Raw genomic sequence first — 115,343 nt, 5'->3', positions numbered from 1 at the left:
TGTGTAATTCCATTTGTTATACCCTATCTGTTTGCCTGGACTTATAGATCCTATCGGGCTATTCCGGGGGCTGAATACAAAAAATGGTACTATCCATTGGGCGGAGCTATGCCTGATCTTGATCTGATTGACCTGTCTAAAATTCTGGTTGTACAGTTTGAATTTCCCAAACGGGCTACAGATGCTGCTACAACTAATTTTAAGGCGAAGGCTCCTTTACAGATGCCATTGGGAGAGTTGTTTCTGATATTTCTGAATGACTACAATGAACAAAATGGTGTCAATGGAATTCAGTTTACAGATTCACAGAACCGTCCTTATGGATGGCATTTCTATGCAGTCAGAGGGCGATTCTTTCCTAGGCGTTACTTCGATCCGGATCTGACATTCCAGCAGAATAATATACAGGATAACTTCATCATCAAAGCAGAACGAAAATGATCTGACTGAAATAGTTCAGGTAATACACAATTTTAAGACTATAAGGTCATCTACAACCTATAACCAAAGCTATTCTTACTACTATTTCAATTATGAATACATCGAAACCATTATCGCTGACTGTTTTTATGGCCTTATTGAGTGTCCGGATAATGGCTCAAATGGCTGCTTCTCCGGAAGTTACCCCATTTTCATCCGAGTCAGCCAATAAAAAGTCTGCTGCTGAAAATAAGTTTTATGTAAAGGCATATGGATTTTATGGCTTGCTTACACCGGGTGGCTTTAGCGGACAGGGGGTAGATCCATCCAGTACGTATTCCTATAGTTCGGGCACCTACACCACAAAGAGTTCTGATTACAAAGTAGATAAATCATTTGGGGCTGGCCTGCGGGTAGGAGGTGGAGTCGGGTTGGTTGTCAATGACTTTATTAATATAGGTATAGATGGTGAATATATTCTGGGGGAGACTGCTACAGAAAGTTTTACTACAACTTCTGAGTATCGGAACAATTCTTCTGAGCCAACTACCAATTATATTGCTAAAGTGCAAAAGGACTATGACTACACAATTGTAAATATTATTCCTAATATTACCTTTAAGGCTGTATCTAAACCTGAATATTATATCTATAACCGATTAGGGCTTTGTATAGGGATTCCTACTACACTATCCTATGTAAATACCTCTAATTTTACTTATCCTGACAATCCTTCTGCACGATATGAAATTGAGATGACCAATGAACTGGAGAAAAAGGTAGGATTTGGCTATCAGGCAGCTTTGGGTATCCAGTTTCGTATTGTAGATCAGTTACGGGGTTTTGTAGAACTGGTTATCTCCAGTGTGCAGCTTAAATCTAACAGCTCAGAAGTTACCAAAGCACAATATAGTTATGTCGATGGCAATACCAGTCAGATTGATCAGCCTGTGGAAATAGACGAGTCTCAACGTCGGACAGATAATCTGAATCTGAAAATACCTGTGTCTTCTGTTGGCCTGGGTGCTGGAATCGCTTTTCGGTTTTGAGGCTTACTACTTGAAAGGACGGTTTGCTATGCCTAAGAGCTATTACACATTACCTCTGCGACTCGACGAGATTTTGCAGAAGAAAATGCATACACAATGTGGTTTGCGGGAGTCAGTTGCTCAGAATCTGTTTCTGCTCCTTACTACACATTTTCGGGAGTCACGCTTTGATGGAGAATATGGGTGTAGTATTTGGGAAGAAGATTTTAGCCTGCAATCAAGCAATCGTTGGAAAGATGAAATTGTAAAATCAGTCACAACTACTATTGCAGAATATGAAAAGCGTCTTGCCAATGTACGGGTACGGGTAGAGATGGAAGATCATGAGTTTACATTGGGAGAGCATAAACGCAGGATTAAACGTCGGCTGGGAATCTGGATTGATGGAGTGTTAACTCAGACAAACGAAAAATTTGAGTTTTACAAGGCATTCTATATCTCTCCTTTATCTTTTTGATGTAAGTGAGCTGTCTATGTACACCATATTATAGTACTATTCCAAACACTACATTCTATGCAATCAGATATTTTGTCTTCCAAAAGTTTTATGCGGGCACAGGTCAAAAACCGGATGCTTCGTCGTGCTGCGGAGTTATGGGGATACTCTGAAACAGAACTGGAAGCTTTTGATCCGTTGGTTGCATTGTTAATTGAAGCATGTGCTGTTGAGTTTGAGAAAATTTCCGCAGAGATCAGTGAAACACAGAACCGTCTGCTCAATCGGTTGGCACAACTGATGAATCCTGAAGTTGAAACTGCCAGAGCTGCATATGGTATTCTGCAAATGCGTTCCATTGAGCCTGTTAGTGCTGTAACCCCCGATTCTCAGTTTGTCTTTCGGTTGCGCAATACCGATCGTACTGTGCGTCAGACAGAAACAGATGTATATTTCTCTCCTTTGCGTAAGCTACCCCTATTTAATGCATCTATTGCCTATATAGCTTCTTCACATACACTATTTCAGATCGAAGAAGGGGTACAAAAAGTAGCTGTTGCACAGGCGAAGTCAGGCTATATCGCTTCCTTTCAGACTCTTTGGATTGGGCTGGAACTGGACGAAGATATTACCAGTTTACAACAACTGTCTGTTTATTTTGACTGGCAAAGTCATCCGGAGCGGGATACATGGTACAAGTATCTTCCGTTTAGTGAATGGTATAATGGACGCCATAAATTAACTACTCAGATGGGTTTGCCTCAAACAAATCTGTCAGACTTTGCTCTGACTTCACTTGAAAAAGAACTAGACGGAGTAAAAAAGCTGGAAAAAGAAACCGAATGGCAGTTTGAAGGTCAGTTTGTTACTATTACTGGTGGATCAGAGATCGAAAGAAAGCTTTATCCGGAGGAGTTGGAACAATGGTTTGGGCAAAGTGCTCTAAAATCCATTCGAAAGCCTTTGTGTTGGATACAGATCCGTTTCTCGCAGGCTATTTCTACAGAGGCTTTGAATAGTTTACTCTGTTCGGTCAATGCTATCCCGGTCATGAACAGAAAGCTTAACAAGCTTACCTATAAACTTCAGCCAAATTTCAATATCATTCCTTTGGAGGCAAATGGATTGTTTCTTGGAATACGGGATGTAAGAGATAGTAATTCATTGCGTTTGCAGTCTGTTCCTTTAGGTAACCTGCTGGAATTACAAGCCCGAACCTACACCTTACAATATGGCATAAACCGCTTTGATGACCGGAATGCGCGTGAGATGCTGACCAATATGCTGGATACAATCCGGGACGAAAGTTCTTCATTCTCAGCTTTAGGTGAAGATTTTCTTTCCTCTGTTATCCGGGAGTTGAATCAGACCATTGCCCGTCTGGAAACAAAGGTAGGAAGAGAAGATATACTGGAATCTCCAGTGCCCTATCTGGTAATTAAACAATCACAACAGAGTGAAAATGTATTTGTAGAATACTGGACTTGCCATGGAAGCCAGGCTAACCGGATTCCGGTAGGAAGTAAACTATCCGCTTATTCAGATGCCAATGTGCAAAAAGACAGAATTTTTCTGCTTACTACTACTCAGGGAGGAAGGGATCGGTTAAAGGCTTCTGAAAAAATTAATCATTATCGGAAAGCTTTGTTATCCCGGAACCGGATTGTGACGCTGGAAGATGTACGGGCTACCTGCCTGAAAGAACTGGGGGATATGGCGCAAGCTGTAGAAGTACATAGAAGTTTCATGATAAGCAATGCTCCTAATGCAGGTTTTGTGCGCTGTATTGAGGTTATTATCAAGCCTGCCAGAGGTATAGAACAAACTGCCAGAGAATGGGAACAACGTGGATTGCAGTTAAAAGCTATACTGGAAGCACAGGCAGTGGGTAACCTGCCTTTTCGAATCATCTTTTCATAACTGACGATGTCTGCATTAGATACATATATTGATCAGATTAACCGGTTGCCTGTCGACATTCGTGCAGAGGTACTGCTTGCCAATCTATTGGAAAATGGTTTGCCAATGGAAGAGTTGCTAATTCTTCCAATCGGATTGTTCAAGCGAAATTTTCAGAATGATATTGGAAAAGCCAGAGTAGAAGAAATGACGCGGTCAGGGCAGAAGAGACTTTGTCTGGAAATAAACCGAGATGGATTATATGATTCGTTGCCAGAAGGAATTTTTCATCAGCCTAGCCAGAATAAACCTCCTGCAAACAAAAAAGAAGTTCTGAAGGAGATAAAACAGCAACAGGAAAGGGAAAATGCTGCCCGACGCTTTTTTCTGCCTTTGGAACAGGAATACTATCGGTTGCGGGTAAAGCTTATTCTGGAAGAACGTAAATATTTATTTGAGGGAGAGGGGTTCTTTGAAGGTGATTTATTTTCAGAGTTCTGGAATTTTCCGGCGTTTCTAACTCCTTCTCAGATTCATAATCTGTTATATCTGCTGCCAATGGTGCATCGGATAGCAGGTGACTGGGAACAAATACGATTAAGTTTTGAAACGCTACTGGAAGATACTGTCAATATTATTCACAAGCCTCCTCTATGGTATACCGCGGAACAACCTGCTATCGGACTGGGAGAGATACGGTTAGGGGTAGATTGGATCATGGGTGACGAATATGTAGAGGTACATTCCTCTGTATTGATTCAGGTGCTACCAACAGATGCACACCGCATCCAAGCATATTTACCGGGAGGGCCTGGTGAAAAGCTAATCCGGTATTTGAGCCAGTATCTGTTTCCAATGGAAACAGACTATAAAATAGAAGTGAAGTTACTAGTTGATAACGAGGTGTTTGTGGTAGATGAAGAAACATATAATGGACGGTTAGGATATACTACTTATCTGTAATGACAACTCCTCCTATACAATTTTAAAGATTATTGGTTGAGATAGCAGACTACCTATTTATAAAAGAAATACGCATGATTACTGAACTGAAATATTTTCCGGTAAACTGGGTAGATGGGATGAAAATCTCACGCCGTCATTTTGAACAGAATGAGTTTTTTCTGCATGATGCATTGCGTGATGTATCAGCACTGGACCTTACCAGCTACAACTATGGAGTTTTGCCTCTGGCTGATGCCTTGAATGTACAGATTATATGTGATTACAATCAGAATATTCAGGCAAAGGTATTGAGTTGCAGAGCTATTGTCCCTAATGGCAGCCGGATAGAATTATATAATACGATCCCCCTGCAGTTGCAAACGACCTTGAAAGCGATTACGGAGAAGTTTTCTATGCAGACGTTTGTTAACCAGGAGTTTGATCTGATTGTGAGCATTAACCTGTTCAAAAGGATTCCGGTTGGAGAACCTATTGTTGATGAAATGCCCCCCCGGTATCCGTTTACCCGTCCGGAACTACAGTTGAGTATTATGCCATCTGAAGCTGTTAACACCGATGAACTTTCTAACGGATTGATTATTGGACGGATTATTCATAAAAATGGCGAGTTGCAACCTGTGACTGATTATTTACCTGCGTGTACTTCTGTGAGCAGTCTTTTTCCAATGCGGGAATGGTATGCTGCCTTTCAGAATCATCTAAATCTACTGGAAACCTATACAACAAAGGTGTTTCAAAAAACCAGAGATAAAGCCAATCGAACAGATTTAAGTGACTCAATTGGAAGTTTTTCAGAAGAGATTCTAAAAGAAGTAAGTCGATATCGCTTTGGGTTCAAATGGCGTATCCCTCAGCAGGCACCTATTCATATGTTGGAAACAATGATGCAGCCAGTACAACTGGTACAAACGTTTCTGAACTGTAGGCCTGCCAAAGAGAGAGAAGAGCTATTGACTTATCTCAGTGAGTGGATGGATTTGGTACCTGGTGCCTTCGAAAATCAGATTAAGGCTGTGTTACAGCTCGAATATGATCATACAGAACTGGGTAGGGTATTTGCAGAGGTTGATGCATTTTATAAGACTCTGGTAACTGTGTTTTTTAAGTTGTCTCAACTGGAGATAATAGGTAAACGCAAAGGTCAGAATGTCTTTATTATAGAACATCAGGTGAATGAGCAAAAGAATCCTGAACCTTATAAAAATCGTTGGAGTCCCATCTGAAAACCTATTCTTTTATACTTACCTATTATGGCAATTCCATTGTTACGGGGAAATCCGGATCAGAATCAGCTCTGGGTTTCTATTTATTCACAAGAACTAGAGTCTGATGCTCTTTCCAGAGAAAATGCAGGATATTATTATTCGTGTGGTAGCCTGAGTGAGCTTCAGGACATCTTTGATGGCTTGATTAGGAGAGGTGTACATGTAAGCCGCCTTTTGTTTGACACACATGGAAATTCCGGAAAAATAAAGCTTGGCAATCAGGCATTGGCAGTATGCAATATTGAAAGCTGGCTGGCAAACCGAAATTATGAAACCATTTTCAATGCTAATTCCCGCATTCTGTGTAATGGTTGCAATGTGGCAGAAGGGACAGACGGATCTGCTTTTTTACAAAAAATGGGACAAATCTACCTACGTACAGGTGGAGGGACGGTTAGAGGATGGACTTCTCCAGGATTTGCAAGTTTTGTCGATGGACATGTAATGCATTTCTGGGGCGATCTGAAAACGGTTACTATCGGGAATGGAGGACAGGTTATTTCAGAAATGATTGAATAGGTATTCCTGAATAAGAAGGATGATAATTGGAAATTTAATGGTTACGAATACTTGTAATGGCACACTAACAAGTTAGAGCAGAAGCAAACAATAGTCTGTTAATCAGTCTGCTTGTGAGTATACTTTCTACTTTATAATTCTCAAACCATTTACAGTATGAAACGATTATCATTTCTGGTTATTGCGATTGTTATCAGTGTAACAACAAGTTGTAAGAAAGAAAATACCGATACCGGATTTTCGCAAGACATTAAGGATCTGGTGCCTTCAGAAGCTATGAATGCCATGCGTCAGAATGGTATGACTATTTATGAAGGCATGAAACCTCCTCAAATAGAAGGTATCTATCTGTCAAGTGAACATATCTTATTTGGTAGTTCTGATAAGGATGATAAGATAGGAGAACGCTATGCAGATTATCGTTATCAGTTTTTTGATCAGGATTTTACTGATTTATCTGTGAAAACCAGTTACAACGGGTATCGTGTAGACGATGGGGTTTTGATTGATCAGGCTTCTGGTTTAGGCTCATTTATATCCGGTAATGGAAACTTCTTCAGCGTATTTTCGGAAGAACACGGAGAAACATCTAGTGGTGCCAAGTATACCTGGTTGGCAATCTATTCTGGAGAAATTACAAAGGACGGGATTAAAAATCTTGTAAATTCTTTTTACATGAAGGATAAGGAGGATCCCTATAACAAGCTGGTAGATATAGGTACAGTGCGGGTATTTAAAGATAAGGATGGAGTTTCTGAAACAAAGGGAAGCTTACGTATTAGTGCAGAAGACAAACAAGATTTCGCTAACAAAATATTCTCTGCAAAGGGAATGGGAGAAAGATAGTCTTTAGATGTAAAGTCATATTTTGTTTGCAAGCCTGCCAGATACGCAAAACCAATTGTTGTCTTTGACTCATCCATTAAACTATAATTCGTAATAAATTAAAGTATGTCATGGACGCGATTAATAAGAAACAACGTACGTTAGCTATCTGGCAGTTTGCCCTCATCTATGGCTGTTCAATGATTATTCCATTTGCTGCAGCGGCTTTCTTTTTCAGTACACCTACTGATGCATTGGAACAGGAAAATGAAAAACTTAGGATTGCATTATCAGAACAGGTGAAACTGAATGTCCGTCTGGAAAAAATGGTAAAACAGCTGGCGTTGCTGGAAGAAAATGACAAAGCATATCTCAATGCTACCACTGACCTGGATAGGGGAAACGTGAAGCGGGCTATTGATGAAAGTGAAAATATGATACGATCAGCGGTATATGATCTCAAGCGGGATACTGCTTCTTTCAAAGTGGACTCCGCCAAAATATTTTCCAAAAATATCCTCCTGTTGGTCGATGCCTCTCTGACATATAGAAATACAATTGCCTACCTGCGGGAGACACTTCAGAAAAATGGCGTAAACACACAAGCTGTAGATAAGCTGAATGCCGATCTCAGTGCCAAAGATGATAAGATCCATATGCTGGAATTGCTCCTGGCTCAGGCCGCTGCTGCCAAACCTGCTCCATCTTCTGGTGGGGGAGGAGGGGCCAGGCCAAGAAATGAGGATAGGGCTGCTGATTGTGCTTTGTATGTTTCCAGATTGAAAAATGCGGAAGATGAAATTGCCAGATTACGTGCTGTAAATTCTGGAAATAATGCCGGCAGTAATACCAATACTGGCTCTGCCAGTGAAAGTTCAGTTCGTGAGAAAACTACGAGTGAGTTTATTGACATGCTCATACAAAGAGGGGATGATAGCAAGAAACCACCTTGTGCCCGAAAACCTATGTATGAGTTGGCTATCGAAACACTAAATAAGAGCTCAAAGGCAGAAGCCAGAAATAAGATTGAAGATCTGAATAAGAAGATACGGAAAATTTCAGATTGATATACCCTCCTGTTTTTCATCACTGAATATACCAATCGTATGAATTATACTGAATCTGTCCGACGTGCTATTCAGATCGCACAGTCGTTATGTAAGGAATACCAGAATGAATTGTTTGGACCAGCACATCTGCTAATGGGATTACTACACAATGACGTTGGACTGGCATCCTGGCTTGTTGCACAGGGAAAAGATATTTACTATCTGCGTGATTGGGCCGAAGTTCGTATGGAAGGCTATCCCAGATCCGGACGTACTATACAAAATCCTCCGGGAGATGAACAGGTAAAAGCTGTTATGGAACTGGCTGATCTGGTAAGGATGCAGTTAGGTAAGGAGCAGATAGATGCTGTAGCTGTATTGGCTGCATTACTAAAACCGGGTTTGGCTTTTTCCGCTGATCAGCTTAAGACATTACCTCTCACACAAAAAGAAATTATAGAGGCAGCTCTTTCTGACATAGATACTGAACATGCCGTATACCCTAAGACTGTATCATCTGATTCTACTGAAGGCACTAACACAGTTTCCTCTGTTACTACAGCTTTTACAAACCTGTTAAAGTATTGTGTGAATAAAACTGAGCTGGCAAAAGAAGGGCTGCTTGATCCTATTGTTGGCAGAGATCGGGAAACCCGTATGATTGCCGAAACTTTAGGCAGACGTACCAAACCCAATGTAATTCTGGTAGGTGAGCCCGGTGTTGGAAAAACAGCTTTGGTTGATGGATTTGCTTTAGCTATTGTAGCTGGCCATGTGCCTGTACATCTGCGAAATGCACAGGTATGGGAACTGGATAACGGAGCATTGATTGCAGGTGCATCTTACAAAGGAGAAGTAGAAGACAGATTAAAAGGGATTCTGAAGGAACTAAAGCAACTGGAAAAAGCCATTTTATTTATTGATGAGATACATCTGTTGCTTGATAGTCGGGGATCTATGGGAACAGGTGTTGCCAATCTGTTAAAGCCAGAGCTGGCACGAGGTGAGCTTACTGTTATTGGTGCTACAACCACAGACGAATACCGTAAATATATTGAAGCAGATGAAGCATTTAGTCGCCGGTTTGAAGTTTTACGTGTAGAGGAGCCTGATGTAGAAACAGCTACTCGTATGTTACAACATTTACTCCCGTTCTATGAAAAGCATCATAAACTAAAGGTGACAAAAGACGCTGTGAGTGAAGCTGTTCGTCTTTCTAAAAGATATATAAAGGATCGCAGATTACCTGATGCTGCCATTGATCTGCTAGATCGCACGCTAGCAGCAATTCGCATGGTAGGCGAAACTTCAAAACTGGAGCTGGAATTGTTGCAACAGCAATTGATTGCCTTACGTTCAGACTCTGGCGATTTACAGGAACTGAAATGGTATCATCAGCAACTAAAAAATAAAGTAAGTCCTGTATTACTGAATCAGTTGGAGGAAGATCCTCTGGTTGAAGAGCTGGATCTGCCAACTGCTTTGTATGAGCATCTGGAAAAAAAGCTTGAGAAGTTGCTTTCGCTTACAGACATTCCAAAAGATTCTGTAGATAAACAGGATGTAGCTGCTATTGTGTCACACAAAACAGGTATACCATTGGGCAAGATACAAAGCAAAGAACGAGATAAGTTGTTAACTATAGATGGAGTACTGAAAAAACGGGTTATTGGTCAGGACCATGCCGTAAAAGCATTATCAGATGCTATTCTGGAAGCACGCTCTGGCTTGACTAAAGCAGGACAACCCATAGGATCATTTTTTTTGCTTGGGCCTACTGGTACAGGTAAAACAGAATTGGCTAAGTCCCTTGCTGACTTTCTTTTTAATGATGAGTCTTTTTTGATTCGGTTTGATATGTCAGAGTTTAAGGAGGAGCATTCTGCTGCATTGTTATATGGTGCGCCTCCGGGGTATACAGGCTATGAAGAAGGTGGGTTACTGGTGAACAAGATTCGTCAGAAGCCTTATTCCGTAGTTTTGTTTGATGAGATAGAAAAAGCCCACGCTTCTGTATTTGACATCTTTCTGCAGATTTTGGATGAAGGTCGTTTGCATGACAGACTTGGTAAGGAAGGAGATTTTTCAAATGCCGTGATTCTCTTCACTTCCAACATTGGCAGTGATTTTATTTCGCATAAATTTAACCATCAGGAAATTCCTGCTGCCAGTGAACTTATGGAAATTATGAGTCGCTATTTCAGACCTGAATTTCTGGCTCGGTTAACAGAGATTGTTCCATTTGGTCCTATCTCTGAAGAAAATGCTGTGCGAATTTTTGATCTGCATCTGCATGGATTAACAGACTTGCTTAACAAACAAGGTATTACTCTGGAATTGACGCACGAGGCTAAGCGCTATCTTGCCTTAAGTGAGTTTGCTCCCCAGTATGGTGCCCGACAGCTAAAAGGTGTGATCAGAAACAAACTACGAAGGCCTATATCACACATGATAGTGGCTGGTGAAGTAGAGAAAGGATCATTAGTGAAAGTACATGTACAGGAAGGATTGTTGGAATGGATGGTTACATTAAATCCTTTTTTAGAGGTAGTTTCATAAATGGAAAAGTTGAACTTCTACTTACAAACGAGTTAATACCCTACAATAGGTGAAAATACCCCCTCCTGAGACATTGCCTGAGTAGTACTATTGTGGTATGATTTTAAAAGACAACAAGAATGATCCTGAAAACTGGCTAAAGAAGATAAGGTTACACCAGATTTTTATAATAACATTGGAAATGGCAATTGTTGGCCTGATTCTGTTTTTGATTCATACATTTATAGTATGAACTTAGATGATTTGTCTAGCAGTACTTCGATAGCTATAAATAAAAAAGGTTCGGCCAATATGCCCGAACCTTTTGTTTACTATGTGTAGTTCTAAACTATTTAACGTAGATAATTGCGTAATCTATTGGCACTATCTGCTTAATTCCATCCACCACCTAATGCCCGATAAATATTAACCATAGCATTCATCTGTTGCATCTTGGTTTCAACCAGTTCAAACTTAGATTCCTGTGCATCCCGTTGAGTTAACAATACTTCCATATAATCAGCTCTTGCGGAACTGAAGAGGTTGTTGGAAATAGTGATAGACTGAGTAAGGGCCTGCACTTCTTTCTCTTTCAAATCGTAACTCTTTTCAAGATTACTGATTTTTGATACCTGATTGGCTACCTCAACATAGGCGTTTAGAATAGTACGTTCATAATTATAAACCGCCTGCAATTGTCTGGCATTAGCATTGATATATGTCGCTTTTATGGCATTTCTGTTAACCAAAGGTACAATCAAATCTCCTGCCAGTGAATACAGCAAAGACTGAGGTGTCTTGATCAGATAAGATGGATTGAATGCATCAAAGCCAATAGCTGCTGAAATACGCAGAGATGGATAGAAGTTAGCCTTCGCTGATTTTACATCCAGCTTCGCTGCCATAAGTGCTAGTTCAGCTTGTTTAATGTCTGGACGATTTGCTAGCAACTGAGATGGAACGCCTGAATATATGGTACTTGGAATCAAATTGTTGAAAGCTTGGAAGTCTCTCTGGATAGGTTGAGGATACCGACCAAGCAGGAAATTAATCCGGTTTTCTGTTTCAACAATTCTTTGCTGAATACCATACTGAATACTTCGGGTGTTAAGCACTTGTGCTTCAAACCTGCGTACTGCTAGTTCTGTAACACGGGCAGATTGTTTCTGCAGTCTTACAATTTCCAGCGCATTATTCTGAATCTCAATATTCTGTCTTACAATAGCTAACTGATTATCCAACGCCAGTAATTCATAATAAGAGTTAGCTATCTCTGCAATCAGGTTGGTAACCATGAAGTTTCTTCCTTCTACAGAAGACAGATAGCGGTTTACTGCTGCCTTTTTCGCATTGCGCAGTTTATGCCAGATATCCAGTTCCCAGGTAGCAAAAGCTTCCACCAGATAATCTGGCAATGGATCTGGCATTTCCTTATCCGGTTTGATCTGAGTATTTGCCTCAGTAGCTCCCTGAAGAGTATATCGGCCAGACTTTTCAACGCCAGCTGCTCCTCGTAAGCCTACAAATGGCAGGTAATCTCCTTTTCTGACTCTTATTTCATTTCTGGAAATTTCAATTTCCTGCAATGTGATATTTAATTCCTGGTTGTTTTTCAACGCAGTATCAATCAGAGCTACCAGATTAGGGTCTGTAAAGAAGTCTCTCCATCTGATCTTGGCAGTATTGGTAGAGTCCTGCGAGTTATTAAAACTCGCAGGGACTTTTTTATTTTCTGTTCTTACTGAAGTAGTCGGCACACTACAAGCTGTAACCAGTAAGAGAATACAGCCTGTGGCTAAGCAATTCAATATTCTTTTATTACTCATCGTCTTTGCTGTCATCTATTATGGGAAAAGTGTCTATGCTATGTACGAAGCCTTCAGTTAATGAACCTTCTTCTTCATCTTTAATCATCTTCCGGCCCTCTGCCAGGCTTCCGAATATGTAGTACAATCCTGGGACTATAAGTACCCCGAAAATAGTTCCGAAAAGCATACCACCCAGTGCAGAGCCACCAATGGTACGGTTACCAATTGCACCTGCACCATGAGAGAGTACCAATGGAATCAACCCTGCAATAAAGGCGAAAGATGTCATCAAAATAGGTCTGAAACGTACTTTGGCACCTTCAATAGCTGCGTCAATGATAGTAGCACCCTGCTTATTTTTCTGAACGGCAAACTCTACAATCAATACGGCGTTCTTTCCTAACAAACCAACAAGCATGACAAGTCCTACCTGAGCATAGATGTCGTTAGCCAATCCCATGGATTTAATCAACATAAATGATCCGAATACACCTGGAGGTAATGAGAACACTACAGCTAATGGAATGATAAAGCTTTCGTATTGTGCTGCAAGTACAAAGTAAACGAAGACTAATACGATGACGAAAATTACAACCGCTTCATTTCCACGTCTTACCTCATCATAGGAAAGAGCTGCCCAGTCTATATCAAATCCATGAGGCAGAGTCTTTGCTGCTACTTCCTGTACTGCTTTGATGGCTTCACCACTACTGTATCCTTTAGCAGGAGCACCTCGTACAGCTGCTGTATTGTACATATTATAGTGGTTGATCTCATTGGCTCCCTGTTTCTTTTTAATCTTCATGAACGCTGAGAACGGAACCATTTCACCATGATCGTTTTTCACATACATTTCCATGATATCACTTGGGAGTCTTCTGTATTCCGGAGCAGCCTGCACGAATACCTTAAAGAAACGTTGATATTTAATGAAACCAAGTTCGTATGTACTTCCTACATAAATAGAAAGTGTATTCATGGCATTACCGATAGTTACCCCTTTCTGCATGGCCAGCTGATTGTCTATCTCAATCTCGTATTGTGGATAGTTGGCACTGAAGAAAGTGAATAGACCTGTAAGTTCTTTGCGCTTGCCTAATTCTGCCATGAAATCGTTTTTCACTTTTTCAAGCTGATTGTAATCACCACTATTGGTTTTATCCAGCAACTGTAATGCAAAACCACCTGCCGCTCCAAATCCAGGTACTGCTGGCGGATCGAAGAACTCTATAGTTGCTCCTGGTATCTCTTTTGCTTTCTCTTCCAGTTCATAAATGATCTCCTGCATGGTGTGTTTGCGTTCAGACCATGGTTTCAGGTTTATCAAACAGGTACCTGCATTTGATCCCCGACCTTCTGTCAATACCTCATAACCTGCTATAGAAGAAACAGATTTTATTCCATCTACTTTTTCAACAATTTCCTGCAACTGACGGGATATGTCATTGGTTCTCTCAAGAGTTGAACCTGGAGGTGTCTGGATAATGGCGTAAATCATACCCTGATCTTCACTAGGAATAAAGCCGGAAGGCAATATATTGGCTATTACAGCAATTCCGGCTGCAAATGCCAGCCACATACCAACAGTCACCCACTTTCTGTGTGCTATTACCCGTAGTACACTCGTATATTTATCCGTAAGTTTCTCAAATCCCCGGTTAAAACTATCAAGAGCTTTGGTCAGAATATTTGATTTTTTGGGTTTGCCATGATTATTTTTTAATATCATAGCACAAAGAACGGGGGTAAGGGTTAAGGCAATAAAACCAGAAAGTACAATAGAACTAGCCATTGTTATGGAGAACTGTCTGTAGAATGTACCTACTGCACCTGGCATAAAAGCTACCGGAATAAACACCGCCGTCATCAATAAGGTAATGGCAATTACCGCACCACTGATCTCTCTAAGTACTTTCTGTACCGCTCGATAAGGCGACAAATGATGTTCTTCCATCGCCGCATGGACTGCCTCGACGACCACAATCGCATCATCCACCACAATACCAATTGCCAACACAACTGCAAATAAGGTGATCATATTGATGGTAAGTCCAAGCAACTGCATGAATATAAAGGCACCAATCAGCGATATAGGTACAGCCAGCGTTGGAATCAATGTAGACCGCCAATCTCCTAAAAAGACGAATACCACTAACGCAACCAGAATAAATGCATCTCTCAATGTGTGGATTACGTTCTCAGTAGAAGCGTCCAGGAAGTTGGAAACGTCATAACTGATCTCATAGTCCATTCCGGGAGGAAAAGATTTTTTAAGGTCCTCCAACTTGGCTTTTACATTTTCAATTACTTCCGTAGCATTACTCCCATATGTTTGCTTCAATACAATCGCTGCCGATGGGTGTCCGTTCAGGTTGGAATAAATGTCATAATATTCACTTCCCAATACAACAGACGCTACATCTTTTAAACGAAGCAACTCGCCATTAGGGTTTGCTCTGATAATTACGTTTTCATATTGTGAAGGCTCACTGAAACGGTCACTATAAGCCAATACGTATTCCAGTGATTCTGCCCGACTACCATCCCCTCTACCTATTCGTCCAGGCTTACCAATGATACTTTGATCATTCAGCGCTTCCATTACCTCATCCGGAGAAACATTATAAGCTCGCATCCGGTCAGGCTTTAGCCAAACCCGCATCGCATATTGCCGGCTACCAAGAATCCTCGCTTGTCCTATACCGTTGATCCGTTGTATTTCAGGAATCATGTTAACACCAGCATAGTTGAAAAGGAATTTCATGTTGGCATTCTTGTCCTTACTATACAGGTTAACGTACATCAACATACTAGGAATTACAGGCGTAATAACAACCCCTTCACGTTGTACCAGTGTAGGTAACCGGTTAGTCACCTGCTGAACACGGTTGGAAACCTGTACCAGAGCCTGGTTTATATCAGTACCTGGGTTGAATATAACCTGGATGTTAGCCTCACCCGCACTGGTTGCATCGGAAGTCATGTAACGCATACCCCACGCACCATTGATAGATTGTTCCAGTGGAATAATAACTGACTCTGCCAATGCTTTGGCACTAGCTCCCGGATAGGATGCAGAAACCATTACAACAGGAGGTGCAATTTCAGGGAACTGGGATGTTGGTAATGTCTTTACAGCCAGGACGCCCATGAAAATAATCACAAGCGATAAGACGATGGCGAATACTGGCCTCTTTAAAAATAAATTAAACATTAGCTTGCTTTTAAATGTTGATGTTATTCGACATATACTTTCAGGTGAGAAATCACTGACTTAGGTTCCTCATATTTGAATTCTATCTTATCTCCCTCTTTTACCTTACGTATACCTTCCAGCATAATTTTTTCATCTGCTGCTAAGCCATCTTTTACTATGTAGATATCAGGCATTTCAGCAGAAATAGTAATTTCCTTCTGATGTACTACATGATCTTTACCAACCACAAATACATATTTCTTTTCAAGAACTTCGAAAGTGGACTTCTGAGGAATAATCAACGCTCCTTTAAGAGGTATGGTCATGCGGATGTTACCTGTTTCTCCATGTCTTAACAACCCATTGGGGTTAGGGAAGGTAGCCCTGAAAGCAATGTTACCTGTTTCGTTATTAAAATCAGCTTCAATGGTTTCTACTACACCTGGATAGTCAAACAGCTGATTGTTTGCCATCATCAGGTTTACTTTTATCAGACTGTCTTTTTTTACCTTGGTTTTGTAATCCAGGTATTCAGCTTCCGGAACGTTAAAGTACACCCACATTTTGCTGTTATCTGACAGAGTAGTCAACAAGTCACCTTCATCTACAAGACTACCTAACCGCACCTGAAAGTGATCCATGATACCATCAAAAGGAGCTTTGATCTCTGTGAAACCTAAATGGACTTGAGATAAGGATAATTCAGCTTTTGCTTTGTTTAGTTTAGCTTTTGCTAAGGCTAGTTCATTTGGGGCTACTACATTGCTATCTGCCAGTCTTTTTGTGTTCAGGTATTCAATCTCTGCAAAATTGGCTTCTGCTTTCGATTTTTCCAGTTCAGCCTGATAAAGCATCGGCATAATCTGGAACATAATCTGCCCTTTTTTGACCATCTTTCCTTCATCCACAAAAATCTTTTGCAAGTAGCCCTTTTCCAGTGCTCTAAGCTCAATATGGCTTATAGCGTGGATTTGACAAACATAGTCTCTGAGAACTGTTGTGTCTTTTTTCAAAGGACTCGTAACCAGAAATTCGGTTTCTTCCTCCTTCTCTTCTTCTTTGTGTGATGTACAACTTGTATAACATAACAAGGCACACAAACTCATGAACATGAAAATTCTACTCATAATCTATTTGTACAGTTTGGTTTATGTTTCGTTAAAAGATGTGTAACCAATACACATAACTATAGCTGCTCTGATTTTGACTATTGATATTCAGCGTTGTTGATTAGGTAATTTGGGGCGGGGAATACATATTTCTAGAAATACGTACTGAGTTATTGACAGTAAAACTGTCAGTGTAGTTGATGCCGATAATGCAGTTTTCCCCGAGGCAATGCCTGTCAGATGACAGGTCATTCTTAACAAATTATTACTAAAAAGACGCATAAATTGGAATACTTATTCTCTTCTTTATTACAAAAGTGCAACAGCTGAATTAAAGTGGAATTAACGTAGCATTAAAAGGTGATTAAAAGAGAGAGGCTATCCTTTTATCAGATAAGTGTTTTAGAGAACAATTGGGTAGGTGGTCATCATATCTGGAAATGCAAATAGTGTACTTGAGATTTCTAATTGCAAATGTCTGTATTGAGGATTTGTGTTGTATTGTTCTTTAGCTTTATTGTATTGATATACAGATCGTTGGTTGTAAAGGTAGCTGATGCGGGAAGAATTATTTTAGAGGAAAGATGCTTCTTATTGCCTGTGTAATAATTGTAGTAAATATAATAAAAAACACACTAAATAGTAACATACGTAGAATTGTGGTTTTGGTATAATCACACTTTTTCTACAGATAAGTTTGTTTTAGAAATTCAGATTGTGTGATGAAAATAAAATGGAATAAAGTATCTCTGTTATTAGATAAAGACAATAGTTATATCCAAGGCTATTAATAAGAAAAGAATTTACCAATAGGAAAATTAGATTATTCCAGGAAATGCGACTGTCAGACTCCCTCCATAATTTTGCCGGCAATACTTCATAATAAGGGAGATTACTAGATAGAGGGGCTAATAAAAGATTTTATTTATTAGTCTCTTCTTTTTCTGTTCTGCGATGAAGCTTAGCATATTCAGATGGAGTCATGTTATATATCTTCTGAAAAGATTGCCGGAAGTATTTATTGTCTTCAATACCTACTTCAAACGCAATTTCAGAGATTCGCAGCGTTGTATGGGCTAATAGCTGGGCGGCTCTTTTCATGCGAATGTCCCGGATAAATTCTACTACTGTCTGGCCTGTGATACTTTTGATGCGGCGATAAAAGACAGACTGACTCATACCCATTTCCTGTACCAGAATCTGCACATTGAATTCCTGTTCACTCAGTCGTGACTCTACAATTTTCATTGCTTTTTCAAGAAACTGTTTGTCTTCATCTGGAATCACTACTTCGGTAGGCTCGAGCAATATCTGACGTTGATAGTAAGTGCGAAGCTTAAATCGATTTCTCAGAATAGCATCAGCTTTTGCGTATAAAATGTTGGGATTAAACGGTTTCGTAATATAATCGTCTGCTCCAGTTTCCAGCCCTTCCAGTTCATGAACGGCTGATGCCCGGGCAGTGAGTAATATTACTGGAATATGCATAGTTTTGGGATGCTGTTTTACTTTTTTGCATAACTCCATACCATCGCTACGAGGCATCATAACATCGCTGATAATCAGATCAGGACAGGTATCCAGTGCAGTGATCCAGCCTTCGTGCCCATCAGGAGCAGTAAAGATTTCGAAGTTGGATTCAAACATTTGCTGCAAATAACGGAGAACATCTTCATTGTCTTCCACCAACAGAATACGTAGTGATCCTGATAGCGATGTCTGTAGCTGTTCTGTTACTGGTAATTCTCCTGAATTTGAAATTTCATATTCTGCTTCATGTATAACAGATTCGTTTCGAATATCATCAGGAGTTAAATGGTCTTTTCCAAAAGGCATTTTGATTGTGAATAGTGTACCTGCTCCCGGTTGGCTTTTTACAGTGATTTTACCTGCATGCCGTTCTACCAACTGCTTTACTAGTGATAGGCCAATCCCGGTACCCATCATACGCAATGTCTCTGTTTGGGATGCCTGATAGTAAGGATCAAATATGTTATCAACCTCTTCTTCTTTCATCCCAATACCCCAGTCCTGTATAGTAATCAGTAAATAGTTAGTCTGAACTTCTCCATTTTTTATAATCGCTGTTTCATTAGGATTACCAGCTATTGTGGCAGAGCAAACAATCTTTCCTCCTGGAGGAGTATACTTTAAGGCATTGGAGAGGAGATTAGTTAAAATAATCTCCATTTTGCTACGATCAAAATACAGAAATGCGGGCTGGAAGGGGACTGCCAGTTGATAATCCAGATTTAATTCTTCCGCTTTTAATTTAAAAATAAGGAATGTTTCTGTTAGAAAACCAATAATATCTTGTCTGCTAGCCTTAAGTGAAATGTTGCCGGATTCAACTTTGCGAAAATCCAGTAATTGGTTTACCAAATCCAGTAGTTTACGTGTTTGCCTATGCATCAGAAGCACCTTATCTTTTAGACCCGTCAGTTGGCCTGTTGCAGTCACCAGTTCTTCCATCGGCCCTAATATCAGTGTTAACGGAGTCCGCAGTTCATGGGATACATTGGTGAAGAAGCGTAATTTCAGATCATTGACTTCTTTTTCTTTCTCATATTGAAAATGTTCAAACGCTAACTTGTTTTTAAGCTCCTGTTGTTTTAAGGTAATGCGACGATACAATGCCAGTGCACCAACGATACAACAAGCATACAGTATATAAGCCCACCAGGTTCTCCACCAGGGGGGAAGTATGGTAAAGGTTAGTGTAGTATTTTGGTTTGACCATATACCATCTCCATTACTGGCTTTGACTATAAAACGGTAGGTTCCAGCTGGTAAGTTAGAAAAGCTGGCTGTCCGTTGACCTGGAGGTGCATATACCCAACGGAAGTTATATCCTTTGAGCATATATGCATACTGATGCTTTTGTGGATTGTCATAATTTATACCGGCAAATTCAATAGAAAAATCGTTTTCAGAGGCTTTCAGTTCGATAGTCTGCGGTTTGGAAAAAGGCTTGGCAATCACAACTCTATCATTATAACTATCACCCACAGAAACCAGATGATTCATGATACGTAACCCTGTAATCTGAACCAGAGGAGGATAAGGATTATCCTGAATGGCCTGTGGACGAAAATAGGTGATTCCGTTTGTGCCTCCAAAATACATTGTACTGTCTGAAGCATGGAAGGCTGCACCTACTTTAAAAGAGTTACTTTGTAATCCATCGGATACATCGTAGTGAATGAGGCGTTTGGTGGATGTATTGAACTGATACAAACCTGCTCCTCCAATCCACAAGTCACCTGCTTCGTCAGCCAGCAGGCTTTCTACATCTGTTTCAGGAACCCATTGACTATAGCTCTTTATGACTTCTGTTCCTTTCTCATTTGTGGTTAACATATGTAATCCTCCACCTATAGTACCAATCCAAAGGTTACCCTTTTTATCTTTCAGCAGAGGCCATATATAATTGGTTTGTAAACTATTCGGGTTATTGGGTTCATGCTGGAAGTGGTGAAGTATCTTTATTGAGTCAGTTGTTAATTTTGTTTTTAACAATCCTGCATCCCGGGTGCTGATCCATAGGATGTTGGTATCTTTTTCATACAACAAGGCTGTTAGTTGATCTGTAGGAAGCTTTTGGTTTTGCAGAGAATATGATCTGAGAAAAGTACCTTGTGGTGTAAACTGAAGCAACCCGGCATTAAATGTTGCAATCCATATATATCCATTTTTATCTTCCAGTATTTTCTCAATACTTATATTGTTCCAGTTTATTTCATTGGCCGGTAGAGCAGGTAGTTTTTGTAATGTATGTTCTTTATCCAGTATGTAAATACCCAGGAAACGGGTACCTATCCAGATTGTACCATCTTTTCTTTCATAAAAGGCTGTGACATCAATTCCATTTACATCACCAGAAAGAGCCCGGTTGAGGTAGTTAGTATAACGTTTCTGCGAAAAATCGTAGGTGGCAAAGCCATTACGTGTACCAATCCATACGAGCTTTTTTTGTGTATCCTGATAAATGGCGTTGATATAATTATTGGCAGGAGTATCCTGCCCCGATAGTTGCCTACGGAGTTGATTGAAAGGTTTGGTAGTTAGTTTTAACTGATTGAGTCCACCTGCAGAGGTTGCCAGCCATAAATTATGAAAGCAATCTTCCATGATTTCATGTACTCGCACTGAATTGATACTATAAGGATCTGTGTCTAATGGTAGAAATGTATGAATCATAGACTCATTAACAGGAGGTCTATCATTTTCTGATACTCCTGCGCCTACCAGTAGTAAACCGAAATTGGTGCCAACCCAGAGACGGTTAAAGGAGTCAAGATACAGACTTTCAATGTCTCCAAATGTTCTTTGTAATGGTTTTGCTTGTAGATCCGAAGGATCTGAAAGATGCTTGTTGCTTATCCATAAAACCTGATTGCCTGTGCCTACCCATAGATCACCTCGTCTATCTATATGCAGACTTCTGATCGTGTAGGCCGAGACTGAGTTAACTTTTGTTGCCTGAAGAGAGGTTGTAGCTGAATAATTGTCTGCGATCTGAATTTTCCATAAACCATTACTGATAGTTCCAATCCAAAGTCTATTGTGTTTGTCTGCTATAATTCGGCTGATTGAATAATCATAGGGGGAGGTAGTTTTAAGAGATGGATCTTTCACATAGATTTGCCGAATATTTGTAATGAAGTTCTGGTTGTTGACCTGAATCATAAATACTCCATATCGGGCAGTACCTACCCATAATCGGCCCTGAGAATCAGAGGTGATAGAAGAAATGGTAGAGGCACTGAGTATACTAGCCAGATTGTGATAGACAGAGTCTTTCAGGTGATCCTTTATATTGACAAATGTATCTTTACCTGCATCATACCGAAATAAACCTGCTCGTTCTGTACCTACCCAAAGCGAACCATCTGTACTCACGTATAACGCTTTAATTCGATTACTGGCTAGACCAGTCTGGTCATTGAGAGGGAGATCATATTTTTTCAGGGTATACCCATCATACCGATTGATTCCTTTGTTGGTTCCAACCCAGATAAAGCCTTGTTTATCCTGAGCCACAGTCATAGCATCACTATGTGCCAATCCCTCATTTACTGTAATGTGTTCAAACTTAAATTCTTCCGGGCTATTCTGAGGGAAACCTTCTGTGAGAATGCAACAGATACAGAGGAAACAGAGAATATAATTAACTAGATACTTCATACGATAAGACTAAATTACCCCCTTTTTTTGACGAAAACTATCCGTGCCTGTTTTTTTAGGGACTTTACTTTTGCACAATTCAAATGATAGATTGAAAAAAATCTGATTTTCAGTATTTTCTATTTTCCAGGGCACCTATAGTTAATTGCGTTACCTACTCAAATTTTATTTCTACATGATTGTATTACCCATAAAATTAAGGAAGCCTCATTTATTGTTGCTCTGTTTTTTAGCTATCTCATTTCATAGTATGGGATATACAAAGAAACATTTTGGCGGAGAACTATCCGTTATGCACTTACCGGATGGCTTACCTGAAGATTCTCTGAAAAAACGAACCAGTTTTCAACCAGGAGCACGTTGGTATGATGAAAGTGGAACGTTAATCAATGCACATGGGGGAGGATTGTTATATGATAAAAAAACATATTACTGGTTTGGCGAGAAAAGAGGAGCAAAGGCTTCGGAAGGTGTGAATGTATATTCGTCCAGGGACTTATATAACTGGAAATATGAAGGTATAGCATTAGCCAAGTCTACAGATCCTGCCAGTGAAATAGCTACTACAGGTTTGATGGAGCGACCTAAAGTGATCTATAACCACAAGACAAAGAAGTATGTGATGTGGTTTCATCTGGAATTACCTGGTAAAGGCTATAGTGCTGCAAGAGTAGGTATTGCAGTGAGTGATAGGGTAACAGGACCTTATAAATATCTGCATAGTTTTCGGCCTAATGGGCACATGTCCAGAGATATGACTTTGTTTGTGGATGAGGATGGATCTGCTTATCATGTTTATTCTGCTCGTGATAACTATGATTTGCGCATTGTAAAGTTATCTGATGACTTTTTGAGTGCTACCCGGAAAGATACGTTGTTATTCAGCGAACACCGGGAGGCCCCAGCCTTGTTTAAATACAAAGGTGACTATTATCTGATTACTAGTGGTTGTACCGGATGGGCTCCCAATCGTGCCAGTCTTCATACATCCAAATCTTTGTTTGGCCCCTGGCAAATGGTAGGAGATCCAATGAAAGGTGTATTGGCAGAGAAAACATTTGATGGACAGTCAACCTACATTCTACCAGTGCAGGGGAAAAAAGATGCGTTTATATTTATGGCAGACAGATGGAACCCAAAGAACCTGACAGATAGCCGATATCTTTGGTTGCCGATTACATTTGAGAACAACAGCCCGGTTATTGAGTGGACAGAAGAATGGAATCTGACTACTGGCTGGAATCCTTTGCCTGCTGCCCAACAAGAAGTAAAATCTATTATTCATAAAGTCAATAGCTACTGGCAGACTTCTAACCCTATACATGGGAGAGCTTTTTGGGATAATGCAGCCTATCATACAGGAAACATGGAAGCGTATTTTTTATTTGGAGAGGAAGCATACCGACATTATTCTCAGGCATGGGCAGAACATAATGAATGGAAAGGAGCTAAGTCTCCAGATAAGTCTACCTGGAAATATAGCTATGGTGAAACGGATGACTATGTTTTGTTTGGTGACTGGCAAATCTGTTTTCAGACTTATATTGATTTGTACACACTTAAACACGATTCTATCCGAATAGCTCGTGCAAAGGAAGTAATGGAGTATGAAATGTCGACATCAAAATCAGATTACTGGTGGTGGGCTGATGGGTTGTATATGGTCATGCCTGTGATGACGAAATTGTATAAGGAGACAGGAAATAAACAATACCTGAATAAATTATATGAATACTTTACCTATGCTAACAGTATTATGTATGATACAGAAGCTAAGCTGTATTATCGGGATGCAAAATATGTATATCCCAAACATAAGAGTGTAAACGGACACAAGGATTTCTGGGCAAGGGGTGATGGATGGGTATTTGCTGCTTTGGCAAAGGTACTGAAAGATTTGCCTGCAAACGATCCCCACAGACAGGAATACATTACTAAATACAAAGGTATGGCAGATGCAATTAGCAAGTGTCAGCAACCCGAAGGATACTGGACCCGAAGTCTGCTTGATCCTGCCCATGCTCCAGGTCCTGAAACCAGTGGAACTGCCTTTTTTACCTATGGATTTCTGTGGGGCATCAACAATGGCTATCTGGATGAGAAAACTTATTTACCTGTAGTTCAGAAAAGCTGGCAATATCTTTCAACGTTTGCTTTACAATCGGATGGTAAAATAGGCTATGTACAGCCTATTGGAGAAAAGGCTATTCCAGGACAAGTGGTTGACAAGAACTCAACCTCCAATTTTGGAGTAGGAGCTTTTCTGTTGGCTGGATGTGAAATGTACCGCTATCTCAACCGGAAAAATAGTAAGTAGTTTTTCGCTGCAAGATCTTTAGTATTCTATATTTCAAAATATTTCACCTTATGAAGAAATACTATTTCTATTCTTTATTTCTTGTTTTACTGACTGGTATCCTAACTACTGCAGGATATGCTCAAAAGAAACAAAATGCAAAAAAAACTCAACCCTTAAATGATCGTGCGTATTGGTTAAAGGAAATGGATAAAATGGTGAGACCGATGGTGCGCAGCCTGGCTCATGATAGCCTACGGATAGCTATGCCACAGGTAACCTCTGTTCGGATTGACAATCGGAATCACCGGATACAGGTACAATATCTGGAAGTACTTGGGCGGGTATTGAGTGGAATTGCTCCCTGGCTGCAACTAGAGGGTGGTAGTGCTGACGAAGTGGCTCTGCGAAAACAATATCGTCAGTGGGTGCTGGAAGGAATTTCGCATGCATTGGATTCTACGTCAAAAGATTATATGCGTTTCGATATTGGTGGTCAGCAGTTGGTTGATGCTTCGTATCTGGCTTATGCGTTGATACGTGCTCCCTGGATATGGGAGAATATGAATGCTACAGATAAACAACGTCTCGTAACTTCTTTCCGAACAACCCGAAAATTTAAGCCCGTTTTCTCAAACTGGTTACTATTTTCGGCTATGACAGAAGCCTTCTTCTGTAAATATGGCTATGAATGGGACCCTATGCGGGTGGATTATGCCCTTCAGCAATTGGAGCAATGGTATGTAGGAGATGGGATGTATACAGATGGCGTGAGTTATGCATTTGATTATTATAACAGCTATGTAATACATCCTTATCTGGCTGCTATTACCAGCATCATTGGCCAGAAGACAAATGCCTACAACTCTATGACTGAGAAGATTAAGAAGCGTAATGAACGATACGCTATTATTCAGGAAAGACTGATTAATACGGATGGTACCTATCCTGCTACTGGTCGGTCAATTGTGTATAGGGGTGCCGCTTTTCATCACCTGGCAGATATGGCCTGGCGCAAAGCATTGCCTGAGCAGTTGAGTCCGGCACAGGTACGTTGTGCATTGACTGCTGTGATCAAAAAAACATTGGAGAGCCCATCTACCTACAAAGATGGATGGCTGACCATTGGCTTGTATGGTTCTCAACCAGACATTGCTGATTTTTACAATAATCAGGGTAGTTTATACATCTGTACCAATATATTTTTGCCTTTAGGCTTACCTGAATCTGATCCTTTCTGGGCTAGTCCGGCTGCAAAATGGAGTGCTCAGAAAATTTGGAGTGGAGAGGATTTTCATAATGATCACAGTGCCGATTTGAGATAAACTACTTAATAAGCCACTCTGAAATTATAAAATTTTGATTCAGAGTGGCTTATTACTTCAAAGAAATCTTCTTCTTTCTAATTTACCCCCCTTTTTTGGCGAAAATTCCCCCCAGCGCCTCCAATAAGCTTCTTTAAATTTGAATTATTCGAATACAAAATTGTATACCTGTTAGTATTTTTTTTCAAAATCACTGTATTTTAAATCTAAAGTTGCCTATGAAAATCAGATGGTTACTAGTCTTATGTGTATGGCTTCCGTTTGAAAGAGTTTTTGCTCTTGCTCCTGAAAGCCATAAAAGCTCTTCAAAACCTACCTCTTTATTGCCTTTATCAAAAACTGGTACCAGTGTAGCTGATATCCAGGTAACAGGAACTATTACTGATGACAAAGGAGAGATATTGCCAGGAGTGAGTATCTTGTTAAAGGGAACCTCTATTGGTACAACTACGAATAGTGAAGGGAAATATTCACTCACTATACCAGATGGAACCAAAGATCCTGTATTGATCTTCTCTTTTATTGGATATACTACCGAGGAGGTAACAGTTGGCAACCGTACTTCAGTGGATGTAAAGTTACTTCCTGACTTGCAATCGTTAAGCGAGGTTGTTGTGGTAGGGTATGGTACCCAAAAACGTTCGGATATTACAGGATCTGTATCATCTGTGCCTAAGGCTCGTCTTTCTCAGTTGCCAGTTACGAATGTATTACAAGCTGTGCAAGGATCTGTTGCAGGGGTTAATATTACTCAGTCTTCTTCTGTTCCTGGTACCGCGCCCTCAACTATTATTCGGGGGCAAAATTCTATTAATGCCAATTCCGGGCCATTTGTTGTCGTAGATGGGATTCCTTTGAGCAAGACAGGAGGTTCATTGAATGATATCAACCCCAATGACATTGAATCAATGGAAGTATTAAAAGATGCTTCTGCTGTGGCTATTTATGGTGTTAATGGAGCTAATGGTGTTATTCTGATTACTACAAAACGAGGGACTTCAGGAAAGCCTACCATCAGATACAATGCATATACTGGTATTGAAAACTTTTCACATATTCTCAAACCTCGCAATGGCGCTGAGTATGTACAAAAATACAAAGACTACAGAGCTCAGGTAGAACCATCAAAGACAGATCCGGTTCCCAATTTTGGAGAAGTTGAGAATTACAATGCAGGTATTGAAACAGATTGGATTAAAGAAGCTACCCAAACAGGAATATTACAGGATCATAATGTAAGTATTTCAGGAGGAGCTTCAAATGTAAAATATTTTATTTCAGGGGAATATCTGGATCAGAAAGGGGTAGTGAAAGGGTTTCAATACAAAAGAGTTAGCTTCCGGTCTAATCTGGATGTCACATTAACAGATTATCTGACAATAGGAACTTCTTTATTTATTGCCAATAACAACCGGGATGGAGGTAGAGCCAATCTTTTGAATGCGTCAGCTATGAGTCCTTATGGGCAAAAATACAATGCTGATGGAACCTACAAAATCTTTCCAATGGCACCTGAGCAATTGTATACAAATCCATTATTGGGTTTAACCACAGATCGTATTGATAGAAGTACTAATCTGAACGGGAATACATATGCGGAAGTAAAGTTTTCAGGTTTTCTTACTGGACTGAAATACCGTATGAATTTAGGATATACCTACCTACCAGCCCGAACAGCTAGTTATACAGGACGGGCTGCTAATGATAATGTGGGCACGGCTAAAACATTCAATTCTGAAACCAATAGTTTTGTGCTGGAGAATATTCTGTCTTACAGCAAAGACTTTGGGGTACATCATCTGGACTTTACAGGTTTGTACAGCGCTCAGCAGCGGAGATATATCCAAACAGAAGCAAATGCTACAGGCTTTGCCAATGATCAGTTGTCTTTTAATAATTTAGGGGCAGGTGCTACTCAATCGAGTGCTTCTATGGCTGATCGATATGGCCTGAATTCTCAAATGGGTCGTATTAACTATTCTTACAATAGCCGTTATCTATTGACGTTGACTGCACGTCGGGATGGTTCTTCTGTGATGGGCTCCAACACTAGTAAATATGGGTTGTTTCCTTCAGCTGCCATTGGATGGAATATTATCAATGAAAGCTTTATGAAAAGCGTGACTCCTATCAGTAATCTGAAGTTACGTTTTTCATATGGTAAATCAGGAAATGAAGCCATCAATGTTTATGGAACCATTACTAAGAATACTATTGCCCGATCGCCGTTTAACGGATTGAGTTCCGTTGGAGTTGTAGCCGGAAACCTTGGAAATGACAATCTGGGATGGGAGTCAACGCTAAGTAGAAATCTAGGACTTGATTTTGGTTTGTTTAATGATCGGATCAGTGGTAGTATTGATATATACAAAAACAATACAAAAGGACTACTACTTTTACGAAGTCTTCCAATTATTACAGGTTACTCAAATGTGTATGACAACTTAGGTGAAACCTCAAACTCAGGTATTGAACTTACTCTAAACACCCATAATATAGATAAAGGGGATTTTAAATGGGAGTCAACTATTGTTTTTGCTTCCAATAAAAACCGTATTCTGGATATATATGGGGATAAAAAAGATGATGTAGGAAACCGATGGTTTATTGGAAAACCAATTGGTGTTGTGTACGATTATAAGATGGAAGGTATTTGGCAAACTGGTGAAGATCCTGGATCTGTAGACCCGACTGCTGTGCCTGGAGATCTGAAGTTTGCAGATTTGAATGGTGACAAGAGAATAACGCCTGATAATGATCGTATGATTTTGGGGCAAACAGCGCCAAAATGGACAGGAGGATTTACTAATACATTCCATTACAAAAATATCCATCTAAACATATTCATTCAGACTGTACAAGGCATAACCCGTAATAATGCAGATCTTACTTATGCCGATGAAACAGGAAAGCGAAATACTCCTATTGATGTAGGCTACTGGACTCCTGAAAATCAAAGTAATACTCGTCCTTCACTAGGCTTTAAGAACCCTCGTGGCTATGGCTATGCTTCTGATGCTAGCTATACTCGGATCAAGGATGTAACATTAAGCTATGTATTTGGTCAGAAAATAATAGACAAACTCCATCTTGGGAGCCTGACAGCTTATGTTAGTGGAAGGAACTTGTACACGTTTACCAACTGGATTGGTTGGGATCCAGAGGCATTCCAACAGCCTAGAGGAGTTTCTAACTCATCAGGTGATTGGGTTAATAACTATCCACTTACCAGGTCATTTGTATTTGGCTTAAATGTCTCTCTTCGTTAATTGCTGAAACCACAGATTTATTATGAGCAAAATGAAAACACATATAAAATTACTGATCTTATCTGTGATGGTTATAACAGCTTCCTGTAAGGATGCTTTCCTTGACGAAAAACCATACTCTTCCTATACTCCTGTTACTTTAAAGGATTCACTAGGTTTTGATGCCTCTTTGATAGGATTATATAATCATACCAGTACTATTTTCTCGTGGTCTGATCAGCAGGGCTGGCCTAGCGTTTGGCAAGTGGGGACAGATGTCGCTAATGCAACCGCTAATCAGCAGGGAATAGAAATACCCTATTATAACTATACTGTATTGACTCCTGACAACGCAGCAGCAACCCGTACATGGAATCGGAGTTATATTATGATCAATCTTACCAATCAGATTATCAATAATGTTGAAGATCCGACATTAATAAGTATCAGTCAGGGAGGGAAAAATCTGATCAACGCCGAAGCTCGGTTCTTTAGAGGATATGCTTATAATACGTTGGCAACTTGTTTCGGCGGAGTGCCGCTTATTACACAGGCCCTGACCGGACCCAAAACCGATTTTGTCAGAGCCTCACTGGAAGAGACAAATGAACAGATAGTGACTGATCTTAAATTTGCCGCTGCAAATCTGCCGGATATTGAGAGTGTCAGATCGAACAGTAAAGGTAAATTATATGGTCGTGCCAATAAGTATATGGCAATGCAGTTACTAGCAGAAGCCTATCTGCGGATGGATGAACCAGCTTTGGCTGAAGAACAACTGCAAGCTATTATCAGTAGTGGACAATTTTCTCTTATTAAGAATCGATATGGGATAAAAGTCAACAATCCAGGTGATTATTATGCAGATATGTTTATTTATGGAAATCAGCGTCGGGCACAGGGAAACAGAGAGGCAATCTGGGTATTAGAGCAGGAAAACCCTACATCAGTAGTAGGAGGGATTACTGACAACCCACAGCAACGCCGGGTTTGGGGAGCTGCGTATCACAATGTAAAAGGTATGGCATTATCTGACTCTACAGGTGGTCGTGCATTGGGACGTTTACGATTAAGCAATTGGGTTATCTATAACTTATATCAACCCGGTGACATACGAAATTCCCAGTATAGCATTCGAAGAAAATATGTGTATAATGATCCTAAACAACCTGCGACATATGGCAAACCTGTACCTTATACAGGTACGGATACCTTGTACAACATTGCTCCACACACAACCAAGTGGTACCAGTTTGACCCCAATGATACCTTCGGCTATGCTATGATCAAAGATTTTATTCTGATGCGTTTAGGTGAAACCTATCTGTTGCTGGCAGAAGCACAGTTTAAGCAAGGTAAACTGGAAGAAGCTGCGGCTAGTATCAATGTATTACGTGAACGGGCATTTCCGGATTACCCAGCCGTTGGAAAAGTATCTGCATCAGATATCACCCTTGATTTTATTCTGGATGAACGGGTACGTGAGTTGATTGGTGAAGAAAACCGTCGGATGACACTGATGCGTACCAAAACTCTGGTAGATCGTGCTACCCGCCTTAACTCTAACAATCCGGTAAATCCGCTTAGAGGTTTGACCAGTACACATTTGCTGATGCCGATTCCATTGTCAGAAATTCAGTTGAACAAGGATGCTGTATTAGAGCAGAATCCTGGATACGAATAGAAATAGCTTATTTTAGTGAGCAGAAGTTTAGTATCCTGTGGTGTGGTGTATAAACGCTGCATCACAGGATACTATCATTTTTGAGGGGTTTATCAGAACCAGTGATGAATTAAAAGTAGAATGAGAACAAAACTACCAGCTAAAGTGGTTAAACTGAGATAAGTTTTTAAAAATGTATTTAAAGAACGAAACCTGATCAACAGAAGTATACTCATTGTTGCTGTAAACAAACCAAATGTATATAAAGCAATGGTCGATTTGGTTACAACAGGTGTAACAGGAATACCTTCGTATAAATAGCTTATGATAGATGAAAAATAAATCAGTGCCATTCCCAGGCTGACTGCTGCTAGTGCTGGCAGAATCTGAAGGAGTAGAGTGATAAAGGAAGGCGACTGTTTGCGTATTCGCTGAATAACAAACCAGATAAGAACTACTATTCCATAGAGGACACTGATAAAAAGCAAACACACACATAGGGTTAGTACAATAATAGGTAACCATGCTTCTATAGCATTGATCTTCTTGAAATACAATCCACTCTGCATAACAACCGGTTCATTCTCAGAATTTCTTACCAAGGCAATTCTGGGGATGAGAGTATGAGAATCTCTAAAGATTTTCTCGCTGACAGATGTCCATGATGTACCTCCTCCCAAAAGTCGTTTGGCCTCTAGTTCTTCTCCCTTTTGGGAGAGTACAAAGGTAAATTGTAGGCTTTCCAGAAATCCCATGCGCAAATCATTGGGACTATCAAACCGATAATATCCCAGATAAGGTTCTATAGATTCTTTATCCAGTGGATGAGACACTGGTTGAGGTTTGGGAACATGTTGAGTCAGATAATGTCGGATTATACTATCTAAGGGAAAAGCATTGCAGGGAGAATTAACTGCATAAGCATAACCTATACCCAGTTCCCGATTATAAGCAAATGCAGACTCAAATGGTCCAATTATCCCTGTATGGCCCCTAAACTGAAATCCATCGGGTAATTCTACCAATAAATCATTGCCGTATGCATACGTGTTCTGCAAGCCTGTCTGGGCAGACAGATAGGAGTGAGGAGTTTCACTATCAGAAAGAATTGTCTTGGAAAGAAATTGTCCCTGTGGCGTCTGCCAATCATTCAAATAAGCCTGTAAGGCATGAGAGAGATCGATGGCATTCGTATGTAAGGAGCCGTTTCCGGGATTGTATTGAGGTAATGATGGAATTTGTCTGAACTTCTCATTTTGCCAGATATAGCCTTTCGCATAGTTGCTAGTGCTATCTGAACGTAAACTAATATTTGCTCCTGGCATATTGAGTGGCTCAAAGACATGTTGCTTCATATACTCATTGAAAGACTGACCAGATAGCTTTTCAATACTATATGCCAGAATTGCATAGTTTACATTTGAGTATGAATGCCTTTCTCCTGGCTTCCATTTGGATACCATATATTTCTCAAGAATATGTAGTGATTGGAGACCACTTACATCTGTGTCCACGTAATTGAATTCTTCTATGGGTGACTTATCACTAAATCCTGTAGAATGTTCGAGCAAGTGTTGAATGGTAATTGGATAAGTATCCTCCCATGAATTTTGAAAGGATACTTCTGGCGCTATTTTGTGCAGAGGAGTATTGACCGATAATTTTCCTCCATTAATCAGAGTGAGTGTACCTAGAGCAGTGAATAACTTGGTTGTTGAACCCATTCGAAACAGATGCAGATTGGTAACTGGCATTTTTCTTTCGACATCTGCCAAGCCCAGACCTGTACACCAGAGAATGGAATCTTTTGTTACCAGAGTGACTGACATTCCAGCAATGTGCTGTTGGGCCATTTCTTTCTGCAATATTGTTTTCAACTCGACCAGTGTTAACGGTTTCGGCAGAGGTTGTCCTTTCGCCCAGAAAGAAAGTAATAGTAAAGGAAAAACAAGAGAGAATAATCTCTTGAGAAGATAACTGAGAAAACAGGTAAGGGTAGAATGCATGAGTTAATGAGATTATAGCAATATGAAATCGTTGCAATAATCTCATCCGCACCTCTATTGATCTACTCAAATCATGTTTTGAGTAAAGTTTTTGGTTGACTATTTTGAAATTCCCGAGGGGTTATCCCTTCAGTCTGCTTGAATACCCGCTGAAAAGTTTGAATGGAATTGAAACCCGATTCCAGTGCAATTCCTGCAATGGTGAGATGCTGATATTGCGGATCAGATAAACGGGTTTTGGCCTCCCGCATTCTGTATTGGTTCACAAACTCCCCAAAGCCTATCTTTAAGACCTGATTACATATGGCAGAGATATATCGGCTATTTAGTTCTGTAACCTGAGCAAAGCGACTTAGGTTAAGCTCCGGGTCCAGATAACATTTTTGCTGTTCCATAACCTGTTGCATTTTGTTGATCAAAGTATTTATCTCTGAAGGCTCCAACAAATCAAGTATGGATGAATTGATCTTTTCCTTCTGAATTTGCAGGATCTGTATTTTTTGATTTCCAACAAAGGCAATCCAGTATACCAGCAATGCTAGGGAAATTTCTAATGGAAATGCAAGATTGACAGTAAGGTCAAACAGGATGGTAGCAAAGATGGTGATTGCCCAGATTCCATAGGAAGTTAACAAGGCAAATAGTAATCGTTTTAACCAGATATATATAATTGGATTTGTTGTCTCTGGGTTTTCTTTGTCTTGCTGGTTTATTTTATTCCATCTTTCCAGAATAGAATAGGATTGAAACCAGAACCAGGCAAATGTCAGAATAAGGATAATATGTTCTGTTTGTAAAATACGGCTAAATACAGGCCAGAGCATTTGTGGAGTAGAAGGTCCGAACGCTTTGGTGAAAAATAATAATGCATGAATAACATTGATTAGAAAACTGATGATAGAAGGAATGAAGTATTTCCATACAGAATAAGGTAAGTTGCTAACTCCTATTGTATTGCTGACAATATATAATAACAACAAAGGTCCCAGACAAAAGATATGAAAGACAGGAAAAAAAGTATTAGGGCAATAAATGACCACAGGAGATTCTGTAGTATATAAAAATACCTGAATACTATTATAGGCTAATATCAATGTAAACCATGCCAGGTACTTCTGTCTGACTGGACCGTTCTCTTTGGATAGAAATAATACCAAGGTTAGAATACTACCCTGTATAGAACCTAAAAGTATGATAAGACTTAAGAGTGAAAGATTAAGCATAACCTATGTAATTAATACAAATAAAGAAGCGGCTAACCAATGGATGAAAAGGTATTGATAAATCCATAGTCAGAGTACAATCACCAGCAATATTTGTAGACTGACAGGTATATTTTCTATTGATATAAGTGGTGCCAGTCAGTGCAAAAAACTGGTACACATTTCGAATATACAACTATACTTCAACTCCTGGATCAGTTTAATGTACTTCCACTGATTAGATTTTGTTTAGTGATGAAACAGAAAAAATATCATATATCTACCGTAGATATAGTAATAGTATTGTTAACTCAGCTAGCCGTTTTGCTCAGGTGTTCTGACTGCATGTAAATACAACCACAAGAGACTATATTCAAATAGATATGCTTCAGAATGAATTTGTGAAACAGACTTCTAATGAGTTTGTTATGGTTAATCAAATTTGAATCTACCAGATGAGTATTGATAGCTGAATTAGTTAGTTTTGTATAAAAATTAGTTAATAATCATTCCTTATGATGCAACACATCCTGCTTGTTCTATTTTGTATATTTTTTTGTCACAACTCCGATGATTTTTCCAGTACCGATAGAGGAACACAATCAGGTTTTTTATATCTAAAGATTTCGAAGATCTACACTAATAAGCTAACATTCTCCATTAAAAACACCAAAGGTGAGTCGCTCTGTTTGATGAAGGAAGGGAGGATCTATTTTGACTCTGTATCATTTGACCTCATTGAAGAAGATTTTAAGTATAGAGAAAGGTTAAAAGTTGAAGTGTTGGAACCTGAATATGGATTATTAATTTTTAAATGCAAGCAAGTCAAAAAAGATGTGTATGTAATAAGTGTTAACTATCAGGAAGCCTATATCGATAGAAATAAATATGAAAAGCTTCTGGAGTTTAAAACGCTTGAGCAGTATTTACTGTCTACTTATCCGATTCCCTCCTCCTTATCTCCACTACGAATAACCCCTTCTGATATAGGAAAAGTTATTGAAAAATATGACCAGTACACATATATACCATTGGAAGTTACAGGAGATTGGATAAAGGTAAAAACCAGCAAAGATTGTTATAGTGGAGAGACTCCACCTAAAAAAGATATAACCGGATGGATCAGATGGCGGGAGAAAGGAAAAATAATAATCAAATTAGCTTATAGATGTTGAACTATTGTTATAATCGATACCGGGAACCTAACAAATCATCAAAAATAGAATGAATAAAAGTATCTGGAGTACATTGTTGTTTTGCTGTTTTGTTTCTTGTTCCTCTTTGTATAGTGATTTTCCACAGATGAGTGATAGGTTGGATGACGCATGGGATAAAAAAGTATTTAGAGCGGAATACATTATTCCTCAAAATCCCTATAAAATAAATGACACCCTTTCTATTACAGTGAAAGAAGCTTGGATAGAGCGTTGCTGGAAATATAATAAAGCAGGCAAAATAGCTTATAATCCATATTATCAGCTCATCATTATTTGTGATAGCAAAGACATTGAAGAGTATCCTTCTAACTGGACAATTGGCACAACTGATGGACCTAACTTTCGAAGTTGTGCCAGAGATTGTATTATGGCAAATTTTGAAGATATACCCAATGATCACATAGAGTTGATTGTGCAAAAAGGTAGACTCGCAAATAATAAAATACCAGAAATAATTGGGAAGTTTGAGTTGAGAAAAAAGCCTCAAAGTGTGGAAAACTAAAATGATTAAGTTCGAGAAAAACATCAGTCAACTGCTTCCCTATAATAGGACAAACTATATTGCTTATTTTAATGACGAAGATGATACTTTTGATAGAAATGTCATTTGGTATGGAGTGTCCTTGCAACAGGCAGACATAAAAGACCAGAAACTATATCAAGTATCGGAACAGATTGTTGTAAATAGTGTCAACCGCCTGGAGAATGCTTTCAAAGAAATTGTATCCGAGTTTGATCAGGGATTGCCTTGGGTAATCAATCATGATGATAAAGATCTCCCTTGGTTTAACACGGAGAATAAGCGAATGCCACAACTGCAGAATCTTTTTAAGCAAAATGATATTCCAATTTCATTTATTGGATGTTTAGTTTTCAATAAAGAAGATGTAGTAAACTTTGCTCGTGAATTGATAACGTATCCATACGATTTATTATCCAAGATATCATACAAGACGTTAGATATTTCACATACTAAATTGCCGTTGATTCTTAAATTAACAGGACATCTCACACTCGACATAGTAAGTACAGATAAAGCTTTATTAACAAAGATTTCGCATTTGGATAAACTCGATTCTTTCCTTAAAATTCCCTACCGCAGTAGAGAATAACAGATTTTAAATCAGATATAGAGCTAAAATGATCAGTCTCAGTACAATGGAAAAATATCAAAAGCCAGCTAGGTTCTGATTAGTAATGTTTCACTTTAGTGGAAAGTATAGACTATCCCTGAGAGGTAACCGTTGATAGTTATTTATACAACATACTCCATGTAAGATGACTATCTTGGTTAATACCTTTGAAAGTAGAGGATCTACATACTCCAACATCTTTTGAGCAGTTATATTACAGTGTTGAAAAATTTATTTTCTGTTTCACAGTAATTAGCCTATTAGTTTGTGTTCCTTACTTTGTTTGGCTAACTGCCTATCAATGAGATTTTTATTGTTTTGTGATAAAGTTGCTCTTTTACTGTGATAATTTCCTGTTGAAAAAAATATCAGCTGTAAAAGAAAAGATGTTTACTATTGTTTCATTTTAGAATTAATATCCTTCTCTTTTTTAGCACTAGATAAGTTTAGTACAAATATTACATTGTAGGGAAAATATATTTTTAGTGTAGAATAGCTGCTGTAAATTTGTCTCTCCTAAACCAATAACTCAAATACATCCATAAAAACGGTTTTATCACTACTGAATTTTATTTCTTTCTTATGAAAGAAATGACTGATAAATGCTGGTATATCTCATTTATCCCTGTAAAAAATCAATAAGCTCCACCTATGTAAGATTTCTTCTTAGCCTATTCTGCAGGAATGGGTTTGACGTTGAATAAGAGATTGAGTTATCCTGATTAACTGGTGTTCTTACCTATCACTTGTTCTGTCAATGTCCAGTATATGGTTATTCCTGTGTTGGTAATCTGACTAGCTCTTTTCTCTATTGTTTTCATCGCCTGTTCTATTCAATTCTTATATTCTAATTATTAGTATTTCTTGTATTGTATTATTTAAATGTATTTTTGTATGATTTGTATTTATAAATATTTTTCATGATGAATGTTTATGATAGGGCTTATTTGGTTATTAAAGATATAATTGGATAGGGAATATCTTACTGGATAGGGGAGTGTACAGTAATGATGGTTATTTTTTTTATCGTTTTTAGTAATATGTGTGTTTAATGTTAACTCTATTATATATAGTAAAATGAACTACGTGTACTTTTATCGTTTTTGTATTTGCTTTGTTGTTAGCCTGGGATTTTTTGTGAACGTAAATGCCCAGAATATTACCACAGGTTTAAAAGTTTACTGGAATATGGATGACAATCCAGTAAATAGCCCGATTATAGATCAGACGGGTACTTATCCGGGTACCATAACCGGAACTACCCCTGCTTCAGGTGCAGGCAAAGTAAATTCTTCTCTGGAGTGGGTCTCCAGTCAGGGGTGGGCTGCCGCTTCGGGCGGCTGGAACTGGAATCCCACTACTACTGGTTTTACTGTTTCTTTTTGGGTGAATCCTACTTCCTACGGAACCAATATGACCCTGGCAGGAGCTATCAATGGATGGAACGCATTTCTGTTTCATTCGGATGCCACAGGAGGTTTGTGGGTAGGTACCGATGTAGCTACCCGAATGGGGACACCTACAAACATAGCAGCAGGAACATTAGCCTTAAATCAATGGCAGCACTTTGTGTTTACTTATTCGGCTGGAACCGGAAAGTTGTACAAAAATAGCAATCTGGTAGCGAGTAAGGCTATGACGGCACCTGTTGCCTGGAGTGGATTTTTTGTAGGAAGCACTACAACGGCCAATGCCATACGAGGTAAAATAGATGAGGTACGGTTGTATGAAAGAGCATTAACTGAAGCAGATATTTTTAATTTATATGCTTATCCGAGTACTCCTGCGGCTTACACCTGGAATGGATCTGTCGGTACAGACTGGAATACAGCTGCTAACTGGACTCCCAATGGTGTGCCTTCTACCTATGATGATGTAGTAGTCAATTCCTGTACTACCTGTCCTAAACTGGCTACCACTACAACCGTAAAAAATCTGACACTGAATACAGGGGCTAAGTTCGATATTGGTACCTATACATTAAATACATTGCGGGATCTGCAGATTCGCAGTGTAAACATTATCAGCAATGGAGGCACACTGCGATCGTATTTGTTTAGTCAATTGTATCGGGCTACAGTTATCCGGGATACAGTCAACGGGATCAGTGGGGATATTACACTGATACATGATGGGACTGGAGCTTCTGGCTGGTGGGGTGGAAATGTGTTTAAGGGAAACACTACCATTCTCAATCATAATTCCTATGGAAGTGCCGGATGGATTAATACGGCCTCAAATGAAAGCGATATTTTTGAGAAAGACCTGGTTGTCACTAATAATGCCTACCGGATTAATTTTGGTATTGCCTATGGTTCTTTGTCAGTAGGAGGGAACTGCACTTTTAATCAGAATTCATGGGATTATTTCACCATTGGTGGAGCTACGGCTACTTTTAATGGAAATGTGATTGTCAACCATAGTGCATCAGGTGGGATCTGGATTTCTACCGGATTATCAGGGAAGACTACATTTAAAAAAGGGCTCACGCTGAACTTAAAAAATATTGGTGCGGCAACGTATGGAAATTCGATTTATATAGGAAGCAATGGCAATGGGTCAGGAACAGGAACACGGATTGTTCAGATGGAAGGGCCTGTTGTTGTGAATAATGTGAGTACTTCCAATTCCGGAATTTCACCAGTAGATATTCGCTTTGGCGATGTAGCTACACCCATCCGCTGCATATTTACAGAAACGGCTTCACTGAAAGTAGGATCAGATGGTTTTCGCAAAGGAAACCTGATGCTGGTAAACAGCCAGTTTCAGACTACTGCCAAAACTATATTAAATCTATCTTCTGGAGCAACAGAAACCTATACTGGTAATTTATTGATTGGTAAGAAAACCACATTTGTTGGAGCATTGGAGGTACGTACACCACACATTCAGCTTAGTGGGGCAACTTTTAATGGAACCGTGGATATTACTAAAACAGGATCAGGTTCAGATACTAGTGAAGGCGGCAATATTTTCAGAAAACAGGTAAAGATTACCAATCTGGCTCCGGCTGGCTCTCAGATCAATATGGCTACTGTAGCCGATGATATAGTGCAGCAACAATAATAGTTGCAAAACAACCTCAATAATAGTTGCAATAAATCCAGTTACTTTCTTTTTCTCATTCGGTAGGAAATATATCCTTCCGTTGTTTACTCTTGCTTATTTCGATGAAATCATTTTCTATACTCACATGCATTGCTTGTTTGTCTGTCTGGCATCTTCAGGCACAAGCTACATTAAAAAAGGATCAGGTGCCGACAGGTCGCTCTACTACGACTCGTTCCATTACAGCTGGTAATTCTTTGAGTGGAAGCAGCTTATCTGCTGTGTCTTCAGATGTGGATACAACTATTCATACACTAAATCTGCAGGAACGCTTTGTTTTGCAGCCTTTGCAACTTGATATTCATCTGCCTGCTCAGGTTTCGATTGAGCGTAGTACAGGCAGCCAGATCGAAGTAAAGGTAAAAGGAAAAGGCAAATCCTATCAGGCTCAGATTCAAAGTGCCTCTGAGGCTAATACAGGTAAACGACTGTTGGTAGACCTGCAAGATAAACAGCAGAGTATCTCTTCCACTGCCGACTTAGTGCAGATTCAGATCTTTTTGCCTGCCAATGCCAGTGTGAAAGGTTGGATGCGTCAGGGAGAACTAAAAATTGAAAAAGTGCAGGCAGAGCTATCCCTTGATTTAGGTAATGGAACAATCTCCTTGCAGGACAGTGAGGGTTCTATATCACTAAGCAGTCAAGCAGGTTCAGTGGTGTGTACTAACTCGCATTTTAATGGTAATCTGTCAGCTTTATCCGGATCTGTTGCACTACAACAGTGTCGTGGACAGATCAGTGGAGATGCTGCTGTAGGTTCTTTTTCTGTGGACTCTCCCACTCAGCCCGTAAATGCTCAACTAGGTAGTGGTCAGTTGCAGTTGCAGGTAGCGGAAGGAGATGTGATGGGTAGTGTCTATGAAGGAACACTGAACTTTGCCTGGAAGGGAGACAAACAGGTAAAAGGGCAATACTTCAGTTTTTCAGCACAAAAAGGACGACTGAATCTGGGGTTTCCTGTAGGTTTTCCACTAGATATTCAACTGGACCAGACCGCTTCAGAAACACAAACCGAAACACAGATGGCTACTGTGACTACAACTAGTGATCCTGCTGTCAGACAGATTGTTTCCCCAACCGAACCTTTAGCTCAAAAAGTGCACAGTGATTTTTCACTCCGTTCTTTTGGGAAGGAAAAACAGCTGACTCATAACGGACAAAAACTGCGGTTGGTGCAGGGTGAACAACAGTTGCATGGAGGAGGAAACCGCTTGAGTCTATATGCGGCTGACAGTGAAGTCTATCTGCAAAAAGCAAAATAGTCTGTTCACTACTCATTGTACTCTAAATCTACTCTCTATATGTTTCAACGCATTCTATCCCTGGGATTGCTTGGCACAAGCCTGCTCTGTGTAAATCCACAGATCATTACTGCCCAGTCAAAGCAGTCACCAAAACAAACGATTACTAAAAGTCAGGTTGCGGATCAACCACAGACTGAAAAAACACTCACGGATAGCCTTTCTATACAGGAAGGAGTCTATACCGATCTGAAACAAGCCCTTCATCATCCCCAAAAGGTGAAAGTGCTCGTATTGTCTCAGATTGATTCACTGCCATCTTCCGTTGGCAAACTTACTAATCTGAAAGTACTTCAGATCAAAAACAGCAAACTGACTCAATTGCCTGCTTCGATTGGAAATCTCAATCAACTCGAAGAGCTGCATTTGTCAGGCAATCAACTTAATAGTCTGCCTGCTTCTGTGGGCAAACTTAAATCTTTGCAAGTGCTCAATGTCGAGTCCAATCAACTCACCCTTTTGCCTGATTCACTGGTGGCTTTGCCTAAACTACAGGTATTGAAAGTGGCTAACAACCAGCTCAAAAGTCTGGGAGCTCCGCTTGAGAAGTTCTCCCATGTCTCGCAACTGGAACTCAGAGGCAATGCCTTAGGCAATATTCCCCTTCGCAAAGAAGAACTGGCTAAACTACCTGTGTATACCTCTATCGAAGAAGCATTGAAAAATCCTTCCCAGGTGATGCGTCTGGAACTGAGTGGATTGAAAGAAGTGCCTGCTTCGATTGGTTCGTTTTCCAATTTGAAAGAATTGAATCTGAGCAATGGCTATCTGCAATCGGTGCCTTCCTCTATCTCTGAACTAAAAAGTCTGCAATCGCTGAATCTGACTAACAATCAGCTTTCTACTCTGCCTTCAGAGATTGGCGATCTGAGCAGTTTGCAACAGTTGACACTGAGTCTGAATCCAATGGAGAAACTGCCCGAGCAAATCGGTAAGCTGGGTAATCTCAAGGAGCTGACAGCGATGCAAACCAAACTAACGTCTCTGCCTGAAAGTGTAGGCAAGCTGAAAAGTCTTCAGCAATTGAATCTGCATGGTAATCAGCTTTCTTCTCTGCCAGAAAGTCTGGGAAATTTAAACAAGCTGGTATCACTCGATGTAGGCAGCAATGCCTTGAAGGGACTACCTTCCTCACTGGGTAATCTGAAAGAGTTGACTCGCTTTTCCGCATCCGGCAATGGACTGGAATCCTTACCCAAAGAAATGGGTAATTTGGACAAGCTTACATCCCTGAATCTGACAGGCAATAAACTGACTCAGTTGCCAGAGTTAGGCAAGTTGAAAAGCCTGGAAAGTTTGCAGTTGTCACAAAACAAGCTGAGTGCCTTACCTGAAAGTCTGGGTGAGTTGAGTAAGCTCAAGCAGTTGAATCTGAATCAGAATGGCCTTTCTTCTTTGCCCGAAAGTTTGGGAGGGTTGAGCCAGTTGCAGGGATTGCATCTGGATAAAAACCAACTCACCTCTTTACCGGAAAGTGTAGGCAAACTAACCAATCTGAAAAGCATTGGGCTAGAAGGTAATCCCTTAGAAAAGCTGCCTGATGGCTTGGGAGAGTTAAAGCAGTTGGAAAGTTTTCGGTTGGACACTTCTCTTTTGTCTCAGACAGAGCTGAGCAAGCTTCGCTTGAATATGTCCAAAACTTTGGTCCCAGAATGGGTCACCAGAGGATGGGGGAATAAGTAACAAACTATACAAACTATAAAAAAGGTAAATTCTAATTCCATGAGAGCTACTTTAATTATTTCAGTTTTAGTAAGTTTTTTTTCACAAGTCTATCAGGTGGCTTTTTCACAGGCCCCACAAGTTATTCCGCCTTCTCCAAATGCAATGTCACTTGGAAAATATGGTGATGTGCCTGTTGGTTTATACACGGGAATACCTAATATCAACATTCCTATTTATGAAGTAAAGAGTGGAAAATTGACGCTACCTATCTCACTAAATTATCACGCTGGCGGTATAAAAACAGAAGAAGTATCTTCCTGGATAGGAATTTCTTGGTCTCTTAATGCAGGGGGAGCTATTTCCAGAACTGTGCGAGGCAAAGCGGATGAAGGGGTAGATGGATATATGAATCAGCTGGAAAATATAAAAAGATTCCAGGATAATCTCATGTCTTCCGAACAGAAAATCCAGTTCATGAAGGATATGGCTGATGGAAAAATTGATACTGAGCCTGATATTTTCAATTATAACTTTGGAAGTTTGAGTGGGAAGTTTTTTTATGGACAGGATGGGAAATGGCATACAATGTCTGTCCAGCCTATATCGATTTCGTTTACTAGTGGTCCATTAAGTCCAATTAACATAATAGATCAACAAGGCAATGAATATAGATTTAGTGGTTATGTAGAAACAACTACATCTACGTCTGTTTGTAACGAATCTGTTTCCGGAACGACAGGGGCTGAAGTGGGTACGTGCTGGTATTTATCTGAAGTTATCTCTGCATCAGGAAAAGATTATATTAAACTTGATTATGAGGCAACTGCCTACAATTTTTATACAATGAATTCGGTAACAGACTATCATTTCGTTGATGGCACTGGTAACTGCCAAACATATGATAGTAAGTGTAACTCTTATAGCCAATACAGAGGATGGCGCTTAAAATCTATATCATTTGATGCAGGTCGGGTTGATTTTACGCCATATGAGGCTTATAGAGAGGACATTCCTATAGATAAAAATAGTAATGGTGTCGTTTATGGTGGAGACAAAGCTTTGGAATATATACAGATTTATACTAAAGAGAATACATGTATAAAAAAGTATAAACTATATAATAGCTATTATCTATATAGTCTGGCTACTCAGCAAGACTCTTATCTATATAAACGATTACGGTTAGACTCACTGGTGGAATTTAGCTGTGATAAGAGTCTGAGGAAGTCTCATACTTTTGAATATTCTTCTGGAAATTCGCTACCTGGCAGATTTACATTCAATCAGGATCATTGGGGATATTTTAATAATGCTAATAATAATACATTAGTCCCTAAAAGTGAATACCTGTCTCAGCAATTGCCTGGTGCTGATCGGGAGCCCAACGCCGTTGCAACACAAGCAGGTATTTTGAAAAAAATAACTTATCCGACAAAGGGATATACCACTTTCGAGTATGAAAATCATTATGTGGATGATCCGCGAGTAATAGGTAAACTTATAGATAGGGGAGCAGTGGTAACCGAATCTTTAGATGGCAATACTGGAATGATTCGACACTATGAGTCTACTTTTGAAATAATATATGATAAAGGAGTAAATGTTAATACTTTCTTATACACACCCTGTGTTGTAGATGAAAGTTTAAGTTGTGCAATTATCAAAGCAATTCATCAGGGTACTTTACAAGAATATTCAATTACAGCCCAAACCCCAACACTGTTTTTGCCGAAAGGAGTATATAAACTTACTGCTGATCTTTATTATACCGATGAGAATCCAGAGATTGAGCATATCGCTGCTTTAAGCTGGAGAGAACCAGAACCCGAATCTGTACATAATAAAATGGTAGGAGGATTACGGATCAAGAAAACAGTTGATTACGACGGGATTGATCATAGTAAAGATATTATCAAGGAATATTATTATGTTGTGAATGAAAATGCCGCTGTTTCCAGTGGAGTACTTGTAAGTTTACCTATATACGAATATAACTATACCGTTACTAATACAGGAGCAGTTACTGATTCTAATGTAAAAAATTGTCTTTATCGTGTACGGACATCTTCTACCAATCTGCCATTAGGAACCACACAGGGTAGTCATGTAGGATATCAGGAAGTATTGGTAAAGTATGGAGTAAATGGAATAAATGGAAAAAGTATCTACAAATATACCAGTGCTAAGGAATACCCTGATGAAACAAGTAACACATTTCCATTCCCGGCAGCCTGTAGTATGGACTGGCTGCGAGGTATGCTCGTAGAAGAACAGCATTACGAATATAAGCCTCAAAATGTGATTAAGTATAATCTGCTTCAGCGAAAAGAGTATAAATATGCTCCTATACATGTGCAGAACAATGGTACTCAGGCATATTCCACAATAGGTATCAAGGCTTCATATAGTTCAATGTTGAATGGTATTGGTGGTACTCTTCAATTTGCATATTATAATACAAAAACACATTGGGTGTATCCATCATCAACCTTTGCATATGATTACATAGATGGAGATTTGAACAAGTTTCTTGTAACCAAACAAACATTCGCTTATAATAGTAACAATCTACAACTTGAAGAGCAAAGGAGTGAGATAAATAATGAGTTAATAATTACAAAAAACACCTATCTGCAAGATTATACCCTAAACACTTCACAGCCCAATGCATTAGGTGGCTCTTCCAGAATATTTCATTTGCATACTCCTGTAGAACAGTATACCATCAAACAAAAATTAGATGGTAGTAATGCAAGAGTAACCGCTGGTAGCGTATTTGTTTATGATGAATATACTGAACTCAGACAGTTGAAACGTCTGGATATAACTACTCCTATTCTCCTGAGTAGTTTTCTTCCGGCTAGTATGAACTCTCAGAATGTTCTACAAATAAATAGTAATTACTCCCCGAAAGACAATTTTGCCTACGATAATCATGGAAATATAGTAGTATACGAGAAGCAAGATGCTCCAAAGCAAGTTTTTCTTTGGGGATATAACCAAACGCTTCCTATCATAAAAGCTGATAATCTTGATGTTGCAACTTTAAATAATGCTGTGGGAGAAGTATTAACCGCATTGGGTTATAGCAATGGATTAGCTGATCTGGATACCTTTCTGAATTCCCTAAAAGGATTTGATACAACCATTAAAAAAGATCGATGGAAATCGTTCAATCAGCAATTACAACAGAAACTTACCTTCACAAATGGAGTAGCTTTATTCTCTGCGTATACATATGATCCCTTGGTGGGGATGACCTCTGCGACAGATGCCAATGGGATTACTACTTATTATGAATATGATGCATTACAACGCTTGAAAGCTGTAAAGGACAAGGATAGCAATCTGCTTAAATCCCATCAGTATCATTATAAACAATGATTATTTGACAAGTACAAATTGTTTGGAAGTACACTGAATTAGTATACTTCTATTCTTAATCCGTTTTTCAAAAGCTATTCGATTATATCTATATGCAATTTACTTTACAAAGCTGTCTGAGATGGCTGCTGGCGGGTATATGCCTACCGTTAGCTGCCCAAACTCCCAGCACAAACCAGAATTATGTTCAATCCAGTTTGTATCGAGATGCCAATGGTACACAAGCTGTCACGACTGTTGATTATGTAGATGGACTGGGTAGACCTGTTCAATCCGTGCGATATCAGGGTGCACTACCCAGACCGGGTCAGTCAACTTCTAAAAAAGATGTGGTCACTACTATTACCTATGATGCCTTTGGTCGAGTTGACCGTTCTTATCTACCTACTCCGGTTTCGACAGCAACAGGGGCATTGGTTACAAGCCAGCCCGCACAAGCAATTAGTTTTTATGGAGACCAGACACCGTATACCCAATCTGTCTATGAAGCGTCACCTCTCAATAGAGTGTTTAGTCAGTATGGAGCAGGAGACGCTTGGCGTACTGCAAGCCGACCAGTAAATACAAAATATCTGATATCAGATGCTAATGATAACGTTCCTATTTGGACAGCTTCTTCTACTACTTCAGGGGAGTGGAATACTACCGGATATTATAGTGCGGGTGAATTGTTTAAAACTCAGACCACCGATGAGAATCAACATTTGGTTATTGAATATAAGGATAAAACAGGTAAGGTATTGATAAAGAAAGTACAAGACGGTGGTGCAATCTCTGCTCCAACCTGGATGGTTACCAATTACATCTATAATGATCTGGATCAATTGGTTTTGGTTATTCCTCCTAAATTATATGCTGCACGAATCGAAAATGCTGCAACTTCTATCTCTGTGAGTGAGGTTGGAGATAGGGAGCTTTTATTTTCCTATCACTATGACGCCCATGGACGTATCATTGAAAAATTGGTTCCAGGTGGTGGTTGGACACAGATAGTTTACAATAAAATTGATCAACCTATCCTGACCCGGACAGCTCGTCAGGCTGCAGCTGGCAAATGGACTTTTACCAAATATGATGTGTTTGGACGAGTGGTACTTTCCGGTGAACTGGCTAATGGGGATGATCGGTCTACTTTGCAAGGTCAGGCAGATGCGGCTAGCGTTCAGTTTGAATCTCGTACAGGTGCTGTGTTTGGCTATACCAATAATGCCTTTCCCTCTGTGACAGATGCACAGGTGAATCTGGTCAATTACTATGATGATTACAATTGGAGTGTTCCTTCCTCAATGGCTTTTGCTTCCTTTAACAGCCTGACACAACAACCAGCCCGTGGTCTGGCTACCGGCTCGATGGCTCGTTTGTTGGAACAAGCAGAGTTTGGTAATCAAATGCTGACCACAGTAACTTATTATGATGATAAAAATCGCCCGATACAATCTTATTCTCAAAATCCCTTTGGTGGGCAGACTCGTACTGATCTGACACTAAGCTTTGCCGGTGAAGTAACCAGTAAAAAAGTAGTGAGTCAGTACAGTGATGGCAAACCTTCCTATACCGTAGTGACCGAATACAGCTATGATGATCTGGGGCGTAAGATTCAGACCAATCATGCCATTGGACAGGGAAGCACTGCTCCTCAAGGACTTACCCTGGCAACCTATGAGTACGATGAAATTGGCAGATTAGTAAAGAAAAATATTCAGCCCGGAACTTATAACACGATTGAAGCCAGTCAGTCTACCTCTCAGATTGTGCGTAATACGACTGTTACGGGTACAGTGACTGATCAGGCAGGCAAGATTACTTTTAAAAATGGGTTTGTCATTGCAGGAGGAGGCACTGTGTATACAGCTATTCCTATGGCTCCTGTTTATGCAACTACTGATGCGTTGCAAAAGATTGATTATACCTATAATATTCGCTCCTGGCTTACTTCCGTGAATGCAGGCGCACTCAATACATCTGAAAATGATCTGTTTGGTATGAAACTTAACTATCAGGAGGATGGGGTCAACTTCAATGGTAATATCAGCAAACAGAGCTGGATTTCGCACAATGTACGCACAAGTCCTAACCGGGTCTATGATTATAGTTATGATGCTGCTAACCGGTTACTGACCGCTACCTATTCCGGAGGCAGGTTTTCAGGAGAGAATTATTCGCTGTCAGGAATGGTCTATGACAAGAATGGCAATATCATGAACTTAACCCGTAACGGGATGACCGCAGGGACATTGACCAATCCAACGGCTTTTGGTACCATTGACCAGTTAGGTTACTCGTATCTGAATAATGGAAACAGACTGGCAAAGGTAGGAGATGGGGTCAGTACCAATGTAGACAGTGGGGATTTTCGCAATGGTACTAACACCAATGATGATTATGATTATGATGCGGAAGGCAGTCTGATCAAAGATCAGAACAAAGGCATTACTTCAATCACTTATAATTACCTGGGACTGGTAGAAACCGTGACAGGAAGCAAGGTAATTAATGGGACAAATACCAGCTTTCAGATCAGTTATACCTATGACGCGACAGGTCGTAAGTGGAGAAAGAAAGCCTTGAATGTGACTACCCAACAGTCTGCTCTGACTGATTATGATGGAGAGAATGTATTTGAAACTGATCCGGCAAAAGGAACATCGAATGCGTTGAGCTTTATTTCCCATGAAGAAGGACGGGTGATTACAGATCCTCAGAGTGGGCAACTGGCCTATGAGTATCATTATAAAGATCATCTGGGTAACTTGCGGGTAGCCTATCGCCAGCAACGAAGCCAGACATCGTCAGCTCGTTTGACAATGGAGCCTGCTATGGCAGTGGAAGAAGAAGCCGCTTTCCAGAAAGTAAGTCTGAGTCGTGTGGCAGGACCGGCTCACAGTGGACGTTATGCAGCCAGACTGCTAGCCAAAACCGGACCTGGGAAAACCATAAAACTACAGGCAGGAGAAACGCTCAGAGCCAGTGTGTATGGATATGTAGAAGAAAAACAAACCCGACGCATCAACTGGATACCCGTTCCGATCATTGGGCAAGAACCAACGGTAGCTGATGGCAAAGTACACAAAAAGCTGGCCTTAAAAGCAGGATTAGCACTGCCCTTAAAGTTTGGTAAAAAACAGACAGAACTGCCAGAAGCGTATCTGCAAGTGATTGCCAAAGACAGTTCAGGAAAAGTGTTATCTTTACAAACACAGAAGCTAAGTAAGTCTGCTATTGGTAGTTGGGAAAAACTGGAGCTAGTGTATCAACCTAAGGAAGAACAGATTGTAGAAGTAAGTGTTGTGAATGCTTCTGCCAGAGTTTCTGCTTATTTTGATGATTTAACTCTAACGCAGGAGCCACCTATTATTGTTCAGGAGAATCATTATGATCCATGGGGATTGAATCTGGCAGGGATTGAAGTGCAGGGTAATCCTAATCATAAATTCCAATACAATGGCAAAGAGAAGCAGGAAGAGTTTGGTTTGAACTGGATGGATTATGGAGCTAGGATGTATGATGCACAACTCGGTAGCTGGCATGTGATTGATCCACTAGTAGAAAAATACCCAATGCTCTCACCTTATGTTTATGTAGCTAATAATCCGCTTAAATTTATTGATCTCGATGGACGAGATATTGTGGTACCTAATGCAAAGGATAGAGTTGCAGTCTTAAAGATGATTAATTCAAAAGCATTAGGAACTTTTGATTTTGATAAGTCTGGGAAGTTATATCAAGTAAAGGCTACAGGTGACAACAAGAAGTATTCAAAATATTATGCAGATAAATTAGTTGCTGCTATAAATGATAATCAAACTATTGAAATTAGAATTGGGAGCAAAATTACTGAACCTTCTAAAGAGTCGAATGGTAAGGGGGGAAGTAGACTGAAAGCAGGTGGTGGTGCAGCGAAAGATGATCTTGATGCTACTTCAGGAGGTGGTATAACTTACATGCTCAGAGGTGGTAAGGGAGATAATGTTTTAGTCTATATTTCTAGTAATGAATATAAGGGTATCAAAGATACAAATGGGAAACAGTTAGAAGATAAACCAGCAGATATATTAGCACATGAATTGGTTGGACACGCTATTCCTTATACAGTAGGCACAGATACAGGGAATGCTATAGATAATGAAAATAAAGTTAGGAAAGAAGTTAAGAAAGAAGGGCAAAAAGGGCAAAGTCCTTTAAGAGCTCCAAATCCAACTCATAAAGAACAGGAATGAAAGGAATAACAATAAGAATGCTTGTATGTGTAACTATGACTTATGTTTCTTGTAATAGTTTACAGCATAGTGATAATCAAGTTGAAGAAAAAATTTCTTCAACAAATGGGTTTGAAACAGATGCTATTTTGTTAGGTTCATGGCATATCACAAGTGAGGAAAGAGATGGTATTATTTCTAAATGCAATATATGTCCTTTGATAGAATTTGCTAGAAATGGTACTGGAAGGATAATTAAACCATCAAAGCAACAAATCAGATTTACATTTAATTTGTTATTAAATAATAAGATAAAACTTTCCTTTGAATATGATTATGACTATTTTAATGAGACAGAATTTTTCTGTAAGTTATATAATGAAGGTAGCATAGAGGTATTAGAATTAAATTCTATTGATAGTAGAAAGATCTATATTTTATCAAGGCAAAGATAACAGAATGGCCATCCTATTGGATGGCCATTCTGTTTAAAGTATTTAGTATAAATGAAGTAGATATAAAATAAAGAGTTACTATTTTGAATGTCCTTTCCAATTATAATATAATAGGAGAATTTTATTTCTTAAATTCTATACCCCATACGCAGTAAGCACCAATCTCCGTGGAGTTGCCTCATCTCTATGCTCACATAAATAAATCCCCTGCCATGTTCCCAGATTTAGCCGCCCATCTGTAATAGGGATTGACACCGAACTACCTAGCATAGACGCCTTGATATGAGCTGGCATATCGTCTGGGCCTTCATAGTCATGCTGGTAGGGAGCATCTTCAGGAACGGCACGGTTAAAGTGTGATTCAAAGTCTGATCGTACAGTAGAGTCAGCGTTTTCGTTAATGGTCAGGCTGGCAGAAGTATGCTGGATAAATACATGCAACAATCCTGTACGAATCTGCTGTATTTCGGGAAGTTCGCGAACTACTATATTGGTAATCAAATGAAAGCCTCTTTTGTATACAGGGAGTTTTATCGTTTTCTGGAACCAATGCATAACGCTGTTTTCTGGATTAATGTATTCACAAACTTTTAGAGGTGGTCTAAAAAGGTTTATAAATATGGTAGACCATCTCTAAAAGATAAAAAATAATTCCTATACAAAGCTTTGACTATTTTACTGCATTTTCCAATTTAAATGTCCAGGCATAGTCACAGGGAACCGTTGCCGGAGAGACAACCGGAGGGGTAAGCATCAGTTTATTATTCTGGAAAGCTGCCTTTACCGGACCTGTGTATCCCAACATCGTAATCTTAGAAGGCAGCGCAACCCCTTCCAGTTCGATACCGTTTTCAGGCCATTTGGTGCAAATCACATACACATCCTTGCCTTTTGCTGTAAAGAACACATCCGGGATCTTTTTTACAGGTGCAGCCTTCCACATACGGGTTCCATAGATAGCCTCTCCATTCACCTTGAGCCACTGGCCCATTTCCTTGAGTCGTTGTTGCATAATTACCGGAATACGTCCATCTGCAGTAGGGCCAATGTTCAGCAACAGATTCCCACCACGAGCTACCTTGTCGATCAGTATATGCACCAGTTGTTCCGCTGATGAATAGTCTTCCAGGTTTTCGTTGCGGTTATAGCCAAACGAACTCCCAATCCCCCGGCATTCTTCCCAGTAACGAGGTAGAGAGCCTTCTGTTTGTGCCTTCTCATGTACCAGATCATATTCCGTTGTATAAATGCCCCCATGTTTGCTTCGGGTTTCCTTGCCCCAGCGATCATTAACCACCACATCGTTTTTTACAGGTGATTCATTGTATAACCATGCCAGAAACTCTGTGCTTTTCCAGGTTTCACTGGGATGGTCCCATTCCCCATCGGTCCATACAATATCCGGACTATAACGGGTTACCAGATCTTTTAACTGAGGAAGCATATGTTCGTCTACATAACGATTTACATCTGCTTTATACAGAGGATTAAACCATTCATACAATGAGTAATAATAACCCATTCGTAGTCCTTTGCTTTTTACGGATTTGATCAGATCTCCTGCCAGATCACGGTGAGGGCCTACATCCACTGCATTCCAGTTCCATGCCTGCGCACTAGGCCATAGGGTAAAACCTTCATGGTGTTTGGAGGTAAGCACCACATACTTGGCTCCTGCATCCTGAATCACACTGGCCCAGTCATCAGGTTTGAAAAATTCAGCTTTGAAGTCTTTTACAAAGTCCTGATACCGGAAATCTTTGCCATAGGTACTGGTGTGGTACTTTACAAACAATGGATTCACTTTCGAGTTAGGGTCAGTAAGCCGGTACCAGTACCATTCGGAATAACAGTCATAAATGCTGGCTCCATCTTTCGGAGTGGGTCCCCATGATGGAACTGAGAACAATCCCCAGTGAATAAAAATCCCAAACTTGGCATCTTCAAACCAGGTAGGGATAGGCCGACTGTCTATCGAAGCCCAGTTAGCCTGGTACTTTCCGGTAGAAGTAGCTTGTGCAGTTTTGCTCTTCTTTTGCGCCTGACTGGAAAAAGGAACCACATAAAGAAGGATAAAAAGGAAGAGAAGCAATTTTTTCATGACTTTGACTGGTTATTATGGAATGTCAGTGGCTAAAATACTCTTTTTTCAATAGAAGATTGAATTATATTGGAGTATGAAGAATAATGAAAGAAATTCAGTAATCTGTATTTGACAGTAATGTGGCATGTTTAGTAATATGGTCTTCAATACATCAGCCTTTTTGCAGAGTTATGGTACAAAGAGAGTAGTGTTTACTTCAATAGTGGAAGGCAGTGTAGGTGCGTAGGGAATCTTTTCTCCGCGAGGTTGGCCTTTGGCCTGTGGGCAGGAGGATCGGAGAAAAGTGTCCTTTTTTGCTTCGTTTTTTGGACAAGCAAAAAATGAAGAAGCCTGTGGAAGAGTCAAGAGCAGAAATTTGAAACAACTTAGTTGAAAAGCATATAAAATATTTATTGCCAGCAAGACTCTGGGATACTCTATCACCCACCTTTTCCTCAAAACGATTGTTTTTTCCATCAATAGCTAGTAATATTTCCACAGATTCATTTACTCAACCCCTCTGTCTGCTATGTATTTGCTTTTTCCAGGCCGTCACCAATTACTCACCAACTTTCAGTTTAATTATCTATATAGAATTATTCAGGCAGGACTGTCTCAGGAAACGGATGCCAATGGGCAGCTTCTGGGAAATAGCTTTGGACCTATTGATGCCATTATCTTTGCGGTAACCTCTGCCAATCACAGCCACACCCGACGCAATCCATTGCCTTTTCATTTGCGGGTATTGCAACTGGAAGATTTTTCAGATGATTTACCTGTGCCTGCCTATATGTATGGAATAGATGAAGTAGGCGTATTGGAAAACTTTGCAGATTATACCATCAAACGGATCCGGCATGAAAGCGATGGGATGTTTGATTTCACGCCACAGAATACAGTGGTAGTATGTTCAACACCTGTGATGAATATGTATGAGAAACTTGGTTTTCGGGTACTGCCTGCTGAGTTGTTAGATCGTAAAACCCAACAGTTTGTAACAGGGCTGCCGTGGGATCTGGTAGAGTATATTGCAAAGGCTGGGGATGCGTGGCTGACAGATCGGTATGTATTGGAGCACATGCATCCGGCATCGTATTCACTTTGGAAAAAATATAGGCTGGGGGAGAAGGTGCAGATGTTGTTTCGGGATCGGATCATCAGTGATGATGGCGATATTACCACCACTCGTGACTATAACAGCTATGTACGGCAGATGGATGACATTGCAGAATTGAAGTTCAAAGAGACTGCACCCTATATCCGGCCTGGCCGAATTGGGGATATAGGGTGTGCGGTAGGTTCATGGATACGACTGGCTTGCCAACAGGACCTGCTGCATGAATCCGATTTTTATGGTATTGAAGTGGCACGTCATCTGTTTGATATTTGTCAGCAACGAAAGCACAATGGAGAGTTTGGCAACCCGTTCGTGTTTTTTGCCCAGAAAAACGCTGTTACAGGATTGGTCTATGAGAAGAACTCCATGCATACTATTAATACGTCATCACTTACACATGAAATCGAATCCTATGGCAGCAGAGAAGATCTGCTTACGTTTATCCGAAACCGTTACGAAGAACTGGCTACTGGCGGTATCTGGATCAATCGGGATGTAGTAGGCCCCGACAATCCGGATGAGGAAGTGGTTCTTGTCCTTACCAAAGAAGATGGACGGAACGATGACTGGGAGAAAGAAATTACAAACCGGGATGAGTTATCCGCTTATCTGCAGGGCTTGTCTACCTATGCCCGGTTCCTGCGTTTTGCCAGAGACTTCCGTCATAAGGAAAATGAAGCCTTACACTATGAACTTTTGTCGACTGAAGAACATAAAAGCAATCTGCAGTTGTCTCTCCGTAATGCTATGGAGTTTTTGCTTAAGAAAGACTATACTGACAACTGGCAAAGTGAAATGCATGAGAAGTTTTGTTTCTGGACTTATGCTGACTGGGAAAAGGAAATGAGTAAAGCAGGCTTTTCCATACTCCCTCAATCTCATGCTTACCAAAATGATTGGATTGTGAAAAACAGATTTACAGGAAAGGCAGAACTATTCTGCAAAACTACTGATGGGTTAAAACCTTTGGATTTTCCGGTTACCCATATGTTGTTTCTGGCTGAGAAACGGATTTTGTAAATATGGCTTTCTTTTTTCCTGAAATGAACTCTAATTTTTCGTCATTTTTCTGAAAAGGATTCTTCCCTTTTTGTCCTCCTGGAAGGAGCACCCTCTTTTTGTTTTCCCTCCCTGTCCTCCTGGAAGGAACTCGTGGCAAGACCGGCGGTCTATGGATTTGGAAATAATTCTTTTCTCAAAACCCAAGCATGACTCTATTTGTCACAAGATTCTTTCAGAAGGACAATAAAATAAATAAGAAAAAGAGAAAGACTTTCATGAGGAAAAAGGTAATAGACCTTTCAGTAAGATAGAAAGAAAATAAATAATTCCTTCAGAAGGATAAAAAAAGGAGATGCTACTTTCTGGAAGAGAGGAATCTGATAGAATAAAACAAGAGGTACTCTATAAACACCAGAGCCTACACTTTTTGAAAAAGCGCAGGCTCTGATTTAATTGAAATATATTCTATATATCTTATTTAGCTAATCACAGTTTCAGGATTATTCAAATCCAGTACTTCACTGGTTTGAGCCCGAATACTTTCAGCAAGTTCTTCATCTTTTGCCAATGAAAGGCCATAGGATGGAATCATTTGTTTCAGCTTAGTCTGCCATTCTTCGCTCATGATCTGTTGTTTGAAACAACGCTGAAGCATCGTAAGCATGATAGATACTGTAGTAGAGGCTCCTGGAGAGGCACCAAGCAGTGCTGCAAGACTTCCGTCAGCGGCACTTACCATTTCGGTTCCGAATTCCAGTACGCCACCTTTCTTTTCATCTTTCTTAATTACCTGTACACGTTGTCCGGCAATTTCCAGTTCCCAGTCTTCCATTTTGGCTTCAGGGAAGTATTCTTTCAGCGCTTCCAGACGATCTTCCGGCGACTGACGTACCTGATCAATCAAATACTTGGTAAGAGGAATATTATGAATTCCGGCAGCCAGCATTGGACGGATGTTATTGATCCGGATAGAACGTGGCAGATCAAAGTATGAACCGTTTTTCAGGAACTTGGTTGAGAAACCTGCATAGGGTCCAAACAACAACGCCTGTTTGCCATCAATCATACGGGTATCCAGGTGAGGTACAGACATAGGAGGTGAACCTACAGCTGCTTTGCCATATACTTTGGCATGATGTTTCTTAATAATCTCCGGATTGGTACATTTAAGCCATTGTCCACTCACAGGGAAACCTCCGAATCCTTTTCCTTCCGGAATATCTGATTTTTCCAGAAGATGTAATGTACCACCTCCTGCACCAATGAATACAAACTTAGTCTTTAACGTTCTCTTCTGACCAGTACCCAGATCTTTTACCTTCACTTTCCAACTTCCATCACTATCACGATCCAGGTCTTTTACATCATGGTTGAAGTGCATGTTCACCCCATCCATCTTTTGTAGCTGCTCAAACATACAACGTGTCAGAGCTCCGAAGTTTACATCTGTACCAATCTCCATCCGGGTAGCTGCCACTTTTTGTGAGCGGTCACGACCTTCCATGGCTAATGGAATCCATTCCTCGATTAGCTGAGGATCTTCAGTATATTCCATTCCCTTAAACAGGTGATTGGTTTGTAGTGCGTCGTAGCGTTTTTTGAGGTAATTAACGTTATCCTGGCCCCATACAAAGCTCATATGTGGGATAGTGCGTATAAATTCAGGTGCAGAACGAAGAAAGTTTTTTTCAACCAGATAGGCCCAGAACTGCTTGGATACTTCAAAAGACTCAGCAATCTTAATTGCTTTTATGATCTCAACAGACCCATCCGGAAGTTCTGGTGTATAATTTAATTCGCAAAACGCAGAATGTCCTGTCCCTGCATTGTTCCATGCATCGGAACTTTCTGCCGCCGCCACATCCAACCTCTCAAATATCTCAATAGTTAAATTAGGTTGTAACTCTTTAAGCAATACGCCTAGTGTGGCACTCATAATCCCGGCGCCGATCAATACAACGTCAGGTGATTTTTCTGAAGAACGACTCTTTTTCATAACCTCATTACGTAGAAAATGTATGGTCCTTGATAACGTAGCAAAAATAAGAACTATAAATTGTTTTTTATTGTATTATTCCGTTGTAATAAATAAATTATCCTATTTGATTATTTCTGATATCCTATTTCGCCTCACTAGGATTAATCTAATAGACAGAAGGTTGTATCAAACAAATAGAAATCATTTATATCATAGCTTAGTTATGTCTGGACTTATTAGGTAACCACCAGAAAGATAAGTATTCTTTACTAAGAATGGTTCCTTTTTAAGCCTATAAATGTTTTGTTATTATCTCCGCCTATTTTATGCTTAATCTGCATACATACTTACATCAAAAAAGTACAAAGTGGGCCTGCCAGTAGTAACGTGAGTGAATTATTATTTTCCAGAGATAGGGTAGTTAGTGGTCTATACGTAAGAATTACTAATCGAATAGTTGAATTAAATAATGTATCTGTTTAAAAGTCAGAGAGATATATTTCTATTGATACTATGGTAATTACTTGTTTTTAGGAGGTTTCTATTGGGTGTGTCAGTTGAAAATTTTGTAAAATTTCTGCTTTGTAAAATTAAGTTGTTGTCTTTTCTTGGTTTTGTGAGTTAATATGTTGGTGATTGTTCTATTTATCAATATTGCATTAGGGTTTGTTAATTTTAGTGTCACACCTTTTCTGAATTGAAACTTACTTTTGATAAAGCTATATGAAATTATACAAGAGTACAAATCACTGAAATGTGAAATTTATAGCGAATCACAGGGCTTGAGAAAACCAGAACCTTTTGCGAAAGGCAGGAAGAATAAACCATGTCTTGATTATCAGTGAAATGTCAGGAGTTTTGATTTCATCTCTCAGCATTTTTGTAATGACTCTAACAACCACTTATCAATCCTAATCAGTGAAGAATTTTATTTTATCACTTGCTGGTTTGTATAGCCTGCTAGCTGGTAGTTCGGCTACATGCCAGATAACTAAAGCAGACTATACACGTGCAGAAAGTTTTTATCGTAAAAACATCAGTAAAAAGATTTTCCATCTGGAAGTGCAACCCCATTGGTTGACCGATGGATCTGGTTTTTGGTATCAGGCCAATACCCGTGAAGGAGAGCAGTATTACAAAGTAAGTACTCCCGGATATCAGCGTACACTGGCATTTGATCATCAGAAGCTGGCTCAGGCATTAGCTGGTGTAGGCAAAGCAATAACTGCACAAACTCTCTCTATTAAAGATCTGGAATGGAAATCTCCTACTCAGATTACTTTTCAGGTTGAATCCAGGCGTTATGAGGCAGACTTGCAAACCTATCAGATTGTTTCTGCTCCTGCTACTCCAAAAACTTCCAGAGAAGAAAACAGAATAACATCACCTGATGGCAACTGGGTCACCTTTACCAAAGACCATAATATGTATCTCCAGTCTACAAAAGGTGGTGAACCTATTGCACTCACAAAAGACGGATATGATAATTATGCGTATGGTGAGTATCTGTCCTGGGATGATATTCTGGTAGGAGAATGCCAAGCGCGTCCTGTACATTTAACAGCATCCTGGTCACCTGATAGCAAGAAAATCATGACGCAGATTCTGGATGTCCGCAATGCCCGGAAAATGCATCTGTTGGATTGGTCGGTTGATTCCCTGTATCGGCCTCGGGTGTTGTCGTATTACCGTGGCTCTCCGGGTGATACCAATATCGTTCACATGATTCCGGTAGTCTTTGATGTCGCAACCAGGAAGATGGCTAAGGTTGCTGTTCCTCCATTGCCGTATTTTATCTGGAACTCGCTCAGGTGGAGTCAGAAAGGGGATTACCTGTATGATTTGTATCACCATCGGGGGTATAAACAGATGGATGTAATAAAAGTTGATCCTGCTACAGGCAAAGTGACTCTGATGTGGGCAGAGATCAACGAGACCTTTGTGGAAGGCATGGATTTTCGTTTACTGGAAGAAAAGGGATTTGCTTTGCTTACTTCTGAACGCACTGGATGGAATCAACTCTATAAACTGGATTGGACAACAGGAAAACTCAGTGCATTGACTAAGGGGGCGTTTGTGGTAAAACAGATTGTTGAAGTAGATGAAAAACAAAAGCTAATCTACTTTACGGCTGCCGGCAAAGAGAAAGGTGCCAATCCTTATTTTGACTTTTTATATCAGATAAGTTTTGATGGCAACAACCTCAAGCTGCTTACACCCGAAATAGCCCACCATGAAGTAGTACTGTCACCAGAGAAAAACTTTTTTGTAGATAACTATTCCTCTGCTACTCAACCAACCGTTTCTGTATTGCGGGATTTACATACAGGCAATTTGTTGTCCAGAATAGATAGTGCAGATATCAAAGATTTGCTGGCTACAGGCTGGTATTTTCCGGAGGTGTTTGAAGCGGTAGCCCGGGATGGAAAAACCCCAATTTATGGAGCCATGTGGAAGCCTACCCATTTTAACAAAAAGACTCAATATCCTATTATTGATTATAGCTATACAGGTCCTCAAACCAATGTATTTCCCAATAGCTTTAAGAAAGCTGTATTTACCTGGAACCAGCCACTGGCAGAAATGGGCTTTATTGTGATGTCTGTTGATGGACTGGGTTCTGCCGGACGTTCTAAGGCTTTTCATAACTGGTCATATCGCAAGCTGGGGTATGGGCTGGCAGATCATGTGCTGGCTATTCAGCAGTTAGGGCAGCGATACAAATGGGTCGATACATCACGGGTTGGCATTTTTGGTCATTCGGCTGGAGGATATGATGCGGCCCATGCCTTGATGCAGTTTCCGGAATGTTATAAAGTAGCTGTTTCACAATCGGCAGACCATGACCACCGGATGGAGAAAGACTGGTGGCCTGAAATGTATATGGGCTGGCCTGTAGACTCCGCTTATCACCAGCAATCCAATGTGACTATGGCACCCCGTTTAAAAGGAAAACTACTGTTAATTCATGGAGGTATTGATGAAAATGTAAATCCGTCTGCTACGTTCAAGCTGAGTGAAGCGTTAATTAAGGCCAACAAAAACTTTGATCTGTTGATTATTCCCAGTGCGCATCATGGCTATCCGGAGGCTTATTCCCGCTATGTTGATCATAAACGTTGGAATTTCTTTATTCATCATCTCCTCCATCAGGAACCCAAAGATGATATCAATGAATAATCCTTGATTGTGAAACAAACAACTTAACCTTACCTCATATATGAAAGAAGAATCATCAGAAAACGGATTTAAACCCAGATTAGACCTGTTGGATGCTACTATGATTGTAGCAGGCTCCATGATTGGCTCCGGAATTTTTATTGTTAGCAGCGAAATCGCCCGTAATGTGGGAGGGGCTGGCTATTTGATTGCCATGTGGGTGCTTGCCGGAGTTGTTACCATCATTGCCGCACTAAGTTATGGTGAACTTTCAGCTATGTTTCCCAAGGCTGGCGGACAATATATTTATTTGAAGGAAGCGTATAATCCACTGGTTGGCTTTTTATATGGATGGGCATTTTTTACAGTAATTCAAACAGGGACTATTGCTGCCGTTGGAGTGGCTTTTGCCAAGTTTACTTCCTATCTGATTCCGGTAGTAAGTGAAGACAATCATCTGATAGAGTTGGGAGGATTACATATTACAGCCGCACAGCTAACGTCCATTGGCGTTATTGTACTGCTTACCTTTTTAAATAGCAAAGGGGTAAAAAATGGTGTATTCATACAGACATTTTTGACAATGGTAAAACTTATTTCATTGTTTGGGTTGATTGTTTTCGGCTTTATCTGGGGAGCTGATGCGGAGGTTTGGAATGCCAACTGGCAGAATGCGTGGAAGCTCTCTGAACTGACGTTGACCAATGGAGAGATGATCCAATCTGCTGTAACAGGTGTGGCATCGCTGGGTGTAATAGCCATTGCCATGAAAGGAACCTTGTTTTCCAGTGACTCCTGGCACAACATCACTTTTATTGCGGGAGAAGTAAAAAATCCTCAGCGAAATATTGGGTTAAGCCTCTTTCTGGGTACAGTAATCGTAACTATTGTCTATGTACTAACGAATATCATGTATCTGGCTGTGGTGCCTATGCAGGAGATTGCTTTTGCTAAAAGTGATCGGATTGGGGTGGTAGCTGCCGAACATATCTTTGGTGCGAAAGGTACTATTATCATTGCCGTCATGATTATGATCTCCACCTTTGGATGCAACAATGGATTGATTCTGGCAGGAGCAAGGGTTTATTATACGATGGCAAAAGATCGGTTGTTTTTTGCGAAGGCAGGTACACTCAATAAACACCAGGTTCCTGAATATAGTCTGTGGCTACAATGTATCTGGGCTTCTTTGTTATGTCTGACAGGAAAATATAATGACTTGCTGGCATTGGTAATTTTTGGGGTACTTATTTTTTATGTACTGACTATCCTGGGTATTTACATTTTACGTAAAAAACAGCCAGATGTCCCTCGTTCCTATAAGGCTTTCGGATATCCTGTACTGCCTGCTGTATACATACTGGTGGCAACAGGTTTAGCTGTATTGTTACTGATTGTTGAGACCAGCTTTACCTTACCCGGATTGGCTATCATTTTGTTGGGTATACCGGTTTACTATCTGGTCATGAATAAGAAACAGAAAGAACGTGTAAATGCTTGAAGTTTATCTGTCTATATGTATAACCTCTAAGCAATAGATGAGAATGGAAAGATGGCTACTGCTACTATGTTAAAAGAACTCCTGGCCGCTGGTAAGTCAGGAGATAAAGTACGGTTATTCATAGCAAACCGATCTGGTTTATATGAAATAGAGGCAATTCTGAATCAGAAAAGCGAGAAAAGCTTTCAGATCACACCTAAACAGTAGCAGGCAGATTGCTATTTCATTAAAAGTTTGTCTGATAATCTGTAGGTGTCTGACCCATTACCTTTCGAAATATCCGGTTAAAGTGAGACAAATTACTAAAACCTACTTCGCAGGCAATGGATGCCTTTGTTTTCTGAGGGTCCATCAGCAGGCGACAGGCATTGCTGATCCGGATTTCATTCAGAAAGGATACATAGGTTTTGCGTGTTCGCTCTTTAAAATAACGGCAGAAGGCCTCTTTTGTCATATTGGCAATAGAGGCTACCTCTTCCAGAGTGATCGGTCGCCCATACTCATTCAGCGTAAACTGAATAATATTACTCATCCGCTTTTCTTCTCCCCGCTTAATGTCATAGTTCAGTTCATGCAGTGAAAGACTTTGCATATGTTTTCTTTCCTGACTGAGCAGAGACAATAGCTGAAAGAAATAAATCAGGCGCTCGATATCTTTGCTGCACAATAGCTGATGTAAAAATACAGCCGCCTTCTCCTGTAATGGTGAGTGAAGCAGAAAGCCACGTTTCGTATATTTCAGAAATTCACGGATGTGTTGCGTTTCTGCCAGATACCAGAATTCCTTGCCCCAGGAGTCTTCATCGAAGAACACAGAGATCATACGTGCCTTCGCTCCTGTGGGTGAATCATAATATTCCGGATCATTTTTAAAGACGTGAGGAAGATTGGAGCCAATGACTACAATGTCTCCTGGCGAGAACCTTCCTACATAATCCCCTGCAATGAGGGTGCCTTCGCTTTCTTCAATCAGAGCAATTTGTATTTCAGGATGCTGATGCAGCTTATCATACAAATGAGGCATGTCGTCTATTTGCAAACGAACAGCTTCTCTGTGGGTTTTAGGTATCTTAAAGGCTACGACTTTCATATATACTAAATTAATGTGTTTTTTCTGTTATATGAAAGAGTATGATCAATATAGTATTAGTGGTAGCTAATATCTGTAAAGATTACCATCACCAAAAAGAAGATATTTGTTTTAAGAGGTAGTCTAAAATTATTCGTAAAGGCTTCAAAGGCAGATTTTGTGCTGCTCCTTCTGCCCGTCGTTGGTGTTATCACCAACGAGTTGTTTCCCCTCATGCAAGTTGGTGAGAACACGAACTTAGGGATTGAAAGCTTCAAAGGCAGATTTTAGGCCGCGATTTCGCCTATAGATAAATAACTTAGCTCGCTACAAAATCTGATCTATTTGCTTTTTTAATACTAATTTTAGACAACCTCTAAAACCTTACTATTCGATTGGTTATAATGAACCTATACACCCTAATAACTGAAACCGGAATGATACAGATAGCAGAAGATATTGATTTGGTAATGCAGCAGGCACATGAGGCTTTTCTTGCATACCGCAAATGTAGTGCATCCGATAAAGCAGCTTTTCTAAAAGCTATTGTTGCTCAGATAGAGGCGCTGGGAGACACATTGATCCAAACCGCTATGGAAGAGTCGAATCTCCCACTGGCACGATTGACTGGAGAGAGGGGCCGCACAACGGGACAGCTTCTGGCATTTGCAAAGTTGCTTGAGGCTGGAGATTGGGTACAAGCTAGTATTGACACGGGTGATCCTGATAGAAAACCGGTCGCCAAACCTGATTTGCGTAAAATGATGCAACCTGTAGGACCCGTAGTTGTCTTTGGTGCAAGCAATTTCCCGCTGGCATTTTCTACTGCTGGTGGAGATACGGCTTCTGCATTAGCTGCGGGCTGTTCTGTTGTAGTAAAGAGTCACCCCGGACATCCACGCACTTCTTTGCTGGTAGCGGGAGCTATCAACAAAGCCATTGCACAATCCAACGTCCCCGAACATGTGTTTCAACATGTAGCAGATCATAGTATACAGGCTGGGCAATCGTTAATCTTACACCCTGTCACCAAAGCAGCTGCCTTTACTGGCTCTTATACAGGTGGTAAAGCATTGTTTGATTTGGCTAATCAGCGGGAAGAACCTATCCCATTCTTTGCTGAGATGGGAAGTATCAATCCTGTAGTTGTGTTACCTGAAGTGCTGCAGACCAAAAAAGACCTGCCTGCTACACTGGCATCTTCTATTATGCTTGGAGTTGGGCAATTCTGCACAAACCCTGGATTGATACTGGTGCTGGAAGAGTCTGGGCTCAATGAGTTTCTGGATGGACTATCAACCGCAATTCTGGCAGGTTCAGGTGGAAAGATGTTGCATACAGGAATCGCTTCCAGTTACAAAACCAGAAAGAAAGAAGCTTTATCACAGGACGGAATTACAACATTGGCGACTGTTGTTTCGGTGCAGGAGGATGATATTACTGGTACTCCTGCGATTGCAACTGTTTCAGCATCTGATTTTATTGATAATTCTGTATTAAAAGAGGAGGTATTTGGTCCTTATTCCCTGATTGTGAAGTGTAAAAGCAAAGAGGAGCTAAGTGCTGTAATTACCAGTCTGAAAGGACAACTGACAGCTACTTTATTCGGAACAGAACAGGAACTAGGCAACTACACAGATATCGCTGAATTGTTGATACAGCGTTGTGGCCGACTGATTTATAATGGTGTTCCCACAGGGGTAGAAGTCTGTAAATCCATGCAGCATGGCGGACCTTTCCCGTCTACTACAGACTCCCGGTTTACATCCGTAGGTACAGATGCTATCTATCGGTTTGTGCGTCCGGTAAGCTATCAGGATTGCCCGGATGCCTTTTTGCCTGTAGAATTGAGAAATGAGAATACACTGTCTATCATGCGGGTAATAAATGGCATATGGACAAATAATAGCATAAAAATCAGATAGTCTGAAAATCAAAGAACACACATGAGTCATCCCGAATTTTGATAAAAGAATATCAGATCCTTTAGAATAGGAGAAACAAAGGAGTTACAAAGAGAGCCAAGATTACTTTAATCGTGGATGGTAGTGTAGGTGCGTAGGGGTTCTTTTTTCCGCGAGGTTGGCCTTTGGCCTGCGGGTGGAAGGATCGGAGAAAAGTGCCCTTTTTTGCTTCGTTTTTTGGGCAAGCAAAAAATGAAGAAGCCGTAAGAAGAGAGAAGAAAGAGGCAATAAACAACTTCAGGAAAAGAGATTTATTAAAAATCAATCAGCGCCTATACTCTTTTCAAAAGCATAGGCGCTGATTTTGTAAAACAAACTCTCATCCAAAATTTGGGATGACTCATGGTTATTTCCAGAAAGTATAACCTCTCATTTTACAGATAATCTCAACGATTAATAAATCAGTGATATATTAGTATCGCACATCATTGGAACGATGTAACTCAACCAGCTTTTGCATTACATACATATTCTGAGACAATACCTTTATTTATCCTTCAAAAGGATCCGGTCATCTTCTTGAGAAAAATACCTTTTCCTTTCCCGAGGAAAGGATATAGTGACAAATTTCTGTTTTTTATCTGCCTTAGGTTTGCTTTTTATAAGTATGAATACAGGCAAGTCTGGAGAGATGTCTGTAGTGTTTATTTATGAGCAGGTTTATATTCAGGTAATCCATTGGCGAGCCAATCTTTCTCCTGAGTAACTGAAGAGGAATGTGATATAGGTAATGTCACAATAAAAGTAGCTCCTTCGCCTTCCTGACTTTGTGCTGTAATTTTGCCATTGTGCAGGCTTACAATTTTTTGGCAAATTGCAAGACCTAAACCTGTTCCTTCATATTTCTCAGAGGAATGAAGTCGTTGAAACAGGGCAAACATTTGGGGTAGATATTTTTCATCAAATCCAATCCCATTATCTTTTACCAGAATCTGTAACTGATCGTCAATAGGCTTACAGTTTATATGTATGACTGAAGGAACATCATCCTTGGCATATTTAATGGCATTGCCTATCAGGTTTTCAAACAACTGATGCATTTGTCCCTCATCTGCATCCACAGTTGCCAGTTCATCTACCTGTATAGTGGCATTTTTTTCAGATACAAGTAATTCCAGATCTTTCACTACTTCCTGTGCTATTTGAGTAAGACTTACAGGTTTGAACTGCAATTGCTGACGCTCTACACGGGAATAGGCTAGTAAGTCGTTGATAAGCTTACGCATCCGCTTGGATGCAGACAACATAATTGTCAGAAAGCTTAAACCTGTTTCATCCAGTACATCCTTGTACTTATCCAGAAGATACCCACTATAAAAACTGATTTTACGAATAGGTTCCTGTAAGTCATGGGAAGCCACATAGGCAAATTGTTGTAATTCCTGATTGCTTCTGTTTAGCTCTTTTATATTTGTTTCCAGTACAATCTGATTCTCCTTTAATTGTCGCTGTGCTTCTTTCAGTTCATGATTATTTTTAAGAGTTTCTTCAACCAGTTTCTGTGCATTGATATCCACAATATACCCGATCCAATAGAGCAGTTTACCAGATTCGTCATTCAAAGGGGAAATGGATGCCATATGCCAGTAATAATCATCTTCATTTCTATGTCTTAGCCGACATTGTGTTTTAATGGCAGATGCTCTGGTTGCAGAGAGTTGTTGGTTATTAATAAGAACAGAAAAAGAATCGTAATCATCCGGATGCACAATATCTTTCCAGTGGGTAGTATTTAACTGTTGAAGGCTGCTACCTGTAAATCGTTTTAGCCACTCATTGGCATAGATCAGTTCTCCTTTTTCGTTTAGTGTAAAGATGATAATAGGTAAGGCGTTTGTGAGCATCTTATATTGCTGCTCTCTTTCCTCTAGTTTCTGAGCCAGATCCTGTAGTTGTTCATTCTTACGTTTAAGTTCATCGTAAGGAGATACTGCAGGTTCATTCCGGAAAATCTTCTTCCATTCATCTAGTTTCTGGATATCCAGTTTGGTGGATACAGGTATCTCAAAGTAAAGTTCTATAGCTGTTTCCTTACTATCAAAAGAGATATTGTATTTATTTACCAGACGTCGTGCATAGGTAAGACCCTCATAATGCTTTGTCTGTGATTCCTCGTCGGTAATTTTAGCAATAATGTATTTTTCACGTTGGTCTGGATTTACCATGAGGATTAGACGGCCATTCTTTCCACGATCAATCGTATTGCGGGCCACTTCAGATACTGCAGTTGCAAAGGTAGTTTGGGCAGAAAGAGAGAGACCCGCCAGTTCTGCAAGCCGCATACTACGTTTATGGGCCAGGATAAGATCCATTTCGTTCTGGAGTGTGACTCTTGTTAATTCCTGCATTCTCATAGGCTTATTTTACAACTTGCAATTGATGAATCATCTGTATTTCGGGTAAAGTCTTTGAACAAGGCCGCATTGAGTAACGACAAGTCATTACGTATCAGGCCTGGAAGCTTCAGTACATCCCATTTTGATTTTATCCCATCACTACACATCATGATCAACTGACCAGGAATATACTCAATCAGATGATCATTCATAGTTTTAGGTATGTTTAATCCTATAATACCATTGTAGGAGGTAAGGGTCTTATCTGTAGCCAAACTAAACATTCGTGTACTAATGTTGCCTACACCACAAATTTTCCATTGTTTATTCTTGAGGCTGAATATAGCAATAGTGCCTACCAATCCTCTGGTTTTTTTTACTGAATTATGAATAAAGCGAATATTTTCCACCGGACTGTCAGATTCGCATAGATTAAATGCCTCAATAGCTGTATTTACAGCAATAGCCGCATCCTTACCATGACCTAATCCATCTCCGAGAAAGAGTTTGATATGCTCTTTGGTTTGTTTGAATGAGAAATTGTCTCCACACTCTGTTTCACCTGGTTTGGGTACTACCAGAGAACGGATTTCTATCGGGTTGCCAACTTGCGTACCGGGAAGCTCTTTTGCAAAGATTCTGGAGAGAAGGATAGTACCCCACCCTTTGTGTGTATAGATTTGAAAAAAATTGGAAAGCCGTTGAATAGCACCTAAACCATTACCTAGCGTATTGGTAGAAGAGACTCCATCCTTCATCATGTTTCTTACATCAGATATACCTGGCCCGTTATCAATACAAATGATCTCTATACCCTGTATCCCTTTTTCCTCAATCAGTTTTACCAGTATTTCTCCTCCATTTGCATGTTTGACCAAGTTGGAAACCATCTCCGCTACCACAATATCAATCTCAGCTAACCGTTTTTGGGGAAAGTTGGCAGAGGTTGCCAGAAGAGCTACTTCCCTTTTTAAAATTGCAAAATAACTTCTCTCAGAAGCATTTAATCTGAGATGTATGTCGTTAACCATTCTTCCATTTTATAATCATGACAGTGGTGCCTTCGCCAACTGTACTTTTAATGTCAAATTCGCTGGCTAGCCTTTTCGCACCAGGTAAACCCAGTCCGAGACTCTTGCCAGTAGAGAAGCCGTCTTCCATCGCTTTCTGAATATCTTCAATCCCAGGTCCTTTGTCAGTAAAGGTTACACGGATTCCATTTTCTCTGCCTTTGCTAATTATTTCAATAAGAGTAGAGCCACCACCAGCGTATTTTAACATATTTCGTGCCAGCTCAGAACAAGCAGTGACCAGCTTGGTTTGGTTAACAAGGCCCATGCTTATTTTAGTCGCATACTCTTTTACCCGGCTGAGAAAAGGAACTACGTCCTGTTCTTTTCCAACAAGTAGGCTATCTTTATTCAGCACTACTATCATCCTGTTCTTCGATATCGGTTTCTGAGAAGGAATCTATTTTGTTTCTTAATAGTATCATACCTTTTTCTACATTCAGTGCAGTGCTTACACCTTTCAGTTCCAACCCTAACTCTACTAAGGTAATGGCTACAGCTGGCTGCATACCTACCAAAACGGTTTCTGCATCCATTATTTTGCTCATCGTACCAATGTTACCTATGATTCTTCCCATAAAGGAATCAACAATAGATAATGCAGAAATATCTATAAGAACTCCTCTGGCGCCTGTTTTATATACCATTTGGGCAAGATCTGTTTCCAGATTTAAGGCAAGGCGGTCATATAAGTCTACCTGAATGGTGACTAATAAAAACTTGCCCATCTGAAGAATAGGAATACGATCCATAGGATTCTATAAGCTAAAATTTTCTTTGGTTGATTTTTTTACTTCCAGACGCATCATAGAAAAGGCATGTTTTAATGCGCTGGCAAGAGAAGCCTTGGTAATAATGTTAGAAAGGTCGATTCCCAGTTGTACAACTGTCTGAGCTATTTCAGGGCGAATACCACTGATGATACACTCAGCACCCATTAATCGGGTAGCACTCACGGTTTTGATCAGGTGTTGAGCTACTAACGAATCTACTGCCGGTACACCTGAAATATCCAGAATCGCAATGCCACTACCTGACTCCACGATTTCCTGTAGCAGATTTTCCATTACTACCTGTGTACGGGCACTGTCCAGCGTACCGATAATAGGAAGAGCCAGAATGCCATCCCAAACGCGTATAACTGGTGTAGAGATCTCTGCTATTTCATCTGTTTGACGAAGAATTACTTCTTCTCTGCCTTTGATAAAGGTTTCGAATGTTGAGATGGAAAAGGAATCCAGTAGCTTACTTACCTTTAACGTAATCTCGTATAAGGCTGAAGGATCATTTTTAACTTCTTCCTGTAAGGTTTCTAACAGCGCATCCTTTAAACTAAAAATATAAAACCCTGTTTCTCTCGGTGAAAACCCCTGGCGTGCCCGTGAATGAGAGATGCCTGCAAGGATTTCAACGATAGGATCAAAATCCGGAGATTGCACGTCAGTAATATTTTTGTCATTGACAAGTTTTACCAGTTTAGTAAGCAATTCTTCGGATTGGTTACGCAGACCTTCGTTGCTGATCAAATCTTCCCGCAGAATTTCATCTGCCATCTGATTGGTCATCCATCGTTCTAGGATCTGGGTTTTCTTTTTCTGGAGAAGTTTGGAAATGTCTACTTTCATTCCGGTTAGTAATTGGTTGAGGAATATATGGATACATGAAATGCTCCCAAAAGTAAGAAAATTATTGTAACTCCTTTTGGCAGGTACTCTAAATTAATCGTGTTTGTCTGACAAGTAGTGAAATGTAGTTATCGGGATTTTACAAGAACGCTAGTAAATGAAAATTGCCTTCCTGATACAAAAAGAACTTTCATACTTTCGCTAAATAGGTATACGACATGTGTGATCAAAGACAGTTCGTAGAGTGCATTTTCACTTATTAGTGAATAACAGCATACAAAGATCAAAGATCCTTTTCTATTGTCAAAGTCGGTAAATACGTGATTTTAGGCATAAGTATTTACCACAATTAAACCAATAATTGAGCATTTACCGCAATTTAACTGAAAATTGCTTCTTCTGTTTTTTACTTAATAAGTAAAAGTTCTAAAGTCTGATCTCCTGGAGTAAATTGATAGTATAAATGAGATGTAGTAGGTAATACGACTATACTTTCTTCACTATTCTGCTCCAACATTGTATTTCATTCATGCTATCATACTTTGCATGCTACTTACTATTATCAAATTTTTGGCAAAGGTCATGGGTGCTATTATGATCTTTTTTTACCAGAGCTACAGGATGCTGGAAACTTGTGTTTCTATCCGGATAGTAACATGCTTCCCTAGGTCAAATACTTGATTACCTTATAGTTATCGTCAGTTACTACATAGTTTACCTTTCTTATCATAGTCCTGATTTCTTTACTGATACGAGGTATTTAATAGATGCGATGAACGATATAGCTCCTACATAAGTCCTATTTTTTTGCAAAATGGAAGTAGCTGATTTTCTGTTTTTAGGATAATTTTTGAAGAAATATTACATAAGTATGAGTTACCTATAGTATGAGCTACGTATAAAGGATAGTAGTATGTGTTAAAAACACTTGGCGTAGGTCACGCTTACTAGAGATACTACTCTATAGCTTATGAACTCATTTTATTATGAAAGAATTTTCGGGCTTACTTTAGCTGAAATTAATAATGGTAATATCAGTGGTTCTGATGTTAAGATTGAGGGTAATGAGATTAGTTTGGTTGGAGAAAAAATTAACAGAACCTGTAAGGTAAGTGTAGAAGATTTTGAGAAGAAAGTAGATAGCCTAAAAAGCTCAATATCCGACCTTTTAAAGAGCAAAGTTACTGTTCAATATGATATGGATACTTTCCAGGTTTACATTGACAAACGTAAAACCTTGTCAAAACAGGAGTATGTTGAGTATTATAATATAAATGTTGAAGCAATGAATATACTTCCTACGTGCATAATGCATTAAAAGGGTGCTCTGAGTACCCTTTCTACTCTTTCCAGCTTCTCCAAATACATGTCAGATTGCTCGGGTTCACCTCTTTTTAGGTGATGGAAATATAGCGATTCCCATTGCGATTACTATCCAATATCCAAACATATTCCAGTTTTGTCTGATTGTCAATAATTGATTTTCCTATAGCTGTCTCATTTATATATCCGATACACCATAGTCCAACGTGTCTGGAGGTATGGAGCCTTAGTGATAATGCAATCCCCCTAGTCTTTTAGGCTGCCTGAATGTTTGATTGTAAAGTTTAATAGCCTTTGAGCTAGAATTTATAATTATATCTTACCCGTACTACCTAGGTTTCATAGTGATCCGTACTGATAGATTTGGTAGTAATTGAACAAAAGTAATTCGGATTTTTATTTCAATCCTGTTTGAAACATAAGCACTGTTTCAAATAATAAGAACACTAAATGCAAGGAATGTTACAAGGACTTGATACCAGATGATTTACCTATTAGGTGCTAGCCGGATTAATTGATATCTAATCTATTAAAAGAATATATGCTGGAATATGTAAAGTTGTTGCAGGCTGTAAAAGCTGACTATCAAACTATCAATAAGCGTTTTATACTTCGTAAAGAAGACAAAGCATATATCATAGCTGAGCACCCTACTGAAAACCTTGATAAGAAATATTTCCATGCAGACGGATTTGTAAAATTTCAATTAGATGCAGCTAAAGAAGAGGATGCCCGATTAGTTAATTTACTGAAAGGCCAGCCTATCAAAAGATTAATTGGAAAAGACCGGGAACCTGTTTTTGAATGGATGAATAAACAGATTAAGATTGCTGATATGGAAGAATGGTTAAATTCCTAAGATGTTTTTTATACTGTACCAACCTGAAATGAGTTGATAGTTAGTAAAAAATAAATAGGTCCTTATCTGTTTATTACTGGCTATATTTTTCGTTTTATGATCCTTTGAACTGTATGAGGTGTTTGATTGCCTAAGACTAAATGAAATCTCTGTTGATTGTATAAATTAACCGCTTATTAAATCATTGTTGTCACTTGCTCGATAGCTGTTGGTTTAGTTAGGAAAACCCCTTCTTTAAAAATCCCATTCATTTGTTCAGCTAGTACATTCTGATACTAGTCATAACCATCAGTCATGGATGGTGGTAGTGTTGTATTTTTTTCAAAACCCGCTGATGTTAGGCGGAGCAATATTGAATCTCCGATCAGAATGATAATCAGACTTGGCTTGTCAGAGGTTGCTTTCGGATCAAAAGGTCTGACCTGTTGGTTTTTTATGTCTCATTCCAATGCTTTTTCCGCTCCACAACTGTAATTAGCAAAACAATTCATTGTGTAATCAGTTATTGAAACAATAGTTGAAATCATAGCGAGTTTAAAACACTTAAAAGATAAAGTATCTGGAGTAACCATGCAGCGAATCAACGAAGAGGATATACTAAATTTTGAAACACGCTACCGGGCACAATTCATCAATTCAATTACAGGATTTAAAAGTTTGGGGTTAGTGGGTAGCCGTAGCCATGAAGGAAATACTAACCTGGCTATATTTAGCTCTTTTACACATTTGGGTTCTAACCCTGCCTTATTGGCTTGTATATTTCGTCCGGATTCTGTGGAGCGACATACATTGTCTAATATTCTGCAAACGGGTTTTTATACATTTAACCATATTCATGAAAATATTTACCAGCAGGCGCATCAAACCTCTGCAAGGTATGCACGTGAAATCTCAGAGTTTGACGCTGTTGGATTGACGCCCGAATATAAAAACGGTTTTTGGGCTCCCTTCTGCCAGGAATCTTTTCTACAGGTAGGACTTGAATTGAAAGAGAAGATAGATATTACCATCAATGGTACTATTATGGTGATTGGTCAGGTCAAAGAGGTCTATATTCCCGATAATACTCTACATCCTGATGGGTATGTGGATGTTGAAAAAGCACAGACTCTTTGCTGCTCAGGCCTGGATAGCTACCACAAGACCAAACGATTGCATCGTTTGTCGTATGCCAAAACAGATAAAGAAGTTACTTTTCTGACCTGATGCTGTATAACCTCAATGAAATCCATTCTTACAAAAAAGACAACCTATAAAGGTAATAAGTCTCAATTGCCGGGAAAGATCTGCTCGTGTTGCCAGCGTTCTTTCAGTTGGAGAAAGAAATGGGCAAAAGACTGGGATTCGGTAAAATATTGTAGTGAGCGATGCAGAAGAATGAAGAGCAGCCAATAATACACTGTATGTCACCAGACGTGAACACAAAGCGATAGAATATAAAAGTATGAAGAACGTATCCAGTATTGAATCGTTGACAGTAAAGGAAATTGATCGAATAATAGAAATGGCTTGGGAGGACAGAACACCATTTGAAGCCATAAAGTACCAGTTTGGTGTTTCAGAAGCAGAAACTATTCGCCTAATGCGTAAGACTATCAGCCGGTCAAGCTTCAATTTATGGCGCAAACGTGTTAATTCAAACGTAAGCCAAAAGCATCTGGCCAAGGGGGCACATCAAGGCAGTCGTTTTAAATGTACGCAGCAAAAATCTATCTCTCTTAATAAAATAGCTAAAAGGAGCAAATGAGTTTCTGTTGTGATAGTAGATTAGTCTGACTGAACATCTTCATGACAAGATAGCCTTCAGAATAGTATCTATCCCAACTGTAAGGGTGTGATTGATTTTAGCAAAATTTTTCTGGCTGCGCACACTTCAACGCAGATTATTTTTTAACAAGGGCCATGCTGCCGGTTTGTTCCGTGAAGAGTTTGCCTGTTATTCACCGCAGATTTTATTTTGATCGGAACTCCGATCATTTTTTTGTTTGCGCGTAACTCACCGCAAAAACAAAATCTGATCGGAATTCAACGCAAAACTTGTGCATGCATAGAACCATGCACAATCCTTTTTATACCATGATAAAACGCAAGAGCAAGACCTTATCTTTTCCCATATAAAGAAAATTTCTGGCGCGGGTGTCCACCCGTGCCCATTATGAAAGTAGTATCCGCTCAATGCGGTCAACTTAAGAAAACCACTCAAACTACCTTCACTGTCCTTCTGAAAGAATCTCGTGGCAAGACCGGCGGCCTTTCCGAATGGAGATATTTTTCACTCTCAAAAACCAAGCAAGGCTCTATTTATCACAAGATTCTTCCAGAAGGACAATAAAGAAATATGAAAAAAGAAATACACTCCCTTACCTTGACAGCATTGAGCATCCGCTGCGTTGGTAGGTGAAACCCTGTTTGGCTTTAACCACAAACCTGAATAAGGCTTTATTTCCGTCGTTGGTGTTATCACCAACGACCACTTTCCCTCCATTCATGTTGGTGTTATCTCCAACATGGGGGAAAATGTAAACATGGCTCTCTTTGTACCAACGCAACGGACGTTGCTTTCATTTTAGGTCCGAACGGACGTTCGAACCAGCGTCTTTCTAGTTGAGCTAGTACTATCTTCCCTGGAATTCTCAAAATTAAAAAAGACATGGAATAAAATATGAAACAAGGCTTGCTGTGAAGTCAGCACCTATTGTTTGGACAGGTAATCGCCTTCTGAAATTCGGGATGAAGCCTGTTGTTGGTCTATTGATCCAGCCAGGCTTTGAATGCAGGTACCTTATCGCGACTTACCACTACCTCTGTGTCCATAGAGGGCCGTAAGGATAAGCTCAGACGGCTGTTGGGATATAAACGCATGTCTTTAACTGCCTGCAGATGAACAATTACTTTTCGGTTAATCCGGTGAAACAGGGTTGGGTCAAGCAGGTCTTCTAATTCTTCGAGTGTATAGTCAACAATGAAGCGTTTGTTTTCATTACTAACCAGATACACTACTTTGCCGTCTGCATAAAAATACGATACATCCTCCACAGTTTTATATTGAAGGCGGTCGCCAAACTTAACCAGAAAGCGAGACTTGTAGTTGGGACGCTGTTTCTGGATAAGGTTAATAAGCTGTTGGATGATTTGCGGCGATATCATAGGCGGTTCAGCCTTGATGCGGCGCAATTTCTGCATAGCTTCCACCAGATGCTGATAGGAAATCGGTTTGAGCAGATAATCAATGCTGTTTACCTTAAAAGCTTGAAGAGCATACTGATCATAAGCTGTGGTAAAGATGATAGGACTATTTACAAAAGTTTGTGTAAAGATAGAAAAACTCAATCCGTCAGCCAGATGAATATCCATTAACATCAGATCAGGAGATGGATTTGAACGCAACCATTGTACCCCTTCCTCTACGGTATCAAGTACCTGTTCTACCTGAATAGAGGCATCGTAACGCCGTAAGTGGTCCTGCAGTCTTTCTGCTGCCAGTGATTCATCCTCCAGAATCAATACACGCATAGGTTGAAAGAAAAAAGTTTGTTATAATTCAGTAAAAATAACCTTTGTGCCATGTGATATTCATTCCACTCCTCAGTTGTATCAACTATAAGGAATATCCAGATAAATTAGATAAACCCGATTTTTTGTAAGTTGTTTGAAATAATTGACAAATAATTAGTCAAACACAGCAAGCAAGGGTAATCGAATAATGAAAGATTCGGAATCTTGCTGAATAGTGATGGTTTGCTGACTAATAAACTGATACCGTTGGGCAATGTTTTCGAGGCCAATCTGAGTAGATAGCTCTTTTTCCAGTTTGGGTTGCAGATTGTTTTCTACTACCAACAACTGGTTTTCATCCACGTAGATTCGAATATATAGTGGTCGATTGCGTGAGCCAATATTGTGTTTTATGGCATTCTCAATCAGCATCTGGAGTGCCAGAGGAACTATATAATGATGCTGGTACTGTTCTGGCACATTAATCTGAATATGCAGACTGCTGTTAAACCGTTTGTCGAGAAGGTATCTGTAAGATCTGATAAAGTTTAGTTCGGTACTAAGCTCGATTAGCTCCTTTTCAAAGTTTTGTAGGACATATCTGTAGACCCTGGCGAGTTCTTCTATAAACTCAGAGGCAATAACCGGGTCTTTGAAGACCAGGGTCGATAATACATTCAGGTTGTTAAACAGAAAGTGTGGGTTAACCTGATTTTTCAGGGATTGAAACTGAGCCTGAATACTTATTTTTTTGAGACGTTCTGCTTCCAGCTGAGCCTGCCGTTGCTGGCGGAGAAAGAAGAAAATGGCATTAAGTGTATTGAGAAATAAATTTATGCGGAATCCCAGCGTAAAGGCTAGTTTGACAGGCATATGCATTTGCTGCCAGTTGTAATCAAACTCATAATGCCCAAATACAACAACCGGTATACTAACCGATAGAGTAGTAATGACAATGCTACCTCCAAACAGTATGAGCAAAGGATGGATCTGTCTTTTGCCAATGTCCTTTAGCCAGTTTTGCAGCGTCTCTACTTTAGTTTCCAGGAGACGATTGCCTTCCCAGATACATAAAACAATAAAGACAAATGTGAGCAGAGCCTCCCAAGGCTGTAAGGGAATGTGATAATAAACGAATACCTCTACATAGAGTGTATTCAGATAGGAATAAACAGCGATGAGAAGAATAAACAGGTAACGGTACGGATGTGAAAACATAATCCATCCTGGATTCTTAAGTAAAGAGAAAGTTAGTTTACAAAGGTAGAGTATATCTTAAGTATAACCCATTCCATGAGAATCAGATTTTAACTGGTGAAAACCTTATGAGTAGTTGTCTCTCTTGATTAACTTTTGAGAAACATGAGTGATCCCGAATTTGGATGAGAGTAAAACCCAAGCCTATGTTTTTGAAAATATAGGCTTGGGTTAATTTTTAAGCAATCTCTCTTCCTGCGTTTGTTTATTGCCCCTTTTTTCACTCTTCTTGTAGCTCCTTCATTTTTTGCTTGCCCAAAAAAGGACAACAAATGAGAATTTGTTGGGCCAGGATGTGTGCTAGCTGCAAAAAAGGGCACCTTTTCCCGATCCTTCAGCCCGCAGGCCAAAGGCCAACCTCGCGGGAAAAGGATTGCCAACGCACCTACACGACCTTCCACGATTGAAGTCAATACAACTCTCTTTGTAACATTCTTATTATTTTCTCAATGACACCCTTTTACTCAAAATTTGGGATGACTCATGTTATTTTAGGTATCGGATGTTTGTCAACCCTTATCTATAGATTACTGAGCAGGGAGTAATACCCGGTCAATCACATGGATTACACCATTCGTTGTTGTGATATTAGCCATCACTACCTTGGCAGCTGACCCTCCATTGCCACTACCTGTTACTGTAACACCTCCGGAAGGTAAGGCAACTGTAACAGAGTTATTGGTGAGCAATGTAGGCACTGCTCCGGCAGTTAACTGGGCAGAATAGTTTCTACCACTCACTACATGGTATAGAAGAATATTTTTCAGTGTAGGTACATTAAGCGGTTCAGATGTATCTGTCAGGGTAGGAATCGCTGCTTTGGCATCAGCTTCTGTCAGATTAGGGTTGCCTAATACTGCACGCAGAGTAGCTAAAAGTGCCGAATCTGTTGGGGCAAATACCGTTAGAGGATTGCTTCCGCTTAAAGCTTCTGCCAGACCTGCTTTACTTACTGCCGCAACCAGCAATTCAAAATTTGTATTGGCTGAGGCTGTCTCAACCAGATTTCCTGCTGGTGGATAGAGAACCTGATTAATGATATGGATAACCCCATTGGTTGCCTGTACATCAGCAGTAGTAACAGTTGCTCCATTTATCGAAACGGTACTGCCTGATTTTGTTACATAAGCTTTGTTATTTGCACCTGAACGCAGTGTAGTTACTTCTGCATTAGGGCCTGCTGGCACTGCTGCCGCTTTAATTTCGCTGTTTAACACATGATAGCTTAGTAAGTCTGCTGCCTGTGCTGATGTCAAAGCATTTACACGGGTAATCGCATCGGCCTCATTTGTAGCTCCAAGATAAGAAATAAAGGCGGCGTCAGTAGGCGCAAAAACAGTAATCTTAGAAGAAGAAGAAAGAACATTAGTTATACTGGAACCTGCTTTCAGAGCAGCTGCTTCCAATACATCAAAATCATTGTTGGCTACAGCAATCTGTAAAACAGTTTGTCCGTCTGAGGTGTTGTCATCATCATCATCATCTTTACAGCTCATTACAAATAAGGTTAAAGATGCAATCATCAGAACAGTTCTGAATGGCAAAAAAATCATTTTCATACGAATACGGTTTGTGTTTTTGAATAGTTTTAAAAATGTGTATAGCTGTCTTCTGATTGTTTGGTGAAGACAGCTATATAACTGGCTTTTTTAGCATATGGATTTGTGATGGAGGATGATTCGTAGGATTTTGGGAGCCAAATGTATGAATCAGGGAGTGAAGTCGGCCTATCGATTATCTGTAAGCAACCGCAGATAGTACAAGATAAACTCGAATTACTAGAATTCGGCCCGTGTATTGTATTGCCTTCTGACTTGTCTACCATGTTGTTCAGAAGCAAACGCGCCACTTGAAGATATATTTCTAAAAGAATTTTTAACCACAAATGATTTATTAACTCAGGTGCATAAGTTTCATGGGGTGGCTATAGAACTTTGTGTCATAGATTTTAAACAAAACTTTTATGACAAAGACCATCTCTCTTGCAATCGCTTTCCTGACAGGTATAGGAATGATCTTCATTGGTGCAAGATTTCTGATAGCACCAGAAACCGCAGAACTTGGATATGGAATACATTTTAACGAACAAGGTGATTACTCCTTTCACTATATCAAAGGAATACGTGACTTGTTTTCAGGTTTACTCATTTGTACTTTTTTAGTAAGTAAACAAACAAAAGCATTGGCGATAACCTTGTTGGTAGGCACCATTATTCCTATTGTAGATATGTTTATCGTTTTAGGTAAAGATTACAATGGCATAACACAAGCTATTCCCCATATTTCTGCCATTGTTGTTTGTTTTTTATTCGGAATCCTTTTATTGAGAAATAAGAAGGAGCAAAGCAATGGATACCATGGTTTTGCTAAAATCATTCAATCAGTAGATACACATAACGAAAGTGTGATTGAGTATGCTATTGTGCCAACTGAAAAGACGCCCTGGCACTACCACACACTTTTCTCCGAGACTTTTGAAGTACTCAAAGGAACATTGGAAGTTGGACAAAACAATCAGGTATATCAGTTAAAGCAAGGTGACAGGGTCACAGTAATGCCCAATGAGAAACACTACTTTCACAACATTTCAACTGCCGACTGTTTAGTAAAAGTGACTATAAGCCCAGGCAATAAAAACTTTGAAAATGCTCTTTTAATACTAAAAGGGCTTGCAAAAGATGGTTTGGCAAGTGCATCGGGAGTGCCTGCAAAATTATCTGACCTTGCTTTATTCGTTTACTTAAACAACTCACGAATGGTTGGACTTCAAAAAATAGCCGAACCCTTGTTTAATTATATTGCAGCAAGAGCAATTAAAAATGGGCGTTTGAAAGAATTGGAGCTTACATACTGTAGGGAATAAACCTTGTCTCTAACATAGGGTTGGAAAATGCAGGCAGAAGTAATAGATGATACAACTGTGCTAATTTGGATGAAACGATTTTCGGAATTCCAATGGAGAGAGATTGGTTTTGCTCTTAAACAGCTTACTGAAAGATTGAGAATGTTCAAAGCCCAGTTCATAAGCAATCTCACTCACAGTAAGGGTTGTTATGGATAGCTTCTGTTTAGCTAGTTCAATTAGCTGCTCGTGGATGAGTTGCTGTGCAGTTTGGCCCGTCAGTGCCTTCAACATATTGCTCAGATACTTGGGGGATACATTCAGTCGGTCGGCGAAATACTGTACTGTAGGTAGCCCGTTAGAAGGCTCTGTATCTTTGAAATAGGCCACAAACAACTCCTCTAACTTATCCAGGAGTTGGTGGCCAGCGCGCTGTCGGGTAATGAATTGACGGTTATAAAATCGTTCGGAGTAATTGAGCAATGTCTCTATCTGCGAGATAATGATTCTCTGGCTGAATTTATCAATGTTCGAATGGTATTCCTGTTCAATGGTTTTGATGATACCCATCATCGTATCTTCTTCCTTTTTAGATACAAACAGAGCTTCATGGATGGCATAGCCGAAATATTCATACTTTTTTATCTCTTTGGCAAGGGAATTGTTCCAAAAGAAATCCGGGTGTATGAGTAACATCCAGCCGGATTTATTGGATGGCGCTTCTGTGGGGCGTTCAAGTCCAAATACCTGTCCTGGCCCGATGAAGAACATCACTCCCTCATCGAAATCGTAAGACTGCTGTCCGTATCTGATCTTTCCGGCAATGTTCTTTTTGAGTGAGATAAAGTAGAAATCAAACACCCATTGACAATTGTTGTATTCCGGCAACATTTGCACTTCTGCATAATTCACGATGCTGATCAGGGGGTGCTCTGGTGGAGTTAGTCCTCTGGTGCGATGAAATTCAGAGATTGTTTTTAATCGTTGAATGCTTGCCATGCGCTTATCTTTTTAGTGTATTATCAATACTAGAAGCATTTACAAAGTAGAGGTTATCAATGGGAATACATAAGAAAGTTAATCAGTCCTTTATCAGATGCTAAATTATCCAATTCTTCTGACTCCCATTTTACCTCTTTTAGAATCTGATGCCAAATAGAGAGTTATGCTTGGTTTCTGAGAAAATATACATCAAATTCACAGGTCACCTGTTGGGCTACACGTTCCTGTCAGTATTTATTCCTGATTATAGGCTTCTGCAAATTCTTTAGCGAAGTCTTTCAGTTTTACTTTACCCAGTGCTGGCTTGTGCTGGTTGTAGTCATCATATAGTTTGCCGTTGCCCTGATTTTCCTGTAGTTCCACAAATCCTCTTGCAACCTGTTCATTAAAGCCAATACCCAGCCAGCTATTCAGGAGTTGCTCACTTGGAATAACTTTCCATTTCAGATCAGGTTTGCCGATAGCTTTGCCAAGTGCTTTGGCAATTTCATTAGGTGATGCCACATCACTGGCAATATAGCGCACTGTTTTGCCTTCAAAGGGCTTATCTACCTCTTCTGCGATAGTTGCAGCAATATCTTTCGGCGAAACCCAGGGTTCTTTGTTGTCACCTCCATAGTTGGAAATGATAGCACCTTGTGACTTGATAACCGGAATAAATGAAAACAGGTTGATATAGAAGCCTACAGGACGCATAAACTTGACAGACACATTGTCTGGCAGTTGCCTCAGAAGTTGCTCGACGTTGTGGTGAAACAGGAGAATGCCATTGCCTTTGTCTGTATGTGCGCCGATGCTGCTCAGGTGAATTACACTCTTTACGCCAGAGCGTTCAACAGCCTGTTTGTAGTTCTCACCGATTTGGGTGATGCCGCCTATAAAGTCAATGGATTGGTCAAACATATCTCCTACAGCTTCCATCGTTTCCATGAGATAAACGATATCTGCGCCTTGAAAGGTTTGGGCCAGGAAATCGGCATTCTGCATTTTACCAATTGCTGCTGATGCACCTAGTGCTTCAATATCTTTCTGGCGGTCGGCATTACTGCTTATAACGGTTACGGAATGTCCCTTTTCTATCAGTGTTTTTGTGAGTGGCTTACCAATGTTGCCAAGAGAGCCTGTGAGTATGATGTGCATAATGTTATTGTTTTGTTTATGCAAATCTATATAGGGAGGAAAGGAAGGATGTAGTCAAAAGTCGCTATGTTGTATCCAAATAGATCCGGCAGGTAAAAAGATATCAGGAATTTGAATAGGAGCCTGATTGTAGGTAAGAAGTGTATTTTTCTGATAACAGCTAATCTGGTAAGGCATGGACCTGCTGGTGTGCGTTTCACTATGTTAAGTTGATTTATCAATAGTGATCTACTGAGAGAAAGTAGTCTGGTATCATTAGAAACTTATCATGTCCCACATCTTTTTCGCAAACGAGGTTTTTAAGGAAGGCGAGACTGGTTCAAATGGAAAGGTGCTGGTTCGAACGTCCGTTCGGACCTATATTGAAAGCAACGTCCGTTGCGTTGGCACAAATTGAGCCAAGTCCAGTTGTGTAATAGTACTCAAACAGGGCCTTACCTACCAACGCAGCGGACGCTCAATGCTGTCCACTTAAGGAAGTTTATTTCTTTTTTTATATTTCTTTATTGTCCTTCTGAAAGAATCTCGTGACAAATAGAGCTATCTGTGGTTTCTAAGAAAAAAAATACATTCCAAAAGGAACAGCCGCCGGTCTTGTCACGAGATTCTTACAGAAGGACAGGTGAGATAGTTTAAGTGGTTTTCTTACCTTGATTGCATTGAGCGGACGCTGGCGCCAGAAACTTTCTTTTTTCCAGAAAAAATATGGGACATGATAAGCATTAGAACCTGCCCTGCCATTGGTGGTAGCATAAGCCTTATAACTGAGCATTGGCTAGTTATATATGTTAATCAGTTAGTTAAATACACCCCATTGCGCCCCGAGATCCCACCTTTCCCGCTTGCCAACTGGAGATAATTTTTTCATATGACTCTATTTATCATGTCTGTCCCACTCACGCCCACACCGATGTGTGGCAGGCAAGGCGTGACAGGCGTGATGGGAAGATCCTTTCAGGGTACAAAAAAAGACGTGCTCCTTTATTTCCAACATCCTTTTACTAAAAAGATGTGGGATAAGGCTTAGGACTTAGAAGTGGGCTTCTATTGGTAATATATGTGTTATTTGTACAGTTTAAATGGTAAACACTTGATAGTAAGGTTAGTTACACTGGGTTACACCCGGTTACACGGCTGGTTACACCTATAAGTAGTTGTAAGTGAGACGAGTTACACGGGTTACACTGATTCTCTATACGCGTGTATTTATATATAATATAATATATATAAAGGGAGTATATACTTGCTTTTCTTCCTGGGAACTTCTGCGAAAAATGGCAAAACCGTGTAACTGTTGTAACTCTCCTCATTGCCAGTGTGTTAAGGTGTAACTTTACGTGTAACTGCTCTGTAACCGTGTAACCTATTTGAGTGTAGGGAGCTTTTCTGGATCACATAATACCTGGAATCCCTGAAAATTTTACACTCATAGCAGATTCATTTTACCTTTTTGGAAAAAGGATAATCACATGATGAAGTTGTTTAGGATAATTTATAAAGAAACGAAAAGAGCAGATTTTGTAGCGAGCCTCAATTTCACGCCCCAGGTTGGTGTTATCACCAACCTGCATGATGGGAAACAACTCGTTGGTGATAACACCACCGATGGGAGAAGGCGCAGCACAGGTATTTTTAGTTCTTATACAACTTGTATTTAATCTGCCTTTGAAGCTTTATAAGATTATCCTAAACAACTTCGATACATACTTTTGAAAGACTTCTTCGTCCTTAAATTGGTCAAAAAGAAATCTGGCTAGAAGATCCTTTTCTATTTTATGGCATATGTCATCAGAGAAAGGATATGGCTCTAGTGTTTGTGTTGGGCGCTGTCTGCTTTGTGGCTGATGACAAATTGCCTTACCTGCCCTTTTTCCCAGGCATTCGCCATTGGATCAACCGCTGGCATAGGGATGTCTGCTCTTTTTGCTTTTATCTTATCTGTAGAAATATCAAATCGTTTGTCCCGTTCCTGAAGTAACTGCGAATGTAGCTGTCCTTCTTTTGTAAAGCCCATCATCACCATCGGAGAACCTACAGGCAGTGTTCGTTCCTGGTCGGTATGCCAGGTGTGAATTGTTTTACCATAGGTAGAGACAAGCTTTTCCATTAACTCGTGTTCTGCTACATCCGGAATGCCCGGAGCTATAAGTGATCCGGATTTTACTTCATGATGATGCGAATGCCAAAGCGTCTTTTCTTCTTTGGGTAATGTTTTAAAAAGCTTTTCTGTAATAATATATTCTACTCCCATAATCTTGGCATTCTCATCATTGCCATCAAAAATAATAGCCTGATACAGATCTTCATTAAGCTGGCTTACATAATGATGTGCTTCCATCTGAGCATTTATATTGCCATTGTAAAAGTGGAAACCATCCAGATAGGTACTGAACTTTTTAAGCGGAGTCTTACTTTGCAGAATATCTGCACCTGTATTCAGGGTTTTATCCTTTGCCGTTTTCTCATCACCTGGTGACTCTACATTCGATGAAGTATTTTTACCTCCACAAGCATTTAGAAGAACCATCCCCAACACTAACCACAACATTTTGTTATATTTTTTCATAAAGAGGCATCCGTTTTAGTTTAAAAAATGTACACAGAGGGGTACAAAGATGATACCTTACTTTTTCAACAGTGATACTTTAGCCAGGGTTAACTCAGATTAACATCACTGAGATAAATATATAGTCTACTCAGGTACATGCGTGATTTCAAAAATAAGTCCTTTATTGGACAAGCTTCCCGGATTGGGAAGTTGATACCCCATTGAGAGTACCCAGCTTTTGGTTATGTAATATGCCAATCCCCAGGCACTTTCGCCTAATTTATGGCGATGTGAAAGAAAATCGGCTGTAAAGAGTAGCTTTTCCTTTATGATAGGTTGTTGAATACCTGCCTGGAAACCAATTCCCCACTTGTTATCAGCAGATGTTTCCTCATTCCCTCTCCAGTCGCCTACAAAAGCTTTATTGAATGTATAGGCTCCGGCTACCAGTCTCGTTTCAAGACCAGGAATTTCATAAGCCAGATTGAGGTACGTATAGCTAACCCAATGCGTATGCCGGGCGGGATTTAACCCATTTTGCGTACCAATAGATAGCTGAAAGTCGGGAAGCAACTCAAATGCTTTTTGAATGTTAAGCAGTACAAGCGGATAGACAGGTGATTTAGGGAGTGTATCGTTGTGTTCAAAATGAAAATGGTGCTTGGGATCAAAGGTAAACTCGAATATGTTGATGCCTACTTCCAGATCTTTTCCCAGTCCATAGGAAAAGGTATTGTTGATCTCTGTTTCCTCACTGGTGATATTGACTTGTCCCTGATACAATAGCTTTCCTTTTTGGGTAATTTCGGAAGAGGGAACATTAAAAAAATTCTGCTGAGCAACTAAAGAGGGTATTTGAATTACTAAAAATATAAAAATAGTAATAATGCGTTTCATAGAGTATTTGCTAAGTTGAAGGACATAACAAAAGCAAAAAATTGCATGCCATTTCTGAAAGGACAGGTGAGAGTTTCCGTCCGGAAACAGTTCTCGGATGATTGAAAAGTATCTTTTTATCTATAATCGTTATGTGAAATAGAATGAGAAAATATATAAAAGAGAGTCGAGAATAAAAGATGCACGATCTATATAAGCTTGATAATCAGTAGAAGATAAAAGTAGGGTATACTTTTTTATCTGTTCTTGTGCCGCATACTATATATCAATAACGTGGCATGTGTTTATTTAATCACTTAAGCCTTATTACAATGTCGACTTACAATGAAAATGGATATGAAACCTCTACAACTGCACAAAGAGGTTTATTAACGGCTACTTTCAAAGACCGTGAAAGTGCAGAAAGAGCGTATGAAGCTTTACAGAGACGTGGCTATACCAGTGATGATATCAATCTGGTAATGTCCGATGAAGCACGAAAAAGACATTTTGGAGATGTAGACAGTAGAGACAAAGGTGCCAATACAGATCTGGGAAATAAATCGTTGGAAGCAGCAGGAGCAGGCTCTGCTATTGGTGGTACACTAGGTGCTATTGCAGGTGCTATAGCAGCTATTGGTACTACATTGGTTATTCCAGGACTAGGTCTTGTTGTAGCTGGTCCGCTGGCAGCGGCTCTGGCTGGTGCAGGAGCTGGTGGATTGACAGGTGGTCTGCTGGGAGCCTTAATTGGTGCTGGTATACCTGAAGAACGGGCTAAACTCTATGAATCTAATATCAAAGAAGGAAATATAGTGTTGGGAGTACATCCGAAAAGTGAAGAAGATGCCCGTTACCTGGAACAGGAATGGCGCAACAACAATGCCCATAATATTCATTATTAATCTTCCTTGTTTGGATTAGTATGTATTGTCTGCCCCTATGGTCATGTCACATGGTCGTAGGGGCTTTGTAGTTGTAGTTAATTGGTTTTCAGATCAAACCGGCCATCTGTAACATGAATCGTTTCACAATCCGGTAGGGAAATTGTGTATGAGAAAGTGCCTGACAGAATTCCAGCCTGATAGTCTACACGGGTTAGCGTAATGCTTCCTACACAGGTAGCATCTTCATCACTAAAATATTGACATTTGCCGAACCCCAAAATAACCTGCGTTACATGTGTACTATCTGTTCTACTAATGGGATAGGTACCTACTGAACCAGCTACATTAGAAAAAAGAGCTACATATCCTCCTCGTTTTGTATTGGATGCCCGAACCTGAAATACTCCAGAATCCCTATACTCTTCAAATTCATAAATCAGAATATCATTATAATCAGCGGGTTTTCCTGCTTCCGGTACCCAGGCTTTGCCATTGATACGACAACCAAAAGTATTAGCTCCAATTTGAGTAATAGGAGGTAGTTCCATTTCCTTTTCACAGGAAAAAAATAACAGGCTAGTAACAATAGTTACTAAAAAAATAGCGATAGAACGCATAAATAGGTACATAATGTGAATGGAGACGGGAAAAGAGTTACTTTATAAGCAAGAGGAGATAGAAAATATATAATTAAATTATACTTTTTCTGTGTAATGTAATATTAGTAATTAAAACTATACTTAGTAAACAAAATATAGAATATTTTTTTCTGAATCAACTGTTAAAAATAGATAGAAGATAGTAAAGTGGAGATTTTTGTTTCATCTGAGATCTTATTACTATCCTCTCTACTAGGTTACAAATACGAAATAAGTGTAGAGGCATTACGGACAGCATTCCCCTCTCCATCGTTATTGAAGTAAACAAAAACTTCTTTACCCATAGTCTCCCATTCCCTGATACGATCGGCCCACCACTGCAAATCTGTATCCGAATACGAACCTGCATAGAGGTTGCTGTAGTCAGGGCCATGCATACGTATATATACAAACGGTGCAGTTGCACGCAGTATACAAGGTAAGTGAGCTCCGCTCATAATGCAGTAGGCGGCCTGGTATTTTTCCAGGAGTGAAAAGATAGATTCCTGATGCCAGCTGGGATGACGAAACTCTACCGCTACCCGCATCCAGGATGGAAGTAGTTCCAGAAAATAGGCTAGCCGATCATAGTCGTAACCAAAAAGAGGAGAAAGTTGTACCAATAGGATTGCCCTCTTGTCGCGTAGTGCATGCCAGGACGTTTCTATACGTTTTACCCAGCTTTCAGGAGCATAGAGCTTTTTGCTATGTGTAAGCCATCGCGGTGCTTTGACACTCAACAGAAATCCATCGGGTAATCGTTTATTCCAGCTTTGAAAAGTACTTAGTGCCGGCCAGCGATAAAAGCTGCTGTTTAGTTCTGTGGTTTGAAAGCGGGCTATATAATACGAAAGTCGCTCATGGGGAGGAATACCCTGTGGATAGAGTACCCCATGCCAGTGATCATAACTCCAACCCGAAGTGCCAATGTGTGCCATTGTATTAACTCTCTTTTTTTAATTCCTCCAGATTTAACTCAGTAGAAGGCTGGATGTTGGCCTTTAATACCTTTTCCATTTGGGTGAGAGTATAGGTATTATCTGCCACAGAGTTGGATGCAGTACAATCTGCTGGAATAACCAGTTTATAATCACGCATATAGGCGTCATTGGCGGTAAACAGCACACAGATATTACCCGCAATGCCTGCTATAATCAATGTTTCAGCCTTTAAGTATTCCAGTAATACATCCAGCGTGGTACAATAAAAAGCAGAATGTTTTGGCTTGAGTACAGTATAATCATCCTGCTGAGGTTTGATTTGTTTGACCAGATGCTGGCTTTTTACGGAATCTTTCAGACAGTGGTCAACCAGACTGTGGAAGTCTGATTGCCACTTGCCAAAGTTATCATTTATATAAATAACCGGTATGCCTGCTTCTTTAGCTCTCTTTTTCAGCTTCGCAATATTGGGAACAATACGCGCATAGTCATCAAAGATTTGTTCGGCATCCGGAAACGTAAAGTCACTGATTAAGTCAATCAACAGCAAAACAACAGGTGATTGATCTGGTACAGGGTTCTGCGTTTTTTTCTTCTTTTCAGGTTTTTTCACAACGATATAGGGTCAGTGTGAGTAAAACATTACCAAAGCTGTTGTAAGATGATAAAATTCTGCGCCTGCCAACACACGTGGATTTTTATTTCCTCATAGGTATTTGAATCATACTATCTGTATACCAGCGGATTTGTAAGGGTTCTTTGGCATCCCGTATATCTTCCTGACTCACATCTTTTCCGGTGCCATAATTAATCTGAGCAAACGGATTTTTATTTACGTTAAGTATCACCAATAAGCGACTTCCTTTACGCAGTTGCCGTGATACCATACGGGTACGTTCAAAAGGAACACTTTCTATTTTGCCAGGTCTGAGAAGTTGGCGTTTACTCATGTCTCTGGCATAACTGGCACGCCCCAGGTAATAGGAAAGATGGAAGAAATCACCTGAGGGAAGTACTTCATACAAGACTACTCCTACATCCACATCTTTTTTGTTAATGCTTATTTTGAGATTGCCCGAAAATGTACCATCTACAGAAACCGGTTCCATAAACGGCTCACTGATAAAGGCTAATCCATCCGATACATCGAGTTCTTTCCGAATAATAGGGTCCGGATAATAGTCGTTGTGAGAGGTGGACCTATCTGCCATGTCTATCGTCTGAGTCAGGAACTCTGTTTTGGCAGGCTGCTGTGTAGTGAGTCGGTAATAGTCTCCTGCTTTTTCTGTTGACAGATAAAAGTTCTGTAGCGTATTATGCATCTTTTCTATCGAAGGTGCATGTCTCCACTCATTAGCTCCCATCACTTCATAATTAATCTTGTCCTTCAGTATGGCAGGTTTGGGTTTGTGATAGAATATATAATCCATCCATTGAAAAGTGAGTTCAGGGGTATTGATATAGGCTACGGAATCAATTGCATATTCCCGTAAAACAGGCGCTCCCTGTCGTTGTGAACCCACATGGTCATAAGGGCCTATCAGCAGATAATGCTCTGCGTGAGGGTTGTATTTATAATGTTCTTTCAGGTAGTGGAGTGCAGAGATTTGTCCATCATCATAGTAACCTGTAATAGAAAGGACAGGGATATTGATTCTGGAGAAGTCCTTTTGATAGGGTACCATATTCTGCCAGTAGGCATCAAATGCAGGATGTAACAGCCACTTTTGCAACCATGGATTGGGCTGACCTTCTATGCTGTCTATCTTGTTATATGGCTTCCCACTTTCGTACCAGCTGCTCATCATTCTTCGCCAGCGTTGCGGAGTAGTATAGATGGTGTTGTCCATATACTTGTTGTTTGTGACATGAAATGCCCAGCCATAATTAGCATTAAGAAAAACATTATTTTCCATGGGCAAGCCTTGTCCTGGTATGGCTGCTGCATAGGGAACAATAGTTTTAAGGGCTGGATGCAGATGTTTGGCTGCTGCCCATTGAGCAAATCCATTATAACTCCCCCCATACATCCCTACTTCTTTGTTACTCCAGGGCTGCCGGGTGATCCAGTCAATCACTTCATTCACATCCTTACTTTCCATTTCGTAAGGCACTATAGCATCCGTACTTAGTCCTTTTCCTCTGGTATGGGCTACGACCCCAATATATCCATGAGCAGCTGCATTTTTGGCTTGTGTGATATTTCGCATGTCTGCATAGATAGTATAGGCCAGTGCGGTAGGCTTGGGTTCTGTGCTGTTTTTGGGTCTGGCAACGATTGCCCATAGTTTAGCCCCATCTTTCGTAGGAATAAGTACATCATCCTGAATGTCATACCGTTTATCATCCTGCTCTTTCAGTAGCTTTCGGGCTAGGGGGATCATTTGTCTGTGCACTTCATACAAAAAGTAGGACTTGCACAAACGAACAGCTTCAGTCAGCGAAAGGCTGTCTCTGCCTTTTAACTGGATAAGTTCCTCTTGCCAGTCTCTTTCAAAGGGTTGTATATCATTTAAAAATGCACTCTCATTGAGAAGCAGTGTTTGGTTATCCATCGCCTCAACATATTGGCGGAATGTTTGGGTAAATGCATCCGTGAAAGACTGTTTTGTCTGAGATTGTTGCATCTGACTATATGTATACACTTCATATTGCAGATAAAGTGTACCTATAGTCCATCGGGTAGTAGCTAGCTGTCGACATGCTTTCAGGGATTGAAGAGCTTGTTTGTATTCTCCGGCAAGCATCTGAAGGCGAAAAGCTGTATTCAGGTAATCTGATGGGTTAGTAGCCTGCTGACTTGTGTAGTGTAAAAGGACATTGCGTGAAAAATCAGTCATAATTTTTCCTGTAGTCAGTGTGTCTGACAGGCTAATATTCGGACGGACAAAGGATTGGGATCTTCCATACGAAACAGTCAGGAGACTGATACAAAGGACTTGTACGAGTTGTAAATAGATGTGCAGAGTTTTCATAGGTATAGTTTAGGTAATACGATAGCAGGGAGCCATTTGTATGGTTCCTGAAAATCAGATTTCTGAGATATTATAAGCTATTTATCTTTTTGAATTTGACTGACTGTCGACTCGATACATCCAGTCGCTGACCTGTTGTCAGTTCCAGTTGAAGTTTTCCTTTGGGTAACCGATGGACATCTTTAATATAGGAACGGTTTACAATATGTGTTCGGCTAATCCGGAAGAATAATGTAACGTCAAGCAGTTCCTCCCACTGATTCAGTGATCTTTTCTGATACGTTTTTTTAGAATTGAAATAAATGCGTGAATAATTTTCCAGTGACTCAATGAGTGAAATGTCGCCTACGCGTATAAAATAATAGTGAACCCCATCCTTGACAAATAGTTGCTGATCTGTGGTCAGCCGTGTGCTTTCTGCTGTTGTCATTTGATGCACCATTGCATCGGTCCGAATTCTGTCACGTATCCGTTCCAGTGCCTTGACAAATCGTTCTTCCCGTACAGGTTTTGTCAGGTAATCCAACGCATTGATTTCAAACGCCTGTACTGCATACTGATCAAATGCGGTAGTAAATATGACAAGTGGCACCCGATTCAGCGATTCCAGCAGATCAAAACCGGACTTTTCGGGCATTTGAATATCCAGAAAAAGCAAGTCGGGTTGTAATGTTTTAATCTGCTCCTGTGCCTCATCTGCATTACTTGCCTCTGCTATGATTTCAAAATCAGAATGAGGAAGCAGTGCCAGTCGTACTTCTGCACGTGCCGAACGTTCATCATCGATCAGTATAACACGGATTTTTTTCATAGTGCAGGAATACAAATGGTTGCCAGAACTTTATCATTTTCCTGTGCTGTCAGTGCAAACGTCGCCTTTCCTGCAAACTGCAGATTGAGCCGTTCTGTCAGATTCCGTATGCCAAGACCAGGTGTTGTAGAGTTACTGAGCTTTCCAGAGTTTTCTATTGCGATTTTGAGATAAGAATCCTGTTTTTCTATACAGATGCTTACCAGTCCACCTTCCTTCCGGGTACTGATGCCATGTTTAATGGCATTCTCTACCAAGGTCTGAATACTGAAAGGTGGTATTTCATAGGCCATAACCTCTTCCGGGATATTCATCTGAATCTGCAACCGTTCTTCAAAGCGTAGTTTTTCGAGTTCCAGGTAATCATTCACCAGATTTAGCTCCTGTTTGATAGAAACCACATGTTCCTCTTTTCGATAAAGAGACGTACGCAACAAGTCAGACAACAGGTCAATAGCCCGGCGAGCTTCCTGTGGATTTTCAATCACCAGAAACTTTATATTATTCAGCGAATTAAAGAAGAAATGCGGATTAAGCTGAGCGGACAGGTTATTTAGTTGCGTTTGTTTTGCCAGTATACTGAGTTGGGCATTCTCTTCTGCCATATGTATTCTATACTGAGCATAGTGATACAGATGAAATGCTAACACCCATACAGCCATCAGACGGATACCTGTAACAAGGAGTGTCATCCAGTTATCTTTAAAAAAGTCTGTAAAAGACCCTACAGACTGATCTATAAAGTACATGCGCACCAGATACAGCTTGATGGCAATCAAAAGCATAAACAGACTGCCCAACACACCTACTGACAAAATAATACGAGGCAAAAGTGAATTCAGATTCAGCTTGTTCCATCCATGTTTCAGAGAAAGATTTCTGTAACTATGGGTAAGAAGAATGCCAATGCTACAATCCCCAATGAAATGAATAGCTGCCACTGTATAACTCTTCTCTATGGAGTTAGCCAATCCCTGATATGCCCACCACAAACTGGTAAGTGACCACCCGATCAACTGGCATTTCCAGTAGAGTGATACCCAGTGAGATGTGGCAGTGTTTGTTTTCATAGTTGATTACAAAAGTATAGGTTCTTTCCGGAGAGAAAAGAGAAAGTACAGGGACGTAGAATTTTGTAGGACTAGTGCAGACAAAAAGTAGAAATCGGGTCCTTCCAAGTTGATATACTGGTTTGACCGCTTGCTCAATGCCATCAACTTAACATGAGTCATCCCGGATTTTGAGAAAAACAATACCGCATCCTTTAGAAAAAGAGAAGCAAAGGGGTTACAAAGAGAGCAATGGTGACTTCAATCGCGAGTGGAAGTGTAGGTGCGCTGGCAATCTTTTCTCCGCGAGGTTGGCCTTTGGCCTTGTGGGGGGAAGGATCGGAGGAAAGTGTCCTTTTTTGGACAAGCAAAAAAGTACCATGGTAGGAAGAGGGATGTAGTGAGGATAAAACCTTTTTGGGCAAGTAAGAAATGAAGAGGCTAGTGGAAGAATAATTCAAGGGATAATAAACAAACTCAACTAAAGAGATTGCTTAAAAATAAACCAGCGCCTATACTCTTTTCAAAAGAATAGACGCTGATTTTAGAAAACAAACTCACGGAATGGAGATTACCAAACAGGCAGATGGTACAAAGGCCTATAACGTGTTTACCTGTACTACTTATAGTCTGGAGATATGATAGTATGTTAACATGTTTTAGACAAAAATTATCAGTTTCTCTATTTTTAAGTGCACATTACCCAGGTATAGCCTATCTTTAATAATGAAGCTGTTTAGATCGCTTTAGCTGATAGAAAAGAAAAAAACTTGCAACCAAATAGTCTATATAAATTAGCTTACTTATGAAAATGCACATCATCAGGACAATGTTTTGTTTGTCCTTTTTATTCCTGTTGGGCATGTCAGGCTATAGCCAGACAAAGGATAGGGAATATCCGATTCAACCGATTCCGTTTACCTCTGTAAAGGTGAATGACAAGTTCTGGGCTCCCCGTATTAAGAAGAATCATGAAGTAACAATTCCCATTGCCTTGGGACATTGTTATAAAACTGGCCGGGTTGATAATTTTTTGTTTGCAGCGCATACCAAAGAAGGAAAGTTCTGTACAGAATATCCTTTTGATGATACAGATATCTATAAGATTATTGAAGGGGCCAGCTATTCCCTCCAGACCTTTCCGGATAAATACCTGGAAGCAAGGCTGGATACATTGATTGATTACATTGGTAAAGCACAGGAACCCGATGGCTACTTATATACGGCACGTACTATTGATCCTGCACATCCTCATCCGTGGGCTGGTATGCAACGTTGGGTAAAGGAGTCGGATCTGAGCCATGAATTATATAATAGTGGACACCTGTTTGAGGCAGCTGTAGCTCATTATCAGGCCACAGGCAAACGTTCCTTGCTGGATATTGCTATCAAAAATGCCGATCTGTTGTGCCGTGATTTCGGGCCTGGCAAACTGGATTATGAACCCGGACATCAGATTGTTGAGATGGCATTGGTAAAATTATACCGCACTACAGGCAGAAAACAATACCTGGATCTGGCAAAATTCTTTCTGGACTCTAGAGGTAAAGGAACTGAATATAGTCAGGATAATAAAAAGGTAGTAGACCAGACAGAAGCTGTTGGGCATGCTGTACGTGCTACGTATATGTATTCCGGTATGGCCGATGTGGCTGCTATTACGGGTGATGAAGCGTATGTGCATGCTATTGATAAGATATGGGAAGATGTAGTATATGACAAACTATACATTACAGGTGGTATTGGCGCCGCAGGTGGTCATGAAGGATTCGGACCTGCATATGATCTGCCTAACATGGCTGCTTATAATGAAACGTGTGCTTCCATTGGTAATGTATACTGGAACTATCGTTTGTTCCTATTGCATGGTGACGCCAAGTATTATGATGTATTGGAAAGGACCTTATACAATGGTCTTGTTTCCGGTGTATCTGTCAGTGGAGATCGCTTCTTTTATGACAATCCATTGCAATCTCTTGGACAACATTCCCGTAAGGCATGGTTTGGTTGTGCCTGCTGCCCAAGCAATGTGTGTCGTTTTATCCCTTCCTTGCCAGGTTATATGTATGCCAAAAATACAACTCGTATTTATACAAACTTATATGTAAACAGCACTGCCACCATCGATTTTAAAGGAAGTACAGTAGAAGTTTCTCAAAAGACAGATTATCCATGGGATGGGAAAATTAATTTTGTCGTAAATCTTGCCAAATCTCAGAATTTTGAAATGGCTCTTCGTATTCCTGGATGGGCACAAAATGAACCTTCTCCTGGTAATCTGTACTCATTTGCTACAAAGGATAATACAGCATTTACACTTACTGTGAATGGCAAACCTGCTACCTATCAGATGGATCATGGCTATGCGGTGATTAAGAGACAGTGGAAAAAGGGAGATGAGATTAGCTTAGTATTGCCTATGCCTGTAAGAAAGGTTGTAGCTAATGCGAAAGTAGAGGCTGATCATAACAAAGTAGCTTTACAGAGAGGACCAGTTGTGTATTGTGCCGAATGGCCTGACTATACCAATGGCGGTGTCCTGAACCTGGTGCTTGACAAAAACGCTTCATTGACTCCTGATTACAAAGCAGAATTACTGGGAGGAGTAGAAGTACTCGAAGGCAGTGCCAGCCAGGCAAAACGTTCTACTAATAACAAAGTAGAGTTATCGGCTGTACCGTTTAAAGCTATACCGTATTATGCATGGGCTAACCGTGGTTCTGGTGAGATGGCCGTTTGGCTAGCTACTGAACCAGATGCTGCCCGTCCATCACCCGCCCCAACGATCGCTTCAACCAGCACGATCACAGCTTCTCATACAACAAAAACATTGCTAGCTATCAATGATCAGGCTGAACCTAAAAACTCAAATGACAGAGATAACCTGAATTATCACTGGTGGCCATTGAAAGACACTACCCAATGGGTACAATATACTTTTGTAAAACCAGAAAAAGTATCCTCTGTAAAACTTTACTGGTTTGATGACAGTCCATGGGGTGGTTGCCGTGTACCTGAATCCTGGAAGTTGCTTTATCTGGCTGCTGATGGAAAGTGGAAAGAGGTCCAGAACCAGAATTCGTATGGAGTAGAAAAAGATAAGTATAATAAAGTGACCTTTAGTCCTGTGCAAACTGGAGCCTTGAAAATAGAGGTTAAACTGCCTAAAGAATATGCCGGAGGCATTTTGGAATGGTCAGTGGAATAAGTTCACAAGCTTCTGAGTAATTAGTTTTTTACTCTTGATTTAAAACGGTTCGTTGTCTGACAGCGAACCGTTTTTATTTTAACAGTACCGATATTAATGTGACAGACAGGAGCAAGTGATTTGGTGGGGCATGTAATATTTTCTATAAAATAATGCATTCGTTCATCTCCAAAAATAGAGACTCTGGTATGATTGTTTTTACGGGTAGTACCCAATTAACATAGGTAAATTATCTTACTAGTAGAATAGTATAGGAACAAAAAGATTATACTGGTAAAAATCTTATTACATACTTAAATCTATCAGTTGGTAACCGCATTTTTATAAATACAATAGAAAATAGCATACTATATATGACATATACACAACAGTAAAATGCAATAGAATGGCAGACACTGGTTTCAATACTGGATATAAGTAAGTAAGAATAGTGAAAAAGCAAGATTATCTTTTATGTAGAGGTTGTTTTTAGATTTAATATGGTGGACTTCCGAAATACTTCTAATTTTGTGCGCTATTTATTGATAAACAGATACTTCTGTAACAAATAAGCAGTATACTAAAAGAGAGTGATATGAAGAATTTATCAGAGCGGATCAAATACAGTTATTATTTTCCAATGGGCCTCTTTTGAGAAATAAAAAACACAATTTTGCCATATTTGGTTAAAATTTTTTCACTTTACTTTGCGTTCTAGTATTTCATACAATACTTCCTACGAAACCCAACATGAAAAAAGTACAAGAAAAAATCTTTTTATTTTTAATCTTTAGTTTTTTATTCTATACCGCTCAGGCACAGAATGAAGCTGCTGGGTCTGGTGTTAAACTATTTTTTCCCGGATATGCCAACTGGAATACAATAGAAGAGGGGAAAGAATTAGTATTTACATTGCGTGCTGCTGGTGGCACAGGTAGCCATTATACCTTTGCTATTACACAGGGAAAACAGGATGGGATGGACTTTGATACCAGTGGCTATTTTGCATGGAAGCCTGAATATAACTTCGTTGACAGATTGAATAAAGAAAAGTCTATTCAGGTCATTTTTGAAGCACGTAATGATAAGGGTGAATCTGCCAGCCAGACTGTTGAATTCAAGGTAAAGCATGTGAACCAGCCACCTACCATCGGAGATATGAAGACATGGTATGTTGGATATAATACCCCTAACAAATATGTGATCAATCCTGGGATGGTAAAGGACGAAGATAATGATCCAATTGTATTTGTGCCTACAGACAACATGCCTGAGGGAATGCAACTCAATGCACAAGGGGAATTTACCTGGAAACCTTCTCTGACTCAATTCAATGCATTGAAAGCAAAAGCAATGTATATTGATTTTATTGTAGAAGATCAGCCGGGTAAGTTGCAGAATAAAGGAAGAATCCGAATCGAAGCTACACAACAGGATTTACCTCCGGAAATTACCATTGTGCCTAAAGAGACATTTATAAAATCCAGAGAAAATTCACCTATTGATATCCGTTTTTATATTGCAGATCCTAACGGAGATGATGACGTAACTGCTTTTGATTTTATCTCTGCGTCTTCCAGTATTCCCAAAGATGCCTTGCAAAAGATTACTACCAATCGGTACGAGTTTATCTGGAAGCCTGGTTATGATTTTGTGAAAGATCCAAATGATTCACTCAGTACTCAGATTACCTTTTTTGCTCTGGATAAGTCGCAGAAAAGAGCTGAGCTTAAAGTAAACTTTTTGATTCTCAATACTGTAGACGAGCAAGCAAAAGACTTGCAGTTATATACTCAATACAGGGTTGCTTTGGTACGTGCATGGGATCTGCTTGAACAGTTGAAAGCGAAGGAACAAGAACTAAAACGTGCCTATAAAAGAGCTAAGAAAGGAAAGGTTCATAGGTCTATTACCAATGCTTCGTTAGGAGCTATTTCAGGTGTGGCCCCTGTTGTAATAAAACCAAATAGTACTGCTGTAACTACTGTAGGAGGAACGGCTGTTGCTACTATCAGTACACTTGAAGCTACAGAAGTAATTGGACGATCAACAAAGGATATTATTGAGCGATTAAACTATATCATTGAAAAGAAAAACGAGCTACAGACAAAAGGAGATATCTTTGCCCGGAAATATGCATTAAAATCATCTCGCAATAGCAAGGATTATACAAAAGATCTGGACGATTTTGTGGCTCTGTTGAATTTGAAAGGTATGGTTGCATTGGAACTGGATGCCTCATGGGAAAATAAAAAACAAGCAACAGATAAAGCTATTAAAGCAACATTTAAAGATTTCAGCCCATTGGAAGAAAGTACTAAATAATATTGCATATACATACATACTATAAATAAAAAGACCTGTGCTATCAAAGCACAGGTCTTTTTATTTATAGTATGTATTTTTAAGGGCTAGTTAAATTGTCCTTTTAATAACTTATCCTACCATTTCTGCTTTTACCAGAGTGGCTACACGATCAGGACCTGTAGAGATAAATGTAATAGGCAAATTCAATGCCTCTTCCAGATAAGCTACATAGTCAGCTAATTGAGAAGGTAGTTGATCAAAAGAATGAACGCTGTTTAAATTGGATTGCCAACCTGAAAAAGTCTTATAAACAGGTTCAACCGGAGCATCACACAGATCAAAAGGAAGTTGTTCTGTTTCTGTACCATCGGCTAAACGATAATGAGTACAAACTTTTATTTCATCAAACTCAGATAATACGTCTACTTTCATCATCACCAGCTGAGTTACGCCATTCAGCATAATTGCATAGCGAAGAGCTGGCAGATCTAACCATCCACAGCGACGAGGACGTCCAGTCGTAGAACCGTATTCATGTCCGATACGACGAAGTTTTTCACCAGTTTCCTCTTTCAGTTCTGTCGGGAAAGGACCTGAGCCTACCCGAGTACAATACGCTTTAAAGATACCATATACTTCTCCAATATGACTTGGTGCTACTCCCAAACCTGTACAGGCTCCGGCTGTCATAGTTGTAGAGCTGGTAACAAATGGATAAGATCCAAAGTCGATATCAAGTAATGATCCTTGTGCACCTTCTGCCAGAATGGTTTCTTTCTGTTGAAGAGATTTGTTGATTGTATATTCTGTATCTTCCAGTTTGTAGGTCTTCAGGTATTCGATAGACTCGAAAAAGTCTTTCTCCATGGAAACCAGATCAAAGTAGATGAAGTTGTGTTGTTTCAGAATAACCAGGTGTTTTTCTACCAGCTTCTTGTATTTTTCTTTAAAGTTTGGAGAAACCACATCCCCCACACGCAACCCTTGGCGGGCAATTTTGTCAGAATACGTCGGACCAATACCTTTTAGTGTAGAACCAATTTTGTCATCCCCTTTGGCTTGTTCATAGGCAGCATCCAATAGCCGATGGGTAGGCATAATCAGCTGGGTACGCTTGGAAATAAACAGATTGCTGCGTAGATCTATGTTAAACTTTTCAATAGCGGATTCTGCTTCACGACGAAAAACAATAGGATCCAGTACTACTCCGTTACCAATGATATTTTTAGTATGCGGCCGAAATATACCTGATGGAATCTGGTGTAATACGTGTTTGATTCCATCAAACTCCAGTGTGTGACCAGCGTTAGGGCCACCTTGAAAGCGCGCTACAACCTGATAACGTGGAGCCAGAAAATCTACAATTTTACCTTTGCCTTCGTCACCCCACTGTAAGCCTAACAAAACGTCTATCATTTGTTCAAATGTTAATAGTTAAAATGGTTAATTATCGAATGGTTGATTGTGATATATACGCAATAAATGGCCAAGCAGCCAAGTTCTGTGAAGCACTATCTATAAAGGATAACTTCACAGGTCTCAACCATTCAGCCATTGAACTACTAATCTTTTTTATATTCGCATTGATCCTTTGTGCAATTACCATAGAAGATTAGTGAATGATGAAGTACATTAAACTTCAGCAAGTCACCTACCATATTCTGAATATTCTGAACTCTGGGATCACAAAACTCAACAACACGATGACAATCTGTACATATGAGATGGTCATGTTGGCGGTATCCATACGATTTTTCGTATTGAGACATGTTTTTACCAAACTGGTGTTTGGTGACCAGATCACAATCAACAAGAAGATCAAGGGTATTGTAAACAGTTGCCCGGCTTACCCGATAATTCTTATTTTTCATCGATATATATAACTCTTCCACATCAAAATGGTCTGTTCGTGAATATATCTCTTCCAGGATAGCAAACCGTTCAGGAGTTTTGCGCAATTCTTTTTTTTCTAGATACGCCGTAAATATTTTTTTTACCTCGGCGAAATGTGCTTGGTTCAGAGGCATAGCGCGTTCTTAATATGGGGGTCAGTAACGTATTATAAGATAGGTAAAATATTACACTCACTCATATAACAAAAAGACCAGCAATTTAATTTTAATGCAAAGGAAAGAATATCTTTTGACAAAGAAAAAGCAAATGTATATTCTCTAAACCATTTGCATGAAAAGAAACTGTCTCAAAACAGATGATGCCTTTATGAGTATAGATTTTTGAAGTGTATAATCTGTTCATTTTTAGTTAATTAACTAGCGAATAGAGATGTAAGGTAACGTTTGTTAAGTATAGCATACCATCCAAAGAGTTTTAGAACCACTGATGGATTTTTTCTTACATTTGAAGGAAGTAGACTTTTACTTTGCCACTCCCAAGTTAAGAAGTTATACTTTTTTGCGATAAAATTCAAGTCTTCCTGCATAAGTACTGCGGCTATATATACATTAGTCGCTACAAAACTCCCATGAAAATTATTGAAATTATCTCTGAAAAGAGGTTATGCATACCTTCAATCCTGATGATTGTGGCATAATCATGTATTTAGTCTATTTAACTTACTATGAAAACACTACATTTATTTGAAGCAGGGAAACTTGCTGTCACTACTGTTTTACTTTTTACTTTTTTTGCCTGGTCTTGTGAAAAAGAAGATAGAGATCCTTCATCACAATTAATACTCCCTACTGTAAATGCCGGTCCTGATAAAGTGATTACTCTACCAGAGGCAATGGTGCTGCTGACTGGAAGTGTAAGCGATTCGGATGGAACTGTTAAAGCCCAGCATTGGACACTGGTGTCAGGACCTAATGCGCCAACTTTGCGGAATGCGGATTCTGTTACCTTGTCTGTATCTAATCTGATTGAGGGAGCCTACATATTCCGTTTAACAGCTGTAGACGATGAAGCCTTGGGAAATTCAGATGATGTATCTGTGATTGTCAATCCTGTCTTGACAGATCCAACGGCTGCAAAGGTTGTAAAGATTACATATTCTGCTATTGATTACCAAACTATGACATATGATGAGGAGGGTAAGATCGTAACATACCATACTCAATGGCAGTTTGTGCAAAATGATCCGTCTATGATTAAAAAGATTACCTATCGATTCCACTATAATGAAGCAGGGCTGGTGAAGCAACTTACTACAGACGAAGCTGGCTATCCTGTTAATTATTATTACAAAAATGGAGTCTTGGAGAAAACAGAGGAACTGAATTACAAGAATGAAGTAGAAGTGAGGCGTTATTATACATTTGAAGGAAGCCGACTAAAAGAAGAACGTTGGGAAACAAATATTGCTGCCGGCGACATAGAGAAGCACACTATTCGGTTTGACTATGATACCAAAGGGAATGTAATCAGAGAATCTACTTTTAAATCTGCTAAGTCAGGCAATGATGAAGAGATTCATAACATAACAGAGTATTCGGATTTTGACGATAAGAAAAATCCTGATAATACATTAATGCGTTTTCCTTATTTGCCAGAAGTAAAAATACATATGAATAATCCTGGCAAAAAGGTCTTTAAAAGTGCAAATGGAACAGTTATCAGTACAGAGGTTTATACCTATCAATATGGTGTAAATGGGTATCCTTCACAAAAAAAACGAAAAATATATGCTAATGGGGCAAGTCCTGAACTGATAGGTGTATATTCTTACAATTAGAAAATATTTCTAGTATCTATATCAGTTATTGTATTCGAAGTTGTTTAGCAGATTAGTGAAGAGAGAGAAGAGTAACTTTGTAGTGAGCCCCGTTTTATACTACTCACCAAAAAATGGATGAGGATGTAACATAAAACATGTCTTTGAACACTTTACTGATTATACTAGACAACTTCTTATGCTTATCTATCTCCGAATCTAGTTAAGTAAGTCTTAAATTACTTTAAATTTGATTATTTCATTTTGTTTTGCCGCTTTTGGTAAAATAGTATACAAAAGGCTATGTTTGTGTTTTAGTAACTGGCTATTTGTGGATGTTTACTATTATGAATCCTGTAACCAGCCTAAATAAACAAAATATACCCAAAGACTTTTTAACCATATTCATTTATAGTATACAGCTGCTATTCCATCACACAAAACATGTCTCAGTCAAAATATACACAATTTGTTGCAAAGCCTCTCAATAAAAGAATAAATACACTTTTAGGGATATTTAAAGGTAACATATCCTTTAAACAAAAAGGGACGCTAATTAGCTATTACATAAAACGTTTACTTAAACAACCTGTATCAGAGAGCGAAAAAAATATATACTATTTATATAGTTTTTTGGTTGATTCCAATGCTCAGTTAATAGAAGAATATAAAGATGAGTATAAAGTAAAGGTTTTTATAGGTTCAAAGGCAAACGAAATCTATTTGCGCAAGTTTCCAAGTAGTGATCAGTGGGTATACTCTCAGGTATTTATTTATAGGCAATATCAGCCTGTTATAGATATGATGTTGAAAGAATACACTAAAGATAGTCAGCTTACTATTATAGATGCTGGAGCGAATGTAGGTATGTCTACCCTTTATTTTAAATCAATTTTTCCTAATGCGAAAATTATCTCAATAGAGCCTGAATCTGGAAATTTTCAGCGGTTAAAAAAAAATATTGCAGTTAATGATTTTGCAGATATTATCTCTATTCAAAGTGCCTTATGGTATCGGGAAGCTTATCTGGCTGTTATTGAAAGTGGAGATAAGCGAGAATGGGCTTTTTCTGTTGAGGAGACCGAAGATAAAAGTTTATTAAAAGGGTATGATGTGTCATATTATATCAAACAGTTGAATACTGATAAAGTATGTCTGCTTAAGATAGATATAGAAGGTGCCGAGCGATATTTATTTGATAACCGAGAAATAAGTGCTAAACTATTAAGTAGCTGTGAATATTTGGCAATTGAGATCCATGATAATGGTTCTTTACGTAAAAAAATTTATAGCTTTTTAGAAGAATCTGGTTTTGAATACATAGATTCAGATGAACTAACAATAGCAAAAAAGATACACTATGAGCAATAAAAACTTATTAGTGATCTCTATAAATGATCCCACTGATATAAAAAGTTTTAGTGGTATTTCCTACCATGCTTGTAAAGCACTTGAATCTCATTATGTAGTAGAAATAGTATTTATTTCTGCCATTCCTTTCTGGGTTCGGATGTATGGAAAAATAATGAACAGAGTATTCTCTAACCGATATCGGCTCAAAAATTCTACTCTTTATTCTTGGGTTTTATCAAAACAGATACAGAAACAGCTAAAGAAGAAGCAAAAACAATATGAGTATCTTCTTTTTTTTAATTGTGTTCAATTACTGGCACATTTTGACAAAACTGTTTGTCCCAAGAGTAAAATAGTTTACTATTCTGACTCTACATTTCAGTTAGGGTTAGATTATTATCCTGCACTTACAAATTTATCAAACTTTAATATTAAAGAAGGGCATACTATTGATAGTAAAGCTTATAACAATGCGGATCTTATTTTGTTGAGTTCAGAATGGGCTGCTAGTTCTGTTGTTAATTACTATAATGTAGAGCCTTCTAAAGTTAAGGTGCTTAAATATGGAGCAAATCTTCCAGATCTTTCATATCGTAAGAGAATATTCGAAAAACAAATAAGTTTGTTGATAGTAGGAGTAGAGTGGAAAAGAAAAGGAATCAATATTGCTATAGAAGTGCATAAACGTTTACTGGAAATGGGATATGCCTCACAATTAACAATTATTGGATTGAAGCAATATCCTGCAGAAATTCATTCTATTCAGAATCTGTTTCTGCATACTTTCATCAATAAAGGATCAACTGAAGGGACAATGCAATTAAAAAAAGAATTTGAAAATGCTAATTATTTTCTATTTCCTACTTTGGCTGATTGTACACCTATTGTATTAGCTGAATCTATGATGTTTGGATTACCAATTATAGCTCGTAATACCGGAGGACTATCGTCTATGGTCGAAAATGAAGTGAATGGTTTTCTAATTGACGAAACAGGGACTGTTGATGACTTTATAAATGCATTATTAAAAATACATGTGGCTGGTGTGTACGAACGCTTTTCTGAGAATAGTCGGCACTTATATGAAACACAATTCAACTGGGATGTATGGTTGACAAAATTTAAAGATCATGTGGCATCTATATAGATAAAAGATTGAGAATAAATAAAAGAGCTGTGATTGATATCAGTCAGTCACAGCTCTTTTATTTGCCAGAACATTGTAATAAGATATAGCAATGCTATTGATTGTCAAACCGCGTTACATTGACAATGCCAGGTACTCTGTTCAGTTTTTTCATCAATGTATCCAGATGCTCTGTATCATTGACAAAGAGCATTATATTACCTTCAAAAATGCCATCATTGGTTTCAATTTTGATGGAACGCATATTCACTTTTAACTCGTTAGAGATGATCTTCGTAACATCATTTACCAAGCCTACCCGATCAATGCCTGTAAGACGGAGGCCTGCCAGAAAAGCAAGTTCCTTCTGAGATGTCCATTTCGCTTTAATGATACGATAACCATAGTTAGACATCAGGCCTACCGCATTAGGGCAGGTAGTCCGATGGATTTTTATACCTTCATTAACCGTAACAAATCCAAACACATCATCTCCGGGAATCGGATTGCAACATTTAGCCAGTTCATAGTCAATCTTATCCATGTCCTCACCAATGAGTAACATGTCTGAATCCACTCCCCGTACTTTCTTTATTTCAACCTCAAATGATTTAGCATCATTAAACTCCTTCTTGTTATTGGTAGCACGCTGAACCTTCTCATTTTTGAAACGCTTGATATCTGTTTTTGAGATAATGCCTTTGCCTACCTTATACAAAAACTCCTGAGGCGTTTTGGCATCAAAGAAGGCCCGCATCTGATTCACAATCTCATGCGTATTGGGGTCTAGTTTTAGTTTCTTCAGACGTTGAGCTACAATATCTTTGCCCTCACTGACAAACTGTCGATATTCTTCTTTCAGACTTTCCTTGATCTTGGCACGTGCCTTTGAGGTAACTACAAACTTTAACCAGTCTTCACTGGGTTTCTGTTTGCTGGAAGTCAATATCTCCAGCTGATCTCCATTATGCAGAATGTAATTGATCGGAACCAATTTCTGATTCACTTTTGCCCCAAGGCATCGCATCCCGATTTCAGTATGGATATCAAAGGCAAAGTCCAGAGCTGTAGCTCCTGCCGGTAACACTTTGAGTTCACCTTTAGGGGTGAATACAAAAACCTCCTCATTGAAGAGGTTCATCCGGAAGTCATCTACAAATTCAATGGCTGAAACGTCTTCATTTTCCAGCATCTGACGTACTTCCTGAATCCAGTGCTCTACACCCTTTTCATTTTCATGGATCTGTCCATTCTCTTTATATTTCCAGTGAGCTGCATATCCCTTCTCCGCGATATCATCCATACGCTGTGTGCGGATCTGCACTTCCACCCACTGGCCTGTTTTACTCATGGCAGTAGTATGCAATGACTCATATCCATTGGCCCGAGGTGTACTGATCCAATCACGTAACCTATCCGGGTTAGGAGTATAATAGTCTGTAACGATGGAATATACCTGCCAGCACGCAGTTTTTTCCTTATCCAGATCTGTTCGCAGAATAATCCGGATTGCAAACTTGTCATAAACCTCCTCAAATGGAATCTTTTGCTTTTGCATCTTCTTCCAGATAGAGTAAATTGATTTCGGACGCCCTTTTATAATAAAATCATATCCTTCATCCCGCAGGTTTTTCTCAATAGGAGCAATGAAATCAGCAATAAATTTTTCCCTGGCAGCTTTTGTCTGTTTTAATTTTTCGGCAATGGATTTATAAATGTCCGGATCTGTATACTTAAGATAGAGATCTTCCAGTTCTGATTTTATCGCATATAGGCCTAATCTGTGTGCAAGCGGAGCATATAGATACATCGTTTCGGATGCAATCTTTAGTTGTCCGTTACGAGCCATACTAGCTAAAGTCCGCATGTTATGCAGACGATCTGACAGTTTTATAAGGATTACCCGCACATCATCTGATAAGGTCAGAAGCATTTTCCGGAAGTTCTCTGCTTGTTGAGATGTTCCATATTCAAATACACCTGAAATCTTAGTCAGACCATCTATAATCTTTGCCACCTTATAGCCAAACTCCCTTTCTATGTCCTCAATCTCCATGTCGGTATCTTCAACCACATCATGAAGTAGAGCGCATACTACAGAAGTAGGGCCTAGTCCTATCTCATCTACTGCAATCTGAGCTACTGCCAATGGATGATAAATATAGGGCTCTCCGGATTTCCGGCGCATTCCCTTATGTGCTTCGGCAGCTGTATTAAATGCTTTCTTTATGATTTTTGCATCTCCATCCTTTAACATGGGTTTTATTGAACGGAGGAGTTTCCGATATTTTCGGAGAATTTCCCTGCGTTCCTGTTCTGCTCTATCCTGTTCGGTGATAGGCTGAGATTCGATTGTCACACTATCTGTCTGCATTTGTAAATCTGCCGGTTTACTTTTTAAATATCTTTTGAATCATAACTGCCGGATGTAAATAAGCATCCAAACATATTTTACTCTGAAAACAAGATGCTTGGCAAACATACAATGTCTGGTCGTATCAAGTTTCAAGCGTGTGTCAAAACTGTGCAGTCAGACAACTAAATGTCATAAAATAAACAAAAAAATGCAATGATTGATTATCGGGGCGTATGTTCTTTTCCAAAAAAGAATTTTTTTAAAAAAAAGTAGGCAAGATGTTTGACTTTTTAAAATGCTTTTTTACCTTTGCATTCCTTTTGCGGATGTGGCGTAATTGGTAGCCGCACCAGACTTAGGATCTGGCGCCGCGAGGCGTGGGGGTTCGAGTCCCTCCATCCGCACTAAACCCTCAAAGCAGCTTTCGCAGTTTTGGGGGTTTTTTTACTAATAGCAAAATTGGCGGCCGGATTTGGGTATTAGAAGTTCTGGCAAGCTTTCAGTTGAATACAAAATTTTATTGCTGGTTGATGTAAGATTGATCAGCAGTTAATCATCTAACAAATCCAATTATGAACATTATCTTAGACAAAAAAGATACGACCAATGCCTCCATTCGTATCACACTGGAAGAAGCAGATTATCAGCCCCGCGTAGAGAAAAAATTAAAGGATTACAGCAAAACTGCTTCTATCAAAGGATTTCGCCCTGGTAAAGTACCTGCAGGCCTGCTGAAGAAAATGTATGGTAAAGGTATTCTTGTTGATGAGGTAAATAACCTATTGATCGAATCAGTAGATAGCTATATTAAAGAAAATAAACTGTCTATTGTTGGAGATCCACTTCCAAATCAGACAGAAGCTGAAGGTATTGACTGGGATACTCAACGTGAATTTTCTTTCAGTTATGATATTGGTCTGGTACCTGAGTTTACGTATGATGTAAACAAGCTGAACCTGACACGTACAGAAGTTGAAATTACAGATAAGGATATCAACGATTCACTTGATAACCTGAAGGCTCGTCATGGAAACTATATCAATCCAGAGGAAGTAGGAGAGCAGGATCTGGCGTTTGGTGGATTGAAACAAATTGAAGGTGGAGAATTTCAAAAAGAGAATGCATATCTGTTTGTAAACAAACTGAAAGAGGAAGCTAAACCATTATTCCTTGGAAAGAAAAAAGGCGATGTAATTGTTTTTGACATTCAGTCAATTTTTGCAGACAGTGATTCTGTACGGTTGTTTACCCAAATACCTCAGGAAGAAGCAGACAAGCTAGCGGGTAAATTTGAGTTAACTATTGCAGATATCGATCGTCAGGTTCCTGCAGAGATGAATGAAGAATTCTTCAAGAAAGTATATGGTGAAGATGTGAAAAGTGAAGAAGAATTTAAGGAAAAACTTACACAGGAACTTCAGAAACTATACGATAAAGAAAGTGACAACCGTTTGTTACGCGATATTCAGAACCAACTGGTAGAAACTACCTCCATTGACCTTCCTAATGAGTTCTTAAAACGCTGGCTGAAAGTATCAAACAAGAATCTTTCAGATGAAGAGATCGCTAAAGAATATGATGAGTTCGTAAAAGGTTTGAAGTGGACAATTATCAAAGATAAAATTGCCAAGGATCATGACCTGAAAGTAGAGCACGAAGAAGTATTGGAACAGGCTAAAAATTCTTTTAAAGAAGTCTATAACTTCCTGCAGAATGATACTCCTGAGAACGAAAGCCTTCTGAATCAATTGGCTGATAACTTCTTGAAAGCTGAGAAAGGACAGAACTATATGAACACTTTCCAGCGTGTATTTACTGACAAAGTGGCAGCGTTCGTGAAAGATCAAATTACTCCGCAGGTAAAGAAAGTAAGTACAGAAGAATTTAATAAAACAGAAGAAGTCGCTTCATAAGTGATTCATATATAGCGAATTGTTATATTAGCTAACTATTTTATCGGGCAAAACCTCTACTATAGAGTGTTTTGCCCTATTTTGTTTTAGCAGGTCATTATTTCCTGCAGTTATGTCTTTGTTTAATTATTTAGAAAAAGGTACGGTAATTGTAAATGAGAAGAAAGCCCTTTTTGGCAAAGGGCTTTTTTGTTTCGTTATAATTTGTATTTTGCCATCCGCAACTTTTTTTTGATAATCGTATGTTCTACAAAGATTTAAGTAGCGAAGAATTTCGCAAATATGCCGTGAAAGGGCAAAACATCAGCGGTTCAGCGGTTGATGGCTATGTTCATCATGTCGAAAATATGACCCGTGCCGTTATTGAGGAACGTCCTATGAACTTCCGTGAGGTAGATGTTTTTTCGCGTCTCATGGCTGATCGCATTATATTTTTAGGGATGGGGGTTGATGACAACATTGCTAATATAATTATAGCTCAGCTGTTATTCCTGGAATCTGCCGATCCTAAGAAGGATATTCTATTATATATCAATAGTCCGGGAGGTTCTGTTTATGCAGGTTTGGGTATTTATGATACCATGCAGTACATTCGTCCGGATGTCGCTACTATTAACGTAAGTATTGCTGCTTCTATGGCTGCTGTATTGTTAGCTGGTGGTACGAAAGGCAAGCGTTCCTCTCTGAAACATGCCCGTACGATGATTCACCAACCATCCGGCGTTGCTGGTGGACAAGCTTCTGACATTCAGATTTCTGTGAAACAGTTGGTTGCCCTCAGAAATGAATTGTACACTATCCTGGCAAATCATAGTGGTAAGTCTCATGATCAGGTGAAAGCTGATTCTGATCGCGATTACTGGCTTACATCCAAAGAGGCACTGGACTATGGATTGATTGATGAAATCCTGATTCGTGAAGAGAAAGAAGCTCCATTAAAATAATAGATAGTTAATCTTAGCTGAGACATACTTAGTAGTTGATAGTAGTCTCTTCTTTTTAATCCTTTAGCTATTTCAACCATTTAATAATTAAAGATAATATGAATCCTTATAGATATGCTGATGAAGAGCCTGAGATGCCAAAACCAGAAGTGTTAGAAAATGTGTTTGGAGATCGGGTTTTTCAGAAAAAGTTTTTAGAACAACGTAAAATATTTTTATGGGGAGTCGTTGATGACGATTCAGCTCGCTATCTGGTAAATAGACTGTTGTATCTGGATGCTGAAAAACCAGGTGAAGAAATTACTTTTTATATTAATAGTCCAGGTGGAGTGGTAACATCAGGCATGGTAATCTATGATACCATGAAAATGATTCAGTCGCCTGTGTCTACTATATGTATGGGGCTGGCTGCTTCTATGGGATCTATCCTACTTTCTGCAGGTACAAAAGGTCGTAGATTTATCTATCCACATGGAGAAGTAATGATTCACCAGCCAAGTATTGGTGGTTACTTCCAGGCAAAATCCATTGATCTGGAGATTCAGGCGCGTCAGATTGAAAAAACAAAACTGATTGGTGCTCAGATTTTGGCGGATAACTGTGGAAAGACTGTAGAGCAGATCATGAAAGATTTTGACCGTGATTACTGGATGGATGCCAATGAGGCATTAGCCTATGGAATCGTCGATAAAGTTGTTGACAAAATATAAGCAAACATAAATTGCTTCTGTATCAGTTACATAAAGAACCTGCTTTCTGACTATAGAAGCAGGTTCTTTATTTTGATAGATAAAAAAAACGGATGTAAACAAAAATCTGTTTACTTTTGTCTTCAGTTTACCTTTTGCAGAGTAGACAGATAAATATTATTAAATCGAAATTCAATACGCAGTAGTTGAAGACAAAATAATTCAGTGCTGCACAAGTTTCTACTATACATTTATGGCTCAGATTAGCTGCTCCTTCTGTGGGCGAAGCAAAAAAGAAGTTTCCCTGATGCTCTCAGGTATAAACGCACATATTTGTGATCGTTGTATTGAACAAGGACATCAGATTATTATTGAAGAAACTCGCCCAAAAGAGAAAAGTACAACCCCCAAGTTGAATCTGATTAAACCTTCTGATATGAAGAAGTTTCTGGATCAGTTCGTAGTAGGGCAGGATGAAGCAAAAAAGGTACTTTCTGTAGCTGTATACAATCACTATAAGCGTTTGATGCAGCCTAAGACTGAGGATGAAGTGCTTATTGAAAAATCAAATATTATCATGGTCGGCGAAACAGGTACAGGGAAGACATATCTTGCCCGTACTATGGCTCGTCTATTACAGGTGCCTTTCTGTATTGCGGATGCTACTGTAATTACAGAGGCTGGTTATGTTGGAGAAGATGTTGAGACCATTTTGACTCGTTTGTTGCAAGCTGCTGATTATGATGTGGAAAAGGCTGAGAGAGGCATTGTATATATTGACGAAATAGATAAGATTGCCCGCAAGTCTGATAATCCATCTATTACCCGGGATGTGAGTGGCGAAGGTGTACAACAGGCATTACTTAAATTGTTGGAAGGTTCTCTGGTAAATGTTCCCCCACAAGGTGGCAGAAAGCATCCTGACCAGAAGATGATCGCTGTTAATACAGAACATATTCTTTTCGTTTGTGGTGGGGCATTTGAAGGTATCCAACGTCACATCAGCAAACGGATCAACACCCGTCCTATTGGATTTAGTGGAGGTGCTGCTTTCGATACAGTACATGAAAACGAGAGTTTACTTAAATATGTAACAGCTCAGGATCTTCGTTCATTTGGTTTGATTCCCGAATTACTTGGGCGTCTTCCGGTTTTAACTTATCTGGAGCCATTGAGCCGGGAAACTTTACGTCAGATTTTGACAGAGCCTAAAAATGCTATTACCAAACAATACCAGAAGCTGTTTGAAATGGAGAATATTCAGCTTACCTTCCATAGTGATGCTCTGGATTATATTGTTGACCAGGCTGTAGAATGTAAATTGGGTGCACGTGGATTACGTTCTATTTGCGAAGCTATCATGACAAATCTGATGTTTGATCTGCCATCACGTACTGATATTCGTGAATTTGTTGTAGATTATGAATATGCTCGTAGTGAATTTGAAAAGTCTAAATATATTGCATTGAAAGCGGTTGCCTAAACCATTGCTCAAAACCATATAACTAAAAAAGCCTGGTATACCAGGCTTTTTTAGTTATATGGTTAGTAATACAAAGTTATTCAGCATGCATATATACCAGTTCCTTGGGTAGCTGACTAAGAATTAATGTAAATGTCTGATCTATTCTTTGCCAATACACTTCAATATCATTATTCCATTGTTCCTCATTTTTTTTAGCAATCAGTTCGATCCAGACCAGTTGATTGTAGGTTTCATCCATTCCAAACAATTTCAGATTTCCTTTGATGCAGTGAGCCCATCGTGCTATAGCAGATAAGTTATGGTCTTTGACCGCCAGTTCTAATTGCTCCAGTTCCGCAGGTTTACTTTGAAGAAATAAGGTGATAATTTCTCTCAAACTATCAGGATTATTGCCTACAGTATCTTTAAGCAAGCCTAAGTCATATAGCTTAATTTCAGGTGTAGGTTCCTGATTTGTAGATAGTCCGGAAAGAAAAGTTTTTATCTTTGTAAGCATCTTCAAAAACTTTTTTCATATTTTATATAAACATAACAACTTTCACAGAAAAGTTGAATCAGAGCTTGTTAAGGTAACTTAATGATATTGTAGCATTCCTACTGTTAGGAAAAAAAAAGTGTTTTAAAGAATAGTTTTATGAAAATAACTTACATAAATAATACAAGGCGTATTAATAGTTGAGAGTGATTTTTATACTGAAAAAGAGTTGTAGATATATATTGGATGAAAAGTTAAGTAGAAACCAGATGAATCATGTCGTAAAAACATACACATGTAACCTCTGAGAAAATAATATGTATACAGACTTTAATCTATATATTTAACCTTCTAATCTTAACCCGATGGAATAATTCTTATACAAACCAAAAAAAGAAGTTTAATCCGTGTCTGTATCTGTAATCTTTGTAACTTCGTGATAATGAAGTTAAAATCCTATAACTTAGTTTATACCAGCAATGTAACTATCTACTCCACATTTTATTACGAAAAGCATGAAGTCTTCTAAAATTTTCCCTATTCTACTACTGTTTCTATCCGCTACTTTTGCGTGGGGACAAAAACGTAGTGTTAGCATTGATCCCAAATCATATGAAATTGAGAATTTGGGTGATTCTGTAAACAGTACCTATGATGAGTTGGGTCCCGTAATGACCCCTGATGGGCAAACATTATATTTTGCAATTGATGGTCGTCCGGACAATCTTTTTGGAGCCGATGAATCTCAGGAAATCTGGTTTTGTACAAAACGGCCTGATGGAAAATGGAGCAAAGCTAAGCGAATGCCATTGCCTTTTAATCTTGAACAGTTTAATTCTGTAGAGAGTGTTACCCCTGATGGTAGTACATTAATTATTCGGGGTGCATTTAAAAATGGAAAATACAAAGGACCTGGTTTCTCTGCATCAAATCGCACAGCTAATGGATGGTCTGTACCTCAACAACTGGAAATTGAAGGATTTCAGGAGATGAATAAAGGTGTATTTACCAATGCGGTTCTAGCTAACAACGGTAAATTTCTGATATTGGCTTTTAGTGAGGTCAAAAATAGTGAAGCAAGTGATTTGTATGTTAGTACATTGAAGGAAGATGGAAAATGGTCCAGACCTCAATCGTTAGGTACAGATATTAATACCAACGTAAGTGAAGATACGCCTTTTCTGGCTGCAGATGGTAAAACGTTATATTTCAGTAGTGATCGTCCAGGAGGTTTAGGAGCGCATGATATTTACATTGCTCGTAGAGAAGGAGATGGCTGGCAGAAATGGTCTAAGCCTGTTAATATGGGAAGCTCAATCAATACTGAAGAAGCAGATACATATTATACAATGGATGCTACCGGTGAATATGCTTATTTGGTAGCTGATAAAAATAGTAAGGGAGGAAGTGATATTGTGCGTGTAAAATTGAAAGAAGAGTTTCGTCCTGACCCTGTCGTATTAGTATCTGGTAAGGTTTTCAATTCCAAGACACGCCAGCCTCTGGATGCTATGATTAGCTATGAAGTATTGCCTGGTGGCGGTGAGTTAGGGGTTGCCCGTAGTAATGCAACCACAGGTGAATACAAAATTGTATTGCCTTATGGTAAGAGATATGGTTTCCGTGCAAAAGCTCCTGGTTTCATTTCTGTGTCTGATAATATTGATCTCTCTGGATTAAAAGCTGAAGCCAATCAGACTGCTTCGTTAATGGATACCACACTGCGAAATGTAAGTGTGCTGGAAAACAAAGAACAATTTGTAGTAGCTGCAACAGGTAATACCAACGATGCAGTATTAAACTCTGATGATACTCCTCTTTTACCTGCAACAGCAAAAGATACTACTGTTAGTGTAGGTAAAATTATAAGTCGCGATTTGTATCTGGTGCCAATAGAGAAAAACGTAGTTGTTCGACTAAATAACGTATTCTTTGATTTTGATAAGATTCAGCTAAATGATGCTTCTTATCCTGAATTGGATCGTGTTGCTGAGTTTATGGTTGAAAATCCTGCAATTACCATTGAAATAGCCGGACATACAGATGCGATGGGTACAGATGAGTACAACTTAAAGCTTTCGGAAGGTCGGGTTACCAGTGTAAAAGATTATCTTACTTCTCGTAAAGGTCTTGACCCTGGTCGTATTGTGGTTCATGGATATGGGGAATCTGTTCCTCTTGCAGATAATGAGACAGAAGAAGGACGTGCACAAAATCGACGTGTAGAATTTAAAATTATTAAGAATTAATTACCGTTTCAGTTTATAATCCTGACACTTTATCAGGTAATTGTAACATTCCCCCCAGTTTTTTGGTATAACAAAAAGCTGGGGGTTTATATTTGCAGAAAACCCTAGCAAACTGATTTATAGTAAAATACTGTCAAAACTTACGTTTCTGAATAAGTTAGCACGAATTTTGTATTTTTGTTAAGCAGGTTTATGGTTCAAGTATGAATAATTATTTAAATACCTTGCGATGAAGAAGAAAGTTATCTTGTTTTCACTTCTTGCCATTATAGGTCTATGTGGTTTTCATATAGTAGATTCTTATCGTATAGTGGAGAATGAAAGCTTTGGCCCCGGAGAAATTTTGGAATACCGTGTACACTATGGATTTATTAATGCAGGAGAGGGAATAGTGAAAGTAAGTAACCAAATCCATAAAATTAATGATCGTCCCTGCTTTGAGGTGACTGCATACGGTAAATCTGTAGGTGCATTTGATTGGATTGTAAAAATCAGAGATACCTGGAAATCTTATGTAGATACATCTGCATTGATCCCACATAGGTTTCAGACAGATCTTCAGGAGGGAAAATATAAAAAGCAGGAAACTGTGTATTTTAATTATGCAGGAAAGACAATTCGGTCAGAAGAGAAGAATGATGTATCCAAAGAGTTTGATATGCCTACCAATATTCAGGATATCATCAGTGGATATTGTTATATGCGAATTATTGATTTTAATACACTACATATTGGAGATGTAGTACCAATCCCTGCATTTTTTGATGATAAGGTATATGACTTTAAAGTAAAGTATAGAGGAAAAGAAGAGATATCAACGAAATATGGAAAAATTCGGTGTATCAAAATAACTCCTGTTATGCCTAAAAATGAGATGTTTGATGGCGAGTCTTCCATTCGTGTCTGGATTACAGATGACAAAAACCGGATTCCTGTAAAAATAGAAGCTGATATGTTTGTGGGTGCTGTAGAGATGGAACTTAAAAACTATAAAGGATTAAAACACAAAATAGTTTTTAAAAAATGAAGTAGTATAGTCTACTTTTAAAAGAGCTCAACGATTATATTTTGTAATGTGCCAGCCTATTTTGGGAAAATAGTCAAAATACGTTATGAGCCGAAAAATAGACGAACGTACAGCACAAAAGATAACTTTTAGCTTTAAAAATTATTCTATATAACTTCAATATCTTTGTATTCAACTAATCTTTCCCGTATTATAAATTCTATAAAAATGACCGCTTTAATTAAATTAGTGATGATTTTTGCTGTACTGAGTGTAGTTACAGCATTCACATATCCTACCAGAACTGGAACCCCGGAGGCTGGTCAGAAGGCACCCGAGATATCTTTGCCCAATCCTCAGGGAAAGGTCATTAAGCTTTCTTCATTAAAAGGCAAAGTAGTGTTACTTGACTTTTGGGCTAGCTGGTGTGGACCTTGCCGGCAATCAAATCCTGATGTCGTGAAACTATATGAAAAGTATAAAGATCAGGGATTTACTGTATATAGCGTTTCTTTAGATCAAAATAAACAAAAGTGGGAACAAGCTATTTCCAAGGATGGATTAACATGG

The 115,343-nt window shown here is 39.4% G+C and carries 81 protein-coding genes and 1 tRNA gene (2 of these 82 only partly in view); 49 read left to right on the top strand and 33 right to left on the bottom strand.

Features of this window, described 5'->3' with window-relative positions:
- The 10 genes from QNI15_RS05060 to QNI15_RS05015 form a co-directional block, all read left to right on the top strand.
- Window positions 1-441, top strand: the 3' portion of a protein-coding gene (locus QNI15_RS05060; protein ID WP_314030848.1) for a TssN family type VI secretion system protein. The gene continues 312 nt to the left of window position 1, outside the view; only the last 441 of its 753 coding nucleotides appear in the window; the start codon falls outside the window, past its left edge; its stop codon occupies window positions 439-441.
- 92 nt (window positions 442-533) lie between these two features.
- A complete protein-coding gene (locus QNI15_RS05055) occupies window positions 534-1,469 on the top strand; it encodes a hypothetical protein (RefSeq protein WP_314030846.1) in 936 nt (311 codons plus the stop codon).
- Window positions 1,470-1,497: 28 nt separating this feature from the next.
- Window positions 1,498-1,926 carry a GPW/gp25 family protein gene (locus QNI15_RS05050; RefSeq protein ID WP_313989494.1) on the top strand — a complete coding sequence of 143 codons (429 nt, stop codon included), beginning with the start codon at window positions 1,498-1,500 and terminating at the stop codon, window positions 1,924-1,926.
- A 57-nt stretch (window positions 1,927-1,983) separates the two neighbouring features.
- Complete coding sequence (locus QNI15_RS05045; RefSeq protein WP_314030844.1) at window positions 1,984-3,825, top strand: type VI secretion system baseplate subunit TssF; 1,842 nt, start codon at window positions 1,984-1,986, stop codon at window positions 3,823-3,825.
- A 6-nt stretch (window positions 3,826-3,831) separates the two neighbouring features.
- Window positions 3,832-4,767, top strand: coding sequence for a type VI secretion system baseplate subunit TssG (locus QNI15_RS05040; protein WP_314030842.1), 936 nt, complete (start codon window positions 3,832-3,834; stop codon window positions 4,765-4,767).
- Between the two features lie 74 nt (window positions 4,768-4,841).
- Complete coding sequence (locus QNI15_RS05035) at window positions 4,842-5,993, top strand: hypothetical protein (protein ID WP_314030840.1); 1,152 nt, start codon at window positions 4,842-4,844, stop codon at window positions 5,991-5,993.
- A 27-nt stretch (window positions 5,994-6,020) separates the two neighbouring features.
- Window positions 6,021-6,554 carry a DUF4347 domain-containing protein gene (locus QNI15_RS05030; protein ID WP_314030838.1) on the top strand — a complete coding sequence of 178 codons (534 nt, stop codon included), beginning with the start codon at window positions 6,021-6,023 and terminating at the stop codon, window positions 6,552-6,554.
- Between the two features lie 156 nt (window positions 6,555-6,710).
- Window positions 6,711-7,400: a hypothetical protein gene (locus QNI15_RS05025; RefSeq protein ID WP_313989501.1), complete on the top strand. Its 690-nt coding sequence runs from the start codon at window positions 6,711-6,713 to the stop codon at window positions 7,398-7,400.
- Between the two features lie 110 nt (window positions 7,401-7,510).
- Window positions 7,511-8,446 (top strand): hypothetical protein, encoded by a 936-nt coding sequence (locus QNI15_RS05020; protein ID WP_314030836.1) that lies wholly within the window; start codon window positions 7,511-7,513, stop codon window positions 8,444-8,446.
- Window positions 8,447-8,485: 39 nt separating this feature from the next.
- Entirely contained in the window at window positions 8,486-10,987 is a 2,502-nt protein-coding gene (locus tag QNI15_RS05015) for an ATP-dependent Clp protease ATP-binding subunit (protein ID WP_314030835.1), read from the top strand.
- A gap of 371 nt (window positions 10,988-11,358) precedes the next feature.
- Here the strand turns inward: QNI15_RS05015 and QNI15_RS05010 are convergent, their stop codons facing one another.
- From QNI15_RS05010 to QNI15_RS04995, 4 genes are all read right to left on the bottom strand, one after another.
- Entirely contained in the window at window positions 11,359-12,792 is a 1,434-nt protein-coding gene (locus QNI15_RS05010; protein ID WP_313989526.1) for a TolC family protein, read from the bottom strand.
- Window positions 12,785-15,988, bottom strand: a complete 3,204-nt coding sequence (locus QNI15_RS05005) for an efflux RND transporter permease subunit (RefSeq protein WP_314030833.1) — start codon at window positions 15,986-15,988, stop codon at window positions 12,785-12,787. Before QNI15_RS05005 ends, QNI15_RS05010 begins: the two co-directional genes overlap by 8 nt.
- A 23-nt stretch (window positions 15,989-16,011) precedes the next feature.
- On the bottom strand, window positions 16,012-17,097 hold the full coding sequence (locus QNI15_RS05000) for an efflux RND transporter periplasmic adaptor subunit (protein ID WP_313999126.1): 1,086 nt from the start codon (window positions 17,095-17,097) through the stop codon (window positions 16,012-16,014).
- A 903-nt stretch (window positions 17,098-18,000) separates the two neighbouring features.
- Window positions 18,001-22,266: a hybrid sensor histidine kinase/response regulator transcription factor gene (locus QNI15_RS04995; protein WP_314030831.1), complete on the bottom strand. Its 4,266-nt coding sequence runs from the start codon at window positions 22,264-22,266 to the stop codon at window positions 18,001-18,003.
- Window positions 22,267-22,516: 250 nt separating this feature from the next.
- Between QNI15_RS04995 and QNI15_RS04990 the strand changes: the two genes are divergently transcribed.
- The 4 genes from QNI15_RS04990 to QNI15_RS04975 all read left to right on the top strand — a co-directional run bounded on the left by QNI15_RS04990 (window position 22,517) and on the right by QNI15_RS04975 (window position 30,819).
- On the top strand, window positions 22,517-24,583 hold the full coding sequence (locus QNI15_RS04990) for a glycoside hydrolase family 88 protein (RefSeq protein ID WP_314030829.1): 2,067 nt from the start codon (window positions 22,517-22,519) through the stop codon (window positions 24,581-24,583).
- Window positions 24,584-24,633: 50 nt separating this feature from the next.
- Window positions 24,634-25,887, top strand: coding sequence for a DUF2264 domain-containing protein (locus QNI15_RS04985; RefSeq protein ID WP_313999120.1), 1,254 nt, complete (start codon window positions 24,634-24,636; stop codon window positions 25,885-25,887).
- 218 nt (window positions 25,888-26,105) lie between these two features.
- Complete coding sequence (locus QNI15_RS04980) at window positions 26,106-29,156, top strand: SusC/RagA family TonB-linked outer membrane protein (protein WP_314030827.1); 3,051 nt, start codon at window positions 26,106-26,108, stop codon at window positions 29,154-29,156.
- Between the two features lie 31 nt (window positions 29,157-29,187).
- Window positions 29,188-30,819, top strand: a complete 1,632-nt coding sequence (locus QNI15_RS04975) for a RagB/SusD family nutrient uptake outer membrane protein (RefSeq protein WP_314030826.1) — start codon at window positions 29,188-29,190, stop codon at window positions 30,817-30,819.
- Window positions 30,820-30,911: 92 nt separating this feature from the next.
- Here the strand turns inward: QNI15_RS04975 and QNI15_RS04970 are convergent, their stop codons facing one another.
- Window positions 30,912-32,804 (bottom strand): serine hydrolase domain-containing protein, encoded by a 1,893-nt coding sequence (locus QNI15_RS04970; RefSeq protein ID WP_314030824.1) that lies wholly within the window; start codon window positions 32,802-32,804, stop codon window positions 30,912-30,914.
- 71 nt (window positions 32,805-32,875) lie between these two features.
- On the bottom strand, window positions 32,876-34,027 hold the full coding sequence (locus QNI15_RS04965) for a helix-turn-helix transcriptional regulator (RefSeq protein WP_314030823.1): 1,152 nt from the start codon (window positions 34,025-34,027) through the stop codon (window positions 32,876-32,878).
- Window positions 34,028-34,521: 494 nt separating this feature from the next.
- On the opposite strand from QNI15_RS04965, the gene QNI15_RS04960 reads away from it, so the two are divergent.
- From QNI15_RS04960 to QNI15_RS04920, 9 genes are all read left to right on the top strand, one after another.
- Complete coding sequence (locus QNI15_RS04960) at window positions 34,522-35,181, top strand: hypothetical protein (protein ID WP_314030821.1); 660 nt, start codon at window positions 34,522-34,524, stop codon at window positions 35,179-35,181.
- A 106-nt stretch (window positions 35,182-35,287) separates the two neighbouring features.
- On the top strand, window positions 35,288-35,725 hold the full coding sequence (locus QNI15_RS04955) for a hypothetical protein (protein WP_314030819.1): 438 nt from the start codon (window positions 35,288-35,290) through the stop codon (window positions 35,723-35,725).
- A gap of 1 nt (window position 35,726) precedes the next feature.
- A complete protein-coding gene (locus QNI15_RS04950) occupies window positions 35,727-36,335 on the top strand; it encodes a hypothetical protein (protein ID WP_314030817.1) in 609 nt (202 codons plus the stop codon).
- A 1,098-nt stretch (window positions 36,336-37,433) separates the two neighbouring features.
- On the top strand, window positions 37,434-39,422 hold the full coding sequence (locus tag QNI15_RS04945; RefSeq protein WP_314030815.1) for a LamG domain-containing protein: 1,989 nt from the start codon (window positions 37,434-37,436) through the stop codon (window positions 39,420-39,422).
- Between the two features lie 104 nt (window positions 39,423-39,526).
- Window positions 39,527-40,726, top strand: a complete 1,200-nt coding sequence (locus QNI15_RS04940; protein WP_314030813.1) for a DUF4097 family beta strand repeat-containing protein — start codon at window positions 39,527-39,529, stop codon at window positions 40,724-40,726.
- Between the two features lie 39 nt (window positions 40,727-40,765).
- On the top strand, window positions 40,766-42,448 hold the full coding sequence (locus QNI15_RS04935; protein WP_314030811.1) for a leucine-rich repeat domain-containing protein: 1,683 nt from the start codon (window positions 40,766-40,768) through the stop codon (window positions 42,446-42,448).
- A gap of 39 nt (window positions 42,449-42,487) precedes the next feature.
- A complete protein-coding gene (locus QNI15_RS04930; RefSeq protein WP_314030809.1) occupies window positions 42,488-45,814 on the top strand; it encodes a hypothetical protein in 3,327 nt (1,108 codons plus the stop codon).
- A 92-nt stretch (window positions 45,815-45,906) separates the two neighbouring features.
- The gene (locus tag QNI15_RS04925) at window positions 45,907-50,031 is read left to right on the top strand and encodes a DUF6443 domain-containing protein (RefSeq protein WP_314030807.1); all 4,125 of its coding nucleotides are present in this window, start codon (window positions 45,907-45,909) and stop codon (window positions 50,029-50,031) included.
- Window positions 50,028-50,465, top strand: a complete 438-nt coding sequence (locus QNI15_RS04920; protein ID WP_314030805.1) for a hypothetical protein — start codon at window positions 50,028-50,030, stop codon at window positions 50,463-50,465. The genes QNI15_RS04925 and QNI15_RS04920 overlap by 4 nt, the downstream gene beginning before the upstream one ends.
- Window positions 50,466-50,600: 135 nt before the next feature.
- On the opposite strand, the gene QNI15_RS04915 is transcribed toward QNI15_RS04920, so the two are convergent.
- Both QNI15_RS04915 and QNI15_RS04910 read right to left on the bottom strand, forming a co-directional pair.
- Window positions 50,601-51,020: a secondary thiamine-phosphate synthase enzyme YjbQ gene (locus tag QNI15_RS04915; RefSeq protein ID WP_314030803.1), complete on the bottom strand. Its 420-nt coding sequence runs from the start codon at window positions 51,018-51,020 to the stop codon at window positions 50,601-50,603.
- Between the two features lie 115 nt (window positions 51,021-51,135).
- Window positions 51,136-52,566, bottom strand: a complete 1,431-nt coding sequence (locus tag QNI15_RS04910; protein WP_314030801.1) for an alpha-L-fucosidase — start codon at window positions 52,564-52,566, stop codon at window positions 51,136-51,138.
- A gap of 511 nt (window positions 52,567-53,077) precedes the next feature.
- Here QNI15_RS04910 and QNI15_RS04905 point away from each other — a divergent pair.
- A complete protein-coding gene (locus QNI15_RS04905; RefSeq protein ID WP_314030800.1) occupies window positions 53,078-54,685 on the top strand; it encodes a transferase in 1,608 nt (535 codons plus the stop codon).
- A gap of 460 nt (window positions 54,686-55,145) precedes the next feature.
- Here the strand turns inward: QNI15_RS04905 and QNI15_RS04900 are convergent, their stop codons facing one another.
- Complete coding sequence (locus QNI15_RS04900; RefSeq protein WP_313986582.1) at window positions 55,146-56,663, bottom strand: malate:quinone oxidoreductase; 1,518 nt, start codon at window positions 56,661-56,663, stop codon at window positions 55,146-55,148.
- Between the two features lie 900 nt (window positions 56,664-57,563).
- On the opposite strand from QNI15_RS04900, the gene QNI15_RS04895 reads away from it, so the two are divergent.
- The 3 genes from QNI15_RS04895 (at window position 57,564) to QNI15_RS04885 (ending at window position 61,512) form a co-directional block, all read left to right on the top strand.
- Complete coding sequence (locus QNI15_RS04895; protein WP_314030799.1) at window positions 57,564-59,825, top strand: S9 family peptidase; 2,262 nt, start codon at window positions 57,564-57,566, stop codon at window positions 59,823-59,825.
- A 40-nt stretch (window positions 59,826-59,865) separates the two neighbouring features.
- Window positions 59,866-61,305 carry an APC family permease gene (locus QNI15_RS04890; RefSeq protein WP_314030798.1) on the top strand — a complete coding sequence of 480 codons (1,440 nt, stop codon included), beginning with the start codon at window positions 59,866-59,868 and terminating at the stop codon, window positions 61,303-61,305.
- 66 nt (window positions 61,306-61,371) lie between these two features.
- On the top strand, window positions 61,372-61,512 hold the full coding sequence (locus tag QNI15_RS04885) for a hypothetical protein (RefSeq protein WP_313986587.1): 141 nt from the start codon (window positions 61,372-61,374) through the stop codon (window positions 61,510-61,512).
- A 19-nt stretch (window positions 61,513-61,531) separates the two neighbouring features.
- Here QNI15_RS04885 and QNI15_RS04880 read toward each other — a convergent pair whose 3' ends face one another.
- The gene (locus QNI15_RS04880) at window positions 61,532-62,395 is read right to left on the bottom strand and encodes an AraC family transcriptional regulator (RefSeq protein ID WP_313999090.1); all 864 of its coding nucleotides are present in this window, start codon (window positions 62,393-62,395) and stop codon (window positions 61,532-61,534) included.
- Window positions 62,396-62,811: 416 nt separating this feature from the next.
- On the opposite strand from QNI15_RS04880, the gene QNI15_RS04875 reads away from it, so the two are divergent.
- Entirely contained in the window at window positions 62,812-64,299 is a 1,488-nt protein-coding gene (locus QNI15_RS04875) for an aldehyde dehydrogenase (NADP(+)) (RefSeq protein ID WP_314030797.1), read from the top strand.
- Between the two features lie 683 nt (window positions 64,300-64,982).
- Here QNI15_RS04875 and QNI15_RS04870 read toward each other — a convergent pair.
- From QNI15_RS04870 to QNI15_RS04850, 5 genes are read right to left on the bottom strand one after another with little or no spacing between them, the layout of a single operon-like run.
- Window positions 64,983-66,686, bottom strand: coding sequence for a sensor histidine kinase (locus QNI15_RS04870; protein WP_314005148.1), 1,704 nt, complete (start codon window positions 66,684-66,686; stop codon window positions 64,983-64,985).
- 2 nt (window positions 66,687-66,688) lie between these two features.
- On the bottom strand, window positions 66,689-67,705 hold the full coding sequence (locus QNI15_RS04865) for an ATP-binding SpoIIE family protein phosphatase (RefSeq protein ID WP_313986597.1): 1,017 nt from the start codon (window positions 67,703-67,705) through the stop codon (window positions 66,689-66,691).
- On the bottom strand, window positions 67,698-68,111 hold the full coding sequence (locus QNI15_RS04860; protein ID WP_313986599.1) for an anti-sigma regulatory factor: 414 nt from the start codon (window positions 68,109-68,111) through the stop codon (window positions 67,698-67,700). Before QNI15_RS04860 ends, QNI15_RS04865 begins: the two co-directional genes overlap by 8 nt.
- Window positions 68,092-68,496 (bottom strand): STAS domain-containing protein, encoded by a 405-nt coding sequence (locus QNI15_RS04855; RefSeq protein WP_314005150.1) that lies wholly within the window; start codon window positions 68,494-68,496, stop codon window positions 68,092-68,094. Before QNI15_RS04855 ends, QNI15_RS04860 begins: the two co-directional genes overlap by 20 nt.
- A gap of 6 nt (window positions 68,497-68,502) precedes the next feature.
- Window positions 68,503-69,369, bottom strand: a complete 867-nt coding sequence (locus tag QNI15_RS04850; protein WP_314005152.1) for an STAS domain-containing protein — start codon at window positions 69,367-69,369, stop codon at window positions 68,503-68,505.
- Window positions 69,370-70,339: 970 nt separating this feature from the next.
- On the opposite strand from QNI15_RS04850, the gene QNI15_RS04845 reads away from it, so the two are divergent.
- From QNI15_RS04845 to QNI15_RS04820, 6 genes are all read left to right on the top strand, one after another.
- Window positions 70,340-70,687, top strand: coding sequence for a hypothetical protein (locus QNI15_RS04845; protein ID WP_313986608.1), 348 nt, complete (start codon window positions 70,340-70,342; stop codon window positions 70,685-70,687).
- A gap of 546 nt (window positions 70,688-71,233) precedes the next feature.
- Window positions 71,234-71,551 (top strand): hypothetical protein, encoded by a 318-nt coding sequence (locus tag QNI15_RS04840; protein ID WP_314030795.1) that lies wholly within the window; start codon window positions 71,234-71,236, stop codon window positions 71,549-71,551.
- A gap of 570 nt (window positions 71,552-72,121) precedes the next feature.
- Window positions 72,122-72,757, top strand: coding sequence for a flavin reductase family protein (locus tag QNI15_RS04835; protein WP_314030793.1), 636 nt, complete (start codon window positions 72,122-72,124; stop codon window positions 72,755-72,757).
- 15 nt (window positions 72,758-72,772) lie between these two features.
- On the top strand, window positions 72,773-72,946 hold the full coding sequence (locus QNI15_RS04830) for a DUF2256 domain-containing protein (protein WP_314030791.1): 174 nt from the start codon (window positions 72,773-72,775) through the stop codon (window positions 72,944-72,946).
- 49 nt (window positions 72,947-72,995) lie between these two features.
- Entirely contained in the window at window positions 72,996-73,298 is a 303-nt protein-coding gene (locus QNI15_RS04825) for a TIGR03643 family protein (RefSeq protein ID WP_314030789.1), read from the top strand.
- A gap of 408 nt (window positions 73,299-73,706) precedes the next feature.
- Window positions 73,707-73,883: a hypothetical protein gene (locus QNI15_RS04820; RefSeq protein ID WP_314030787.1), complete on the top strand. Its 177-nt coding sequence runs from the start codon at window positions 73,707-73,709 to the stop codon at window positions 73,881-73,883.
- A gap of 416 nt (window positions 73,884-74,299) precedes the next feature.
- Here the strand turns inward: QNI15_RS04820 and QNI15_RS04815 are convergent, their stop codons facing one another.
- From QNI15_RS04815 to QNI15_RS04805, 3 genes are all read right to left on the bottom strand, one after another.
- Entirely contained in the window at window positions 74,300-75,064 is a 765-nt protein-coding gene (locus tag QNI15_RS04815) for a LytR/AlgR family response regulator transcription factor (RefSeq protein WP_314030786.1), read from the bottom strand.
- Between the two features lie 156 nt (window positions 75,065-75,220).
- Complete coding sequence (locus QNI15_RS04810) at window positions 75,221-76,264, bottom strand: sensor histidine kinase (protein ID WP_314005173.1); 1,044 nt, start codon at window positions 76,262-76,264, stop codon at window positions 75,221-75,223.
- A 566-nt stretch (window positions 76,265-76,830) separates the two neighbouring features.
- On the bottom strand, window positions 76,831-77,862 hold the full coding sequence (locus QNI15_RS04805) for a fasciclin domain-containing protein (RefSeq protein ID WP_314030784.1): 1,032 nt from the start codon (window positions 77,860-77,862) through the stop codon (window positions 76,831-76,833).
- A gap of 404 nt (window positions 77,863-78,266) precedes the next feature.
- Here QNI15_RS04805 and QNI15_RS04800 point away from each other — a divergent pair, with 404 nt between their 5' ends.
- A complete protein-coding gene (locus QNI15_RS04800) occupies window positions 78,267-79,166 on the top strand; it encodes a DUF4267 domain-containing protein (protein WP_314005176.1) in 900 nt (299 codons plus the stop codon).
- Between the two features lie 60 nt (window positions 79,167-79,226).
- On the opposite strand, the gene QNI15_RS04795 is transcribed toward QNI15_RS04800, so the two are convergent.
- From QNI15_RS04795 to QNI15_RS04775, 5 genes are all read right to left on the bottom strand, one after another.
- Window positions 79,227-80,144, bottom strand: a complete 918-nt coding sequence (locus QNI15_RS04795) for a helix-turn-helix domain-containing protein (RefSeq protein ID WP_314005178.1) — start codon at window positions 80,142-80,144, stop codon at window positions 79,227-79,229.
- A 237-nt stretch (window positions 80,145-80,381) separates the two neighbouring features.
- Window positions 80,382-81,287 carry an NmrA family NAD(P)-binding protein gene (locus QNI15_RS04790; RefSeq protein WP_314005180.1) on the bottom strand — a complete coding sequence of 302 codons (906 nt, stop codon included), beginning with the start codon at window positions 81,285-81,287 and terminating at the stop codon, window positions 80,382-80,384.
- Between the two features lie 54 nt (window positions 81,288-81,341).
- A complete protein-coding gene (locus tag QNI15_RS04785; protein ID WP_314005182.1) occupies window positions 81,342-81,464 on the bottom strand; it encodes a hypothetical protein in 123 nt (40 codons plus the stop codon).
- 1,630 nt (window positions 81,465-83,094) lie between these two features.
- A complete protein-coding gene (locus tag QNI15_RS04780; protein WP_314005183.1) occupies window positions 83,095-83,853 on the bottom strand; it encodes an OBAP family protein in 759 nt (252 codons plus the stop codon).
- A 126-nt stretch (window positions 83,854-83,979) separates the two neighbouring features.
- Window positions 83,980-84,732, bottom strand: coding sequence for a hypothetical protein (locus QNI15_RS04775; RefSeq protein WP_314030782.1), 753 nt, complete (start codon window positions 84,730-84,732; stop codon window positions 83,980-83,982).
- Between the two features lie 311 nt (window positions 84,733-85,043).
- Between QNI15_RS04775 and QNI15_RS04770 the strand changes: the two genes are divergently transcribed.
- On the top strand, window positions 85,044-85,616 hold the full coding sequence (locus QNI15_RS04770) for a hypothetical protein (RefSeq protein WP_314005189.1): 573 nt from the start codon (window positions 85,044-85,046) through the stop codon (window positions 85,614-85,616).
- 77 nt (window positions 85,617-85,693) lie between these two features.
- Here QNI15_RS04770 and QNI15_RS04765 read toward each other — a convergent pair whose 3' ends face one another.
- From QNI15_RS04765 to QNI15_RS04740, 6 genes are all read right to left on the bottom strand, one after another.
- Window positions 85,694-86,215 carry a hypothetical protein gene (locus QNI15_RS04765; RefSeq protein WP_314030781.1) on the bottom strand — a complete coding sequence of 174 codons (522 nt, stop codon included), beginning with the start codon at window positions 86,213-86,215 and terminating at the stop codon, window positions 85,694-85,696.
- A 239-nt stretch (window positions 86,216-86,454) separates the two neighbouring features.
- Window positions 86,455-87,174 carry a DUF72 domain-containing protein gene (locus QNI15_RS04760; RefSeq protein ID WP_314030780.1) on the bottom strand — a complete coding sequence of 240 codons (720 nt, stop codon included), beginning with the start codon at window positions 87,172-87,174 and terminating at the stop codon, window positions 86,455-86,457.
- Between the two features lie 4 nt (window positions 87,175-87,178).
- Window positions 87,179-87,790, bottom strand: coding sequence for a cysteine hydrolase family protein (locus QNI15_RS04755; RefSeq protein ID WP_314030779.1), 612 nt, complete (start codon window positions 87,788-87,790; stop codon window positions 87,179-87,181).
- 85 nt (window positions 87,791-87,875) lie between these two features.
- The gene (locus QNI15_RS04750) at window positions 87,876-90,152 is read right to left on the bottom strand and encodes a CocE/NonD family hydrolase (RefSeq protein ID WP_314030777.1); all 2,277 of its coding nucleotides are present in this window, start codon (window positions 90,150-90,152) and stop codon (window positions 87,876-87,878) included.
- A gap of 70 nt (window positions 90,153-90,222) precedes the next feature.
- Window positions 90,223-90,963: a LytR/AlgR family response regulator transcription factor gene (locus tag QNI15_RS04745; protein WP_314030775.1), complete on the bottom strand. Its 741-nt coding sequence runs from the start codon at window positions 90,961-90,963 to the stop codon at window positions 90,223-90,225.
- Window positions 90,960-92,033: a sensor histidine kinase gene (locus QNI15_RS04740; RefSeq protein ID WP_314030773.1), complete on the bottom strand. Its 1,074-nt coding sequence runs from the start codon at window positions 92,031-92,033 to the stop codon at window positions 90,960-90,962. Before QNI15_RS04740 ends, QNI15_RS04745 begins: the two co-directional genes overlap by 4 nt.
- A gap of 841 nt (window positions 92,034-92,874) precedes the next feature.
- Here QNI15_RS04740 and QNI15_RS04735 point away from each other — a divergent pair.
- Window positions 92,875-95,220, top strand: coding sequence for a glycoside hydrolase family 127 protein (locus QNI15_RS04735; RefSeq protein WP_314030771.1), 2,346 nt, complete (start codon window positions 92,875-92,877; stop codon window positions 95,218-95,220).
- 729 nt (window positions 95,221-95,949) lie between these two features.
- On the top strand, window positions 95,950-97,524 hold the full coding sequence (locus QNI15_RS04730) for a hypothetical protein (protein WP_314005212.1): 1,575 nt from the start codon (window positions 95,950-95,952) through the stop codon (window positions 97,522-97,524).
- Between the two features lie 111 nt (window positions 97,525-97,635).
- On the opposite strand, the gene QNI15_RS04725 is transcribed toward QNI15_RS04730, so the two are convergent.
- On the bottom strand, window positions 97,636-98,922 hold the full coding sequence (locus tag QNI15_RS04725; RefSeq protein WP_314005214.1) for an adenylosuccinate synthase: 1,287 nt from the start codon (window positions 98,920-98,922) through the stop codon (window positions 97,636-97,638).
- A 146-nt stretch (window positions 98,923-99,068) separates the two neighbouring features.
- On the bottom strand, window positions 99,069-99,533 hold the full coding sequence (locus QNI15_RS04720; protein ID WP_313986656.1) for a Fur family transcriptional regulator: 465 nt from the start codon (window positions 99,531-99,533) through the stop codon (window positions 99,069-99,071).
- A gap of 551 nt (window positions 99,534-100,084) precedes the next feature.
- Here QNI15_RS04720 and QNI15_RS04715 point away from each other — a divergent pair.
- From QNI15_RS04715 to QNI15_RS04705, 3 genes are all read left to right on the top strand, one after another.
- Window positions 100,085-101,197 carry a PKD domain-containing protein gene (locus tag QNI15_RS04715; RefSeq protein WP_314030769.1) on the top strand — a complete coding sequence of 371 codons (1,113 nt, stop codon included), beginning with the start codon at window positions 100,085-100,087 and terminating at the stop codon, window positions 101,195-101,197.
- 423 nt (window positions 101,198-101,620) lie between these two features.
- Window positions 101,621-102,547 (top strand): FkbM family methyltransferase, encoded by a 927-nt coding sequence (locus QNI15_RS04710; protein ID WP_314002937.1) that lies wholly within the window; start codon window positions 101,621-101,623, stop codon window positions 102,545-102,547.
- Window positions 102,537-103,676 (top strand): glycosyltransferase family 4 protein, encoded by a 1,140-nt coding sequence (locus QNI15_RS04705; protein WP_314002939.1) that lies wholly within the window; start codon window positions 102,537-102,539, stop codon window positions 103,674-103,676. Before QNI15_RS04710 ends, QNI15_RS04705 begins: the two co-directional genes overlap by 11 nt.
- A gap of 94 nt (window positions 103,677-103,770) precedes the next feature.
- On the opposite strand, the gene QNI15_RS04700 is transcribed toward QNI15_RS04705, so the two are convergent.
- Window positions 103,771-106,029: a RelA/SpoT family protein gene (locus QNI15_RS04700; RefSeq protein ID WP_313986666.1), complete on the bottom strand. Its 2,259-nt coding sequence runs from the start codon at window positions 106,027-106,029 to the stop codon at window positions 103,771-103,773.
- Between the two features lie 304 nt (window positions 106,030-106,333).
- Here QNI15_RS04700 and QNI15_RS04695 point away from each other — a divergent pair.
- The 5 genes from QNI15_RS04695 to clpX all read left to right on the top strand — a co-directional run bounded on the left by QNI15_RS04695 (window position 106,334) and on the right by clpX (window position 111,040).
- A tRNA-Leu gene (locus QNI15_RS04695) sits at window positions 106,334-106,415 on the top strand.
- A 168-nt stretch (window positions 106,416-106,583) separates the two neighbouring features.
- Window positions 106,584-107,924, top strand: coding sequence for a trigger factor (gene tig, locus QNI15_RS04690; RefSeq protein WP_314030768.1), 1,341 nt, complete (start codon window positions 106,584-106,586; stop codon window positions 107,922-107,924).
- A 242-nt stretch (window positions 107,925-108,166) separates the two neighbouring features.
- Entirely contained in the window at window positions 108,167-108,868 is a 702-nt protein-coding gene (locus QNI15_RS04685) for a ClpP family protease (protein ID WP_314002941.1), read from the top strand.
- Between the two features lie 98 nt (window positions 108,869-108,966).
- Window positions 108,967-109,578 carry a ClpP family protease gene (locus QNI15_RS04680; RefSeq protein ID WP_313986672.1) on the top strand — a complete coding sequence of 204 codons (612 nt, stop codon included), beginning with the start codon at window positions 108,967-108,969 and terminating at the stop codon, window positions 109,576-109,578.
- A 232-nt stretch (window positions 109,579-109,810) separates the two neighbouring features.
- Window positions 109,811-111,040: an ATP-dependent Clp protease ATP-binding subunit ClpX gene (gene clpX / locus QNI15_RS04675; protein WP_313986674.1), complete on the top strand. Its 1,230-nt coding sequence runs from the start codon at window positions 109,811-109,813 to the stop codon at window positions 111,038-111,040.
- A 76-nt stretch (window positions 111,041-111,116) separates the two neighbouring features.
- On the opposite strand, the gene QNI15_RS04670 is transcribed toward clpX, so the two are convergent.
- A complete protein-coding gene (locus tag QNI15_RS04670; RefSeq protein ID WP_314030767.1) occupies window positions 111,117-111,539 on the bottom strand; it encodes an Hpt domain-containing protein in 423 nt (140 codons plus the stop codon).
- 494 nt (window positions 111,540-112,033) lie between these two features.
- Between QNI15_RS04670 and QNI15_RS04665 the strand changes: the two genes are divergently transcribed.
- The 3 genes from QNI15_RS04665 to QNI15_RS04655 all read left to right on the top strand — a co-directional run.
- Complete coding sequence (locus QNI15_RS04665; protein WP_314002945.1) at window positions 112,034-113,767, top strand: OmpA family protein; 1,734 nt, start codon at window positions 112,034-112,036, stop codon at window positions 113,765-113,767.
- Between the two features lie 229 nt (window positions 113,768-113,996).
- Window positions 113,997-114,794, top strand: coding sequence for a DUF3108 domain-containing protein (locus QNI15_RS04660; RefSeq protein WP_313986680.1), 798 nt, complete (start codon window positions 113,997-113,999; stop codon window positions 114,792-114,794).
- A 207-nt stretch (window positions 114,795-115,001) separates the two neighbouring features.
- Window positions 115,002-115,343: the 5' portion of a TlpA family protein disulfide reductase gene (locus QNI15_RS04655; protein WP_314030766.1), read on the top strand. 168 nt of this gene lie beyond the right edge of the window; 342 of the gene's 510 nt are visible here — the first part of the coding sequence; the start codon lies at window positions 115,002-115,004; its stop codon lies beyond the right edge, outside the window.

The sequence above is a fragment of the Xanthocytophaga flava genome, assembly GCF_030068545.1.
Lineage (GTDB): Bacteria > Bacteroidota > Bacteroidia > Cytophagales > 172606-1 > Xanthocytophaga > Xanthocytophaga flava.
This window is presented reverse-complemented; position numbering and strand designations above follow the sequence as displayed.

Bases quoted from the DNA above. Each gene is read 5' to 3' on its own strand.
- QNI15_RS04770 (WP_314005189.1), top strand. From the start codon at position 85,044: ATGTCGACTTACAATGAAAATGGATATGAAACCTCTACAACTGCACAA.
- QNI15_RS04890 (WP_314030798.1), top strand. From the start codon at position 59,866: ATGAAAGAAGAATCATCAGAAAACGGATTTAAACCCAGATTAGACCTG.
- clpX (WP_313986674.1), top strand. From the start codon at position 109,811: ATGGCTCAGATTAGCTGCTCCTTCTGTGGGCGAAGCAAAAAAGAAGTT.
- QNI15_RS04930 (WP_314030809.1), top strand. From the start codon at position 42,488: ATGAGAGCTACTTTAATTATTTCAGTTTTAGTAAGTTTTTTTTCACAA.
- QNI15_RS04915 (WP_314030803.1), bottom strand. From the start codon at position 51,020: ATGCATTGGTTCCAGAAAACGATAAAACTCCCTGTATACAAAAGAGGC.
- QNI15_RS04940 (WP_314030813.1), top strand. From the start codon at position 39,527: ATGAAATCATTTTCTATACTCACATGCATTGCTTGTTTGTCTGTCTGG.
- tig (WP_314030768.1), top strand. From the start codon at position 106,584: ATGAACATTATCTTAGACAAAAAAGATACGACCAATGCCTCCATTCGT.
- QNI15_RS04925 (WP_314030807.1), top strand. From the start codon at position 45,907: ATGCAATTTACTTTACAAAGCTGTCTGAGATGGCTGCTGGCGGGTATA.
- QNI15_RS04825 (WP_314030789.1), top strand. From the start codon at position 72,996: ATGAAGAACGTATCCAGTATTGAATCGTTGACAGTAAAGGAAATTGAT.
- QNI15_RS04705 (WP_314002939.1), top strand. From the start codon at position 102,537: ATGAGCAATAAAAACTTATTAGTGATCTCTATAAATGATCCCACTGAT.
- QNI15_RS04700 (WP_313986666.1), bottom strand. From the start codon at position 106,029: ATGCAGACAGATAGTGTGACAATCGAATCTCAGCCTATCACCGAACAG.
- QNI15_RS04810 (WP_314005173.1), bottom strand. From the start codon at position 76,264: ATGTTTTCACATCCGTACCGTTACCTGTTTATTCTTCTCATCGCTGTT.
- QNI15_RS04745 (WP_314030775.1), bottom strand. From the start codon at position 90,963: ATGAAAAAAATCCGTGTTATACTGATCGATGATGAACGTTCGGCACGT.
- QNI15_RS04720 (WP_313986656.1), bottom strand. From the start codon at position 99,533: ATGCCTCTGAACCAAGCACATTTCGCCGAGGTAAAAAAAATATTTACG.
- QNI15_RS04740 (WP_314030773.1), bottom strand. From the start codon at position 92,033: ATGAAAACAAACACTGCCACATCTCACTGGGTATCACTCTACTGGAAA.
- QNI15_RS04870 (WP_314005148.1), bottom strand. From the start codon at position 66,686: ATGCAGGAATTAACAAGAGTCACACTCCAGAACGAAATGGATCTTATC.
- QNI15_RS04785 (WP_314005182.1), bottom strand. From the start codon at position 81,464: ATGCCTTACCAGATTAGCTGTTATCAGAAAAATACACTTCTTACCTAC.
- QNI15_RS04685 (WP_314002941.1), top strand. From the start codon at position 108,167: ATGTTCTACAAAGATTTAAGTAGCGAAGAATTTCGCAAATATGCCGTG.
- QNI15_RS05040 (WP_314030842.1), top strand. From the start codon at position 3,832: ATGTCTGCATTAGATACATATATTGATCAGATTAACCGGTTGCCTGTC.
- QNI15_RS04665 (WP_314002945.1), top strand. From the start codon at position 112,034: ATGAAGTCTTCTAAAATTTTCCCTATTCTACTACTGTTTCTATCCGCT.
- QNI15_RS04835 (WP_314030793.1), top strand. From the start codon at position 72,122: ATGCAGCGAATCAACGAAGAGGATATACTAAATTTTGAAACACGCTAC.
- QNI15_RS04875 (WP_314030797.1), top strand. From the start codon at position 62,812: ATGATACAGATAGCAGAAGATATTGATTTGGTAATGCAGCAGGCACAT.
- QNI15_RS04795 (WP_314005178.1), bottom strand. From the start codon at position 80,144: ATGGCAAGCATTCAACGATTAAAAACAATCTCTGAATTTCATCGCACC.
- QNI15_RS04715 (WP_314030769.1), top strand. From the start codon at position 100,085: ATGAAAACACTACATTTATTTGAAGCAGGGAAACTTGCTGTCACTACT.
- QNI15_RS04965 (WP_314030823.1), bottom strand. From the start codon at position 34,027: ATGCTTAATCTTTCACTCTTAAGTCTTATCATACTTTTAGGTTCTATA.
- QNI15_RS04865 (WP_313986597.1), bottom strand. From the start codon at position 67,705: ATGGTTAACGACATACATCTCAGATTAAATGCTTCTGAGAGAAGTTAT.
- QNI15_RS05050 (WP_313989494.1), top strand. From the start codon at position 1,498: ATGCCTAAGAGCTATTACACATTACCTCTGCGACTCGACGAGATTTTG.
- QNI15_RS04725 (WP_314005214.1), bottom strand. From the start codon at position 98,922: ATGATAGACGTTTTGTTAGGCTTACAGTGGGGTGACGAAGGCAAAGGT.
- QNI15_RS04990 (WP_314030829.1), top strand. From the start codon at position 22,517: ATGGGATATACAAAGAAACATTTTGGCGGAGAACTATCCGTTATGCAC.
- QNI15_RS04790 (WP_314005180.1), bottom strand. From the start codon at position 81,287: ATGCACATCATACTCACAGGCTCTCTTGGCAACATTGGTAAGCCACTC.
- QNI15_RS05045 (WP_314030844.1), top strand. From the start codon at position 1,984: ATGCAATCAGATATTTTGTCTTCCAAAAGTTTTATGCGGGCACAGGTC.
- QNI15_RS05000 (WP_313999126.1), bottom strand. From the start codon at position 17,097: ATGAGTAGAATTTTCATGTTCATGAGTTTGTGTGCCTTGTTATGTTAT.
- QNI15_RS04900 (WP_313986582.1), bottom strand. From the start codon at position 56,663: ATGAAAAAGAGTCGTTCTTCAGAAAAATCACCTGACGTTGTATTGATC.
- QNI15_RS04985 (WP_313999120.1), top strand. From the start codon at position 24,634: ATGAAGAAATACTATTTCTATTCTTTATTTCTTGTTTTACTGACTGGT.
- QNI15_RS05025 (WP_313989501.1), top strand. From the start codon at position 6,711: ATGAAACGATTATCATTTCTGGTTATTGCGATTGTTATCAGTGTAACA.
- QNI15_RS04820 (WP_314030787.1), top strand. From the start codon at position 73,707: ATGAAAGTAGTATCCGCTCAATGCGGTCAACTTAAGAAAACCACTCAA.
- QNI15_RS04780 (WP_314005183.1), bottom strand. From the start codon at position 83,853: ATGAAAAAATATAACAAAATGTTGTGGTTAGTGTTGGGGATGGTTCTT.
- QNI15_RS05020 (WP_314030836.1), top strand. From the start codon at position 7,511: ATGGACGCGATTAATAAGAAACAACGTACGTTAGCTATCTGGCAGTTT.
- QNI15_RS04730 (WP_314005212.1), top strand. From the start codon at position 95,950: ATGAAAAAAGTACAAGAAAAAATCTTTTTATTTTTAATCTTTAGTTTT.
- QNI15_RS04855 (WP_314005150.1), bottom strand. From the start codon at position 68,496: ATGGATCGTATTCCTATTCTTCAGATGGGCAAGTTTTTATTAGTCACC.
- QNI15_RS04850 (WP_314005152.1), bottom strand. From the start codon at position 69,369: ATGAAAGTAGACATTTCCAAACTTCTCCAGAAAAAGAAAACCCAGATC.
- QNI15_RS04905 (WP_314030800.1), top strand. From the start codon at position 53,078: ATGTATTTGCTTTTTCCAGGCCGTCACCAATTACTCACCAACTTTCAG.
- QNI15_RS04840 (WP_314030795.1), top strand. From the start codon at position 71,234: ATGCTGGAATATGTAAAGTTGTTGCAGGCTGTAAAAGCTGACTATCAA.
- QNI15_RS04995 (WP_314030831.1), bottom strand. From the start codon at position 22,266: ATGAAGTATCTAGTTAATTATATTCTCTGTTTCCTCTGTATCTGTTGC.
- QNI15_RS04765 (WP_314030781.1), bottom strand. From the start codon at position 86,215: ATGCGTTCTATCGCTATTTTTTTAGTAACTATTGTTACTAGCCTGTTA.
- QNI15_RS05055 (WP_314030846.1), top strand. From the start codon at position 534: ATGAATACATCGAAACCATTATCGCTGACTGTTTTTATGGCCTTATTG.
- QNI15_RS05015 (WP_314030835.1), top strand. From the start codon at position 8,486: ATGAATTATACTGAATCTGTCCGACGTGCTATTCAGATCGCACAGTCG.
- QNI15_RS04670 (WP_314030767.1), bottom strand. From the start codon at position 111,539: ATGCTTACAAAGATAAAAACTTTTCTTTCCGGACTATCTACAAATCAG.
- QNI15_RS04735 (WP_314030771.1), top strand. From the start codon at position 92,875: ATGTCAGGCTATAGCCAGACAAAGGATAGGGAATATCCGATTCAACCG.
- QNI15_RS04950 (WP_314030817.1), top strand. From the start codon at position 35,727: ATGATTAAGTTCGAGAAAAACATCAGTCAACTGCTTCCCTATAATAGG.
- QNI15_RS04760 (WP_314030780.1), bottom strand. From the start codon at position 87,174: ATGGCACACATTGGCACTTCGGGTTGGAGTTATGATCACTGGCATGGG.
- QNI15_RS04800 (WP_314005176.1), top strand. From the start codon at position 78,267: ATGACAAAGACCATCTCTCTTGCAATCGCTTTCCTGACAGGTATAGGA.
- QNI15_RS04885 (WP_313986587.1), top strand. From the start codon at position 61,372: ATGTTAAAAGAACTCCTGGCCGCTGGTAAGTCAGGAGATAAAGTACGG.
- QNI15_RS04945 (WP_314030815.1), top strand. From the start codon at position 37,434: ATGAACTACGTGTACTTTTATCGTTTTTGTATTTGCTTTGTTGTTAGC.
- QNI15_RS04680 (WP_313986672.1), top strand. From the start codon at position 108,967: ATGAATCCTTATAGATATGCTGATGAAGAGCCTGAGATGCCAAAACCA.
- QNI15_RS04845 (WP_313986608.1), top strand. From the start codon at position 70,340: ATGAACTCATTTTATTATGAAAGAATTTTCGGGCTTACTTTAGCTGAA.
- QNI15_RS05010 (WP_313989526.1), bottom strand. From the start codon at position 12,792: ATGAGTAATAAAAGAATATTGAATTGCTTAGCCACAGGCTGTATTCTC.
- QNI15_RS04935 (WP_314030811.1), top strand. From the start codon at position 40,766: ATGTTTCAACGCATTCTATCCCTGGGATTGCTTGGCACAAGCCTGCTC.
- QNI15_RS04710 (WP_314002937.1), top strand. From the start codon at position 101,621: ATGTCTCAGTCAAAATATACACAATTTGTTGCAAAGCCTCTCAATAAA.
- QNI15_RS05030 (WP_314030838.1), top strand. From the start codon at position 6,021: ATGGCAATTCCATTGTTACGGGGAAATCCGGATCAGAATCAGCTCTGG.
- QNI15_RS04775 (WP_314030782.1), bottom strand. From the start codon at position 84,732: ATGAAACGCATTATTACTATTTTTATATTTTTAGTAATTCAAATACCC.
- QNI15_RS04975 (WP_314030826.1), top strand. From the start codon at position 29,188: ATGAAAACACATATAAAATTACTGATCTTATCTGTGATGGTTATAACA.
- QNI15_RS04830 (WP_314030791.1), top strand. From the start codon at position 72,773: ATGAAATCCATTCTTACAAAAAAGACAACCTATAAAGGTAATAAGTCT.
- QNI15_RS04920 (WP_314030805.1), top strand. From the start codon at position 50,028: ATGAAAGGAATAACAATAAGAATGCTTGTATGTGTAACTATGACTTAT.
- QNI15_RS04860 (WP_313986599.1), bottom strand. From the start codon at position 68,111: ATGATAGTAGTGCTGAATAAAGATAGCCTACTTGTTGGAAAAGAACAG.
- QNI15_RS04980 (WP_314030827.1), top strand. From the start codon at position 26,106: ATGAAAATCAGATGGTTACTAGTCTTATGTGTATGGCTTCCGTTTGAA.
- QNI15_RS04910 (WP_314030801.1), bottom strand. From the start codon at position 52,566: ATGAAAAAATTGCTTCTCTTCCTTTTTATCCTTCTTTATGTGGTTCCT.
- QNI15_RS04660 (WP_313986680.1), top strand. From the start codon at position 113,997: ATGAAGAAGAAAGTTATCTTGTTTTCACTTCTTGCCATTATAGGTCTA.
- QNI15_RS04805 (WP_314030784.1), bottom strand. From the start codon at position 77,862: ATGAAAATGATTTTTTTGCCATTCAGAACTGTTCTGATGATTGCATCT.
- QNI15_RS04815 (WP_314030786.1), bottom strand. From the start codon at position 75,064: ATGCGTGTATTGATTCTGGAGGATGAATCACTGGCAGCAGAAAGACTG.
- QNI15_RS04970 (WP_314030824.1), bottom strand. From the start codon at position 32,804: ATGCATTCTACCCTTACCTGTTTTCTCAGTTATCTTCTCAAGAGATTA.
- QNI15_RS05035 (WP_314030840.1), top strand. From the start codon at position 4,842: ATGATTACTGAACTGAAATATTTTCCGGTAAACTGGGTAGATGGGATG.
- QNI15_RS04960 (WP_314030821.1), top strand. From the start codon at position 34,522: ATGATGCAACACATCCTGCTTGTTCTATTTTGTATATTTTTTTGTCAC.
- QNI15_RS04750 (WP_314030777.1), bottom strand. From the start codon at position 90,152: ATGAAAACTCTGCACATCTATTTACAACTCGTACAAGTCCTTTGTATC.
- QNI15_RS05005 (WP_314030833.1), bottom strand. From the start codon at position 15,988: ATGTTTAATTTATTTTTAAAGAGGCCAGTATTCGCCATCGTCTTATCG.
- QNI15_RS04880 (WP_313999090.1), bottom strand. From the start codon at position 62,395: ATGAAAGTCGTAGCCTTTAAGATACCTAAAACCCACAGAGAAGCTGTT.